Below are 115,343 nucleotides of genomic sequence, written 5' to 3'. Positions count from 1 at the left end.
GCGGTGAATTCCTGAGTGAAGACACCCTTGCCGACGCCATTGAAACCGGTCACCGCGAGATTCAGCCCCTGATCGACATGCAGGAAGAGCTGGCGGAAAAGGCAGGCAAGAAGAAAATTCAGGCCATCGCTCCGGAGCGCGACGCAGAAGTGGAAACGCTTCTCAACGACGCCCTCACCGACGAGCTGACCGAAGCCCTCTCCGTGGCTGAAAAGATGCCGCGCAAGGAAGCCAAAAGCGCCGTCAAAAAGAAAGCCGTTGAACTCGTCACCGAGAAATTCCCGGAAGACGAAGCCAAGCTCAAACAGGTCGGCGACGTCCTCGGCGACATGGAAAAGAAGATCGTGCGCAAGCGCATCGTCGAAAAGGGCGAGCGCATCGACGGCCGCGACACCACCACGGTTCGCGACCTGTCCATCGACGTGGGCCTGCTGCCCATGACACACGGTTCCTCCCTGTTCCGCCGCGGCGAAACCAGCGCTCTGGCAGTCGCCACGCTGGGTTCCACCCGTGACGAACAGCGCATGGAAACGCTCATTGGCGATCACACCAAGCGCTTCATGCTGCACTACAACTTCCCCCCCTACTGCGTGGGTGAAGCCCGTATGCTGCGTGGTCCGAGCCGCCGCGAAATCGGCCATGGCGCCCTCGCCGAGCGCGCCCTTACTCCGGTTCTGCCTTCTCAGGAAGACTTCCCGTATACGCTGCGCGTTGTCTCCGAGATCATGGAATCCAACGGTTCTTCCTCCATGGCTTCCGTCTGCGGCGCCACCATGGCGCTCATGGACGCAGGCGTGCCCATCTCCGCACCGGTTGCGGGCATCGCCATGGGCCTTTGCAAGGAAGGCGACGAGTACTATATTCTCACCGACATCCTCGGCGACGAGGACGCGCTGGGCGACATGGACTTCAAGGTGGCCGGTACGCACGAAGGCGTTACCGCCATCCAGATGGACATCAAGATCAGCGGCATCCCGTCCGACGTTCTGCGCCGCGCGCTGAATCAGGCCAAGGAAGCTCGCGAGCACATTCTGGGTCACATGGAAGAGACACTGGCCGCACCGCGCGAAAAGCTGTCCGAGATGGCACCGCAGATGTGCGAAGTCTTCGTTGACCCGGACAAGATTCGCTCGGTCATCGGCCCCGGCGGCAAGAACATCAAGGCCATCACCTCCGAGACCGGCGCCGACGTGGACATCGACGACTCCGGCAAGGTCATGATCTTTGCCCCGGACATGGCTTCCATGGAAGAGGCCAAGGCTCGCGTGCAGTACTACGACCAGAAGCCCGAAATCGGAAAGAACTACCTCGGCATCGTCCGCAAGATCCTCGAGATCGGCGCGCTCATCGAGGTTCTGCCCGGTTGCGAAGGTCTCCTGCACATCTCCCAGATGGACTTCGAGCGCGTGGAAAAGGTGGAAGACCTGCTTCAGCTCGGGCAGGAAGTCTGGGTCAAGTGCGTTGACCTGGAGCCCGGCGGACGCATCCGCCTGTCTCGCAAGGCATGGCTGATGGAAGAAGCCGGTCAGGAAGTCAACCTTGAAGACTTCAAGCGCCCCGGCGGAGGCGGCGGTGGTCGCAAGAACGACCGTCGCGGCGGCGGTGGCGGTGGCGGACGCGGCGGCGATCGTCGCGGTCCCCGGCGCTAATAGCCAACCACCCATTGAATGACCAAAGGCGGCTCCACGGAGCCGCCTTTTTCTTGTCTGTCTCGACCACTGTCACAGCAAAACCCGAAAGGTTATACTGGACGGATCGGCTGACACAGGAGTAAAGTTCTCGCATGAATCAGGACATCATCATTTACGGCAAGCGCACCTGCCCGCACACCCATCGGGCCTTGACTGCGCATCAGGACGCGGTCTTTCACGATATCCAGCTCAACCCCGAAAAGCTGGATGAGATGCTTTCCCTCAACGGTGGCGTCAAGCGCATCCCCACCATCATTCAGGACGGTGAGGTGAGCATCGGCTACAACCGGGGCTCCTGACACGCCTAACCGTCCGACGGGACGCCGGAACACGGTCTTCACTCACGGTTCGGCAAAGAAAAGCCGCCCGCTCATTTGAGCGGGCGGCTTTTTGCTTCACTTTGGACAGCTCCGGGGATCAATCGTTCCGGAATTCTCCTGACTTGCCCCCGGACTTGTATATCAACCGGCAGTCGGTGATCTCGATGTCCTTCTGCACGGCCTTGCACATGTCGTAAATGGTCGCCGCGGCAATCTGCGCCGCCACGAGCGCCTCCATCTCCACACCGGTCTTGCCGGTCGTTCGAACTTCGGCCTCAATCCCGACCGCGTGACCCTGCTCGTCCACTTCGAAGCGGACGTCCGCATAGCTCACCGGCAGCGGATGACACATCGGTATGAGCGCATGGGTCTGCTTGGCAGCCATGATCCCGGCGATCTTGGCGGTGGTGAGCACATCGCCCTTGGGCAGCGCGTCCCGCACCAGAAGATCGAAGGTGTTCGAATTGAGCAGCACCCGGCACCGGACGATCGCGGTACGCTTGGTGTCGTCCTTGGCCGAGACATCAACCATGCGGGCATTGCCTTCGGCATCCATGTGGGAGAAACGGTCGCTCATGCTATTCGCCCATTACGCGGTCTTTGGCTTTCTGAAAAAAGGCCTTGGCCTTGGTCATGGGCTTGCTGTCCTCGATCTCCTGAAACTCGCGCAGGATTTCCTCCTGACGCTTATTGAGCTTGGTGGGGGTGAGAACGCGCACCTGAACCAGCAGGTCGCCCTTCTGGGGGCTGCCCAGATGCGGCAGACCGAGTCCGCGCAGGCGGAATACCTCGCCGGCCTGCGTGCCTTTGGGAATATCCAGATTCACGGGCTCGTCGAGGGTCGGCACTTCGATGCGGTCGCCGAGCGCGGCCTGAACGAAGGAGATGTCCTGCTGAAGGATCAGGCTGGTCCCCTGCCGTTCGAATATTTCGTCTTCCTCCACACGGATGACCACGTACAGGTCGCCCGGGGGGCCGCCGTTGATACCGGCTTCGCCCTCGCCGCGAAGACGCAGGCGAGAGTTGTTGTCCACTCCGGCCGGGATGCGCACGCTGAGGTCTTTCTCCTCGATGACCGTGCTGCGTCCGTGACAGTTGTGGCAGGGATTCTGGATGATCGTGCCGCGGCCCTGACAGTTGGGACACCCCACGGAGATGCGGAAGAAGCCCTGAGACTGCTGGATGTGGCCCGTTCCCTGACACTGCGGACAGGTTTCGGGCGTCGTTCCCTTTTCTGCGCCGGTGCCTTCACATTCGGGACATTCGACTTCAACGGGCAGGGTGATGCTGACCTCGGTTCCCTTGGCCGCCTCCCGGAAGGAGATATCCAGGTTGTACCTGAGGTCGGACCCGGCTCTGGGACGGTTGGCTCCGCCGCGTCCCGCGGAACTGAAGCCGAAAAACTCGCCGAAGATGTCGCTGAAGGTGCCGAAGATGTCTTCGGTGTTGTCGAAGCCGTGGAAGCCGTTGCCGTTCATACCTTCATGTCCGAAACGGTCGTAGCGCTGGCGCTTCTCGCTGTCGCGCAGCACCTCGTAGGCCTCGGCGGCCTCCTTGAACTTGTCTTCAGCCTCGGGGTCGTCGGGATTGCGGTCGGGGTGGTACTGGAAAGCAAGCTTGCGGTATGCGGACTTGATTTCGCCGTCGGTGCAATCCCTGGAAAGACCGAGAACCTCGTAATAACAACGTTTTGACATGCTTTATGCTTCGTTTTCCAGTTCTTCTTCGATATCCAGCTCGATATCCTCGAGAGTCCGCTCGGGAACTACCTTTCCAGCAGCCACTTCGCGCAGTGCGGTGACGTTCTGCTTGTTCTTGGATTCGATGAGCGGATCGTAGCCTTCGCGGTACTGTTTGACGCGCTTGATGGCCATCTGGGTGATCAGGAAACGGTTGCTCACCTGGGCCAGGCAGTCTTCAACGGTGATTCTAGCCATGTTTCATCTCCTCGATATTATGCGTCCGGGGACGATTCATCTGTCCCAAGCACGGGGAAGAGGCCACGAAGGTCCTCCACGATCTGGCTCGAGACCGGATAGTACAGTCCCCCGCCGTTTCTCAGCCATATCTGCCCTTCGGGCAGGCTCGGATCCCTGTAAAAGGACATGGCCGCAAGGACCTCGCCCTTTTCGTCGCGCAGGATGCAGGTCATGCTTTCCTTTGCGGAGCCGGAAACCCGCTCGAGCGGCATGGCTTCGAACTTCATTTCATTAAGTCGCCACAAGGACATGTCAATGCCCATGATCTGATTTCCGCCGCCGAGTTCCTTCCACCCCTTCTCGGTGCGCTCGGCCTCGCGCGTTACGCCGTCGTACGTGACCGCCATGCTGTGGATGTCGCCGATGGCGATATCCACCACCCTGCGCCCCTGCATGTCGAACGGAGTGCGCACCAGCTGGGAAACCACCAGACGGTCCACCGCGAACGGCACCGGCTGCCACGAGGAAACACCGATGAAGGGAGCGTCTCCGGTGCCGCGGAACAGGCTGAGTTTCTCCTCGCCGCCGTCCTCCCGCGTCATCCTGACGCTCAGATACGGCTTCCTGTCGGGCAGGGTTTCATCCGGCAGCAGACGCTCCGCCTCCATTTCGGAAAGCGAGTCCACATACAGACGGACCTCTGTGGCGGAAGCGGTTCGACCCGTCAGGTATCCCGGTAGATCGAACGTGAAATTTTCCTTGTCCTGCGAAATTTTCCAGCCCGCGCCGTAGCGCATGACGAGTTGAAGCGTCGCAAGGCCGTCAACCCCGACCCTTGGCAGCAGTCGACTGTCTTCAAAATGCGCGGCAGGACGGGACAGCAGTCTGAGACCGCGCGCATCCATCTCATAGACGTCGCCGTCGCGCACGGATATCCAGACGTAGACGCGGTTGGATGACGGGACTTCGCCGCCGAAGCGCAGCTGTACCCTTCCTCCGTCGGCGAGAAGCAGCGTCAGCTTCGCGGCCGGGTCCTCAAGTCCGTAGCGGGAGCCCTCGGAGTTGACGAAGGTATCGTCCTCCATGGAAGGCCGGGTGTTGTTGAGAAAGTCGAGCAGCGTTTCGACGCGGGCGGAGTTGGCGCGAGTGCGAACGCCGTCGTGCACCACGTTCCAGCCCTGTTTGCCGCGCTCAAGCCGAAAAGCGCCTTCAGAGCCGTCCACGACCATGGCCTCGACATTGGCCGGGTCCACCGAGAGCCACTGGCTGAAGCCGCCGTCATCGCCGATGAACGACAACAGACGATAGCCCCCCGCGACCGTCAGGATCGAGGCGGCCACAATGAGCACGGCTAATGTCAGACCGATCCTTTTCAAAGGAGTCGCTCCTTGGATTCGTCGTAGGGGCTTTCGGCAAAAAAAAGAGCCCCTCGGGTCCGGGGCTGCAACGCCAGAGTCCCGTTGCTTTCGGGAAACTCGTTCATTAGCTCCGGCATGCTTGCAAGTCAAGGGCAAATCGTCTACCACGCCCTTTCCGCAACCCGACTACGGAGGTAGATAACACAATGGGCTCCTGGGGAAAACTCTCTTATGCGCAGAACCAGTGCGTGAAGGCCACGGGCAAGCTGATGCAGAAGCTCGAGATGGTCCACCCCGGCGCAAAGGTCGGCATCGCCGCCTCGGGCGGCGTGGACAGCTGGCTGCTGCTCAAGGTCATGACCATCCGCAAGGCGATCATGCCGTTCGACATCGAGCTCATGGTGCTGCACGTCAACCCCGGATTCGAACCTGAAAGCCACGCCCCGCTGGTCCAGTGGTGCCGGGAAAACGGGGTCGCGTCGCACATGGAATTGACCGACTACGGGCCCCACGCCCACTCCGACGCCAACCGGAAGAATTCCCCCTGCTTCCTGTGCAGCTGGCTGCGGAGAAAACGGCTCTTCGAATTGTGCGCGCAGTACGGCCTGACGCACCTGGCGCTGGGACACAACGCCGACGACAACGTGGCGACGTTCTTCATGAACATTTTTCATAACGGTCGCGCGGAAGGCATGTCGGCCTGCGAGGACTTCTTCGGCGGCGAGCTCAAGGTCATCCGTCCCACCATGCTTCTGGACAAGAAGACTGTCATCAAGGCGTCGCGCCAGTGGGAGCTTCCGGTGTGGGAAAACGTATGTCCCTCAAACGGCTCCACAAACCGTGACGAGGTCATGAACTGGCTCTCCGAAAAATGGCAGGGGGACCGCCGCATCAGGAGCAACGTCTTCAATGCCGTTACCCGCTCGGGCATTGATCTGAAGTAGCCCCAAACACCACGAAAAGCCTCTGTTTTCGGGCAATCCGCCTTGACATCGAAGGTCCTCTGGACTACTTGATGGTAACGGCTTTTCATGCCTGACGAGCAAAAACTGCAAAAGGCACACATAACTTCATGCTGTTCAAGAAATACCACATAGTCATATTCAAGGACAAACAGGGCACCTGTCGCAAAATGGGAATCCGCGGCGGAGTCTTCCTGCTGTTCTTCCTGCTGTTCGCGGGGATGGCTGCCGGAAACGTTTACCTCTGGAAGCACTACGCCAAAAGCATCAAGGTCGAAAAAGACCTCAATCTTGCCGAAAAGACCATCCACGAACAGAAAACCCAGCTTCTAAGTCTCGCGCAAAAGCTCGGAGGCCTGCAGAAGAGCCTTCGACGCATCAATGACTTCGACTCCAAGCTCCGCGTCATGATCGATCTGGATCAGGAGAGCGCGCAGACATCCTCCCCCAAGGGCGGTACGCAAAGCGAGACCTTTTCCAACGGCTACCTTCCGCTTTATCGTCAGGAGTTGCTCGCCAGAAAGATGCATCGCTTCCTGAAACAGCTGAACGTCGAAGCCCGCCTTGAAGAAGTCAAGCAGCAGGAAATTCTCGCCAAGCTCCGGCAGAAGCAGGACATTCTGGAGGCCACCCCTTCCATCTGGCCCACCACCGGCTGGGTGACGTCACCCTTCGGCTGGCGGACCTCCCCCTTCACCGGCAAGCGGGAACATCACCCCGGACTCGACATTTCCGCCCCTTCCGGCACCCCCATCTACGCCCCCGCCAAGGGCAAGGTGACGCTGGCCGGAAACAGGCACGACGGATACGGCATTCAGGTCAAACTGTACCACGGCGGCAACATCACCACTCGGTACGCTCACATGAAGAAGGCCGCCGTGAAACCCGGGCAGGCCGTAACCCGCGGCGAGCTGATCGGATACGTCGGCAATACCGGGCGCAGCACCGGCCCTCACGTTCACTACGAGGTTCACAAGGCCGAAGTCGCCGTCAATCCCATGAAGTATATCCTGAATTGATCATAGTGAAATGACAGTTCAGCCCCTCCAGCACAGCGTTGCAGGAGGGGCTTTTCTTATGCTCTCCCTCGCCACATCCTCTGCCTGCGGGATAAGACGGCAGCACTCTCAAGCCCTCGAATACTCACACGACTCCGTGGCAACCGGTCGAAACTGTTTCGGGATATGGACTTGCGGCGCGTCAGTCTGTACACATAGCCCGTAGGCCGAATGGTTCAACTTTTGCTTGGAAAACGGAATGGACATCTTTCACTTCAATGCGGACGACATGCTCAGCCTGATCCTCACCTTCATGAGGATCAGCATCGTCATGTTCCTGCTACCGTTCTTCGACAGCAAGTCCATCCCCACCATGGTCAAGGCGGCGTTCCTGCTGGTGTTGACCATGGCAGTCTGGCCCGAGCTCTCTTTTCCCGGCACACTCATGCCGGCAAGTCCCTGGAATCTCGCCGTCATGGCTATCGGTGAAGTGCTTCTCGGCCTCATTCTAGGCCTTGCAGTCCGCTTTCTCATCGCCGCCGTCCAGACCGGCGGCCATATCATCGGCTTCCAGATGGGCTTTGCCATGGTCAACGTCATGGACCCCATCACAGGCGTCAATCAGGCCATTACCGCACACTTTCTCTACATGTGCACCATGCTTACCTTTCTAACGCTCAACGGCCACCTTTACCTTCTCAAGGCACTTGGTGACAGCTTTCAGTACATCCCGCCCGGAGGCATCGTCCTGACCCCGAACATGGCCCAGTCGGTGCTGGATTTCTCGTCCATCATTTTCACTCTGGCCATCAAGATCGCCGCGCCGGTCATGGCGGCCGTGCTCATGGTGGACCTCGCCATGGCCATCATCTCCCGCGCGGCGCCGCAGATGCACATTCTGGTGGTCGGGCTGCCCGTTAAGATCGCGGTCGGCTTCCTGTTCCTCGTCTTCGTCTTCGGCATACTCGGCCGCTATGTGGCCGACTTCATTATCAAGATGGACGGGCTGTACGGCAACATCCTGAGAATGGGCGCGGGCTGACGCACATGAAGGATCCCAGCAGAACAGAAAAAGCCACCCCGAAGCAGCGCGACAAGCAGCGCAAGAAGGGCAACGTCGCCAAGGGGCAGGAGCTGACCAAGACGCTGGTGCTCGTCGCCGGCGTCTTCGTGGTGCGGGCACTTTTCGAATACATATACCTCGGCATGTCCGAAATATATGTCCACACCTTCACCAAGCTCTTCTTCATCGAGGATCTCGACGGGATCAAGGCATACGAGCTTTTCAAGTGGGGCGGCATGTCCATAGGTAAGATGGTGCTGCCCATCATGATCCTCATGGCCGTTGTCGCCATCATTTCCGAGCGCGTACAGGTGGGTTCCCTCTGGACTCTTGACCCGCTCAAGCCTAAATTTTCAAAGGTATTCAACATCTTTCAGGGACTCAAGAAGGTCATGATGAGTCCCGAGGCGTTCGTTCGACTGGGCCGCAGCCTGCTGCAGGCAGTGGCGGTCGGCGTGGCACCCTACATCGTCATGAAGCAGGAAGTGGACAACATCACCCCCCTCTTCTACATGACGCCAGAAGGCATCGCCTCCTACATCCTCGGCGTGGCCTTCAAGATGCTCAAGTACGCCCTCGTCCCCATGATCATCATCGCGGCGCTCGACCTCTGGTACAACCTCTGGAACTACGAGGAAACCATCAAGATGACCAAGGACGAGGTCAAGGACGAGCGCAAGCAGGCGGAGGGCGACCCCGAGATCAAGCGCCAGCAGCACATGAAGATGATGGAGTTCATGGCGCAACGCCTTCAGGCCGAGGTTCCCAAGGCCGATGTCGTCGTCACCAACCCCACCCACTTCGCCGTGGCGCTGAGCTACAACGTCATGGAAGCGCCCGCGCCCATCGTGCTGGCGAAGGGCGTGGACAGGATTGCCGAATACATCAAGGAAATCGCACGCGAAAACGACATCCCCATCCGGGAAAACAAGCCCTTGGCACAGGCCTTGTATAAGCAGGTTGAAATCGGCGAAACCATTCCCGAGGATCTCTTTCAAGCGGTGGCATCCATTCTGGCCCAGCTGGACAAATTCCGCTCCCCGCGCTGATCCCCGGACGTTTCGAACAGAACGGAAGCAATTCAACCGAGCATAGACGAGGGGTGTCAAAAAGATGGCCGAAAAAGCATCCACAGGCGTTTTCAACCTGAACTACCAGAATCTGGCGAAACAGGGCGACCTGCTGCTGGCGGGCGGTGTCATCATCATCCTGTTTGTGATGCTCGTCCCCCTGCCCACCCCGTTCATCGACTTCATGCTCACCGTGAGCATCTCGCTGGGTCTGACCGTGCTCGTCACCGCCATGTTCATGACCTCGCCGCTGGAATTCACCATTTTCCCCTCCCTGCTGCTGGTCACCACCATGCTCCGGCTGGCGCTGAACGTGGCGACCACGCGAACCATTCTCCTGCACGGGGATGAGGGCACGTCGGCCGCGGGGTCGGTCATTCAGAGCTTCGGTGAATTCGTCGTCGGCGGGAACTACGTCATCGGTATCGTCATTTTCATGATCCTGTTCATCCTGAACAAGGTCGTCATCGTCACCGGTACCACGCGTATCGCGGAGGTCGCCGCCCGATTCACTCTCGACTCAATGCCCGGTAAGCAGATGGCCATCGAGGCCGACCTTAACGCCGGCCTCATCGACGAGAAGGAAGCCATCAAGCAACGTGAGGACTGCCGCCGCGAGGCCGACTTCTACGGTGCCATGGACGGTGCGGGAAAGTTCGTCTCCGGTGACGTCACCGCAGGCATCATCATTACCGCCGTCAACATCGTGGGCGGCTTCTTTATCGGCGTTTTCCAGCAGGATATGGAATGGGTGGACGCCGCCCAGACCTACACCCTGCTGACCATCGGTGACGGTCTGGTCTCCACCATCCCGTCCCTGATCATCTCCACTTCTGCCGGTATCATAGTCTCCCGCGCCGCGGCCGAAGCCAAGATGGGCGAAGAATTCCTCGGTCAGCTCACCTTCCACCACCGCGCGCTGCGGCTCGTCGCCGGCATCCTGTGCGTGTTCGGCATCGTTCCGGGCATGCCCACCATTCCGTTCCTCTTCATGGCGATCATCGTGTTCGGCATCTCCGAGCTCTCACGGCGCCAGCAGGAAGCCATGGGGCTGGAGACCGGCTCCGGCGGTTCCGAGGGCGGCAAGGAGGAAATGCCCACCCTCGACTCCCCGGAAGAAGTACAGGAACTCCTGCCTCTGGACGAGCTGGAACTGGAAGTGGGGTACGGCCTGATCCCCCTCGTGGACGAAGACCAGAACGGCAACCTGCTCTCGCGCATCCGCTCCATTCGCCGACAGTTCGCGCTGGACATGGGCGTGGTCATCCCCTCGCTGCACCTGCGGGACAACCTGCAGCTCAAGCCGGGCGAGTACCGCGTGCTGATCAAGGGCAACCCCGTGGCCACGGCGGAACTGCTCATCGACCACTATCTCGCCATGGACCCGGGCGACGCCAAGCACCGCATCGAAGGCATCGAGACCGTGGAACCCGCTTTCAACCTTCCCGCCGTGTGGGTGCCGGAAGCACAGAAGGAAGAGGCCATGCTCGCGGGTTACACGGTTGTGGACCCGGCGACCGTCATCGCCACGCACCTCACCGAGGTCTTCCGCCGCAATCTCGGCGAGTTCCTCGGCAGGCAGGAAGTTCAGGACCTGCTGGACAACCTCTCCAAGCGTGCCCCCAAGGCCGTTGAGACGCTCGTTCCCGGCGTGCTGCCTCTCGGCGTTGTCCAGAAGGTGCTGCAGCAGCTGGTGGGCGAAAACGTCTCCATACGCGACCTGCTGACCATCGTGGAAACGCTTGGCGACTACGGCCCCGCCACGCAGGACCCGCAGCAGCTGACCGAATACGTGCGCTCCAAGTTCGGCCGCACCATCGTGAAGCCCTACCTCGGCCAGAACAACAACCTTCCCATCATGACCATGAGCCCGGATCTGGAGCAGACGCTCACCGAGGCTATCCGGCCCGTGGAACAGGGAGGCTACCTTGCGCTGGAACCGCAAGTGGCCCAGCATATGATACAGAAGATCAACGCGACTCTGGAAGGAACGTTCATCAGCGACGGGCAGCCCGTGCTGCTGACCACGCCGCAGATCCGGCCGCATCTGGCCACTCTGCTGACGCGGTTCATCCCCACGCTTCCCGTCATTTCACAGGCTGAAATTCCGGCGGACATCCAGCTTGAAGCAGTAGCAACCGTAGACCTGAGCTAGCGAGCAGCCATGAAGATGAAGACATTCCGGGCGGCCAGCACTGCTGACGCCTTCGCACAAGTCAAATCCGAACTGGGGGAGGATGCCGTGATCCTTTCCAATCGCACCGTCGAAGAAGACGGCCGCAAGTGCTGCGAAGTGGTGGCGGCAGTCGAACCCGCGCCTGCCGCGCAGTCAGCGGCGGCACCTTCTCCCGCCGCGGGAATGCCCTCCAGCAGGGACGACTTTCTGGACACCGCCATGGGCCAGAGCGTGGGCTGGCAGAAGGAGTGGGGTGAAATCAAGAGCCAGATCATGGCGCTTGTCAAACCGCAGATGCGGCTGGAAGCACTTGCCCCGCGCCAACGCCTTGCCATCGAATACCTTGAGCGCGAAGGGGTCGACGAGGAAGTGCTGCTCAAGGTTTTCTGCGACCTGCGCGACGCTCCCGATGCGTCCATCCTCCCGGTGCTGGACCGGCTGGCCTACGCCAGAGGGTTCGGCAACGGCAACTGGCAACACAGGATGCACGCCTTTGTCGGCCCGCACGGTGCGGGCAAGACGTCCGCCCTCATCCGCCTGGCGCTCAAGGAGAAGAAGAACCGCCCGGACGCGCGGATATGCCTCGTTTCGGCAGACAACGGACGCGGCAAGGGCCGCATGGTGCTCAAGCACTACGCCGACCTCTCCGGCCTCGCGTTTCGCGAAATGACCTCGCGCGAGGATTGTCAGGACGTACTGGCCGAGGCTCGCAGCTTCGACATGATGCTCATCGACCTGCCCGGTCTTTCCGGCAAGGCCGACCTCAACGACTGGATGAACGTCATGGGCCTCTCCGCGCACGACGAGCTTGCCGTGCACCTCGTGCTGAACCCGTATTACGCTCCGGCGCAATACGATTCGTTCATCAAAAAATATGAATGTTCAAAGCTTGCAAGCGTTATCTGGACGAAACTCGACGAAGCCTGTACATTCGGTGCCATATTGAACGTGGCCCATCGGACCGGCAAGCCGGTCTCCGCGTTCTCTTTCGGCAGCGGGCTGAAAAACAGCATCGCCCCGGCGAAGAGAGACAGCCTCTGGCGTCTCGTATTCAAGCGTCAATTTCCCGGCGGCGTGGAAAATCAGTAAAGGAGCGCCTTTCCGATGAATTCCAACTTCCCCATGGTCCTTTCGGTCACCTCCGGCAAGGGCGGCGTGGGAAAAACGAATATTTCCACCAACCTTGCCTACACGCTCGCCAAGAGCGGGAAGAAGGTGCTTCTGCTGGACGCCGACCTCGGGCTCGCCAACGTGGACGTGATTCTCGGACTCGCTCCGGAATACAACCTGTTCCACCTGTTCCACGAGAACACGAGCCTGGACAAGATCCTGCTGGAGACGCCTTACGGCTTCCGGATCCTTCCGGCCTCCTCAGGGGTGAGCGACATGGTCAGCCTCAGCCGCGGCCAGAAGCTCGACCTGCTGGACGCCATGGACACGCTGGACGAAGACCTCGACTACCTCGTCGTGGACACCGGCGCCGGAATCAACGACAACGTATTGTATTTCAACCTCGCCGTGCAGGAACGCCTGCTCGTGCTCACTCCGGAACCCACGTCCCTGACCGACGCCTACGCGCTGATCAAGGTGCTCAAGATGCACCACGGCGTTGAACGCTTCAGGGTTCTGGTGAACATGGTCAAGGATCAGCGGGCAGCCAAGGAAACCTACATCAAGCTGCTCAACGCCTGCGACCATTTCCTCGACGGCATTTCGCTGGACCTCGTGGGCTTCGTGCCGCACGACCCCAAAGTACGCAAGGGGGTACTCGAACAGGTACCCTTCTGTCATGGACACCCGAGAAGCCCCGCCGCGCAGGCCATTGTTCAGGCCGCGGAGAAGGTGGGTAAATGGAAGGCCGAACCGAATACCGATGGCAATATCAAGTTCTTCTGGAAAAAGCTCCTCTTCCAGGAGCAATCCGTGGCGTGATCTCGAATCCGGGACCCGCACGTGGAACGAGTTCACCGAAGGTGAGCGCGAATCCCTCGTGAGGCACTTCTCCCCCAAGATTCGCATTCTCGCTCTCAGGATGAAGGCCAAGCTGCCGCAAAGCGTTGAGCTCAACGAGCTCATCAGCGCCGGCAGCCTGGGATTGCTTGACGCCCTCGGAAAGTTCAACCCGGAACTCGGAATCAAATTCGACACGTACTCCGAAAACCGGATCAAGGGCGCCATGCTCGACGAGCTGCGCCGCATGGACTGGTTTTCACGCGGGTTGCGACAGAAGGTCAAGGTGCTTGAAGAGGCCATGCGCCAGATCGAGCACGAGACCGGCCTCCCCGCCACCAGCGACCAGCTCGCGGATCATACCGGACTCAGCGAGAAGGAGGTGCATTACGGACTCGAGGCACTGCAGAACCAGATGTGCGTCAGTCTGGACGCCTTCAACGAACACATGGTCAGCCGCACGGCCAATTCCGAAGACGAACCGTATCAGTCCGCGGCGTTTCAGGAATTGGTTGACAAAGTTGCCAATCTCATTGAGGAATTGACCCCGAGAGAAAAATTGGTCATATCTTTGTATTATGGCGAGGAGCTGAACATGAAGGAAACCGCCGAGGTAATGGAAATTACCGAGGGGAGGGTCTCTCAGCTTCACTCACAGGCCCTGAAAAAACTCAGGGAACACTTCAGAAACAGATTCGAAACCGACTGAAAACAAAGGAGAATATAATGCCCGCTGATACCAGTATGCGCATCCTTGTCGTGGACGACTTCTCCACCATGAGAAAGATCATCAAGAACATCCTGCGTCAGCTCGGGTTCACCAACATAGTGGAAGCCGACGACGGCACCACTGCTTGGGATGTTCTCAACAAAGACAATATCGACTTCATCGTATCCGACTGGAACATGCCCAACATGTCCGGAATCGAACTGCTCCGCAAAGTTCGCGGCAGCGAGGAATATGCAGACCTGCCCTTCTTGATGGTCACCGCTGAAGCACAGCAGGAGAACATCATCGAAGCCGTGCAGGCCAAGGTGTCCAACTACATTGTCAAGCCGTTCACCCCGGAGACCATGAGCCAGAAGATCGAGAAGATTTTCCAGAGCTAGGTCTCTTGATGGAACCGAACTATGCTGCTGTTGGTTGTTCCGGACGAGCCAGAAGAGCTTACTGAAAACGAAGACGGTGATTCCGGCTCGTCCCAACAACTGAAGGCGCAGCTAGACGACAGCGAAGCCAGCAAGGCCTCGCAGAAAGTCGACCTCGACCTCGACGACGCCCCCTTTCTGGAGGACGAAGACGAGGACGAGGACGAAATTGAGGATTTCGAGGAGGCCCCCCTCGAAGAAGAGAAAGAGGAGAAGCCAAAGCGGCAACTGCCCGCTTTTCTCCGTAACAAGCTCTTTTACATGGGGCTGTTGATACTCGCCCTGCTCATCATCATCGCTGTGCTCATCTTCACGCGCAGCCCCGCTCCTCCGGAACAGCCGGAACCCGAACCGAAGGCCGAGGAGCCCGCCGAACCGCAACCGCAAGCGCCCGCTCCGGAACCTGAAGTACAGGAACCCGAAGACATCCTGCTGCGTCTCGACCCCTTCCTCGTGGAACAGCTGGACGAGGACGGCAACATCCGGTTCCTCGAGATCCGCATCGTGCTGTCCACGAAGGACCAGCAGATGGCCCTGCAGTTCAATCAGGAGACGTTTGCGGTCAGAAACGCGCTCTACTACTATCTCAAGAACAAAGACCTCACGTTCCTGACCGAAGAGAAATACGGCGAAAAGCTCAAGGAAGAGCTTCTGGCTGTCATAAACCAGTACATAGGGGTCGGGAGTTTCGACACCATCCTTTTTGAACAATACCTTGTGAGGTGAGGCATGAGTACCTCTCCCATCGAGCTGCCGCTTCTCATCGCGCAGCTCCCGCATGTCCAGAAGCTCGCCAACGCGGAGCAGGTGAAGCCAGAGGTGCAGCGCGGCCTCTTCGCCCCGCTCATTGCCAAGCATGTGCGCGAAGATGACAACACCAAAGTCGGCAAGGTGGACAAGAAGGACGAGGCGCAGGCCGTGGACCGCGACAGCAGCCACGGCGGCGGTGGGCAGAGCGGCAGACGTCACTCGGACAAGGATCAGGACGAAGAAACCAATGCGTCCGAACCGTCTCCGTGGTCAGGCAACATCGTGGACATGAAAGTCTGAGCGCATTGATTTTTCACCGCGATTCCGAGATACTGCATCCGCAATCGTTACAGCCAAACCATCGGACGCCATGGATACTTCCACACTGCTGCTTTTATTCTTCACGCTCAGCGAGCTCGCCCTGCTCGTAATTGTGGTCCTGTTCTTCCTGCGACTGAAAAAATCCGAAGCTCTGCTCAAACACCTTCAGACCAAGCAGGAAGACTTCGTCAACCGACTTCAGTTCAACGCCAAGCTGGAAAACGAACTCGTTTCCACTTTTGAACAACGCCAGATCGAACTTGCCTCGCTCAACGAGGAGCTGGAAAAGCGTGAAAAAAAGCTGAACATGCTCATCGAACGCGCGGATGAATACGCCAAATCGCCCCAGTTCATGCGCAACGTCATTCTTGCCGGATACAAGGCAGGCAAGAGTCCGGCCCAGCTCGCCCGCAAGTTCGACCTGAGCATCGAAGAAGTGGAACTCATCATCGGGCAGGCCTGATGCGCATCCGTGGCGGCGGCAGGTATTCAGGTGAACGGACTTCGCGCAGCGAGTCCTTCAAACGCTCACACCGCGTGGGCCAGAAGGTCCGGGGCCGAATACTCAAGTGGGAAGACCAAGACCTCGCATGGGTCAATATCGACGGCGACCCGCTTCTGGCGAACATCCCATCCGGTCCGGCGCCGGGCTCGGTCCTTGCCTTCAAGATCATCAGCCTCAGCCCGCAAATCCATCTTCAGGCCCTGCACGGCGGAGGCGGCGGCAATCTTGCACCGGCGCTCACAGGCGTGATGGGCTTCACAAAATCACGGCAGGCCTTTGAATCATTGCTGCGCCCTCATGCGGCAGAACTTCAAGCGCTTTCTCTGCCCGACAGAGCCCTCACCCTCGCGGAACTGCTCCGCGAACCACAAATCGGCCAGGCGCACGCCAGTGTGCAAACCGCCGTGGACGGCATCAACACGCTCGGAGCCGACCGCACACTCTCCTACTCACCCCTCTTCCTACCCGTGGCCAGAGAGCAGGCCACGTTTGTCAAACGAGGAGTCGGTGGATTCTTCGAATCGGTACACGAATTTACGCTGGGAGCGTTTGGCGACTGCCAGCTGGTCTGCCTGCACAAGGGAGAACGAACCAGCTATCGCATCAAGGTGGGGCGCGCTTCTTTCGCAAGCCCGCTTGCCCATCTTCTTCGAAAAACCGGGGTACTGCCAAAACATGCCGAATTCCTCGGTGCGGAAGCTCTCACAGGTGCGCCGGGAGGCATGCTTTCCCGCTACTTCAGCGGCTGATCCCCCATTACATGAAAAAGGCGACCGTTGCCGGTCGCCAGTGCTAGCAGGTTATGCTATTCGTCGGGAAATATCCCACGACGATGCCCCATTTCGGGCGGTTCTTCGCCGTACTCTTTGAGGTCGGTCAGATATTTTTTCCAGCCAGGGCACCATTTCGTGTGCCACTCCCAGAACAGCGCAAGGATGCTGGTAGGGTCCTTTTCCGAAAATCTCCTGAAACGACATTCGTCGCAGGGAAGCTTCTGCCTCTTGCCCATCATGTCCCTCCGTCATGCAGTGTTTCGAATAGGTGCCACAGGTTCATATGGTTGCCAAGTCCTGCCGCACGATATATCGTTCCCGAATCGCTATTTTCATGGAGGAAACCATGTCAGGAAAAGATACAGGCGTGCGCCTCTTTACCCGACGCGAGGCACTCAAACTCACTGCAGGCGGCACCGCCGGGATTCTGGCAGGCTGCGCCGTCAACCCTGTTACAGGCGAACAGCAGTTCATGCTCGTTTCCAGACAGCAGGAGATCGCGCTTGACAAGAAGCAGTCGCCGCACCAGTTTTCCGCAGACTACGGCCCGGTTCAGGACGACAGCGTAAACAACTACATTTCCAGCGTAGGAAACAATCTGGCCAGAACAACCCACCGGCCAGACATGCCCTACAGTTTCCGCTGCGTGAACGCCAACTACGTCAACGCTTACGCCTTCCCCGGCGGCAGCATCGCCTGCACGCGCGGGATTCTGCTCAAGCTCGACAACGAGGCGGAGCTCTCGGCTCTCCTCGGGCATGAGCTGGGCCACGTCAATGCGCGGCACACGGCCTCCCGCGTCAGCTCTTCCATGGCCACGCAGGGGCTGCTGAGCATAGGCGTCGGCGTTGTGGCAAGCCAGAACAGCGAGCTGGCGCCGCTCGCAGCAGGTCTCGGCGGCGTAGGCGCAGGCCTCCTGCTGGCAAGTTACTCACGCGATGACGAGCGGCAGGCGGACAGTCTCGGCATGGAGTACATGGACAACGCGAACTATGATCCGCAGGGCATGGTCGGCCTGATGGACATGCTCAACGGGCTCCACAAGAACGAACCGTCCTTCGTGCAGCAGATGTTTGCCTCGCACCCCATGAGTTCCGAGCGATACGAGACCGCTGTCAACGAGGCCCGCACCACCTACGGAGGGAAGAAAGGCAGGATGTTGCGGGAGCGCTACAAGGACAACATAGCCAGCGTCCGCAAGATTGAGCCCGCCATCAAGGAAATGCAGGACGGCGAGGGGGCCATGAAGAAAAAAGCCTTCTCCGACGCTCAGACGCATTTTGCCAAGGCGCTGAAGGTAGCTCCTGACGATTATGCCGGACTGCTGCTGATGGCCAAGTGCAAGATGGCCCGCAATCAGCAGGAGGAGGGCCTCCGCTATGCGGAAAAGGCGCGTCGGGTCTATCCGCAAGAGCCTCAGGCCATGCACATTGCCGGGATGCTGCAGCTCGAAAACGGCCGATATCGTTCCGCCCTGCGAAATTTCCAGTCATACGAGAACCATCTCCCCGGAAACCCATCCACGACCTTCTTTACGGGATACGCATACGAGGCTCTCGGCAACCGGGACATGGCCGCGAACCACTATTATCGATTCCTTCAGGCGACCCGCGAGGGCGATGCCGCCAAGCACGCCTACTCGAGACTGGACGCATGGGGATATATCAAATAAAGAGACCTGTTTCGGCAGTCTGTCATGTCGGCGCGAAGCGCTCATGACAAATGCAACACGAACAATGGATTAAACATGATTGACGAACAACGGCTCATCGACACCTTCTTCGAACTCGTCCGAATCGACAGCCCATCCTTCAGAGAAAACGACGTCGCCGAACACCTGCGGCCCATTCTGGAGGAGCTGGGGCTGTCCGTGACCATGGACAAGGCCGGTGACGCCTGTGACGGAAACTGCGGCAACCTCATCGCCCACCTCAAGGGCAACACCAGGGGCGAAGCCATCGCCTTTTCCGCCCACATGGATTGCGTTCCGCCCTGCCTCGGCGTTGAGCCGGTCATGGACGACGGCATCATCCGTTCCAAGGGCGAAACCATACTCGGTGGCGACGACAAGGCAGGCATCGCCGCGATCATTGAAGCGCTTCGTCATTTGATAGAAAACGAAATCTCGCACCCCGACATCTATGTCGTCTTCAGCATAGCCGAAGAATCGGGCATGCACGGTGCCAAGCATCTCGACCTGAAGAAGGCCCCGGCCAAGCGGTTCGCCATTCTGGACTGCTCCGGGCCGGTGGGGACCATCATCACCCGCTCCCCCGCCAAGATCGACCTCGCTGCGACGTTTACCGGACGGGCCGCGCACGCCGGTTTCGAGCCCGAAAAGGGTGTCAGCGCGATCAGCATGGCGGCAGACGCCATCCTGCGCATGAAGCTGCTGCGCGTGGACGAGGACACAACGGCCAACGTCGGCTCCATTCAGGGCGGCAGCGCCATCAACATCGTAGCGGAAAGCTGCTCCTTCCATGCGGAAACCCGCTCTTACGATCCCGAAAAGCTTCAGGCGCAGGTTGAGCACATGAAGGAGTGCTGCAAGACCGCAGCCGACATCTTTGGCGGCGAGGTTTCGCTTGAAACCGACCAGCTTTACCCTGCGTTGAACGTACCGCAGGACAGCGCTATGCTAAAAGAGACGGTAAAGGCCTGCGAATCGCTGGGCCTCAAGCCGTCTCTGGAAAGCTCCGGCGGAGGCAGCGACGCCAACATCCTTGCAGGACGGGGGATTGACGTGGTCAATCTGGGCATCGGCATGACCGGCGCCCACACCACCGACGAGCATATCGCCGTGGAAGACCTCATCGGAAGCGCCATGCTGGTTGCGGAGCTCATGAAGTCGTAACCGTCCACGGTGAAGGACCATATCTCGCCACTGACAAAAAAAAGGGCCCGCCGAAAGGCGGGCCCTTTTCATGCTGCAAAAAGCGGAAAAGCTATGCCATGGCCGGAGCGGCGCCGAACACCTCGGTCTTTTCGGCTTCCTTTTCAGGGGCCTTTTCCGGCTGACGCGTGACTTTTTCGAGGTAAAGGTCGGCGTTCGCTTCGACATGTCGCAGAAACTGGTTGTTCAGCGCGTGACCGGAAGCGAAAACCTCGAAACGACCCTGAAGCGGCAGGCCCAGAATGGCCATGTCGCCGACGAAGTCGAGCATCTTGTGGCGGATGAACTCGTCCTCGAAGCGCAACCCTTCACTGTTGACCACGCCGTACTCATCCAGAACCACCGCATTGTCGAGCGAACCGCCGAGAGCGAGTCCGTTGGCATGCAGATATTCGACTTCCTTGAGGAAGCCGAAGGTGCGGGCCTTGGCAAGCTTGCCCGAGAAAGCTTCGGGGGTGATCTCCATGGACATGGTCTGGCGTCCGATGAGCGGGTGGGCAAAGTCGATGGTGTAGTCCACAAAGAAGCCGTCGTGCGGGGAGGCCTTGATGAACTTGCCGTCCTGCTCGAAGCTGACCGGCTTCTTGATGGCCAGTACGGTTCTGGGACGGCTTTGGCGACGCAGTCCGGCCTGTTTGAGCAGATACACGAAAGAGGCGGCGCTGCCATCCATGATGGGCAGCTCGCTTCCTTCGACTTCGATCTTGATATTATCTATTCCCATACCCCGGATCGCTGCGAGCAGATGCTCCACGGTGGCCACGGAGTCGGTACCGTTGCCGAGGGTGGTGGCAAGGCCGGTCTCCACGACCAGAGAGGGGTTGGGAGTCAGAAATGCGTTTCCGGAGCCGTTGCGGATGGCGAAGATGATACCGGTGTCTTCTGCGGCGGGGCAAAGGGCCATGGCGACCTGTTTCCCGCTGTGTAGGCCAACTCCGGTGCAACGTACGGTTTCGCGAATAGTAGTCTGCAGCATGAATCCTCCATTTGGAACGCCTACTTATAAGCAAAATAGGTGCCAAATGGCAGTTAAGTATTTAAACATCAGAAATAATTGAGAATACTCTGCAAAACGAGCATTTGAAATATGTGGCAGAAACTCAACTGTTTGTGTTTTTTCAACAAGATCAGGGGTGATGTGTTGTTTTTTTGCAAACCGTCCGTGTGGCAAAAATGATGCGGTCATGCCCTGAAAGGTCTTTGAGAATTTCTACGGAGCCGAAATCCCGGCCGTATTCACAGATTATTTTTTTGGCGGCTTCCCCCTGCTTCCAGCCGATCTCCACGAGAAGGTGTCCTCCCTCACGAAGGGCTTCGCCTGCATTGGGCAGCAACTGTCGGAGGTGGTCGAGACCGTCTTCACCGCTCACCAGCGCAGTTCGCGGCTCGAAACCCGCAACCTCCCGGTCTAGCTGAGAATATTCTTCCTCTGTCACATACGGAGGGTTGCTGAGCACCAGATCAAGGCTGTCGGGCTCCGCAAAGGGCTGACCCATATCGCCCGGCCGGATGTCCAGTCTGGCGTCAACTCCATGGCGCACCGCGTTTTCCGAAGCACATTCAACGGCCACCGGACTCAGGTCCAGCGCCACTCCTTCGGCCTTCGGGAACATATACGCCACGGTCACGGCCAGAATACCCGAGCCCGTTCCGAGATCGGCGAAACGCAACGCATCGGAAGGATCAAAGAGATCCTGCACCTTTTCCACTATGTGCTCCGTTTCCGGGCGTGGAATGAGTATCCCCGGACACACAGAAAATTCGAGACCGTAAAACTCCCGCATTCCTACTATATAGGCGGCAGGCTCCCCGGTGGCGCGCCGACGAACGAGTTCACGGACAGCTTCCAGTTGGTCCGCAGAAAGCTCCCGGCGACGATTGGTGAACAAGCCCACCCTGTTCAGAGAAAGTGCATGGCAGGCGAGCAACTGCGCAGAAAGAAGCGGGGAGTCCACACCCTTCTCGTCGAGAATGGACGCGGACTCCCCGATGATGTCGTGAAGCGTGGTCACGGTCATTCGCGTGTCTATTGCTCGGCCTGCTGCTGGAGCGCCTCGCTCTGGTAGTGCGCGATGAGTGAGTCGATCAGTTCGTTGATGTCGCCTTCCATGACCTGATCCAGCTTGTAGAGGGTCAGGTTGATTCGATGGTCGGTGACACGCCCCTGCGGGAAATTGTAAGTACGGATGCGCTCGGAACGGTCACCGGAGCCGACCTGACTCTTGCGGGCTGCAGCCTCTTCGGCGTGGGCTTTCTCCTGCTCGGCCTGAAGCAGGCGAGAACGCAGAACCTTCATGGCCTTGACCTTGTTCTTGAGCTGCGACTTCTCATCCTGACAGGAGACGACCAGCCCGGTGGGAACGTGAGTAATGCGGACCGCCGAGTCAGTGGTGTTGACCGACTGCCCGCCGGGACCGGAGGCGCGGAACACGTCGATACGCAGGTCTTCGTTGCGAATGTCCACGTCGATTTCTTCCGCTTCGGGGAGAATCGCCACGGTGCAGGCGGAAGTGTGGATGCGCCCTTGGGACTCGGTTGCCGGGACGCGCTGCACTCGATGGGTTCCGGACTCGTACTTGAGCTTGCTGTAAACCTTGTCGCCCGAAATGTTGGCAATGACTTCCTTGAGTCCGCCCGAGCCTGATTCACTCTCGCTCATTATCTCGACCTTCCAGCCGTTCTCCTCGGCGAAACGGGAGTACATGCGGAACAGGTCGGCCGCAAACAGAGCGGCCTCGTCGCCGCCTGTGCCGGCGCGGATTTCGAGAATGATGTTCTTGTCGTCGAGCGGATCTTTGGGAAGCATCAGCAGCTTGAGCTCTTCTTCAAGCTCCGGCAGCTTCGGCTCGATCTCGGCGATCTCGAGCTTTGCCATCTCCCGGATGTCGGCGTCGTCATCGCGCGCGAGCTCCCGGTTGTCCTCAAGATCCTGCGAAAGCTGCTTGTACTCGCGGTAGACCCTGACGATCTCGCCCAGCTCCGCGTGGCTCTTGGTGGCGTTGCGGTAGCGCTCCTGATCGTTGAAAATCTCGGGCTGGGAAAGTTCCTTTTCAAGGTCGATGAAGGTTTCTTCAATCTCGTCGAGTTTTCTGAACATCGCTTATTCCTCCATGTTGACCGCGCATTTGAGGGCCGCAATGGCCACTTCAATCTGGTGGTCGTCCGGTTCGCGTGTGGTGAGCACCTGAAGGGCCAGCCCGGGCCAGCACAGCATTTTGCAGGCAATGCTGTTTTCGCGCTTGGACGCGAATTTGATCAGCTCGTAGGCCATGGCGCTAATGGGGATCATCAGCAGCAGCTTGACCCCGACGATGTACAGGTGCTTGATGATGAAAGACTCCGGCGCATAAACCATCATGAGCAGCGGCACCAGCACCGAATAGAGCACGATGCTGACCGAGAGCACGAAAAGCATGAACGCCGTGCCGCAACGCGGATGCAGCCTGCTGTTGATGCGCGCGCTGTCGGGAATGAGCGAACCTCCGGCCTCGTAAGACCATATCACCTTGTGCTCCGCGCCGTGATACTGGAAGACGCGCTTGATGTCCGGGATGAATGAAATGGCCCAGATATAGCCCATGAAGATGAGCATCTTGAAGAGACCGTCCCATGCGTGGAAGCTCAGGGAGTCGACGTCACCGCCGTATCCGAGCCATTCCATGCCTACGGAGAAGAAATGCGGGAGGACTACGAACAGGCCCAGCGCGGCGGCGATTGCCACGACCATGCTCATGGCCAGATGCCAGCCCGTGAGTTCGCCCTCTTCCTCGTCCACGGCCTGCGTGGCGGACCAGTTCAGAGCCTTGATGCCGTTGACCAACGTTTCCAGCAGAACCGGAAAACCGCGAACAAAAGGTTTTTTGAGAAAGGGGTGACTGGTCAGCGAGAACCAGGGGCGCTCGTGAACTTCTATTTCGCCGTTCGGGAGGCGAACGGCGATGGCGAGCCGGTTCTTGGAGCGCATCATCACGCCCTCGATCACGGCCTGTCCGCCTACGGTGTTGGCAGCCGCCAACAAGATATTTTTGAGACTCAACGGCATATCCTCGGCTTGAGTTGGAGGGAAAGGGGTCCTCCGCCAGCCGGGTTGAACCGTCTTTGAGGACCTTGCCGAAGGGTAAGGATTCCCCGGGGAAAGTCAAAGCCCGGCGAAAACAATATGCCTCTGCCGCAACCGACAGAGGCATATTGAAGAAAACAAGCCGGGACAGCTACTGTTCGGTCTTGGCGGTTCCCTTGAAGTTCGCGTACTTCTTGCGGAAACGGTCAATGCGGCCGGCGGTGTCGATCAGGCGCTGCTTACCGGTGTAGAACGGGTGGCAGTTGGCACAGATTTCGACGTCGATATGCTCGCCCTTGGTGGAAGAAGCCTTGCTTTCGTAGCCGCAGTGGCAACGGATGGTGGCCTCAAACGTCTTGGGATGAATATCTTTTTTCATTGAAAAACTCCTACTCGCTAGTTGCGTGGAACAGGGACTAGTACTTAAAGTACGAACGAATGGCAAGGGGAAAACGCAGGTTATCCCCGTGTTGCCGCAACACGCCGGCGCTTTTCGGTCAGCACCCGCATCGCGTTGTGAACGATGAGCGTGAATCCGATAGTAGTCAGCGTATGCCCCACGACCATGTCGTGCCGCTTCACCCAATAATAGAAGGCGATGCCGAGTGCAAGCGAAAGTATGGCCCTGACGTCCGCAATATTCGATCGCGCATCATGTTTGAGCAGATAATAGTCGCTCAGCAGGATCGCCATGAGCGGCGCGAAGACCGATCCGAGCAGATAAAGAAACCATTCATACTGCGTGATGGGGAAGAACATGGCCAGTCCGGTGCCCAGCGCGGCAAAGGCAACGGACATCCAGCGGCGATTCAACCCGGGCAGGACGTTAAGAGTGGAGACCGCGGCCGAGAAGACGTCCATAAAGGTCGTTGTCACCGTGGAAAGACCGATGACCATGAGCGCCACCATGCCGAGCTTTGCGGCCAGCATCATCTGGGTGGGGTCGGCCGTGCCGGAGAAGATCGCCCCGCCGAGGCCGATGCTGTACATCCAGGTGGATCCGGTGAAGTAGCCAAGAAACGGCGCAAGCCATGCCGCGCGGGAGTTCTTCGCCATGCTGGTGTAGTCCGCAATGAGCGGGAACCATGAAAGCGGCATGATGATGGCCAGCTCGAATCCCATGCCGAAGGTGCCGGTGGGTTCCACGGGCTGAGCAGGCGCAGGCTGAGTGAAGATGACCCAGCTCATGACCACCGTCAGACCAAGCAGCAACGCCACGGCGACCATATTCAGCCACTTGAAGCCCTGAATGCCGATGAATACCCAGAAACCGATGAACAGCCCGATCAACGCGGACATGAGCATCTGATTGTCGATGCCCCAGAGCGTGCTACACAGCTCGTTGACCGCATCGCCGCCGAGCAGGATCATCACCGCCGTCCAGCCAAGCAACTGGAGCACATTGATGCCGGAAAGCAGATACGAGCCCTGCTTGCCGAAGGAAATCCGCATGGACATGATGGACGGAAGCTTTTCCCGGTAGCCAATGATGCCGCCAAGAACGAGGATGATCGTGCCCACCAGATGCCCGAGCACGTTGGCGGTCATGCCTCCGGCAAAGCCCAGATTGGCCAGATAGCCGCCGGTAAATATTTCGGCCACGGAAACCGCGGCGCCGAACCACAGAAAGAACAGGTTAGCAAAGGTCAGTTTGCCGGTGTTCACGTCGAACTCCTTGTTTTGCTCGGAGCCGATACCGTGAGGAGAAGGACAAGGGAGGACCGCGCCGAACGGCGCACGGAGACCTTCCGAATTCCCTACGACAGCCTCAACTGCATCAGGTTCCAAGGGTATGATCTCAGTCCCATGCGGGACACCCCTATCGGACGGAAAGACATCTATCAGGCACCGCTACGCTATGCAAGCCCACACCTGCAGTCGCGCCACCTTTGCCATACATTGCCCCCTGCATCACGAGCAAGGCCATTGGTACCCACCTTTTTCGATTCCGGTGGAAGGCTCTTCCATTCAGACACGATTCTTCATCCCAAGACCAAAACCTTCTGCCAGATATTGATCTACTGCCTTGACCAATACGGCAACGCCCTCCGATTGTGCTCATTTTCACAATAAAACCAACAATTATCCCCCGGCTGCTGTTAAAACTCGATTCAGCTTGTTCACTAGTGGAACATGCACGATTTTTCTTGTACCAATTTTGTCCGGTTGCTAGGCACCTTTTCCCGCGCGGAACTCGCGAGCATGCAGTTTTCGCACGATTGGGACGTATTTTCTTGTGCGAAAAGGAACAACTCATACAAAGGATAGCGATATGTCTTATAAAGAAATGCAAGAAATGCTGATGAAGGAAATGCGACTGTACCACTACCCGGTCGCCGTAAAATTCTTCTACGATCAGGCCGAACTTGACCATTTCAAGGACAACGCCGACGAAATCCATACCCCGGTCAAGCCCATGACCTTTTGCCAGTGGCAGCTCGCCGCCCGCATGAAGGGACAGACCGTCCTCGCCGAAAAAGACACCCTCGGCTGCAGCAACGCCCGCTACAGCTTCGGCTGGAAGGATCTCGACGAAAGCGAAATCAAAGGACACGCCAAATATACCCGCGACCTCGAACAGGCCGAGCGGTTCGTCAAGACCAAGCACCAGCTCGAAAAAGGCCTGCTCGCCGTCGTCGTGGCCCCCCTCGGCAGCATCGACGGCCTCTTTGAACCCGACACCGTCCACTTCTACTGTGACAACATGCAGGCCTACCACCTCGCCGTGGACTACATGGCCGCCACCGACACGCACCCCCTGCGCCCGAACATCACCATGAACTCCTCCGCCTGCGGAGGCAACGTCTTCACCCTGCTCGAACAGGAGTTCAACATGCTCCCCGCATGTTCCGGCAGCTACAACGCAGGCAAGACCGAACGCGGCGAAATCAACGTCATCATCCCGGGCAAAAAGTTCAAGGCCGTGGTTGATCGACTCCAGCACCGCATTAACGAAGCCAGCAGCGCCATCACCAAACCCGGCGATGGCTTCCCCGGTGCCGATATCTGCAAGAACTGCCCGCTCATCATCTTCAAGAAAGAAAAATAGCCCCCCCCCCATCATAGCCATATAGTTTTGCCGGGGCGAACCAGCCCTCGCCCCGGCAAAACGCCCGGTCTTTTCTCCCCCCTTCCCCTCAGACTCCCCTTCCCCTCTCTCCCAGAAACCTTTGGCGGGGCTGCGCCCGATTGACGCGGCAGGAAAACGTTCGCTTGGGTGCCCGCTTCACATGCAGGTTGTGTGAGAGGGTATCCGAGGTTTTCGTTTCAATAGACCGTACTCCGTCAGCGGGGTTGCAGCAGGGACGGGAGTTGTGCGGTCGCATGGACTCATCAGCTACTCCCCCCTGAAAGGGTCCGCCGGAGGCATTGCCGTTTGCATCAGTGCAGGTTTTGGCCTGTTGGTCGACCTTCTTTTTTGCTTACGCAGAACGAGAAGCCCAAAATTGCGCTTTTGGAGATACGCCGCCGCGCGGGCAAGAGGCCTTATGACGCGGTCACAGCCTCGGGCGAAACATCTGTGGCTACAGACACCGCCCGGATCTGCGTGACCAGTAAAAAGAGCCTCTATACCTTGATCGACACTACTGCGGTGCTTGGTCGCCGGGAAAGAAGCCTTTGCTGAGACTTCTGGCTTGGAGTGTTTGGGACAACGGAGCTTATTGAAATTCAATTTGGCCATAGGAGTCCGTCAGCCAAGACACACGGAACCAAAATCCCCGTCAGCGGGGTTGCAGCATGAATGCGGCTTGTGCGACCGCATGAACCCTGCGCTGCACCCCCGCTGACAACCCAGGGATTCCAAAGGGGGCCCGCCCCTTTGGTGGGGTGCAGGGGCAACGCCCCTGCCCGCCGGAGGCACCTTCGCTCAAAAAAAAAGCGCACCGCCTTGAGGCGATGCGCTTCATGCATTCAGTTTGGTCTATGCCTTAGGGCATGACCTTCATCAGATAGGCTTCTTCCGGGTCAAGGTACTTGCGGGCGATTTCGCGAATATCTTCGGGGGTGACTTTGGTGGCCAGCTCGATGAGCTTGGCCTCGTAGTCTCTGGGAAGGCCGCGAACCATGAGACCTGCGGCTTCGCGTGAGCGAGAGAGCAGGGTCTGCTTGTCCTGATAGTAATCGCCTTCGATGATGTTACGGGCGCGTACGATTTCGTTTTCCGGCAGCAGGTCCTTCTTGAGGTTTTCTACTACGTTCCTGAAGCCGTCCATGGACTGTTCCACTTTCTCGGGGCTGGTGCCGATGTAAAAGCCGAGTATGCCTGCTTCATCCGCCTGCCAGAGCAGCGCGGTGACGGTGTAGGCGAGCCCCTGCTTGTCCCGCAGGTCGCGGAAAAGCAGCCCGCTCTGACCGGAAAGCACGGACTTGAGCACGGTGAGTTCGGCGGTGGCTTCGGCGTCAAGTTTGCCGGGCACGGGAAAGGTCAGGAGCAGATGCGCCTGATTCCTGTCGGGCAGATTCAGGGTCTTTTCATGCTCATCTCGCCAGACCGGAGCACCGTATTCGGTGGGGTCCGGCTTGGGGGCCAGAGTTTCTGCCAGCCCTTTCGCGAAGGCTTCTATGGATTCGCGATCGAAGTCGCCGCTGACGGACATGACGAACGGGCGCTTGGATTGCTGATACCAGTAGTTCCAGACCTGTTTGCGTGTCAGGTCGGCGAGAATGTCCATGGTTCCGTCATGCAGATACCCGTAGGGGCCGCCTTTGAAAAGCAGCGGGAACAGGTGGCGGAACATGAGGCCCATGGGGCGGTCTTCGCGCCGTTTGATCTCGGAGATCTGATCCATGCGGGAGCGGTCCACCTCTTCGGGGCGGAATGCGGGCTCGGTAAGCGTCTGACCGATAACCGGGAGCAGTTCCTCGGTGAACCGGGTGGGGAATTTGGCGTCAAAGGCGAAGATGGTGCGTCCGGAAGTGGCGCCCATGCTCGCGGCTCGATCGGACATGAAGTCTTCCAGCTCGGTGTTGGTGAGTCTGGAGGTGCCTCGCGTCAGCGCCTTGGCCGCGAGCGCGGGGAGGCCCTGCTCGTTCTCCTCGATAAGGGAGTCGCCGCCGCGCCAGTAAAGGCTCATGGCGGTGTAGGGAAGCGTTTCATCCGGAATCAGGACCAATCTGGATTCGCCGGGCAGGTCGATGACGGTCTCCTCGGTCACGGTCTGCCTGACGGATTCGGCTGCGGCGGTCGCCTTGCCGTCCCATGTTTCGGCGACTTCCGTTTCCAGAGCCTCGGCTGTCAGATCGCTTCCTTCCGGGGTGAGCACGCAGGCGGAGAGCCTGTCGGGACGCACATACTTGTCGAACAGCAGCCCCATTTCCGAGCGGTCCACGTGCTCGAGGTCGAAGAGATAGTTCTTTTCGGCCTGCTCGCCGCCTTCGAAGAATTGAAAGTAGCCGATCTTGCTTGCAAGTCCGCCAAGAGTCTCCTTGGCGAGAAACATGGAGTCGCTGATGTTCAGTCGAGCGCGCTCGATCTCGCGATCCGTGAACACGGAAGGGTCGAAGCTCTCGAACTCTCTCAGCAGCGCAGGCCAGAACTCGTCGACCTTGTCCTCGTCGAGGGTGGCCATGACGTAGAGCATCCCGCCCCGCTCAAGGGAGAGCGGAGACATGGAGATGCTGTCCACGAGGTTCATTTCATACTTGAACTTGCGATACAGGCGGGCGGTGTCGTCACCGGCCAGCAGGTGGCTGAGCATGTCCAGTCCGGCCATTTCCGCGGAGCGCAGGTTCGGAATGGGAAACGCAGCGCCAAGATATACCTTGTTCCATTTGCCAGGGATGGCGGTCACCGTGGGGCCGTTGCCTACTTCGGCGATGCCGAACGGCTCGGGCGGGACCACCTCGCGGGTATTTTCGAGGGAGCCGAACAGACGATCGGCTTCGGCCACGATCTCGTCGGGATTCACGTTGCCGACAACGCAGAGCAGCATGGACTGAGGCTGGTACAGCCGGTCGATGTACTGATGAATCTCCTCGTCTGAAATGGAGGAGACAGTGTCACGGTAGCCGATAATGGGCCACTGGTAGCTGGTTCCGTTCCATATCTGGGACTGCAGGGTCTTGAAAATGCGGCTGCCGGGGTTGTCCTCACCCTGCGAAAGCTCGGAGAGTACCACGTCGCGTTCGTTCTCCAGTTCCTGCGGGTCGATCTCGGCGTTGAAGGCCAGATCCTGTACCACGTCCATGGCCAGCGCCCAGTGGCGATCCGGCACTTCGGCATAGTAATAAGTATAGTCAAAGCTGGTGGCGGCGTTGAGGTTACCGCCTACCGATTCAACGGCCATGGCGGTTTCGCCGGGACCTCGCTTATCGGTTCCCTTGAAGACCATGTGCTCCAGCAGATGGCTAATGCCGGCGATTTCGGGATTCTCGTAGGAGGACCCGGCCTGAACATACAGGCGCACGTTCACCAGCGGGAAGCGGTCATCCTGTTTCACGAGGACCGTGAGCCCGTTCTTGAGCTTCACGATCCTTGCCTGATCCGGGTTTTCGTGCACGGGGTTCGGTACGTCCGCGCTCGAGGCCGTGTTGTGCGGTGCGCATCCGGTCAGGGCCATCAGAAGCCCTCCCAGCAGAACAAGTATTCTGAGCATTTGCTTTCTCCGGTGAAAACCCGGTCGCGTGCCGGGCTGAATATGAATTTCTGGGCGCCGGTTCGGCGCCGGCGGTATCGGCTTATGATAATCATTCCTCTCCTCAGTGCAAGGCGGCCACAGCATGAAAACCGCCCGTGTTCAAAGTGCGGGACACAGTACGTCCTGCACAGTTTCAAAGCAAGGTGTTTCGGGGCATTACCGGCCGGGCAACGTTGACAAACGCCTGACGAACCGACAAGACTACCGGGATACTGGCTTGCGGTCGGTCTTGCGTTTGGAAACTTCAATTCGGAGGAAGTCGATGTCAGTTGAATCTAGCCTGATGCCCGGACGGTCCTCGCGGCTGGACGGGCTTCTCGACTGGATGCAGATGCTTTCCGGTGCCGGGCTCATCCTTTTTATGTGGGCGCACATGGTGCTGGTCGCCAGCGTGGTGGTCAGCCCTGACTGGATGAACGCCATAGCGCACTTTTTTGAATCAACGGGCATGGCCCAGGTCGGCGGTCCGCTGATTTTCCTGCTCTTTCTTGCCCACTTCGTACTCGCGGCGCGCAAACTGCCCTTTCACATGGAAGGACAGAAGACCATCTGGAACCACGCCCGCATGATGCGCCACGGCGACACCTGGATGTGGATCGTACAGGCCGTCTCCGCCATGATCATTCTCATCATGGGCGCCATCCACATGTGGGTGGTCCTCACCGACCTGCCGATCACTGCCGCAAAGAGCGCGGCCCGCATTCAGGAAGGCTTCTGGTTCGTCTTCTACCTCGTGCTGCTGCCGCTGGTGGAATTGCACGTGGGCATCGGCTTCTACCGCATCGGCGTGAAATGGGGGTTCATCAGGAGTGACGGGCGCGGCATTTTCAAAAAGCGCGAGAACCTGCTTACGCTGGCGTTCATCGTGATCGGCTTCGTGACCCTGCTCAGGTTCATGTTCCTCGACATCCCGCAATAACGGAGACACGCCATGCAGACGATTTACACCGACGTACTGGTCATCGGCGCGGGCCTCGCTGGAGAACGCGCCGCCATCGAGGCCGCCACCGCAGGGCATTCCACCATCTGCCTGAGCATCGTCCCGGCCCGGCGCTCGCACTCTTCCGCCGCTCAGGGCGGGATGCAGGCGGGCCTTGGCAACTCCTGCATGGGCGACGGAGACTGTCCCGACGTCCATTTCGAGGACACCGTCAAAGGCTCGGACTGGGGCTGCGATCAGGAAGTGGCCCGGCTTTTCGCCGAGCGCGCCCCCGTCGAGATGCGCCAGCTCGCGCACTGGGGCGTGCCGTGGAACCGCGTGGTGCCCGGCAAGTCCACCTATTTCAAGGGCGGACAGCAGTTCGAGAAAGTCGAAAAGGAAGAAAACGCGGGACTCATCACCTCGCGCGCCTTCGGCGGTACCGCCAAATGGCGCACCTGCTATGTTTCCGACGGCACCGGACACGCGGTCCTCTTTACCGTGGATAACGTCTGCGCCCAGCACGGCGTGGAAGTTCACGACAAGACCGAGGCCATCTCCCTCATCCACGACGGCGAAACGTGTTTCGGCGTCGTGGCGCGCAGCCTGCGCACGGGTGAACTGATTACCTACATCGCCAAGGCCACCATGGTGGCTTCGGGCGGCTTCGGGCGCATCTACCCCAACACCACCAACGCCGTGATCTGCGACGGTTCGGCCCATACGGCGGTGCTGGACACCGGCCTCGTGCCCATGGGCAACATGGAGGCCGTCCAGTTCCATCCCACGGGCATCGTACCCACGGACATTCTCGTGACCGAAGGCTGTCGGGGCGACGGAGGGACGCTCCTCGACGTAAACGAAGAACGCTTCATGCACACCTACGAGCCGGAAAAAGCCGAACTGGCCTCCCGCGACGTGGTCTCGCGCTGGATGACCCATCACATGCGCGAAGGCTTCGGCGTCAAAAGCCCCTATGGCGACCACCTCTGGCTGGACATCAGACATCTGGGCGAAAAGCACATTACCGGCAAGCTCAGAGAAGTCTACGAGATTTGTACGGGCTTTCTGGGCATCGATCCCATCCATCAGCTCATCCCGGTTCGGCCGACGCAGCATTACTCCATGGGCGGCGTCCGCACAAACAAGGACGGCGCGGCTTACGGCCTCAAGGGACTGTTCGCAGCGGGCGAGGCGGCCTGCTGGGACATGCACGGTTTCAACCGCCTCGGCGGCAATTCGCTGGCTGAGACCGTGGTCGCGGGCGGCATCGTGGGCCGCAAGATCGTGGAATACGTGGAAGGAACCGAGGTGCTGTTCAACTCCCGCATCATCGACGACACGTATGCGGCACAGCAACAGCGCATCGACGACCTCGTGAGCGGGCGCAAGGGCACGGAAAGCGTTTACAAGGTCCGCGCCGACATGCAGCAGGCACTGCACAAGGGCGCCAACATCTTCCGCACGCAGGAAGGCCTTGAAGAGTGCGTGGATGCTTTGCAAAAGGTTCTGGAACGCGCCCGCACCGTGGGCCTTCGCACCAACGGCAAGGGGGCCAGTCCGGAACTCGCGGCGGCGCTGAAGCTTGAAGGTCAGGTGAAGATGGCCCTGATGGTGGCCTACGGCGCATTGCAGCGCACAGAATCCCGTGGTTCGCACAACCGCGAGGACTTCCCTGCCCGCAACGACCGCGACTGGCTGGTGCGCACGCTGGCCTACTGGAAGAACCCCGACGACATGCTCCCGACACTCCATTACGAACCCGCCACGCAGGTGACTGAGATTCCTCCCGGCGACCGCGGTTACGGCAAAATGGCGGTCATTTCCGCGGACGACAGCAAAGGCAAGGAGGGCTGATTCATGTCGAGACTGCTCAAATTCAACATATTCCGCTACAACCCTCAGGACGAAGCCTCGGTTCCACACATGGACGAGTTCGTCCTTGAGGAAACCGAGGCGCTGACCCTGTTCATCGCCCTGAACCGCATCCGGGAGGAACAGGACCCCTCGCTTCAGTTCGACTTCTGTTGCCGCGCCGGAATTTGCGGAGCGTGCGGCATGGTCATCAACGGCCGCCCCGGTCTTGCCTGTCACACCAAGACGCGCGACCTGCCCGGCGAGATAACCCTGCTCCCCCTGCCCGTCTTCAAGCTCGTGGGGGACCTTTCGGTGGACACCGGCACATGGTTCCGCGAGATGTATCACAAGACGGAGTCCTGGATTCACACTACCAAGGTCTTCGACGAGAACGCGCTTGAGGAACGGATGGACAACGAGGTGGCGGAGAACATCTACGAACTGGACCGCTGCATCGAATGCGGCTGCTGCGTCTCCGCATGCGGAACGGCGCGGCTCCGTGAAGACTTCATGGGGGCCGTGGCCCTCAACCGCATCGGGCGCTTCCTCATCGACCCGCGCGACCAGCGCACCGAGCGCGACTACTACGAGATCATCGGCAACGACGAGGGCATCTTCGGCTGCATGGGCCTGCTGGCCTGCGAGGATGTCTGCCCCAAGCACCTTCCGCTTCAGAACCAGCTGGGATTTCTGCGGCGGAAGATAGGCATCACCGCCATCAAGACCCTTTTCAGGAAATAATCAGATTCCGACGGGCCGGGGAGAACACTCCCCGGCCCGTTTTGCAACAAGGAGAAGCCATGCGAGAGATACAGGCATCGGTCGTCGTCGAAGCCGTGGCCGGGATGTGCATGAAAGCCAACACCGAGCTGCCGGATGACGTTCGCAACAAATTCGAACAGGCCATGGCCGAGGAGGAATCCCCCGCGGCCAGAGAAGTGCTGCGCCAGTTGCTGGAAAACGCCGACATCTCCAGCGCTACCAAGCTGCCGCTGTGTCAGGATTGCGGCCTCGCCGTGTTCTACGTCGAGGTCGGCGAGGACGTTAAGGTGACCGGCCCGGGACTGCGCGAGGCGATCAATGAAGGCGTCCGCAAGGGATACGGCGACGGCTACCTCAGGAAGTCCGCCTGCGACCCGTTCACCCGCAAGAACACCGGCGACGCGACTCCGGCGGTCATTCACTTCGACGTGGTTCCGGGCGACAGGCTCAAGATCGCCTACATGGCCAAAGGCGGCGGCAGCGAGAACATGAGCCGCGTGACCATGCTGGCCCCTGCCCAGGGCTGGGAAGGCATCAAGGAATTCATCGTCAACCGCGTGGCCGAGGCGGGACCGAACCCCTGCCCGCCGACGGTCATCGGCGTAGGCATCGGCGGGACGTTCGACCATTCGGCGAAGATCGCCAAACACGCCCTGCTTCGGAAGCTGGACGACACCCACCCGGATCCGAAGATCGCCGAAATGGAAAAGGAACTCGAACAGGCGCTCAACAGGCTCGGCATCGGCCCCATGGGGCTCGGCGGGAAGACCACCGTTCTCGGCGTGAAGATGGCCGTGGAGCCCTGCCACATCGCCAGCCTTCCGGTGGCGGTCAACGTGCAATGTCATTCCCAGCGACACGAGGAGGTGGAACTGTAATGGCCGAATACAAACTTGAAATGCCCCTCACCGACACGGCGGTGGACAAGCTGCGCGCCGGTGACGTGGTCTTTCTCAGCGGCACCATCCACACGGCCCGTGACGCGGCCCACAAGAAGCTTTTCGACCTGCTCGACGAAGGCAAGGAGCTGCCCTTCGAGCTGAACGGTGCGGCGATCTACTATGTAGGTCCCAGCCCGGCTCCGCCCGGCCGTCCCATCGGCTCCGCCGGCCCGACCACCAGCTACCGAATGGACACCTACGCTCCACGCCTACACGCACTGGGGCTCAAGGCCACCATAGGCAAAGGCAAGCGCTCCGAGGAGGTCAAGAAGGCCATGCAGGAACACACCGGGGTATACTTCGGCGCGACCGGTGGTGCCGGGGCGCTTTTGTCCAACAGCATCGAGGCTGCGGAGGTCATCGCCTTCGAGGAGCTGGGGCCCGAGGCAATTCGCGCATTGAAGGTGAAGGATTTCCCGCTCTTGGTCATAAACGACGCCCACGGGGGCGAGCTTTACGCCAAACCGGTTCTTGACAGCTAAGGGCAAAAGGAGCACAGAGGGGGCTGGCGGCGATACTGCCGCCCCCGGTTCTCCTACGGGGTTCCGGACAAAAACACCACTACTTTGAGGGGTTTGCGTCATGGGACAGGACAAAGAGCAGAAACACACCTGCCAGTGTAGCCAGAACGAGAGCAGCCGCCTCTTCGTGCCTTTTCCGGGTGCGGACGAGAAGTACGAAGACGGCCGCGACTGGCGAGTTTACAATCCGGAAAAATACCACGACCCGAACTGGTCTCCGGACAAGGAATAGCTTCCGGCCCACATCGGGTCTCCGGTTTCCGGACCTCCCGAAATGAGTGCGCAAGGCGTTTGATCCCATCGCCTTGACGCAGATCAAGGAACTCCTTCGGACAATCTGCAAGATTGCCGAAGGAGTTTTCATTTTGCCCTTGACTCTTTTTTAGTAATCGTTATTATTACTATCAAGATCAAGAAGACGATCCAAGGAGGAAATATGGGAAGCCTTCGTGATTACAAGCACATCGACATCGACTGGAACATGACCCCGGAAGATGCCGTAACCATGTACCTGGAGTGGGGGAACAACTCCTGGCACGCCGAGCATCAGCCGGTCCGCTCCAAGGCGGATTACAGCACATATTTCGTGGTCTACGCTTGGGACGACACTCCCAGAGCGATTCTGGTAAGACGCAACTCGGAAGAAGCGCGCGAACTCGCTGAAGTGGAACTGCCCGACGAACTGGCAAAGCGCTTTCTGGATGAAATCGGCCACCTGAAGGGTGTCTATGCACCCAATGCGGAAATCAGGGCATGGCTTGAAGCGGAAATGGGCCACTTGCAATAGAAACAGCCAAGACTCTCCTCTATACGTCACCTCTGTCCCCCGGAAAGGACCGGTATCGAGCCGGTCCTTTCTCATTGGGGATGTACTAGCCCTTCAAAACGCTCTCAATGAAATCAACCGGTATGGTCGTCCGTTCGGATATCTCTTCCGCGCTCAGGCCCTGACCAGCCATTCTTTCAATCAGCGTGGGCAACGGTTCCCCGACCTCAACGATATATCCGTCCGGGTCATAGACCCGAAATCCGCGCTGCCCCCAAGGGTGCACCACTGTTTCGTGCACAGGGCTTACCGCATTCCGCACCATGGTATCCCATGCGTCGTCCAGGTCCTCGGATTCGAAATACAGCTCGAAATTATCCTGCGCCAGTCGCTCCGGAGTTGCTTTGTTATTCCCGTAGATAACTGAAACGGCATGGTCGGCCTGCCACAAGAAGAATCCTGCCTTGAAAACCAAATGCGGCCCATGGTCGGCCACCACCTCCTGCCCCAGCACCTGCTCGTAAAACCGGCGCGACACATCAATATCGGAAACGAAAATAACCGCACCTTCATATCGAATGGACATGACAACCTCCTTTTGAGGCCCTGTTAACGCAAAGGAAGCGGCAGATATTGTAAAAACCCGCCATCCATACGCTCCGAGAGCCATTGTTTCGGACTCAAACCGCTCATGGCTTTGAACTCTCTGCCAAAGTGGGCCTGATCGGTAAAGCCTAGCCGAATTGAAAGGTCGGCCAGGGTGGTAGTGGGAGCAAAGTGCATCGTCCGAACCGCGTCGATAAAACGGGCCGACCGCAGCATCCTCTTGGGGCCAAGCCCGGCCAAACGACCAATGCGCCTTGAAAGTGTTCGTGAGGATACGCCCGAGACAGCCGGCAGGGGGTCGCATGATTCCGAAGATGCAATCGCATGAAAAAAATGGAGCAGAACCGGATCGGGAGAATGGTCGGCAAGACGCGTCCGCAGCATTGCGACCGCCAGCTCGAGACGATCGGCCAAACTCGCGATCCTCGAAATGTCGAAAAGCAAGGCCTGATGCACTGCCTTATCAACGGCATCAAGCGGTACGGCCGTTCCGCTTATCTCAAAGGCATCCAATCCGAACAGCACCGAGCAGGCACCGGGGAGCAGGCGTATCCCAAGGATCATCGACTCTGGAGGGAGCATCAGCAAGGCAGGCTCAAGTGTCGGTCCCACGATAAACGACTTCGGCTTCCCTGTCGGGGCGTCACGGCCCATTACCGGCAGACGTCCATCATGGTCCACAACGATGTCGGCGCACCCGTCCGGAATAACACGTATGGGAACGGGAGTTGGCGAGTCCCCGTGGACGCCCCAGAAACAGGAGATGAAATGTCTCAAATCTTCAGGGGGCGCAGACTGAAAATATCGATGCCCGGATGCACGCGAGGTTTGCCGAAGGACAGTCATCCCATGTAGATATCGCGATTCTGCCTGCGCTACAAGCGGTCAGAAAAAAAGGGCCGACAGCTCACGCCGTCGGCCCGTTCGGTATCGATGGAAATCGCGCTGGCTATTTCTGCTGGGCGATCCAGCCTTCGGCCTCTCGGACATTCAGGCTGCCGGTGTAGATGGCCCGTCCGGATATCGCACCCTGAAGACCCTTTTTGTAGAGAGGGTACAGATCCTTGATATCCTGAAGAGTATGCACGCCACCGGCGGCCACCACCGGAATGGCGGTCGCGTCGCACAGTTTCTCCAGCGCTTCGAGGTTTACGCCGGTCTGCATGCCGTCTCGAGCGATATCGGTGTAAACGATGAAGGCCACGCCGTTTTCCTGCATGCGAGGCAGCACGTCGAAGATCATCTGACCGGAATCCTCAACCCAGCCCTTGGTCTTGAGGTGGCCGTCCACCGCATCCAGCGAGACGCCGATACGGCCGGGGAGAGCTTCACAGAGCTGTGCGAAAAGCTCGGGCTCCTCAAGTGCCATAGTGCCGATGATGAGTCGGTTGACCCCGGCTTCGACGTACTTCTCGGCCGTGGCGATGTCGCGGATGCCGCCGCCCAGCTGAACCGGAATGTTCAGTTCGGAGCAGATGTTCTTGATGAGGTCGTAGTTTCTGGGGTGGCCGGAAAACGCGCCGTCCAGATCGACCACGTGCAGATAGCGGCACCCCTGCTCCTGCCAGTGGCGCGCCATGGCCACGGGGTCTTTGCCAAAAACCGTGACTTCGTCTTCCTTGCCCTGCGACAGGCGCACGCACTGCCCGTCCTTGATGTCCACTGCGGGAAAAAGAATCATAAACCGAGTTCCAGAAGTTTTTCGCTGATGCCGTCCTTGGCGAGTCGCTCTGCTGTCACCCACTTTCCGCCACGCTCCATGAACTTCTTGGCGGTCAGCAGATTTTCGGACAAGGCCACCTGCGTTTCGTCATAATGAGCGCGGACCATGGTCCCCTGCTTCACGTCGATGAGAAAAAGGTCGATGACCACCGAGGCCGGCTCCACGACTCCCGCGTCACTGCCGACGCGTTCGTCCCAGCGCAGCACCTGCGGCACGAGAAGATAATCGGCCTGAATGCACTTGCCGACGCCCTTCCAGTATTTCCATGCGGACATACGCGGCATGGAATCCTGCTCCATGACCACAATTTCCTGACACTGGCGGGTGGAGGCTGCGGGAATGTAGTCGGTGACACCGTGCTCCGCCAGCGCGCCGGAGAGAATGCCGTCGAGACTCCGAAGAACCTTTTCGTCCACGTGCCGACCTTCCTCCACCGGGATGTAACCGGCCAAAAGTTCCCACGTGTAGACAGGGTTGGTGAAGGAGGCCACGGCGAGTTTGCCCACCGGGCGCTCCACTGCGGGAGTCTGCTTGCCGGAACAGGCCGCCGTCAGCATGAGGACCGCCACGGCGGCCATGAAAAACAGTGTTCTGATGATGCGTCTCATCGATCGATACTCCCCTTGGTGCTGGAAACTCCCTGCCTTCCTACCACAACGGCATGGCCGAGCGCCATGCCGAGCGCCTTGAAGGCCGCCTCCAGAAGATGATGTCCGTTTCTGCCGTATTCCAGCTTGACATGCAGGTTCATGCCGGCACGCAACGCGAAGGATTTGAAGAATTCGCGCCAGACGTCCTTCTCGTCTCCCGCGATGACCGCCGGAAGCAGCTCGTCATCGAACACCAGATACGGTCTCCCGGAAAGATCTATCACCACTTCGGCAAGCGCCTCGTCCATGGGGACCTTGGCGAAACCGACTCGGTTGATGCCCTTGCGGTCTCCCAGCGCTTCGGACAAAGCCTGTCCGAGGCACAGGGCGATGTCCTCCAGCGTATGATGGGAGTCGATCTCGAGATCGCCCTTGCACTCCAGTTCAAGATCGAACCCGCCCCAGAAGCACATGAGGTCGAGCATGTGGTCGGCAAACCCGACTCCGGTGGCAATGCTGTTTCGGCCCGAGCCGTCCACCACGAGTTTCAGACTGATGTCCGTCTCTCTGGTTCGGCGGGCGATGGCTGCTTCGCGTGTACTCACGGCTCCTCCTTTACGGGGACTGTATAAAAAATCACTGGAAAAGCAAAGGGGTGGCAGATATCACTTGCCGCTTTCCCCGGATTCTCCGTCCAGTGCGGCATCCTCGATGCGCGCGGCAGCCTCCAACTCCTCCTGCTCCGCCTCAGCTTCCTCGGCGACCTTTTTCTGGTGGCGCTTCTCGTTCTTGCCGAAAAGATATGCCACCCAGATACCGAGCTCGTACAGGATAATCAGCGGCCCTGCCATCAGACACTGCGTGAACGGGTCCGGCGGCGTCAGGATAGAGGAAATGACGAACGCAATGAGCACCGCATACTTCTGCTTCTGGCGCAGCCCGCGGGAACTCACGAGACCGAGCCGCGCAAGAAAGAATATGAACAGCGGCAACTCGAACACTACGCCGAACGCGAACAGCAGCTTCAGACAGAAGCTCAGATACTCGTTGAGCTTCGGCGTAAAGGCGATTTCCGTGCTGGCGAAGCTTGCAAAGAAGTCGAACCCGAACGGGAACACCACGAAGTAACCGAACATGCCCCCGCCCACGAAAAACATGGCGGAGATGATGGCCATGGGCACGACGTACCTGCGCTCGTGCGAATACAGCCCGGGCGCAATGAAGCCCCATATCTGTCCGAAAAGATACGGGCTCATCAGGAAGATTCCCGCCACAATTGCGATCTTGATGTGCGAGAAGAAGGCTTCCGCCGGGTAGGTGTACTGAAAATGCCCACCCACCATCACGGTGCTCATGGAATCCTGAAGGGCCTCCACGAAAACCGGAAGTTTTTCGAAATACTTGAAATCGGTCCCTTTGAGGGCCTGCGCAAGGGACGTCTCGAGATTGGCGAAGAAGTCCAGCGGAAGCACCATGTGTTTGGCGGCGACCTGCTTGAGGACTTCCTTCATGGGCTTCATGAGGATGTCGAACATCTGCTCCGCGAATGCGTAACAGGCCAGCATGCCGACGATGACGGCCAGCACGCAGCGGACCATGCGCTGACGCAGTTCACCCAGATGCTCCAGCAGAGTCATCTGGCCGCCGACTTGCTCTTCGTCATCCTCTTCTTCCTGCGACTCCTCGTCGAGGCTCGGATCGAAGTCCGGATCGTCAGTTTCTTTACCGCCGCCGTCCCCGGAACCGCTCTGCGTGTCGCCGTCGCCGATGTCCGCTCCGTCGCTGTCGGTGGACTCGCTTTCTGGCTCGGGCGCCTCTCCTTCGCGGAAGGAACGAGAAGCACCGCCGGAGGCCTCTTCCGAGGCCCCCGGGGTGTTTGTATCTGTATCTTCAGGCGTCACGCCGGACTCGGGAGTGACATCGTCCTTTTCCGAACTCATGCCTTCTCCTTCTCACCTTCGCCGGAAGATTCCGGGCCGGGTGCGGAGGCCGTCTCGGCGGCAGGTTCGTTTTCGGTCGAAGCCTCATCCGTGGAAGCGGACTCTTCTTCAGCCTTCTTGACGGCTTCCTTGCGGCGTGCCAGCTCAGTGTCCACTTCGCGCTTGCGGGCTTCGCTTTCGGCCCGGTCCACTTCCAAATCCAGCGTACTCTTCACGTCATTGCCCATGCGCTTGAATTCGGCCAGTCCCTTGCCGAGGCTGCGCATCATCTGCGGCAGCTTCTGGGGGCCGATCACGATCAGGGCCACGACGAGTATGATGACCAGTTCCGGTCCGCCTATTCCGAACATGACAGTATCCTTGTCCTTCCTATTCCCACTCGATGGTGCTCGGCGGCTTGGAGGAGATGTCCAGGACGACGCGGTTGACGCCCTTTACTTCATTGATGATGCGGTTGGAGATGCGGGCGAGCAGTTCGCTGGGCAGGCGGCTCCAGTCTGCGGTCATGGCGTCGAGGCTGTCCACCACGCGAAGCGCGATGACGTGCTCGTAAGTGCGGTCGTCGCCCATGACGCCGACGGTCTTGAGCGGCAGCAGCACGGCGAAGCCCTGCCAGACCTTGCGATACCAGTCGGATGCCATCAGCTCGTTCTGCACGATTCGATCCGCAAGGCGCAGGATTTCCAGCCGCTCTTCGGTGATTTCGCCGATGACGCGAATGGACAGCCCCGGGCCGGGGAACGGATGACGCCAGATAATGTGATCCGGCATGCCGAGCTCGTAGGCCGCGCGACGAACTTCGTCCTTGAACAGTTCGCGCAGGGGTTCGACCAGCTTAAGATTCATCTTTTCAGGCAGGCCGCCCACGTTGTGGTGGCTCTTGATAACGGCCGAAGGGCCCTTGAAGGACTCGGACTCGATGACGTCCGGGTACAGGGTGCCCTGCCCGAGGTATTCGACGCCGTCGATGGCCTTGGCCTCGCGGTCGAAGACATCGATGAAGGTGTAGCCGATGATCTTGCGTTTTTCCTCGGGGTCGGAAACGCCTTCGAGTTTGCCGAGAAACTCGTCCGCGGCGTCGACGAACTTGACGTTCAGGTCGAAGTGCTCTTCGAGGAAGCCGATGACCTCCTGCTTCTCACCCATCCGCAGGAGCCCGTTGTCGACGAAGATGCAATGCAGGTTCTTCCCGATGGCGCGGTGCAGAAGCACGGCGGCTACAGTGGAGTCGATGCCTCCGGAAAGACCGAGTACCACCTTGGAGTCGCCCACCTGTTTGCGCAGGTCCGTGATGCAGGTCTCCACGAAGGAAGCCATTGACCAGGACGGGGTCAGGTTCGCCACCTTGAACAGGAAGTTCTGGATGATCTGAGAGCCTTCTTCGGTGTGCGCGACCTCTGGGTGGAACTGCAGGGCATAGACCTTCTTCTCCACATGGCCCATGGCGGCGAAGTCGATGGACTCGGTGCGGCCCATCTGCTCGAATCCCGGAGGGATGGCTTCGACGCGGTCGCCGTGGGACATCCAGACCGTAAGCTTGTCCTGCTTCTCGATGCCTTCGAAAAGCGGACACTCGTTCATGGTCTGAAAATCTGCGCGACCGTACTCGCGGTCCGTGGAAGCGACGACCTTTCCGCCCATCTTGTGGGCCAGAAGCTGCATTCCGTAGCAGATGCCCAGCGTGGGCAGCCCCCACTCCAGATACTCCTGCGGCAAATCCGGGCAGCCGCCCTCGAGTACGCTGGAGGGACCGCCGGAGAGGATCAGGGCCTGCGGATTCAGCGCCTTGATCTTTTCCGGGTCCACGTTGCAGGGGTGGATTTCGGAATACACGCCGGCCTCGCGGATACGTCGCGCGATGAGCTGGGTGAACTGGGACCCGAAGTCCAGAATGATTACTTTGTCTTGATTCAGCATGTATATACCATCTCTTGTCGAAGTGATTGACGCGACAGGTTACCCTGTAACCCTAGGAAGATTCAACCTGATAGTTGGGAGATTCCTTGGTAATGCTCACGTCGTGCACGTGGGACTCGCGAAGCCCCGCGGGGGAGATGCGTACGAGCTGAGCTTTTTCCTTCAGTTCATTCAGGGAGTTGCAGCCGGTATACCCCATTCCGGAGCGGATGCCGCCGAGCAGCTGGTACACGGATTCTCCCACCGCGCCGCGGTAGGGAACGCGGCCGACAATGCCTTCGGGAACGAGCTTCTTGGACTTTTCCTGGAAGTAGCGGTCCGAGCTGCCCTGCTTCATGGCGTCGATGGAGCCCATGCCGCGGTAGGTCTTGTAGGTACGTCCCTGATAGAGGACAGTTTCGCCCGGTGACTCCTCGGTTCCGGCAAACAGGGAACCCATCATGCAGCAGTCCGCGCCGACGGCCAGCGCCTTGACGATGTCGCCGGAGAACTTGATGCCGCCGTCCGCGATGATGCAGCCGCCGCATTCCTCTGCGGCGCGGCAGGCTTCCATGACGGCCGTGATCTGGGGTACGCCCACGCCGGCCACCACACGCGTTGTGCAGATGGAGCCGGGACCGATGCCGACCTTGACGGTGTCCACTCCGGCGTCGAACAGCGCCTTGGCACCGCTGTAGGTAGCCACGTTACCGCCGATGATCTGGGCGTCCGGGAAGTTGGAGCGGAGCATGGCGGCGGCGTCGAGGATGTTCTTGGAGTGGCCGTGCGCAGAGTCGAGCACGAGGAAGTCGGCACCGGCACGCAGCAGCGCCTCGGCCCGGGCCTCGCAGTCCTTGCCGACGCCGACGGCAGCACCGACCAGCAGACGGCCGCGCTCGTCCTTGACGGCCATGGGGTACTTCTTGACCTTGTTGATGTCCTTGATGGTGATGAGACCCTTGAGCCTGTTCTCGTCATCCACCACGAGGAGCTTTTCGATCCTGTTCTGGTGCAGGTGGCGCTTGGCTTCGTCAAGCCCGATGCCTTCCTGCACGGTCACCAGATCGCGGCTGGTCATGACCTCGGAGACGAGAGTGCTCTTTTCGGTCACGAAGCGGATGTCGCGGTTGGTGATGATACCCACCAGGTGCTCGCCGCGAACGACAGGGAGACCGGAGATGCGGTACTCGGCCATGATGTCCATGACCTTGCCCAACGTATCGTCGGGGTGCACGGTGATGGGATCGTGAATCATGCCGGACTCGGACTTCTTGACGCGATCCACTTCGCGGGCCTGCTCGCGAATGGAGAAGTTCTTGTGGATGACGCCTGCCCCGCCGTGGCGCGCCATGGCGATGGCCATGCGCGATTCGGTCACCGTGTCCATCGCCGCGGAGATCAGCGGAATGTTCAGGCTGATGCTCGGGGTCAGCCGGGTGGACACGTCGACGGTGTCGGGAAGGACTTCCGAATAGGCCGGAAGCAGCAAAACGTCGTCGAACGTCAAAGCCTTGTCCAAAATCTTACTCATGTTTTAACTCCCCGGATAGTTTTAAGGCCGAACCTCACGGTCCGGCCATTCGTATCGTTTACAGTCCGAGGTATGCGCGCTTTACATCCTCATTGGCAAGAAGCTTCTCGCATGAGTCTGTCAAAACGATCTTTCCGTTTTCCATCACGTAACCTCGGTGGCCGATCTTTAACGCAAGGTTGGCGTTCTGTTCAACCAGAAAAATGGTCGTTCCCGACTCTTTGTTAATCTTCTTAATTATTTCGAATATTTGCTTAACAATTAAAGGTGCCAGACCCATGGACGGCTCGTCGAGCAGCAACAGCCGAGGTCGTGCCATGAGCGCGCGGGCGATAGCGAGCATCTGCTGTTCGCCCCCGGAGAGGTTGCCACCCTGCTGATTCCTCCGCTCCGCAAGGATGGGGAACAGGTCGTAGCAATACTCCACGTCGCGGGCGATGGCGGCTTTGTCGCTGCGAAGGAACGCCCCCATATCGAGGTTTTCCTTGATGGTCAGCTCCGGAAAGATCAGACGGCCTTCCGGAACCTGCGAGATGCCGGAAGCAACGATCTTGTTGGTCGCCATCCCCGAGATGGACTCGCCCTCATAGATCACGTCGCCCGTGCGCGGCTTGAGCAGGCCGCAGATGGTCATCAACGTGGTGGACTTGCCGGCGCCGTTGGCGCCGATGAGCGTGATGATCTCGGTGTGGTCGATGTGCAGGCTGACGTCATACAGCGCCTGAATGTTGCCGTAGTAAGTGTCGACGTTCTTGAGTTCGAGCATTCTAGACATCTTCGCCCTCCCCGAGATACGCCTTGATGACTGCGGGATTCTCGCTGACTTCGCCGGCGTCGCCACTGGCGATGAGGCGGCCGTAGTCCAGAACGAAAATGCTGTCGGAAACACTCATGACCATCTTCATGTCGTGCTCGATGAGCAGGATGGACATGTCGTACTCCTCACGCAGCTTGATGATGAGGTCCTGAAGCGCCAGCGTCTCCTGCGGGTTCATGCCCGCCGCGGGCTCGTCGAGCAGCAGCAGGAACGGGTCCGTGGCCATGGCGCGGGCGATCTCCAGCCTGCGCTGTTTGCCGTACGGAAGGTTGCAAGCCAGCTCGTTGGCGTACTGGGCCAGCCCCACGAGCTCAAGCAGGTGGTAACTCTTTTCGATAACCGCAGTTTCCTCGCGACGGCTTTTGCGGTCGCGGGAAATGGCACCCCAGATGCCGCTTTTGCTGCGGCAGTGCGTCCCGATCATGACATTTTCCAATGCGGTCATGGACGGGAACAGGCGGATATTCTGAAAGGTACGCGCCATGCCGAGCTCCGTGACATGGTTGGGCTTCATGCCGTTTACGCGCCTGTCCTCCCCTTCCCTGCCTTTGAGCAGCACATCTCCGCTAGTGGGGTTGTAGATGCCGGTAATGCAGTTGAAGAAAGTGGTCTTCCCTGCCCCGTTGGGACCGATCAGCGCCGCAATCTCCTTGCTGTGCACCGTGAGGCTGACCTCGTCGAGTGCACGGATGCCGCCGAAGTCCTTGCATATTTCATTAACGTTGAGAACGGTTTCACTCATTTGCCGCTCCCGCTACAGACGTTTTTTCATATTTATACACCTTGCGCTTGGCGCGAATGAGTCCCTGCGGCCTGAAGACCATGACCAGGACCATGGTTGCGCCGAAGATCAGCATGCGGAACTCGGCGAAGGCCCGGAGATACTCGGGGACGAGAATCAGGATAATGGCACCGGCGATGACCCCCCGGATGGAGCCCATGCCGCCGATGACGACCACGGACAGAATGATGGCCGACTCCCAGAAAGTGAAGCTGGCCGGGTTGATGAACGTGGTTTTGGCTGCGAAGACAACACCGGCCATGCCCGCCCACGTGGCACCGAGGGCAAAGGCCATGAGCTTGGTCTTCGTCTTGTCGATGCCCATTGCCTGACAGGCTATTTCATCTTCGCGCAGAGCCAGCCACGCGCGCCCTATTCGGGAGTTCTGCAGCCGGTTCACGCAGAAGATTGTCAGCACTATCAGACCGAGCATGATGTAGTACATGTAGTTGATGGAGTTCATCACGCCGAACTCGATACCGAACAGCGTGGGCCGGTCGATGCCGGCGATACCGCTGGGGCCCATGGTGACTTCGCCCCAGTTCTCAAGCACCAATCGTATAATTTCACCGAATCCGAGCGTCACGATGGCGAGATAGTCGCCGCGAAGACGCAGAACCGGAAAACCGAGCATGATGCCGAAAAGCGTGCCAAGCAGCGCGCCTATCGGGAGGATGGTCCAGAAGCCGATGCCCCAGTGCATGTTGGCCAATGCGTAGGCATAGGCGCCGACGGCATAGAAGGCCACGTAGCCGAGGTCGAGCAGGCCCGCCAGCCCCACGACGATATTCAGACCGAGCCCGAGCGCGATGTAGGTCAGGCACGAGATCATGATGTTCGTCTGATACATCCCGGCCACATGCGGAAAGCCGACCGCCACTACGGCGATACAGGCCAGCAGAGTCCATTTGGCTGCCGGAATGGAGGTAGCCAGCGTGAGCGAGCGCTCGAGGGAGCTTTCTCTGGCTGCGGCTCCCTTGTTGAGCTCCTTGCGGGCCAGCATCCAACGCCAGAGAAAGGACAGAACGAACGACCCGCCCCCGATGAGTGCGAGATTTATCCAGCGCCACTCGATGGTGTTCTCAATGGTATCCACCCGGATGACCATTATGGGGAAAGTGAGAAACATGAACCACAAAGCCGCCAGCACGGACTTTTTGAGCGACTCGGCAAAGTTGTCGCAACCGGCTGTGAAGAAGAAGGCGAGTCCGCCCTGCGTCCCCTTTTCAGCCACTACGGTGTTGCTCATGATAGTTCCTTGTATTGCTTGCGCCCCGAATGCGGGACAGATTGGTTACACTTTCTGCACCGGTTCCTTGCCCATGATTCCGGCAGGCCGGAAGATCAGGATGAGCACCAGAAGGGCGAACGCGAACACGTCCTCGTAGTCCGAGGAGACGTAGCCGGTGGCAAAGGCCTCGGTCTGGCCGAGGATGAGCGCACCGAGCATGGCGCCCGGGACGCTGCCGATGCCGCCGAGCACCGCTGCGGTGAAGGCCTTGATGCCCGCGATGAAGCCGATGTAGTAGTTGATCTGCCCGATATGCGAGGCGATGAGCACGCCGCCCACAGCGGCGAGGCTCGACCCGACGACGAAGGTGGCCGAGATGACGGTGTCCACATTGATGCCCACCAGCATGGCCATCTTGCGGTTCTGGGCGGTGGCGCGCATGGCCTTGCCCAGTCTGGTGAACTTGATGAACAGCGTCAGGCCGATGCAGACGAGCACCGTGACAAGCACGATGACCAGTTCTGCGCTGCTGATGATGTGTCCAATCCAGGGAACGTGAAATTCGGGTATCAGGCTGGGGAACGGCAGGAAGTCCGACGTCTGCGCCAGCATGACGTAGTTCTGCAGGAAGATCGACATGCCGATGGCGGATATCAGCGGAGAGAGCCGCTGGGCGCCACGAAGAGGCTTGTAGGCAATCTTCTCGATGGTGAATCCGTAGGCGGCCGAATATATGACCGCGGCCAACATTGCCAGCACCAGAATCGCGGGAACGGGAAAGCCCGCCGCACCCAGCACCCCGGCGATAATAAGGCCGGTGAAGGCGCCTATCATGTAGATTTCGCCATGGGCGAAGTTGATGAGCTCGATGATGCCGTAGACCATCGTGTACCCGAGCGCGATAAGCGCGTAGATGCTCCCCCGGGTCAATCCGCCGAAGAAAATCTCAAGGAAATATTCCATCTGTTTCCTATCCGTGTGCTACACAATCAGGGGGCAGACTTCGGCCTGCCCCCTGTTGATTACGTTATGCCGAACTTGCTACTCGGTGACTTCCACGTACTGGCCGTCCTTGACCTGGTACATGGAGAAGCCGACGCCTTCGGCATCGCCGCGGTCGTCGAACTTGATCTTGCCGAGCGGAGTTTCCACATACTCGGTACGCAGGGCTTCCACGATCTTGTCGTAGTCCACGGCTCCGGCCTTCTCCACGGCGTTGAGCAGCGCCTGAGCGGCTGCGTAGGCCTGATAGTAGAACGCGCCCGGGTCGCTGCCGAATTCTTCCTTGTGGGCGGATTCGGCGACGCTGTAGAGCGGGTTTCCGGAGATATCGCGGGGACCGGTGGCGTAGACGCCTTCGGCGTATTCGCCGGCGACCTTGATGAAGGTTTCATCCTTCACGCCGTCGTCGGACAGGAAAGGAACTTCGATGTTCTTCTTGCGCATGGAGGTGACGATCTTGGAGGCTTCAGGATGATAGCCGCCGAAGATGACGCCGTCAGCGCCGGAATTCTTGATCTTCTGAACCACTGCGGAGTAGTCCACGGCGCCGGGGGTGACACCTTCGAACAGGGCGACGCTCATGCCGTCCTCTTCTTCGATGAACTGCTTGCAGAAGGAGGCGAAGCCTTTGCCGTAGTCACCCTTGTCGTGGATGACGGCAATGTTCTTCAGGCCGAGCTTCTTGGCAAAGTCGACTTCCAGCAGAGCCTGAGCATCGTCGGAGGCGATGGTGCGGAAGAAGTTCGGATAGTTGCCGCTCTGCGTCAGCGGCGGGTTGGTGGCGGAAGGCGACATGCAGACGATGTTGCCGTCCTTGTAAATTTCCAGAGCGGCCTTGGTGGCGCCGGAACAAATGTGACCGAGCACGATCTTCACGTCCTCGGACAGCAGCTTGGTCGCGGCGTTGGTGGCCATTTCCGGCTTGCACTGGTCGTCCTGAGCCATGACTTCGACCTGCATGCCGAGGACGCCGCCCTCCGCGTTGACCTTTTTGGCCACGAGCTTGGCCGCGTTCACGGTGGGCAGACCGTAAGACGCAAGGTCGCCGCTGTGCGCGCCGGCCACGCCGAGCACGAGTTTCTTGGCCTTTGCGGCCTCTTCCTTTTTACCTTCGCCGCAACCCGTTGCGAACAGCGCAACGAGCGCGACAACCAGCGCGAAAAGCTTCCAGTGTCCTCTCATCAGATCCTCTCCTGAATACAGTTGATGCAACAAGACATGAGCAGGCCGCGAACCCGCCGACATCCTTGCTGAAAGCGGCCCGCCGGGACAATCCGGAGGCCGCATTTTGCTTAAGGTTTACATTTTTATTGAGTTTCCCCCGTATGTCAACAAATACCCCATTGAAATCGCTAACGTCCCATGCTCTCGAGCTCCTGCGTGGCGCGCTCGACCATGTCCTTGTCGTCACCCGCATTCTTCACCGCGGTGCGGAACAGATCGGCAGCCGCGTCAGGCTTGTCGAGGAAGTGCTTGTAGATGATTCCGAGGTTGAAATTCACCAGCGCGTCCTGAGGATGGCTCTCACGGAGGTCTTCGTATATCGCTGCGGCGTCGTGGTAGCGTTTCTGCTGGAACCGTACGATGCCGAGGCTCATGAGCACCTCGCGGTCATCGGGCTTAACCTTGTTGGCGCGCTCGAGATAGGGAACGGCGCGTTCCCACGCCTGCATCATCATGAAGGCGCTGCCGAGTTCCTTGAGGGCCTTGAAGTTTTCCGGCTCCTCCTCGAGCAGCTTCATGGTGGCCTGAAGGCCCGCCATATCCTCGCCGGGCATGCCCGCGGCCATTCCGGACGGCATGCCGCCGCCGCGGCGTTCCATGCGCTTTTCCAGCTTCGGATTGAGCATGCGGTATCCCACGGAGGCAGCAAACACTCCTGCGAGAACCACGAAACTAACGGCCAGGACCGTCTTGCGGCCGAATAAGGAATCAAGCGTCATCGTCTTCTCCCATCAGTTCGAGTTGGCGGACGCGGCGCGTCAGGGCATTGGACCGGGCCGCCAGAAACGCGAGATATCCCGCGACTCCGGCCCAGACCATGGCGTTGGCAATGAAAAGATACGTCTCGGCGGACATGGGTCCTCCCTAGTTCTTATTGATCATCCCACACGAGCATCGCATCGAGGCGTGCCCGCAAGGCAAGCTGTCTGATACGGACTCCAAGAAGAGTCAACCACATGAACCCAAAGGCGATCAGTCCGGCAAAGACGGTGTGCCACATCTTGAGTGCCATGCCGCCCCCTTGGCGCGCGAGCCCGTCGGGATGCGCGCTGCCCCAGAGCTTCGCGGCGAAGAACACAAGCGGCACGTCCAGAAAAGCCACGATGCCGAGCACGGCGCAAACGAGGGCCTTTCGTTCCCCTCCCACCGGCGAGGCGCGTAACACCAGATATCCGGCGTACACATACCACATGATGAGCGCGGTGGTGAGCTTGGGATCCCAGACCCACCAATGGCCCCATTCGGCCCGGGCCCAGACCGACCCGGTGGCGAGAGACAGGGTACAGAGCAGCACGCCGATCTCGGCGGCGGCTCCGGCCACACGGTCGAAGGCGTCCTTGCGGGTCAGCAGGTAGCCGAGTCCGGCCAGCGCCACGGTAAGAAAACTGACCAGCGCCCACCACGAGCACGGCAGGTGAATGTAGAAAATCTTCTGGACCGGGCCGGACTGGGCATACGGTGCGTAAAACCAGATCATGGCCTGATGCGCCAGCAGAAAAGCCCCGGCGAGAAAAGCGAATATTGCGGTTCTTTTCATGAAAACTCCGAACGGTTAATCCTCGGCTCCGTAAACGAACGGGAACAGGAAGAGCCCGGCCCCGGCGAACAGCGCGTCAAAGGCGAGCACCAGCCCCATCCAGTCCATGGCCTCATCCACGCCCTGACCGGAAAACGCCGCCGCAAAAAGCGTAATGCCGGCCAGAAGCACCGGCAGAAGCAGCGGAAACACGATGACCGAGAGCAGCGATTCACGGGCGGTCTGTCCCTGAGACAGCGCCCCGAGAAGCGCCCCGAGCACGCAGAGCCCCACGTCGGCTCCGGCGAGTGCCGCAAAGAACAGCCACGGCGGACCGCTCACATCCTGACCGAGGAAGGCCACGGTCGCCGGGAAGAAGACCAGCTGCGAAAGAATCAGCAGACTCAGCCCGGCCAGCCCCTTGCCTATCCAGACTGAATGAATGGGCGCCGGGGAAGACAGTATCCCCAGCCTCGCGCCCTCGGCCTCCTCGATGCTGAAAAGATCGTTGAAAACCAGCACGAGACAGAAGGACGAAGCCAGCCAGAAAATGGCTCCGGCGGCCTGTGCGGTGATGGCCCCGCCCAGCGGCTTGGACAGGCTGAACAGAAAGATGAGGATCAGGCCCAGCAGGACGGCCTGAACCGGCCCCTGCCCTCCCCCGACGGAAAGGCGCAGGTCCTTGCCCGCGATGAGCATGGCGCGTTTCAGCATGTCGGCCCCTCCGGTTCGTAGTCGGCGGCGGGACCGAAATATTCCACCTTGCGTCCGCCCAGCGCCAGCACCTTGTCGGCGATGTTGCGGTCCTCGTGCACGTGGTGGCTGATCCAGACGACAGCGGTTCCACGGTCGCGAAACGCCTCAATCTCCCGGCGCATCATGTCCAGCGACCGAAAGTCCAGCCCGGTGCCGGGCTCGTCGAGAAACACGAGCTCCGGCTCCACGAGAAACACCCGTGCGAGATTCAGCCGCTGCGACATGCCCCGAGAGAATCCGCCCGCCTTCTCCTCGGCCACGCGGGATAGCCCCACGCGCTCCAGAACCGCGGCGATGGCTCTTTCATCAACATCCACGCCGTACATTCCGGCCCAGAAGCGCAGGTTGGCCGCTGCGGTCATGCCCGGATAGATGAATGTCTCATGCCCGAGATAGGCGCTCTTCTCCGGATCGACGAGCAGCTCGACCTTGCCGGCGCTCGCGCGTCCCAGCCCGGCCATGATCTTCATGAGCGTACTCTTTCCCGCGCCGTTGCGGCCCGCGAGGAGAAGAATCTCCCCGCGCTTCAACTCGCACGACACGTTCTTGAAGACCAGCTTGCGTCCGAAGAATTTGGCGGCCTTGCCCACCCTGAGGACCACGTCGCCGGACATCGGCTAGACGGTCTCCTTTTCGCGACGGTAGAGGGCCAGCCCCATGACGCACATCACGGTTCCGCCGATCCACACCCAGTTCACGAGCGGGTTGACGCTGATCTTGAAACTCACCTCGCCCTTCTTGGTCAGCCCGAGCACGGTGGCGTATATCTCTTCACCGAGAGACGGGATGACCGCCACTTCCGCGAACTGTTGTCCGGGATAGTTTCGGTAGATGCGCTTTTCGGGATGCAGCATGCCGAGCTGCTTTCCGTCGCTCTCAACCCTCAGGCGGGCGGTGAGACGGGCGCTGAGTTCCTTGGTCTCGTCCTGCACATGGTCGAGGTAAGTGATGTTGTAACCTTCGATGCGCATGGTCTGCCCTTCAGCAAGGGTCACCTCGGCCTCGGATTTGTACGGTCCTGAAAAGGCTATTCCAAGCGCCATCATCGCCACGCCGAGGTGGATTCCGTACTGTCCCCACGACGTCGCGTTGCGGCGCATGGCGGGGGAGAAGACGAAAAGGAGCACCACGCTGCCGATGGCTGCGACAGAGGATGCCGCGGCAAACACCGCGAGGGGCTTGTCATAGCCCATGGCGTAGATCGCCACCGCGGAGACCGCGAAGATGATGCAGACGCCCACGAATCCTTTGATGTCCCGCAGACCACCCTTCCAGCCAAGCCACGGGCAAACGGCGAACATGAGCACGAGCAGGCTGAAGAACGGCAGAGTCACCCGGTTGTAGAAGTCGGGTCCGAGGCCCATTGTCTGGTCGCTCCAGATCTGGCTGATCACCGGCCACATGGTGCCCAGCGTGACCACCAGCCCGAGGGCCAGCAGGAACCACGTACAGGCCACGAGGAGCCCCTGCCTGCTGGCGAGATCGCTCAGGGAGCGAGTGACATGCTTTTCGCCGAGCAGCACGACCATCACCGTGAGCACGGCCTGAACGACCATGCCTATGACCAGCGGCACGGCCACGGGGCTCTTGCCGAAGGTGTGCAGCGACTCGATGACGCCGCTTCGGGTCAGGTAGGTGCTGAAGACGCACAGCAGCAGCGTCATGGAGATAAGCACGACATTGGTGCGCTGCAGTGCGCCACGACGGGCTTCGATGACTGCGGTGTGCAGGAAGGCGGTTCCGGCGAACCACGGAATCAGGGAAGCGTTCTCCACCGGGTCCCAGGCCCAGTAGCCGCCCCAGCCCAGCTCCATGTAGGACCACCAGCCGCCAAGCACGATGCCCGCGGTAAGGAATACCCACGCCAGAATGTTCCAGTTGCGGGTCAGCTTCACCCAGCTCTTGGGTTCGCCCGCGATGTAGGCGGCCAGGGCCGCGCAGCCGGGAACCGTGTAGAGGGCGAAGCCGAGGAACAGAAGGGGCGGGTGGAAGATCATGCCCGGGTTGCGCAGCAGCGGGTTGAGACCGCGGCCGTCGAGCGGTGTGGGCACGAGCTTGATGAACGGGTTGCTCCAGCAGGTGAGCAGGAGCAGGAAAAACGCCTGAAACATCAGGAAAAAGACCCAGAAGAACAGCTTGGTGCGATCCTCGAGGGCCTTGTATTTCGGGGAAAAGGCAAAGAGCACCCCGCAGACGGCGATGATCAGCTCCCAGAACAGCAGCGATCCGGCACGGCCGCCCCAGAATCCCGTGATGGTATAGATGAAGTTGAGCGTCTCATCCACGTTCTCGTAAACGTAGAGAAACGAATAATCCCGGGCCATGAGCGCGGCCAGCAGGATTGCCGAGGACGTGACCACGCAGGCGGCGGCGCCGAAGCTGCCGAACTCAACGGCCCGAAGCCCTTCTCCGGAATCCTTCCAGGCCGATCTGGCTGCCCATGCGGCGCCGAAGAGTGAAAGAAGCAATCCCGCGAGCAGGACGGCGTAGGCTGTCAGATGCATGCAAACTCCTTGTCGAGTACGAGTCGCAGTTCAGGGATGAAAGTTTGCCGCTTGTAGACTGCGGACGGGCTTTTGGCAAGCATGTGAAAATATTTTCACGCCGCTTAGGCGTTCTTATCCATGGATTCACTCTGCTCTTTGTATTTCGAGGGGCATTTGGTCACCAGCGTCCGCGCTTCGAACACGCCGCTCTGCCGGTCCATGCCGCCCTCAACGATGACCTCGACGCCCGGCTCGAAGGTGTCGGGAATGGAGCCGCTGTATTCCACGCGGACGGCCCTGCCCGGCTCCATCTTGTCCAGCAGGTCGAAGGAAACGCCGATTCCGCCGTCGCGCTCGACGTTATCCATGGCGACCTTGCCGAAAAGGCGCGCGTGTTCAAGCTGTGCGCTGTCCGCCGCCAGCGCCTCGTTGACGTTGAGGAAATACACGGAATCCTCGGTCAGTCCGGAGTACACGAGATACCCGAACCCGCCCAGAAAGAGGAATATGGCCGCGAGGTACACGGCTTTGGAGTTCTTCTTCGCCATTATTTCTTTCCGTCCTGTTTTTTGCTCTTTTCCTTCGGCTCGTCCCGACGAGTAAGCTCGTCCCGGCGTGCGCGGGCCAGTTCCCGCATGTCCACCACCTGGTCAGTCTCGTCCACGATCTCGCTGCCGAGGATCTCTTCAAGCACGTCTTCGAGCGTCACCACCCCGGCGACGCCGCCGTATTCGTCCAGCACCACGTAGAGGTGCACCCTGCTGCCGAGGAACTGCACCAGCAGCTTGTCCAGCGTCAGCGTTTCAAGCACGAAGCGTACCGGCTTCATCATGTCGGCCAGAGTCCTCTCGCTCTGGTCGTTGGCCAGCGCCTCGAACACCTGCCTCCTGTAGACGACGCCCACGATGTCCTCGGGGTTGTCGTCATAGACGGGAATGCGGCTGTGCGGCCACGAGGGCTGGGACTCCCTGGCCTCGGCGACGGTCATGTCGGCGGGCAGGGAGAAGACCACCGTCCTCGGGGTCATGATTTGCTCCACCGTCTTCATGTCCAGCGAGAGGATGTTCCGGATGGACACCTCTTCGTACGCCTTGATGGTCCCGGAGCGACGGGTCAGGCTCACGATGGCCCTGATGTCGTCTTCCGTGTGACCGGGCGTACCGTCTCGCCGCCTTACCACCCGTGCCATGGCGCCGCAGAACCAGATCGCGGGCTTCAGAATCCATATCAGCCCGCTCAGAGGACGAGCCAACAGCGGCGCGATGCGCTCGTTGTAATCGACTCCGATCGTCTTTGGAAGAATTTCTGACAGAATAAGTATGAATATCGTGAAGGCAATGGTGAAGAGCCAGAGAGTGTCCTCTCCGTACACGTTCCCCCATGCCCAGCCGGCAACGGCCGCCCCGGCGGTGTGGGCCACGGTGTTCAGGGTCAGAATCGCCGTGATGGGCTCTTCGACGTTGATCCGCAGGCGTTCGAGCAGGTCGGCGCCCTTGCGTTTTTCCTTTTTGAGTTTTTCTATGGCGCTCGGGGGGAGCGAATAGAGGGCCGCTTCTGCGACGGAGCAGTAGGCGGAGACGAGAGTGGCCACCCCGACGGCTATTATCAGTTCCAGCATTTCCTTTCCTTGAAAAAACCCGGCCGCAGGCCGTAACCGCTCTCATAATACCAGATGCCCGCGCCCCCTGCAACAGCGTCCGATCTTGACAATCCGAGGGATTCCGGCAGACTGCCCCGATGATTCGGAACGGGGAAAAACAGGGGGATACGGCGGTCGTCGTGCGGCTGGGCCACCTCGGGGACGTGGTGCTCGCAACCGGCGTGCTCGACTGGTGGAAACGCACGCGCAATCTGTCTTTCGTTTTCATCACCCGCCCCGGCAACGCCGATGTGCTTGAGGAGCACCCCGCTGTCAGGGAAATCGTGGAGGTGGACCCCTCCGGCATGAGCCTGCGAGCATGGATCGCGCAGTGCAACCGCATTTCCCGCGGCTATCACGGCCTGCCCCTCATAGATCTGCACGGCGTCCTTCGCACGCGCGTTCTCGCCCAGTGTTGGCGCGGCAGGGTCTTCCGATACCCCAAAAAAGGACTGCTCCGCAGACTATACGGCGCCACCCGAATGCGTCCGTTTGCCCGCGCGCTTGAAGAGACCAATGTCCCTCAGCGTTACGCAATGGCTCTGGACAAGGCCCCTCCCGGGAGAATCGAACTGCTCCCGAAGATTCACCTGAACGACGGCGACCGGTACGCCGCGCTCGGCGTCCTCAAGGGCATCGACGGGCCGCCGCTGGTGGCGTTGCACCCGTACGCCACGCACCCGGCCAAACAGTGGCCTGCGGAATACTGGGAGGAACTGGCGAATCAACTGGAGCTGGCCGGGATCAACTGGGTCTGCATCGGCCGAAACGACGTGCCCCTTTTCTCCGAGACCCCGCGCGACCTTACCAACCGCACCGGCCTGCGTCAGACCTGTGCCGTGCTGGAGCGCGCAAGCGTCCTCGTCACCAACGACTCCGGCCCCCTGCACCTTGCGGCCGGGGTGCGCACGCCCGTGGTTGCTCTCTTCGGCCCCACGGCCCCGGCGTGGGGCTTCTACCCGGCTGGCCGGAACGACATGGTGCTCGAACGCCCGCTGAAATGCCGTCCGTGCTCGCTGCACGGCAAGCGCGGCTGCGCAAACGGCCTCGAGTGCCTCGCCTCCATCACGCCACACGAGGCCATGGTCGCAGTCAAGAACATCCTCTCCTCCTGAACCGAAAAGCGCGCATTTCCTGCACACAGACCGCACGGAATGCACTCACGGCGCACACGCCGACCCGGGAACCCCCGATTTCACCATACCCACGCTTCGGCACGGACCTTGCCTCTATTCTGTCATGACAACCTCAACAGGAGACGCAGTCATGACCACCTTCTACAGGACACTCATCCTTCTGGCCTTCATGCTGGCAGCGCCCTCGGCCTTCGCCGCCGACCTTCCCGCGGACATGATGCTGTCAGTCCCTGACGGCTGGGAAGCGAGACGGCCGGCAGTGCCGTTCTCGCACACCCTGCACGACCGGCTTGATCCCGGCCAGTGTGTCACCTGCCACCACGAGTGGAACGGCGAAGGGCAACCCGCAAGCTGCTCCTCTCAAGGCTGCCACGACCAGCAGGGACGACGCGAGGCGCGATCGTTTTACCGCGCGTTCCACGACCGCTCCGACCAGCGAAGCTGCGTAGGCTGCCACTCCACCGCCAGACGCGCGGGGACGGCGGACGCGCCGGTGTCCTGCGGCGACTGTCATATCCGCAACTGATCCCCGGACATTAAAGCGGGGTCGCCGCCCATGCGGTGACCCCGTCCTGCATTCTTCGCCCAGCCTGCCGCTCAGAACAGCGGCGGCACTTCGAACTCCATCGCTTCCTTGGTCTTGGGATGCACGAAGCGCAGATATGTCGCATGGAGCTTCAGCTGCCCCGGACCGGTGCCCGAGCCGTAAAGCCTGTCTCCAACGATGGGTATTCCGAGTCCGCCGGGTTCCGCCGCGTGCATCCTGAGCTGGTGCGTGCGCCCGGTAAGCGGAACGAACTCCACTCGGGTCCGGCCGTCTTCGATGGCGATTCGTTTCCAGAGCGTGCTCGCGGGCTTGCCGCGTTCGAAGTCCACCACCTGATAAGGTCGGTTGTCCACGTCAAGCCGCAGCGGCAGGTCAACCCTGCCCTCTTCCTCTTCAAGGACCCCGTCCAGCAGGGCTATGTAGCGTTTGGAGACTTCCCGGTCGTGAAACTGCTGAGAAAGTTCGCGCTGCGCCCGCGCCGTTAGCCCGAGTACGAGTATGCCGGACGTGTCCATATCCAGCCGATGAACAGTGGGATATTTGCGGCACTCGGGAAACATCTCCTGCACGCGGGTCACCACGCAATCCTGATTCTCCGGCCCTTTTCCGGGCACGGAGAGCAACCCGCTGGGCTTGTTGACAACAACTAGCTTCCTGTCGAAATACAAAACATCCAGTTTTTTACCGTTCATTGAAAAACTCGCGTTTCTGGGGCCATTCGGAGGAATCGGCCGTTTCGGGGCAGCGAAAACTAGCCTCGGCTTCAAGAAGTGGCAAGGATTTCCTTATTTTCCACAACAAGTTGAAAACTCAGGACCACCTCATTCTAATACAGTTGACATGTCGGGGATGCTTTTCGATTATTTTAATCACCTGAAAAAATGCATTGAGGCATGATGGAAAAGGAACAATCGCTGGAAACGGAACTGCGCGAAGCGCGTGAACGCATTGCCGAGCTTGAGGCAGAGCTCGGTCGGTCGCGTCGTCACGTCTCTGCGCCGCAAGCGGCTGTTTCAGTCAAAGAGTGCGATCGCTCGGACCAGTTCGAAGAGCGCGAAACCCTGCTGTCCATCATCAATCACAGCCCGGCCTCCGTGGTTGTCACCGACCGCGACGGAACCATCGAGTTCGTCAACCCGTACTTCACGGTGATCACCGGGTACGCCCCCGAAGAAGCGCTGGGACAGAATCCACGGATACTCAAGACGGAATACACTCCCGACAGCGTCTATCGCGACATGTGGGACACCATCCTTTCCGGCCGTACCTGGAACGGCGACCTCCTCAACGCGAGAAAAGACGGCTCCCTTTACTGGGAAAACGCCTCCATTGCCCCCATTCTCGATGCCGAGGGCAGGATCTGCCGCTTTGCCGCGGTCAAGGTTGACATCACCGCTCGCAAACGCATGGAACTCGAGCTCGCCCGCACGGGTCAGATGCTCCGCAAGACGGGCGAACTGGCATCAGTCGGCGGGTGGGAATACAACTGCGACACCGGCGCACTGTTCTGGACGGACGAAGTGTACCGGATTCATGAAACGCTCGAAGACTTCGTTCCGACCCTTGAGAGCGCCCTGGCCTTCTACAGCGATGAAAGCAGAGAGCTCCTTGAAAAGGCCCTGAACCGCGCCGTTGAAGACGGCTCGGGCTGGGACCTTGAACTGCAGATGGTGACCAACCTCGGCGCTCCCAGATGGGTGCGCTCCATGGGAGAGCCCGAACGCAGGGAGGGAGATACGGTTATTATCTCGGGCGCAATTCAGGACATAACCGACACCAGATTCCTGCAGGATGACCGAAACCGCCTCATCGAAGCGCTTCAGCAGCGCGTCACGAAGCTCAACTGCCTTTTCAATGTCTCCACCGAAGCGCAGCAGGCAAGCTCCATGGAAGGCTACCTCAGCTCCGCGGTGCATATCATAGCGCGGGACTGGGGAGGACGTTTGCGGCCCTGCGTCAGGATTCGGGTTCGCGACAGGGAGTACCTGAGCGTGCCCTTCACCGAGACCGCCCAGTTCATTCAGTCTCCGGTGATGACCGATGACCTGACCCGCGGCAGCATCGAACTCTTCTTCCGGGATGACTCCGACCGGGCAGGCCCGTCCCCGGACGATCAGCCACTGCTCGACGCGCTCGCCCGAATGGTCGGCCAGTGCATCAGCACCATGCGGGCGAGGCAGTTTCTGCGCGACAGCCGTGCGAGATACAGACACATCGTCGAGAGCTCCCGTTCCGCTATTTTGCGCGTTGACGGCGAAGGAAAAGTACTCTTCGCCAACGAGTATGCCGTGCGGCTCTTCGGTTTCAGCCTCGGAGAAATGATCGGCCGACACCTGACGGATACCATACTGCCCAAAACAGACAGCGAGGGGGTCAACCTGGAGGAGCAGATTCGCGGACTCATAAACGCTCCGGAGTCCGTGCACGAGACGCCGCACGAAAACGAGATAGTCACCAAATCCGGGAAACGCCTCTGGATGACATGGCATAATAGGCCCGCCTATGATGAGGACGGGCGGCTGCTGAGCATCACCTCCATCGGGCTGGACGCCACCGCCAGAAGAGAGGCGGAGCGGCAGGCCGCACGCCAGCGCGAGATCGAAAGCGCCCTTTCCGCGCTGGGCAGAAGCCTGTTGCGCCCGCTGGACATGGAGACCATGGCCCGCATGGTCCTTTCCACCGCATGCGCTCTGGTGCAATGCGAGTTCTGCTGCGCCTACGTGAAAAGCGACTCCGCGGAAGAGGAGACGGCCTTCGTATTCTTCAATCACGAATGCGGTCCGGAGGCCGAAGGCAGACTCGAGCGCCTGTCCTCCCCGAGAAGCTGCGCGGCCGAGGAAGCTCCGCTTCTGGACAACTCTCCCGCGCTCGAAACCGCCACGGACCTCGGGACAACCCTCGGCACTCCCCTGAAAAACCTGCTCCGCGTTCCCGTCGAGGCGGGGGACGAGCCGCTCGGACGCATCACCCTCGCCAACAAGCAGACGGGGTTCACGGACGAGGACCTCTCCACGGCGGGGCGCGTGGCGACGTTTCTCGCGCTTGCCCTCCAGCGCAGCCGCTTCGAGGAGCGCATCAAGCAGGCCCGCCGACAGGCCGAGGAAGCCAACAGGGCCAAGAGCTCCTTCCTTGCCAAGATGAGCCACGAGATTCGCACGCCCATGAACTCCATACTCGGCATGACCGACGTCCTGCTTCAGAGCAGGCTGACGCCGATGCAGCGCGAGTATATGGGAAGCGTCAAAAGCTCCGGCTCCACCTTGCTGACCATCCTCAACGACATCCTCGACCTCTCCAGCATCGAAGCCGGACGGCTGCCACTCAAGCCACGAGACTTTTCCCTGCAGGAACTGCTCGACGGCGCGGTTTCCATGATCTCCCGTCAGGCGACTGAACGGGGCCTCGCGGTCGGACTCGACATCGCAGACCATTTGCCGGGATTCCTGCGAGCCGATGCCGACCGGATTCGGCAGGTCGTCATCAACCTGCTTTCGAACGCTGTCAAGTTCACCGAAAAGGGGTACATCCACGTGGAGGCCGACGCAGCCCCCTCTCACGCGAAGGATGACGATCTCCTGCTTGAGATTTCGGTGGCGGACACCGGAATCGGCATCGAGGAAGCGATGCAGGCCGATATTTTCAGCAGCTTCACACAGGGAGACGATTCGCTGACCAGAGAGCACGAAGGCACCGGACTGGGCCTGGCGATCTCCCGGGAACTGGCGATTATGATGGGTGGCGACCTCACCGTGCAGAGCGTGCCGGGCGGGGGGAGCGTTTTCACCTTCACCGCTCGCGTAGCGCCCGGTCACGGCCCCGCCCCGAAACGCAGGGACGCTCCCGAATTGCCGGCCGCCGAACGACGGCTCTCCATCCTTCTTGCGGAGGACAACGAAGACAACGTCCGTGTCATCAGAGCATTCCTCGACCGCATGGGCCACGACCTAAGCGTGGTGGGCAACGGGCGCGAAGCCGTCGAGAAGCTGTCCGCAGGTTTTTTCGACATGGTGCTCATGGATGTGGAGATGCCCGAGATGAACGGCTTCGACGCGGCCCGGCACATACGCTCCGGCGCCGCGGGAGAAGACGCGGCGGCCGTCCCCGTCATAGCGCTCACCGCTCATGCCGAATCCGGATTTCGCGACCTGTGCCGCGAGTCCGGGATGGACGAATATCTCTCCAAGCCCGTCTCCATTCACGAACTCGCCCGGGCCATCGAAGACGTGCAGAGCAGGCTGCCCGACATCATGGACTCGCGTGAGCTTCTTGATACCGAGACCGTGCTGGAATCGCTCGACGGCGACTCCGGCCTCCTCATGGAACTCTACAGGATATTCATACGCACCGCTCCTCAACGCCTTGAGGAGATCGCATCCCGCATCGCCGAAGAGGATACGGTCTCGGCCGTGCGGGCCGCACACTCTCTCAAGGGAAACGCCGCCACCATTGGCGCCACGCGGCTGCACGCACGCATCGCCAGGCTGCACGAGGCACTCGTCGACGGCGACCTCGAAAGCGCGGCTTCCATGCTCCCGGCGGTCCGTACCGGCACCGGCTTCGTAACGGCAATGCTCAGGGAAGAAATGGGGAGCGACAGTCCCCGCAACACCTAATGGAACCCATGGCTAGACTGCACATCATAGACGACGATGAAATGACCTGCATGGCGCTGGAGCACCTGGCCATGCAGATGGGACATTCCGGCGGAGCGTCCATGTCCCTGTCCGAGGGGTTCCTGAATGTTGCGGAAGCCTCTCCGGACCTACTCTTTCTCGACGTGAACCTGCCAGACGGCAACGGGCTCGAAGCCATGGACGAACTCTGTCGACTGGCCGGCGACCCGGTGGTCATCGTCGTAACGGCCGTGGGCGACGCGGAGAGCGCGGAGATAGCCATCCGCAGCGGCGCGTGGGACTACGTGCAGAAACCGCTCTCCCTGCCCAAGCTCAAGCAGTCCGTTGAGCGGGCGCTGCGCTTCCGGCAGCGTCGGCTTTCGCCTCACGGCGCAGACACCAAGCGCGACGGCATCATCGGCAACAGCAAGGCCTTTCAGGACTGCCTCAAGCTCATGTCAAGCGCAGCGGCCAGCGACATATCCACCCTCATCACCGGCAAGACCGGCACGGGCAAGGAGCTCTTTGCCCGGGCCATTCACGAGAACAGCGCCCGGGCAACCGGGACCTTCGTCATCGTCGACTGCGCCACGCTGCCGGAGAATCTGGCCGAAAGCACCCTGTTCGGACACCGCCGCGGAGCCTTCACAGGGGCCGAGAACACCAGACAGGGGCTGGTCGCGCAGGCTGACGGCGGCAGCCTTTTCCTCGACGAAATCGGCGAGATGCCCCTCGACGCCCAGCGAGTTTTGCTTCGCGTTCTTCAGGAAAAATCCTTCCGTCCGGTCGGCGGAGACAACGTGATCTCCAGCGACTTCAGACTCATCGCAGCCACCAACCGCGAGCTTGACCGGGAAGTACGAGAAGGCCGGTTCCGGGAAGACCTGCTGTACAGACTCAAGGGCTTCACCATCGACCTGCCGCCGCTCTCCCGACGCGTTGACGACATCCGCCCACTGGCGAAGCATTTTGCCCAGCGCCACTCGCGCCACGGCCTCACTACGGCTCTGACCGAAGAGTTCATGCAGGCACTGGAAATCTACGACTGGCCGGGCAACGTCAGGGAGCTTTCCCTGACCATAGAGCGCGCACTCGCTGCCGCACAGGGCGAACCGGCTCTGCTTCCGGAACATCTGCCGACCGAGCTGCGGGCGAGAGCGACTGGCGCCTCGCTCGGAGGGGCCGCCGCCCCCTTCCCTGCCCGGGACGCCGCGCAACTTCCGACCTTCAAGGACTTCAAGGCCCGTCAGGCCCTGCAGGCAGAAAAGACCTACCTTGAACAGCTCGTCCGGGAAGCGGACGGGGATCCCATGAAGGCACGAAGCATCTCGGGCCTCTCAAAAAGCCGTATGTACGACCTGCTAAAAAAACACGGCCTTGCGTTGAGTTGACCGAGTCCTGCCAGACTGGACCGAGTCCCGCCGGACAGGACCGAGTCCCGTCCGACAGGACGCCACTCTGAACAGCTCCACCCCGTTTTTTCGACGTAATCGAGAATATCGCACCGACTTAACAGCGCTTTATTAATAATAGGCAACCACGATTCCTTGGGTACGCTTTTTGTTTGTTCACTCGGAAACAGCAACTCAAAGCACGACGAGGAATCAATGAAATTTTTTGCCAACCTGAAGATTGGAAAGAAGCTGGTTATCGGCTTCGGTCTGGTGCTCGCCGTATTTCTTGTCCTCGGCTTCCAGACCAACGGCTCGCTGAAGACGCTTGGAGAATACCAGCACGAGGGAGCCTACCGCGCCGAGGATGCCATGGCCATGAGCGCTGTTGATTCAAGACTGGAACACTTCTACGCCGTCTTCAGCGACGCGGTGATGACCCGCGACGCCAGCGCCGCAGCCACCGAGTTCAGAGAGTTTCGTCCCAAAGCCGAAAAGGACATCAAAACGGTCGCCAAGGCGGCAAAGCTCATATCCGAAGAAAGAGCAGCGGAAAAATTCGAATCTCGGTACCATGATTATCTGGACCTGTACGAGGACGTACTGCTCCCCGCGCTGGCCTCGGATTCCGTTTCCACTCAGGAGCTTTCGCCCATCGTCAAGCGCGCCCGCGCCCTTCGCGATGCCAGCATGGAAACGCTCGATCCCTTGCTGATGAAAATGGCACAAGAGATGGAAAAGGCTGACGAGGCCTATGACGCGCTTCACGACAGCACCATCTCCACCATGCAGATAACCACGGGCGCAGCCGTCCTGTTTGCGCTTCTGGTTTCCACCCTCATCAGCCTGAGCATCTCGCGCCCCATGAGCAGGCTTGCCGGGCAGGCGGACGCCATCGCCTCGGGCAAGTTCCGCACCGAGCTCGACAAGGAACGCCGCGACGAAGTGGGCATCGTCGCACAGTCTCTGGTTCGCATCCGTGACAACTGCGCCCGCCTGCAGGACGAGACCACCCGGATGACGCACGAGATATCCCTCGGCAGACTGACTGATCGCGCCGCCACGGACAGCTTCGAGGGCGAATTCTCCAAAATCATGGAGGACGTCAACGAGCTGGCCGACATCTTCCTCGACTACCTCGACAACGTGCCTTCCCCTCTGATGACCATAGACACCGAGCACAACATTCTGTTCATGAACAAAGCCGGCGCAGCCGCAGGCCACACCACCGGCAAAGCCCTGAACGGCACCAAGTGCTGGGACCACTTCAAGACCGACGACTGCCAGACCGAAAACTGCGCCTGCGCCAGGGCCATGCACAGCCTGAAGAACGAGGAATCCCAGACAGCGGCGCATCCCGCCGCAGGCGACCTCGACATTTCATATTCGGCAAGACCGATCAGGGATCAGCAGGGCAACGTGGTGGGCGCCATCGAACTCGTCACCGACCTGACCGAGATCAAGCAGGCCGAACGCCGCATGGTCCGGATCGCCGGCTCTGCCGAGAGAATATCCCAGCGGCTTTCCGTGGCGACGCAGCAGCTCTCGGCGCAGGTGGAGCAGGTGAGCGCAGGTGCCCGGTCCCAGCGTGACCGCGTCGGCGAAACCGCCACGGCAATGGAGCAGATGAACGCGACGGTTCTGGAAGTCGCCCGAAACGCCAGCAGCGCATCGACCAGCTCCAATGACGCGCGCTCCGAAGCGGAACGCGGCGCGGAGGTCGTCGGACAGGCGGTGGAGGCAATCTCCGCAGTTCACGCCACGGCGACGCGACTTCAGGAAAACATGCGCGAACTGGGCGGCGAAGCCGATGCCATCGGCAAGGTGATGGACGTCATTACAGACATTGCGGACCAGACCAACCTGCTCGCGCTGAACGCCGCCATCGAGGCCGCCCGTGCGGGCGAAGCCGGCCGCGGTTTCGCGGTGGTCGCGGACGAAGTGCGCAAGCTCGCCGAAAAGACCATGGGCGCCACCAAGGAAGTGGGCCAGAGCATCTCCTCCATTCAGGAGTCGGCCAACACCAACCTCAAGAATGTCGACCTGGCCACGGAGACCGTGGACCGCGCTACCCGACTCGCCAACGACTCCGGAGAGGCCCTGAGCACCATCGTCCGCCTCGCCGGAGACAGCGCCACGCAGGTGGAGGGCATCGCCACCGCCTCCGAGGAACAGTCGGCAGCGTCGGAGCAGATCAATGCCGCCCTCGACGATGTGAACACCATCGTCAGGCAGACCACGGACGGCATGGTGGAATCATCGCAGTCCGTCAGGGAACTGCATGAAATGACGTCCGAACTCAACGAGCTCATCAAAGAGCTCCAGCAGTCCGGCAAGGATGGAAAGGCGGCGTAAGCATGGCAAGACAGTCCACGCCCCTGCATGAGCGGGAAATCGACACCAATGCCCCGAAGAGACGAATCCTCGTGGCCGACGACGAAGAACTCACGAGACGTCTCACCGGCGGCCTCGTGCAGCAGATGGGACACGAAGCTGTGTTCGCAGAGTCCGGGGAAGAAGCCCTGCGGCTGCTTGACGAAAGCATCGACATGGCGCTGCTTGACGTTCTCATGCCGGGTATGAACGGATTCGAGCTGACGGAGTCCATCCGGCGCAGCGAGGACTGCGGCGAAATCCCCATAATACTCATCACCTCGCTCACCGGGCGCGAGCAACGTCTCGAAGGAGTCCGCGCAGGCGCGAACGACTTCATCACCAAGCCCGTGAACAAGACGGAGCTGGCCGTCAGGATGCGCTCCCTGCTCAAGATGCGAGACTACCAGTTGCGCGACAGGCGGCAGAAGCACGAGCTGGCCCGGATGGTGGAAAAACTGGAGCTTGCCCGTTCCGACATGGAGCGCAAGGTCGAGCTCAGGACGGCGGAGCTGCTCGAGACGAACCGTTCGCTCGAGCGGGAGAGTCTGCGCCGCCAGTCCGCCCAGATGGAGCTGCAGCTGTTGGAGGAAGTGTTCAAGAACTCCCTTCAGGGCATCACCATCACGGACGCAAACGGTGACATCATCAAAATCAACCCCGCATTCAGCGCCATCACCGGCTACAGCCCCACGGAAGTGGAAGGCCGCAATCCGCGCGTTCTCAAGTCCGACAAGCACGAACCAGAGTTCTACCGCAGGATGTGGGAGGAGATCACGACCCACGACCGCTGGTCCGGTGAAATCTGGAACCGCCGAAAAAGCGGAGACATTTATCCGGAATGGCTCAACATATTCGCATTCCGCAATGATGATGGCGAGATCGTCAACTACGCGGCCATCTTTCACGACCTGAGCGAAAACAAGGAAAAGGACGAACGGATAGCGTTCCAGTCCCAGCACGACGCCCTGACCGAACTGCCAAACCGCACCCTGCTGCTGGACAGACTGCGGGTCATGCTCAAAAATGAGAACCGCACTGCGCTGCTGTGCATCGACATCAACAATTTCAAACACATAAATGATTCATTCGGCTACCGGACCGGTGACTCCATCCTGCAGGAGATCGCCCGGAGGCTGAAAGTGCTCGCCGCTCCCGGCGACACGGTCGCCCGGCTCGGCGGCGACCTGTTCGCCTTCATGATGCGCGAACCGTCTGATGTTGATGAAATCGCGGGGCTGGCGCGACATATTCAGCAGAGCATATCGGCCCCTATAGCCGCCCATGACGCCACACTTGAGCTGACAAGCCGCATAGGCATCAGTATTTTCCCGGATGACAGCCGCGGTCACGAATCCTTGCTCGGACAGGCCGAGCTCGCCATGGACCGCGCGGGCGACAGCATCCACGACGGGTTCCGTTTTTTCACCAGCGGGATGAACCGCAGGATGACGCGACGCATGGAACTGGAACGAAAGCTCCGCTCCGCCCTCGCCAACGAGGAATTCCGACTGCATTACCAGCCCAAGGTCGACATCGCGACCCGGCATATCGTGGGCTGGGAGGCGCTGCTCAGATGGGAGAACGACGGACAGCTCATCAGTCCGGCGGAGTTCATCCCTTTGACCGAAGAAACAGGCCAGATCGTCTCCATCGGCGAATGGGTCATATCCCGGGCGTGCCGCGACATGAGGCGGCTCGGCATCACGGACAGACCCGTCTCCGTGAATCTCTCCCCGCTTCAGTTCGGCCGCAGCAACCTGGCGGACACAATCCTCTCCATCGCGTCGGAAAGCGGCATCGAGCCCGGCATGCTGGAACTGGAAATAACCGAAAACAATGCAATGACCAACGTCCACGAGAGCGTTGCGCGCCTCATGTCGTTGTCCGCAGCCGGCTTCAGGCTGTCCATCGATGACTTCGGCACCGGGTACTCATCCCTCTACTACCTGAAGGAATTTCCCATCGACGTGCTGAAGGTGGACAGATCCTTCATCATGGACCTTGAAAAGGATGTTAACAGCAGGATGATAGCGGCATCCATCATCGGCATGGCCAAGAACTTCCGTTTGGAAGTGGTGGCCGAAGGCGTGGAAACCGCAAAGCAGCTGAAAATCCTTACGGAGCTTGGTTGCGATCAGGTTCAGGGCTTCTACTTCGGGAAGCCGGTCCCCGTGGACGAAATCCTCATCGAGCTTCCCGGCGACGGGTAGATGTTACCTTGGCAGCCTGAAGGTGACCGTGGTTCCGGTCTGCGCGCCGGTGGTCATGAGAAGGTCCCCGTCCATGGCCTCGGACATGAGCTTGGCACTGTAGGTGCCGAGGCCGGTGCCCTTTTCCTTTCCATGGGTGACGTACTTGCCGAAGAAGTCCGCTCGCACCTCTTCGGGCACCACGCCGAGGTTGTGCACTGCCAGCGCGTGATGCTTCTGCTGAGGAAACAGCATCACATCCACAGCGCTGCCGAAAGGTGAGGCCTCCACAGCATTCGCCACGAGGTTGCTCATGAGCGTGTTGATGAGCAGTTCGTCGGCCGTGACCATGTAGCTTGAGGCATGGGCGAGGTCAGTCCCGTTTATGGCTGTTCTGATTCGAACGCCTCTGACGTGCGCCAGCGAAGCCAGGTCGGCAGCGACACGCTCCAGAACCCTGCGCATGTCGATGGACTTGGGCTGATAGACGTATTGCCCCGTTTCCATCTTGTACAGGTCCAGTGAAAGGTTGACCTGCGTCAGCATCCGGTACCCTGCCTGTTCGATGGTCTGCAGCAGCTCCTTCTGCTCCTTTGTCAGGTTTTCGTCCTGCTGCATGGCCTGCGGCAGCCCGATAATGCCGGAGAGCGGGCTTCGCAGATCGTGGATCATCATACGGTCCACGTCAGCCTTGAGCTCTTCCAGTTCCTTGCGCTCGCTGATGTCGTCCACCACCCAGATAACCCCCTCGTCCAAAGCCGGAGGATTCACGGCCTTGCCGGAGAGGCTGCACCAGATGCTGCGGCCGTCCTTTGTCTTCAGGGGGTACTCAATTTGGCGGACCCTGCCGTTTCGCAGGGCCTCGTAATGCTCACTCTCGAACCGGCGAGCGTCGTCGGGCGTAACGTGGAGCATGCCCACGTGCTTTCCCGCCACCTCCTCCTGTGTGTAGCCAAACAGCCTTTCAAAGCGTTTATTGACCCGGTGCAGCCGACGGCCTCCCTTGAGGTAGATCGTCACCAGCGCGCTGCTGTCGAAAATGCTCTCGAACTCGCTCACCTTGCGCTTGAGTTCCTGCTCGATGAGCACGAGGTCGGTTATGTCGCGAGACATGCCGAAGAGTCCGATGACGTTGCCGTCATCGTCGAGAAGCGGCCACTTGTTGCTGCTTACCCAGCCAATCCTTCCATCAGGGCGAAAATAGGTCTCCTGTATGCCAAGAAGCGATTCGCCCTTCTCGATGACGGGCCGCTCGGTATCCAGGTACTTTGTGGCATGTTCCGCCGGAAAAACGTCGAGGTCGGTCTTGCCGATCATGTCACGCCAGTGGCCGTGTCCCGTAAGCTCCGCCATGGATTGACTCACGGCGGTGAAGCGGTGCCCCGCGTCCTTGAAATAGAGATAATCCGTGGTCCGCTCGAGCATGGTGACGAAGGTGTTCGTCAGTTCCTGCAACTCCTGCATGACCACGGTTGTCTTGCGCTCGGCGCGGACACGTTCGGTTATGTCGCTGAACGAGACCATGAGCGAGCCCGTGGAGCGGCACTCGCACTCCTCCGGCGGCTGTTCGAGGCGGGACCCTTCAAGGCGCATGAAAAGCGGCCTGCCCTTTGCGGGCTGCATCCGCAGCTCGAGCCCCTTGCTCTCCGGCTGGTTGAAAAACGCCTTGAAACGGCCGAGGAAAACGTTCCTGTCACCGTTGGCGAGGAAGATGGTGATCCCCTTGCCCACCATGTCCGCGGGGGTATATCCCAGCATTTCGCACAGGGTATTGTTCACGTCGCGCACCACGCCGTCGCGATCCAGCAGAGCGTATCCCACCGGGGCCTGATGGAAGAGTCGCTCGTAACGATTCCTCGCCTGCGTGAGCGCATTCTGAGCGGTGCGGAGTTCCTCGTTCTGTATTTCCAGCTCGGCCTGATGGATCTGCAGCTCGTGCAGCAGTTCATCGAAGCCGCGCTTCAGGCAGTCGGCATCAGCGGCGCCGGCCTCTCCGAGCATGTTCTCAGCCTGTCTGCGCAGCCTTTCAAAGTGTTTGTCAGACTTCACTTTCAACTCCGCTGTCCGGTGGACGCTTCCGCTTTGCCGGGATTCTGCTCACCGATATCCATTATGTTGCCAATGACTTTCAACACATTACCATTTTCCAGCACCGGGCTTGCCGTCGTCCGAATGGTGGTGACTCGTCCGTTCAGGTCCTTGAACGGGAACTCCAGATCATACGGGGTGCCTTCCTCCGCGCACTTGCGGAACGCCTCCTGAATCACGGGGACGTCTTCCTCCCGATAGCACTCCAGGCTCTTTTCGATGTGCTCGGAGGCGCCTGGCTTCATATCCGCGGGGTCCATGCCGTGGATGTGATAGACCTCGTCGGTCCAGAACATGGTTCCCTGCTCCACGTCCCACTCCCACCCTCCTACGGAGACGAGGCTCTGGGTGGCGTTGAGCAGATCGGTCATGCGGCGCAGCTCCTTCTCCTGCCTGCGTCTGCTCGAGGTATCCCAGACCGCGAAGGCCTGCAGGCCGGCGGGGTACTCCGGGTCGGTGGGAGCGAAACTGAGCAGCGCGGGAAATTCCGTACCGTCCTTGCGTCGCAGGATGGCTTCCATGGTAGCGGCTTCGCCGTCATCCCCGGCTTCGGCCCGGAGCTGTCCGACTCTGTTGAACTCCTCGTCCGAGGCGTACATGATGCGGGTGGATTTCCCTGCCAGCTCACTTTCGGCATATCCGAGAAGTTTGCAGGTCTGCCCGCTGACCTGGCGAAACATCCGGCCCTCCACCACGCCGAGTCCGACCGGGGCCGCTTCAAATATGCTGCGCATCCGGGCCGCGCTGTGAGAGAGCTGCGTCTCGGCACGCTTGAGGCCGGAGATGTCTATGAGCGTAATCACCAGCCCGGATGACTGGGAGCTGTCGATGCGATAAGGCAGCACCCGTATGAGGAACCACTCGCCGTCACGGGTTTGAACCTCGCGCTCCAGAGGGCTCTCCGTGGTAAGGACCTTCTCGGCCACCTCCAGAGGGTCCACGTCGAGCACATGGGATATGTGGGACAGCGGACGACCGATATCGGACTGCACCAGCCTGAAAACCCGCGTGGCTTCGGGAGTGTACTTGCGCAGCTCGAGGTTCTCGTCCAGAAAGAGTGTCGGGATTTTGGTGGCGGCCATGAGGTTGTCGAGATCATTGGTCATCTCGGTCAGCTCGAGAATCTTGGTCTGGTACTCCGCGTTGACCGTGTGCAGCTCCTCGTTGACGGACTGCAACTCCTCGTTCGTGCTCTGCAGCTCCTCGTTGCTCGCCAGCAGCTCCTCGTTGGTGGCCTGAAGCTCCTCGTTGGACGTCTCCAGCTCTTCAACCGTGGCTTGAAGGTTCTCGCTCTTGAACTGCAGCTCCTGCTCCAGGTCCTTGATGCGCTGTTCCGCCTCCTGATTGATATCGAAGTCGCGCACATTTTCAGGACAGGCATTTTCGGGCATCGCCTGCTCCCGGAGAAATATGGCCGCGAGGTCGAGCTGGCCGGGCATACTGGAAATTGGGTGAATCCCCATCTCCACAGTGCGTGGGGTGTCCTCCCCGCCGAGCCTGATGTTGCCGTAGCGGAGGCTTTCTCCGGTCTTGAAGACACGCTGAAGGCCGGTAGCAAGCGGGATGGACAGTTCCCGCTCCGCCATCTTGGTCACGTCGTTGACCTGCCTGCCTGCGGGCGGCCTCAAGTATCCCGAGGCATCGCCCGCCAGATGGATCAGCTCGAGGTTTTCGTTGACCACAGCAGCGAGGGAGGAGAACTCCGACGACATCCGCTGCAGCAACTGCTCCTGAATCCGCTCCTCGGTCCGGGCCGATGCGCGGTCCGGGCCTTTGGGACGGTATTCTGGGGTCTGCCGCGCCGTCTGGGGAATGCTGACGGGCTGTTTGGCGAGGCTGGACGCACGGCCGGTCCCCCGCGAACGAAAGACCTTGCATTTATGACTCAGGGTCTCGAAATGCTTGCCCGCTTCGCCCATGGTTTCGCTGGTGCCAAGCAAGAGCAGCCCGCCGGGACGCAGCGAAAAATTGAAATGGTCGATGACCTTTTCCTGAAGCACCGGCTGGAGGTAGATCATCAGATTTCTGCAGCTGATCAGGTCGATGTTGGTGAACGGGGGGTCCTTGATGAGATTGTGCTGTGCGAACACCACCATCTCACGGGTTTTTCGGTCCACCTGAAAATGGTCCTCCCGACGGATGAAATAGCGGGAAAGCACCCCTTCGGGCAGATCCGCGGCAATGCTTTCGGGATACAGGCCGTTCCCGGCGAAAACAATGGCGTCCCGGTCGATGTCCGTGGCGAAGATCTTGACGTTCACCGTTCGCCCGGACTCCCGCTGGGCCTCCTGGGCCAGTATGGCCAGCGTGTAGGCTTCCTCGCCAGTCGAACAACCGGCCACCCAGAAGCGCAGTTCGGATGTCTCGCTGTGCTCCAGCAGCTCCGGCAGCCAGTTCTCCTGAAGCTGATAGAAAACCGATTCATCCCTGAAGAAACTGGTCACACCGATGAGCAGCTCCCTGTAGAGCGTGCTCAACTCGCCGGGGCGGGACTGAAGAAAGTCCGCATACTCCCTGACGTCGGAGATCTGGTTCACGGTAAGCCTGCGCTGGATGCGCCGCATGACCGTGCTCTGCTTGTAATACGTGAAATCGACCTTGGTCTTCTCCCGCAGCATTGAAAAGATACGCGCGACCCCGTCGTCGTCATGCACACCCTCGGTCTCGCCACCGGAAGTACGGTTCACCGGATGGCTGACGAACGAGACAAGTTTGTCGGGCATATCCTCGGGAGGCAGCTCGATATCCACGAGTCCCGTATTCTTGGCGGCGCTCGGCATCCCGTCGAAGCGTGCGCTCTTCGCGTCCTGCACCATCACCATGCCGCCGTATTCCTTCAGGGCTCGCACGCCGCGCACGCCGTCGCTTCCGGTGCCGGAGAGGATCACCCCGACGGCCCGCTCGCCGACGTCCTCTGCCAGAGAAAGGAAAAATGTGTCGATGGGAAGATTCGGCAGATGGCGCTGCTCGAAGTCGCGCAGCACGAGCTTGCCGTGAAAGATGCGCAGTTCCTTCTTGGGGGGAATGAGATAGACGGTGTCAGGCTCGACCTCCATCCCGTCTTCGGCGCGTCTGACCTCCATGGAAGTCCGCTTGGACAACAGCTCGACCATGAGGCTCTTGTGGTCAGGGGAAAGGTGCTGCACCACCACGAAGGCCATCCCGCTGTCCGGCGGCATGTGGGTAAAAAACGTGTCCAGCGCCTCAAGCCCACCGGCCGACGCGCCAATTCCCACATAATATGTCGGCGTGCGTTCCTCTTTGTCACTACTACGGCTCATCAGCGGCATCCTTGCAACATGCGGTTGAAACCAAGTTCATTCATACAGAATTCCAGACGACCAAACTGACCGGAACAGCACCTGAACACCTATGGGAAATGGGAGAAACAGTTTATAAGAACAAATACCATTTTAGCACCTGCCTTTCAACATGAACCACGCTTCATGCTTGACAGTCCTTAATCAGACGATTAAGACCGCCACATGTCCAAACGTCAGGCAATCATAGACGCCGCCGCAGAGCTCTTCGCGAAGAACTCGTACAACTCGGTGGGCATCCGGGACATAACATCCCGCGCCGGAGCCAACAGCGCCATGATCTCCTATTATTTCGGAGGCAAGGCGGGGCTTTTGCGCGAGATTTTCGCATCCTTCTCCGAGCTGGTTTATGCAGAGCTGGCGGCCTCCTTCAAGGAGTCCTCCGATCACTATGAGATGTGCGAGATTTCCGTCAGGCGCATGGTCTACTGCGCACGCTCGAACAAGAACCTCTTCATTCTGGGCCTGAAGGAGCTGAACCACGGCGCTCCGGAACTGGAGGAGCTTCGAACCAGACACCATGAGCTGTGCAACGGGCTCTTCGAGAGCAACATCGACAAGCTGGGGTTATCCAGCTTCCCGGATTACGAAACCCAACACATAACCTTCACCGCGGTCATGGGGGCCATTTACTCCAACCTGCTGCTGGAGGACGCCTCCGCCCTTGACGACCACCGATTCGTCGAAAAATACATTGCCATCATCACTACCATTCTCAAGGACGGCGTCACCAAGGTCTGGGACTGATTTTTTTTTCGACCGGACAACAATCAACTGATTGATTAATATCAACCGAAGATATTTCACCTAAGCAACGGGAGTCCTTTTTATGCGAAATATCAACCTTTTCCTCTTCATCATAACCATGCTCGCAGTGGCGGGATGCTCCGAACCTGTCGAGAAGAAAGACCCGATCAGGCCTGTCCGGGCCTTCAAGATCGTGTCCGGTTCTGACGCCAAGGTCCGTTCGTTCCCCGGCAAGGTGGAAGCGAACCGCGAAGTCAGCCTCGCGTTCCGCATCCCGGGGCAGGTGGTGGAGATCAATGTCAAGGAAGGCGATTTCGTCACCAAGGGGCGGCTCATCGCCAAGCTCGACCAGCGCGACCTCCGCGCCACGGTTGCCGACCTGAGCGCCAAGCTCGCCGGAGCCCGCTCGGTACTGAACGAGGCACGGCTCAACTACGAGCGCAACAAGGAGCTGCTGGCCTCGGACACCATCGCGCAGGCCGCGTTCGATACCGCCAAGAGCAACTACGAGAGCAGCCGTGCCCAAGCCCTTTCGCTTGAGCAGGAGCTGAAAAAGGCACGCCTCAACCTGCAGTACACACGCCTGACGGCTCCGTTCAGCGGTACTATAGCCATGGTCAGCGCCGACACTCACGAGTATGTGCAGGCCAAGGAGTCCATCGTGCAGTTGGAGGATGTCTCGGCCCTCGACGTCTCGGTCAACGTGCCGGAGAACCTTTGGATGCAGGGGTTCCGCAACCACGGAGCGGAGATCGGGAAAGTCACGGCTTCCTTCGAGTCCCTGCCGGACAGAGTCTTTCCGCTGACCCTCAAGGAGTTCCAGACCAAGGCCAACACCCAGACCCAGACTTATGAAGTGACCTTCACCATGGCCAACCCCGGCGACCTCGGGATTCATCCCGGCATGACCGCCGAGGTCAGGGCCAGCCTGTCGCAGGGCGGGGAGGCGAGGTTCGTCAGCGTTCCCTTTTCCTGCGTCACCGGCACTCCGGGCAACGGAAAGCATGTCTGGCTTGTCGAGGACAACGGCACCGTGCGCAAGCAGCCTGTCACCACGGGTCGCATCACGGATGACATGATGGTCATCAGGAAGGGTCTCTCGCAGGGCGACGTGGTTGTCTCCGCAGGCGTTGACTACCTGAGTGAGGGGCAGAAGGTCAGGGTGCTCGAAGGCCGCATCGGAGGCCGTGGATGAGCCTGACCGAAATCAGCCTACGCAAAAAAACCGTCACCATCGTGGTGACGCTGGCCTTTCTCGTGGGTGGCGCCCTCTCCTTCCTGAACATGCCGCGTCTGGAAGACCCGGAGTTCACCATCAAGCAGGCGCTGGTCATCACCAACTATCCCGGCGCCACGCCCGCCGAGGTCACGGACGAAGTGACGGACGTCATCGAAAACGCGGCGCAGCAACTCGGCCAGCGCGAAAAGGTCACGTCCCTCAACAAGCCCGGACAGTCCATCGTCACGGTCGAGATCAAGGACAAGTACGACAAGGAGACCCTGCCTCAGGTCTGGGACGAGCTGCGGCGCAAGGTCTCCGACGCGCAGAGCCAGCTGCCGCCGGGGGCGGGCCCGTCGCTGGTCGTCGACGACTTCGGGGATGTCTACGGCATTCTCCTCTCGGTCACCGGGGACGGCTACTCCAGACAGGATCTTCAGGACTACGCAGACTTTCTGCGCAAGGAGCTGCTGCTCGTCGAGAACGTGGCCAAGGTCACCATCTGGGGCAAACGCCCGGAAAAAGTCTTCGTGGAGATATCGCGCGCCCGCATGAATCAGCTGGGCACATCCATGAACGCGCTGCTCGACACCCTCTCCAAGCGAAACCTCGCCGTCCCCGCAGGCAAGGTGCGCGTGGATGATGAATACGTGCGCATCTCTCCTTCCGGCGGCATCGACGCCGTGGAGGGCCTCGGGGACCTGTACGTGAAGGACTCGGCCGAAAACCGGCTCGTTCCGCTTCGCGACGTTGCCGAGATCAGCCGGGGCTACGACAGTCCGCCGGAAAAAATCATGCACCGGGACGGCAAGCAGGCGCTGGCCCTCGGCATATCCATGACGTCGGGCGGCAACGTGGTCGAGCTCGGCGAGGCCGTGAAACAGAAACTCGCCGACCTGCAGGCCGAGACTCCGGTGGGCATGCACGTCGAGCCGGTCTATTTCCAGCCGGACCGCGTGGAACAGGCCGTGGATTCCTTCGTGCTGAGTCTGGCCGAAGCCGTTGGCATCGTCATCGTGGTGCTGCTGCTCTTCATGGGCTTCCAGAGCGGGATGCTCATCGGCAGCATCCTGCTCATCACCATCTGCGGCTCCTTCATATTCATCAAGCTGGCGGGGGTCGCACTCGAGAGAATATCCCTCGGGGCGCTCATCATCGCGCTCGGGATGCTCGTGGACAACGCCATCGTGGTGGTGGAGGGAATCCTCATCCGCTACCAGCAGGGCTACGACCGCTTTCAGGCGGCCCTCGACGTCGTGGAGCAGAACAAGTGGCCGCTTCTGGGCGCCACCATCATCGCCATCATGGCCTTTGCCGGCATCGGCCTCAGCCCGGACGCGGTAGGCGAGTTCTGCCGCTCGCTGTTTATCGTGCTGAGCATCTCCCTGCTGCTCAGCTGGTTCACGGCCGTCACGGTAACCCCCCTGCTGTGCCAGATGTTCCTGCACCCCAAGCCCCATGGCGAAGGCGAGGACAGCTACTCCGGCAAAATGTACCGGTGGTACCGCAACCTGCTCGAACTCTGCCTGCACCGCAGAAAAACGACCATGGGTTTCATGGCGCTGCTGCTGGTGGCGGCCGTGCTCGGCTTTGGACTGGTCAAGCAAAGCTTTTTCCCGTCCTCCACGCAGCCGAGCTTCTTCATCCACTACTGGCTCCCGCAGGGGACGGACATCCGAAGAACCGCCTCGGACGTCAGCGAGATCGAAAAACGCATCCTCGAAGACGACCGCGTTACGTCAGTGACCTCATTCATTGGTTCGGGCGGCCCACGATTCATCCTGACCTATGCCCCGCAGAAGACCAACTCGTCATACGGCATGCTGTTGGTGGATGTGAAGGACTACCGGATCATTGGCGACATAATCGACGACTATGAGACCATGATCCGCGCCGAGTACCCCGACTCCGAAGCCAAGCTGAAGAAGTTCCGTCTCGGCCCCGGCCGCGACGCGTCCATCGAGGTCCGCTTCAGCGGCCCGGACAGCACCGTGCTGCGGGAACTCTCGCTCGAGGCGCAGGAAATCATGAAGGCGAGCGGCAGGGCCGAATCCATCCGCGACAACTGGCGGCAGCCTGTGAAGGTCATCCACCCCGTCATCTCCGAAGCCAGAGCCAAACTGGCCGGGGTGACGCGGCCCGGTCTCGCCGAGGCCTTGGAGCAGGCGTTCTCCGGCAAGACTGCAGGGGTCTACCGCGAAGGCGACAAGCTGCTGCCCATCGTGGTGCGGCCTCCGGACAGGGAGCGACTGGACGTGGACGAGATCGGCAACGTGCGCGTGGCCAGCCCGGCGGCAGGCGGGCTGATCCCCGTGGAGGAAGTCGTATCCGAGTTCTCCACCGAGATGGAGTTCGGCATTCTGCGGACCAGAAACCGCATGCTGACCATCACCGCCTCCTGCGAACCGAAGCAGGGCCTGCCCTCGGCTCTTCTGGCGGAACTCATGCCGCAGATCGAGAAGATGGAGATCCCCGAAGGCTACCGCATGGAGTGGGGCGGCGAATACGAAGACTCCACGGATGCACAGACCAGCCTCGCCAAGAGTTTGTTCATTCCGTTCGCCATCATGATTCTGGCGACCATCATGCTCTTCAACAACCTGCGCATGCCCCTGCTCATCTGGCTGACGGTGCCCCTGTCCATCATCGGGGTGACGCTTGGCCTGCTGGTGACGCGGGAGCCCTTCGGATTCATGGCTCTGCTCGGCTTCCTCAGCCTCTCGGGCATGCTCATCAAGAACTCGGTAGTCCTGCTCGACCAGATACGCATAGAGCTCGACAACGATAAGGAACCCTACAGGGCAGTGGTCGACGCCTCCGTCAGCCGCATCCGTCCCGTTTCCATGGCGGCGGCCACGACCATTCTGGGTATGGTGCCGCTTGTCACGGATGCGTTCTTCTCGGCCATGGCCGTGACCATCATGTCCGGTCTGGCCTTTGCCACGGTGCTGACGCTCATCGTCGTGCCGGTGCTCTATTCACTGTTCTACAAGGTACGCATACCTTGACGGACCGGCGCCGTCTCCATGCTTCGGCAGTCCCCCACGGAGACGGCGCCGCGCTTGAAGTGAAGCAGCGGGTGGGAGCGAGTACCCTCTTCGTCCCCACCCGCTGCCCTTTCCTTTCCACAGCGCACGATTTATATGATATGGTCATGAAAAAGGACCATACCCATGCAAGATAAAGAATACACCGACGACAACACCGATAGCACCAAAGACCGACGAGGCCGCAGCCCGCGTGCGGCCTTTCTCATTGACGGCGAGAACTACTTCCGCGCGGTCGCCGAAGCGGTTCGCAAGGCCGAACGCTCCGTCCTGCTCATTGGCTGGGACATCGACAGCCGCCTGCTGCTGGAGCGCGACCCTGACGGATCAAGGCTCTACGAACTCCTCAACGACCTCGCCAGGGAGCGACCCGACGTCCACGTCCACATCCTGATATGGGACTATCCGCTGGCCTACAGCATGGATCGGGAGCCGCTTCAGATGATCAGCTTCGCCCGCAAAACGCCCAAGAACGTTCACTTTCATCTGGATTCCGAGTTTCCCATGGGCTCGTCCCATCATCAGAAAATCGTGACCGTGGACGACAAGGTCGCCTTTTCAGGCGGCATGGACCTCTCCTCGGGCCGCTGGGACACCATGGAGCATCTTCCGGACGACGACAGGCGCACCGCGCCCAACGGGGAGAAGTACACACCGTATCATGACGTACAGATGGTGCTGGACGGGGAACCGGCCAAGGCGCTCGCCGACATCGCGCGGGAACGCTGGCTCTGGGCCACCGGCCAGTGCCTGACGCCCCCGGAGGCCACCGACGGCGACCCGTGGCCCGACTCCGTCACGCCCGACATGCACGACGAGGAGATAACGATCTCCCTGACCATCCCGAAATATAAAGAGCGTGCGGAGGTTCGCGAGATAGAACGCATGTACCTTCGGGAAATCGACAGGGCGGACTCGCGCATTTACATCGAGAACCAGTACTTCACCTCCAAACCGATACAGGAGGCCCTCGCCTCGCGACTGAGAGAACCCGACGGCCCCGAAGTGGTCATCATTCTGCCGCACACCCCGACGGGGCTTGTGGAACGACTGGTGATGGAGCCGCTGCAGTCCGAGGTGCTGGACAGCCTGCACGAATCAGACGAATACGACAGGCTCGGCGTCTACTGCCCGTTCTCCGACGAAGCGGGCAACTCGCCGGTCAAGGTGCACGCCAAGGTCATGATCATCGACGACGAGTACGCCACGGTGGGGTCGGCCAACCTCAACAACCGATCCATGGGGCTGGACACGGAGTGCAACCTCGATTTTCGTCCCGCGCGCTCCAAAGGCGCCCTGCCGGACTTCCGGCGCAGGCTGATGGCTCATCATCTGGGCATATCGCCCGAACGCCTCGAAGAGGAAGAACGCTCCGGCTGCACCATGTGCGAGTGCATTGAAAGGCTTCGTGCCGAAACCATGCGGCTGCGCCCCGAACTTGAAACGCGAAACGGTCCGCCTGTTCCGGTGGACCCTGAAATCGCCAGACCACTGGATCCGGCACAGCCCGGAACATTCGACGCAATAATGGACGACTACACGGGCCCGGACAACTCCCGCAGGGGCTACTCCGGCTTCATCAACCTCGGCATAGTGCTGGCCGCTTTCATCGCCATGGCGCTGGCCTGGCGCTACACCCCGCTTTCGGAGTATGCGGACACCGCCCTGCTGCTCGAGTGGACCAACCGCGTCCGCGAGCTGCCCATGGCACCGCTCTTCGGCGTACTCGGGTTCATAATCGGCGGCTTCGTGATGTTCCCTGTCACCATTCTGATCATTCTGACCGCAGGAATCTTCGGCCCCGTGACGGCAGTGGCCACCTCGCTGGCGGGAAGCCTTCTTTCATCGGGGCTCATCTATCTCGTGGGAAGCATGCTGGGGCACGACGCGGTCAAGCACGTCACAGGCTCGCGGATAAACGCCATCAGCAAACAGCTCGGACGCTTCGGGGTGACCTCGATCGTGGTGGTCCGCATCCTCCCGGTGGCGCCGTTCACCATCATCAACCTCGTGGCGGGAGCCTCGCACATCAGCCTGAAGAACTTCATGCTGGGTACCGTAATAGGCATGGCTCCGGGCATTCTCGGCATGACTCTTTTCGGCGGCCAGCTCATGAACGCGCTGCGCAATCCCGGCCCGATAACCATCGGCGTTCTCGTGCTCATCGTTGCGCTCGTCATGGGCCTCGGCTTCGTGATGAAGCGACGACTCAGGGGAATTCAGGACCCGCAGGAAGAAAGCATCAACAGGAGCAGGGAATAGGCGTGACACGCACAGGCGCAAACGGTGTCCTGCGTGCCGCGAGCTACAACGTCCACAGCTGGCGCGGCACTGACGGGCGTACCGACCCCGAAAGGATCATGACGGTCATCAACAACCTGAATGCGGACTTCGTGGCCCTTCAGGAAGTGGTCTCCATGAGCCGCACCGGAACGCCCTGCTCCCTCGGAGAGCTCGCCGCGGGTATCGGCATGGACATCCAGTTCGGCCCCACCATGTTCCGCCCGGACTCGCGCTACGGCAACGCCCTGCTCAGCCGGATATCGGCACGCAAAGTGGTCCGGCACCCGCTGGAATGTTTTGGACGAGAACCGCGCGGGGCCATCGAGGCTCATTACGACTACCACGGCCTGCATCTTTGCGTGGTGGCAACGCACCTCGGCCTCAAGAGAATGGAGCGCCGCTGCCAGATGGACGCTATCCACGATCTGGTGGCGAACACCCGGGCCGACGCCACCGTCCTCATGGGCGACCTGAATGAATGGCTGCCGTGGGGACACCTGCCGCGACGACTCTCCGACCTTTTCGGTCCCACGAAGACACCCCGGACCTTTCCCTCCCGTGTGCCCGTCTTCGCGCTGGACCGCATCTACATACGCCCCGGAGGGCGAATGCTCTCCCTCGCGGCGGACCGCCGCGCTCCGGCACGCACGGCATCCGACCATCTGCCGCTGGTCGCCGAGCTCGACATAGGCTCGCTTCCCGGCTGCAACGACGAAACCGGACAAACCCAAGGAGGCATTTCATGACCATGCTTCTCGAAGCCATCAAATCGGAAGGACTTGCCCATATCTCCTATATGCTCGGTCACGACGGCGAGGCCGCCGTCATCGACCCGCGCAGGGACATAGACGTCTATCTCGATATCGCCAGGCGAAACGGCCTGCGCATAACGCACATTTTCGAGACCCACCGCAACGAGGACTACGTGATCGGCTCCGTCGATCTGGCGCGCAGGACCGGCGCCACGATTCACCACGGGGCCGCCATGGATTTCGCATACGGCGAGGCCGTCTCCGAAGGCGACACCTTCAGAGTGGGCGACCTGGAGCTGAGAGTGCTCGAAACTCCGGGTCACACGCCCGAGTCCATCTCGCTGGTCATGGCAGACACATCCACGGCCCCCGAACCGCTGGGCGTCTTCACAGGCGACGCCCTGTTCATCGGTGACGTGGGCCGGACCGACTTCTACGAGCCGGTGGACCGCTGGGCCGAAGCGCTTTACGACAGCATCCACGAGAAGCTCCTGCCACTGGGCGACCAGACCATCCTCTACCCCGCGCACGGGGCAGGATCGGTATGCGGCGCGCACATGGCCCAACGCGAGTTCTCCACCATCGGCTACGAGCGCAGAAACAACCGCATGCTCCAGTTCGACCGCGACGCGTTCATCCGCGCCAAACGCGAGGAACGTCATGATCGACCGCCCTACTTCCGCAAGATGGAAGAACACAACCAGAAGGGTAACGCCCGTCCGCTGGACGAACTCTCCTTCCCCAGCCCCATGTCGCCGGGAGAAGTGACCACTGCGCTCGAGAACGGCGCGCAGGTAGTGGACATCCGCAGCCCCGAGGCGTTTGCGGGGGCCTTCATCCCCGGCAGCTACGCCATCCCTTCGGAGATGCTCTCCGCTTACGCCGGTTTCTTCCTCTCCTATGACTCGGAGATCATTCTCGTGTCGGAGAGTGTGGAACAGGCCTCCGAAGCGCTGACCACCCTTCGCCGCATCGGCTACGACAGGGTGTCGGGACACCTCCGCGGCGGCCTGACCGCGTGGGAGGTGTCGGGGTTGCCTTACGACACCATCCCGGCGGTACACGTAGACGCGCTGGTGGACGGTGTGCAGGACAGTTCCCTCACCGTGCTCGACGTGCGCAAGCCGAACGAGACCGAAGGCGGGATGCTGCCCGGAGCGATTCACATTCCGCTGGCGGAGCTGACCGAAAGAATGGATGAAATTCCGGAGAATGAACTGATCGTCGCCTTTTGCGGCTCCGGGATTCGGGCCATCATCGCCGCGTCGCTGCTCAAGGGCCGCGGCTTCACGGATGTGGGCAACAGCCTCGGCTCCATGGCCGCCTGCCGGATGCGCGGCTGTCCCATCGAATAACACAATTGAGGGCGGAGCGTTGCCGCAACGCTCCGCCCATCCACGAATTTTTTCCTCTCCCCCTCTCCACACCGTTATTATTTTCGTGTATGTTGCCGAAGCAACCAGTTCGGGCATTCCATCCCGGAGCCCGGATACAACCATGCACGAAGAGCGAAAATATAATGAACGACAACCCCAGCGTAATCCTTTTCGGTTCCGACCGGGAATTCCAGTCCGAAGCGGAAAAGCATCTTTCCTCCCAAGGCTATACGACCCTTGTCTCCAACGATGTGGAAACCGGATGGGAAATGTACCTCACCCAGTCGCCGGACGCCGTCCTGCTGGAAGCAGGGCAGGAACTGGACGGCTGTGAGACCCTGCTCAACCGGATCACAGAAAGAGGGGCCTGTGTCCCGCTGGTGCTTGTGGCGGACGAGGATACCATCTCCGAGACGATGGAAACCGTCTCCGAAGGTGTCTGGAGCCTCCTGCCCAAGAACGACTCATCCATCGAGATCATCGAGCAGGTGCTCTCCATGGCGCTGGGCCAGATGCGCGAGATATCCAGCAAGGAAGAGCGGCAGACCGTTCTGGAGCACGAACTGCGGGCCATTCGGGACAGCCTCGGCGAATATCACCTCCGGCTGCGCGAGGAGCGTCAGCGACGCCGCGAACTGGAACAGGAACTGGAGCAGGAGCAGGAGCAGTCCGGAGAGATGGCCGTCACGCTCAAGACCGTAATCCGGGCCATGGACGATGAAACCGATACCCTGCGCCGCGAGATCGCCGCCATCATTCGAGACTCCATCGAACCGACGCTCGACAAGATGGTCCACGCGGACACCATGGAAACCCGCGAGGCCTACGCCAAGGTGGTTGTCAGCCAGCTCAAGGCCGCCGTTGGCGGCGAGAACGAAGAGTTCGACGAGGAACTCATGCAGCTGACGCCCACCGAACTCGAAGTCGCCCGCTACATCAAGGCGGGCCGCAGCACCACCGAGATTGCCGACATGATGCACTCCGCTCTGGAGACCGTGCAGACCCACCGCAAGAACCTGCGCAAGAAGCTGGGACTCGTCGGCAAGAAGACATCGCTTCAGATGCACCTCAAGTCCCTGAAGTCCCTGTAGGCGAACACATCACGGGGAGCCGCAGAACGGCGGCTCCCCGATTCCTCCCCCATTCATCACCTTTTGCAGCTTTCCCTCAGGCTCTATCGTTTCCGAGCAGACAGAATCATGGTCCGGAAGACCTCGCGAGAAAAGGCTTCCGGCCGTTTCAAGGAGGGAGCATGTCCGCCATCGACAACGATTTCTCGGGGCTCAGGCCGTTCATCAGGGTGCCCTCACGCACTGAGGCCCTGACCGAGCTCGAAATAGGTTTCGACACCGCCGGAGATATCCCGGCGGCCATGCCCTGTCACATACAGGTCTTTTTTCAGCCCAGGGAAGGACCTCTGCAGGAGATAGCCTCCTGTCCGCCCCGCTCCCGCACAAGCCCGTCCACGTTTTCCCCGCTGCGTCTTCACGCGACCCTGCACGGCGAGGGACGCATCTTTGTCCTCGCCCACCTGCGAGACATGGGAATGCTTGAATTCAGCAAAGCCATTTCCGCGCCGCAACGGTGAGGGCCCTCCCCCCGCTAAATCCCCTGTTCGGCCCCTGTGCAGCCGGTCAGGAAAAGGTATTCTGATTATAATCGATAAAACCGCCCGGCAATGGGATGAGGCATGATGATGAGGGAATCGCCCTTTTCGCCTTTCCCCTGCCGCTTTAGGCGCACTGCCGGAAGAAAACAAATAAAAAGGAGAACCCTAATGGCCCACCTGAGTGATCTCATCAAACGCGACGACTGGAAGAACGAGAAGCACGTGCCCGTCATCGAGGCACCGGAAACTGTCTCCGCATCCGAACCGTTCGACGTCAAGGTCAGCATCGGCAAGGAAGTCGCCCACCCCAACACGACCGAACACCACATCCGCTGGATCAGGCTGTACTTCAAGCCGCAGGGACAGGAAGTGGTCTACGAGGCGGGCGCCTTCGAATTCAACGCCCACGGGGAATCCGCCAAGGGCGCCAATGAAGGCCCGCTCTACACGCATCACGGGGCCACCTGCACCTTGAAGATATCCGAACCCGGACATCTCATCGCCCTCGGATACTGCAACATCCACGGCCTGTGGGAAAACAGCCGTGAAATCGGAATAAAGGGGTAGCCATGGACGTAAAGACCATTCTTTGGCCCACGGATCTCTCGGAGAACTCGCTGCACGCAGCGGAATCAGTCAAATACCTCAGCGGCAAGCTCGGTGCCGAAGTGCTGTTGCTGTACGTCGGATTCAATCTGGACAATTACTTCCCCGCCTACGGCGATGGCAGCGACGAAACCCATATGAAGTTCGAAGCATGGGAACTTCAGGAGGCCGCCAAGCGCCTTGACCGGGTATGCGGCGAGAAGCTCGACGGCTGCCCGATCATGGACAAGGTGATCACCACCGGCGACCCCGCCCAGAAGATTCTCGACACCGTCGAGAATATGAGCGTTGACATGGTCGTCATGTCCACCAGCGGCCGCGGTGGCGGCGGAGACCGTTCCGGGCTCTGCGGAGGCGTCACGGAAAAGATCGTCCGCTCTGCCCCGGTTCACGTGCTCACGGTGAACCCGCACACCAAGTAGCGATACGGTCGAACATGACAGCAAAAGCCCCGTCCGGACTCCGGACGGGGCTTTCTTAGGCCCGGAAAAACCGGGCCGCGATCACCTTGAGAGGACGGTTCTCGCTTTCAACGATCCAACTAGCTCTGCACCACCTGCATGGGCTCGCCGCAACAGACGAGTTCGCCGCCGCCGGCTTCCTTGACTTCCACTTTCATTCCGCAGGATTCACAGTAATACAGTTCGCCTTCCTGTGCCATTTCGACCTCCTTGAAGGGTTGCCCGGGCATTCGGGCCCGGGATTTTCTGATTGTCACACCTTGGCAGGTTCGGGACACGAGGGCAAGGGGAATCACCCGGCACGAAACGGGGAGACGGCTCTGCCCATCAACACTCGTCGTCCTCGTAACGGTTGAGGCGCACCCCGGCACCGGAGCGCTTGCGCAAGAGAATGATGGCCGTGACCAGAATGATGATCAGAAGCGACAGCACCCCCGTTTCAATCATGGCCATGCGGAAAATCTTCTCGTCCATGTGAAACTCCACCACGAGAATGGTCAGCGCGAGAATGCGCCGGATGGAGGCGATGATCCCGACCACCAGAAACGGTTCGGGCCGGATGACATGCTCCTTGTAGGAGATGAGCACGGTGTGCCCCACCTCGAGAATCATCATGACGAAGAGCACCTTGTCCACAAGCCGTGCAGTGGCCTGCATCCCCGTCTCGGCCGAAAAAAGTTCGACCACCTGCGGAGCCGCGTTCACGATCTGTGCGGCACACGCCGCGAGGAGCAACAACCCGAGCACGCAGTGGAGCAGGTCGCTCACCAGATTGTACCCACGGACGAAAAGCATCCGCCCGGACGATCCGCTTCCTTCGCAGTCCTTGATCCGTTTTTCGCTCATTGTCTCCTTCCGTAAAGAGTCTCTAGTATCCGATGGATTGCAGCGTTTCGCGTATGACGGCGCCGGACTTCACGAGCGCCTCGCGCTCATCATCGGAAAGATCGGCGTGGATGGTGGAGCCGATGCCGGCCCGGTTGACGACCCTGGGCAGGGACATGGTCACATCTTCCATGCCGTATTCCCCCTCCAGCAGCCCGGAAACGGTCAGCACGCTGTGCTCGTCCTCGAGCACCGCCTTGGCGATGCGCACCATGGACATGCCGATGCCGAAGTAGGTGGCGTCCTTGCGGCTGATGATTTCGTACGCTGCGCCGCGAACCTGCTGCACCACCTTCTCCCGAAAGGACGTGGAGCAGGAACGGCCGCAGACGGGACAGAATTCATCCAGCAGCACGCCGCCGATGTTCACCCTGCTCCACAACGGAACCTCGCTGTCGCCGTGCTCTCCGACGATGTGGGCGTGAACGTTTCGCGGGTCCACGCCGCAGTGGTCCGAAAGCAGAAACCTGAAGCGGGCGCTGTCCAGCACCGTGCCGGAGCCGATGACCCGCGACGGCGGCAGGCCGGACTCCTTGAGCGCAACGTGCGTGAGGACATCCACGGGATTGGTGACGATGAGAAAGATCGGATTCACCGCGTGCTCCATGACCCCGGCGACGATCTCCTTCATGATCTCGGCGTTTCTTCCGGCAAGGTCCAGCCGCGTCTCGCCTTCCTTCTGGGCGGCGCCCGCCGTCACTACGACGAGGTCGGCGTCCGCACAGGACTCGTAACCGCCCGGCTCAATGTTCACCGGAGAGCAGAACGGCATGGCGTGGTTGAGGTCCATGGCCTCGCCTTCGGCCTTTTCGAAGGTTCGGTCCACCAGCACGATCTCGCGGGCGGCCCCTTTGAGCACGGCGGCATACGCAAACGCGGTGCCGACCATGCCCGTGCCGACGATGGCGATTTTTCTGGTGTCTGCCGGATGACTGAGCATTCTTCCTCCTGAACGGTTTTTAATCTTCTTCCGGGGCCACCTCGGAAAGCGCGTCCTCGGTGGCGTCGAGATCGCTCTCCAGCCGCTCGAGGAGCACCCCGGCCTCGTCGTTGTGCTCCTGCTCCGCAACCTGCTGAAGCTCCTTGGCTTCGTCGCGAACCTTCACGGCTCCCATGACAGCGGCACTCCCCTTGAGACTGTGAGCGGTCTCGGCGAGACTCTCCCACTCCTGACGGTCGAGCGCGCGCTGCATCGCCTGCATCTTCTCGCGTGCCCCGGAAAGGAACGAATCCTTCAACTCACGAAATACCTTCGGCTTCTCGCCGAACTGACGACGGAGCGCGTCGGCGTCGATGACACCCTCCACATCCCGCTGCGCCTCGGACGACTGCGCACGGGCGGTATCGGGATACAGCCGCGCCCGCACCTCGTCTTCGAAGCGGCGCATGTCCAGCGGCTTGGGAAGCAGACCGTCCATGCCGCTGTGCGTGACCTCCTCCTCGTCCCAGGGCGTATCGTCGGCGCTGAAAGCTAAAAGCGGCATGGTGGCGTCCTGCCCCTCGCCGCTCCTGACACGGCGACAGACCTCGGCGCCGTCCATCTCCGGCATGCGCACATCAAGCAGGGCAACATCGAACGTCTCGTTTTTCAGGCGCTCCAGCGCGGCCGCGCCGTCACTGGCAGTCTCCACCTGATGACCGGCGCTCTCCAGCAACTCCTGCGTCACGCTGACGGTCAGAGGATCATCATCCGCCAGCAGGATGGTGAGGCTCGGCAACGCTTCGGACTCTCGGCTTCCGCTCGCCTCGCTTGCCGGGGCGAGCCTGACGGTGAAGCGAAAACTGGTCCCCTCGCCCGGGTCGCTCTCCACCCAGATGGTGCCGCCCATGGCTTCCACCACCCGCCGGCAGATGGCCAGACCAAGCCCAGCGCCATGGCGGCCTTCGGGATTGTCCCGCACGAGCTGGGAAAAATCGCGGAAAAGGTCTTGCTGTTCATCCTTGTCGATGCCCTGTCCCGTGTCGTCCACATGAAACTCGAGAACAAGCGCACCGTGGTCCTTCTCCCGCACCTTCACCGACACCCGGACGCTGCCGCGGTCGGTGTAGCGCAGGCCGTTGGTCACAAGGTTGTCCAGCACCTGCCCCAACCGGTCCTGATCGCCGCGCACGGACTCAGGCACGCCGTCCTCCATCTCGAATCCGATTTCCAGCCCAGACTCCTCTGCCAGCGGCTTCTGACATTCGATGGTTTCCTCAAGCATCTCGCGCAGGTTGAAATTCTCCTCCACTACATCCACGCCGCGCTCCTCAAACTTGCCCATGTCCAGAATGTCCTGGACGAGCCGTTCGATGCGACGGGCAGAGCTCTGCATGAGCTGGACGCGCCGGGCTGTCTCGCCGTCTTCCATTTCCTCGAAACGTCCGAGCTGGGCGATAATGGCCCGAAGCGGGCTCTTGATGTCGTGGCTGATGGCGGCAAGAGCCTGAAGCGGGAGACAGCTGGCTCCTTCCACTTCCGGCATGCCGCTTCCCTCTGCGGGACGCCTGTCGTCTGGCATGTGCTTCTCCGATTCGTTTGACGTTATTCTTCTTTATGCACCTTGCCACCGCTCCTTGTCGCCTCACAGGGGAGAAGGCAGGGAAAAACAGGGGCTCCGCACTACCCGCCTTTCCTGTGGGGAGACGCGAATACCCGAACCGCAACCAGAGTTTTCCCTTCCGTTTTACCGGTTACCGTGTATTTTGGAAACAATGAAAGAATCTCTCGCATCGTCCGACACTGAAAGAGACACGGCACGGGGCACCGTAACCGCCGTGCGAGGCAATGTGGTTGACGTCCGTTTCGAGGACGGTCTGCCCGGACTGACGCACGTCATCCGGGCGGGCAGGGACAACGAGATGGCGCTTGAGATCATGGCGCATCTCGACGACCACCACGTGCGCGCCGTGGCGCTGACCTTCACGCAGGGACTCGCGGAAGGCGACGCGGTGGTCTCCACGGGCGGCTCGCTGCGCGTTCCCGTGGGCGACCAACTGCTCGGGCGCATGTTCAACGTCTTCGGCGATCCCATCGACAACGGAGAACCGCTCGGAGAGGTCGACGAATGGCCCGTCCTGCGGGACCCTGCCCCGCTCTCTTCGCAACGTGCCGGGGATGAAGTCTTCATGACGGGCATCAAGGCCATCGACCTCATGACTCCACTGGAGCGAGGCGGCAAGGCCGGACTCTTCGGCGGCGCGGGCGTCGGCAAGACCGTGGTCATCATGGAGCTGATCAACAACATGGTGGGCGTGCACGAAGGCGTCAGCCTGTTCTGCGGCATCGGGGAGCGCTGCCGCGAAGGCGAGGAGCTGCATCGCGAGATGAAGGAGGCGGGCGTGCTCGACAGCACCGTGATGCTCTTCGCCCAGATGAACGAGCCACCGGGAACCCGCTTCCGGGCCGGGCACGCGGCCCTCTCCATGGCCGAGTATTTTCGCGACGAGAAGAAACAGGACGTCCTGCTGCTGGTGGACAACGTGTTCCGCTTCATTCAGGCGGGCATGGAAGTTTCCGGCCTGATGGGACGCCTGCCCTCGCGCCTCGGGTATCAGCCCACGCTCGGCACGGAACTGGCGGAATTCGAGGAACGCATTTCCTCCACGCAGGACGGCGCCATCACCTCGGTTCAGGCGGTGTACGTCCCGGCGGACGACTTCACCGACCCGGCTGCGGTCCACACGTTCGGGCACCTCTCCTCGTCCATCGTGCTCTCGCGCAAGAAGGCCAGTGAAGGGCTCTATCCGGCCATCGACCCGCTGGCTTCGGGTTCTTCCATGCTCGTTCCCGACGTGGTCGGACGCAAGCATTACGATGTGGCCCGCGAAGTCCGCGCCACGCTGGCATCTTACGAGGAGCTCAAGGACATCATTGCCATGCTCGGAATGGAAGAATTGGGTCGCGAGGACCAGCTCACGGTCAATAGAGCCCGAAGGCTGGAACGCTTCCTGACCCAGCCCTTCTATGTCACCGAGCAGTTCACCAACTACGAGGGAAAGCTGGTCAAACTGGAAGACACGCTCGACGGTTGCTCCCGGATTCTCGACGACGAGTTCCGTGAAACGCCTGAGAGCGCGCTGTACATGATCGGCTCCATCGACGAGGCCGGGAGGTAACCGTGCGGCTGGTGATAGTCATACCGCATGAGATTCTCCTTGAGCGCGAGGTTTCCCGCGTCCGGGCAAGCGCGGAGAACGGCTCCTTCACGCTGCTGGAGAACCACGCCGACTTCGTGACCCTGCTCAAGCCGGGCATCCTGACCTATGAATCCTCCGGGGACGAGTCCATGGCCGCCGTGGACCGCGGCGTGCTGACGAAGATCGGCTCGGAGGTGCGCGTCTCCACGCTAGACGCCGTCGTGGACCGCCCTCTCGGAACACTGCGCGAGGCCGTGGAGGAAAGGTTCCATGAGGAGGATGACACCGAGAAACGATCCCGTCAGGCCGTGGCGAAAATCGAAGCCGGATTCCTGCGCAGACTGGTGGATCTGGGAAGCGGACAGGAAGGCTGAATGACACAGAGAGACAAGAATTTTCGCAAGGAGGTCGCGGCGGAGGAGCGTCGCAAGCTCCGGGCCAGAAAGGAGGACCGCGGCGTGTGGTTCGGCCTCGGCATGTTCGGACTGGTGGGCTGGTCCGTGGCCATCCCCACCGTACTGGGCGTGGCGCTGGGCGTCTGGCTCGACACTGTCTTCGAAGGCACCCGTTCGTGGACGCTGAGTTTTCTGGGCGTCGGCATCGTTGTCGGCTGCCTGAACGCGTGGTTCTGGATCAACCGCGAGAGCCGGGGCCACGACAATAACCCGGAGGACGAACAATGAACTTTGATCCCGCGACACTGGCGGCAGGACTCGTCACCGGCCTCGTCTGCGGCGCACTCTATTTCGGCGGGCTATGGCTCACCGTGCGACGTCTGCCGGACTTCAAACGCCCCGGACTGATGATGACCCTGAGCTTCATCGTCCGCGCCGGGCTGACGCTGGGGGCTTTCGCGCTTGTAGCCGGCAATTCGGCGACCGTCTTTGCGGCCTGCCTGCTCGGCTTCCTCGTGGCCCGGCAGGTCGGCGTGCACAGAGCCAAGGCCGCGCAACCGGTCAAGGAGCACGAATAATGGACATAAAGGACATCAGCCCGGATCAGGTTGTCTACTTCTCGCTGGGCCCCTTCGACCTCAACGCGACCATCGCCTACACCTGGGGCGTCATGGCGCTCATCGTGCTCGTGAGCATCGTCGTCACGAACCGCATGACCGCCTCGGAGAACATGTCGCGCTGGCAGAACTTTCTGGAGATCGTGGTGGACTTCCTGCGCAGACAGATCAAGGACATCAGCGACGAAAAGCCCGAGCTGTACATGCCGTACATCGGCACGCTGTTCGTCTTCATCGCGGTGTGCAACCTGCTGTCCGTCGTGCCGGGCTTCCTGCCGCCCACGGCCTCGCTTTCCACCACGGCAGCGCTGGCGATCACGGTTTTCGTGGCCGTCATCCTCTTCGGCGTCATCAAGCGCGGGCCGCTTGGGTATCTGCGACAGTATGTCCAGCCCACCCCCATGATGCTGCCGTTCAACATCATGGGCGAGTTCTCGCGCACCCTCGCGCTGGCGGTCCGGCTTTTCGGAAACATCATGAGCGGCGTCAAGATCGTGGCCATTCTGCTGGCCATCGCCCCGCTGGTGTTTCCGGTGCTCATGAACGCGCTGGGACTGCTCACCGGCATGATTCAGGCCTATATTTTCGCGGTGCTGGCCATGGTCTACATCGCCTCGGCCACCCGCATAGAACGCCAACGCCACCAAAAAACGCAAACCACACAGGGAGACAGTGATGGATAACATCGGACTCATCGGACTGGCATCGGTACTGGCCGCAGGGCTGACTATCGGCATCGGCGCCATCGGCCCGGCCATAGGCGAAGGACGCGCCGTGGCGCAGGCGCTCTCCTCCATAGCCCAGCAGCCGGACGAGGCCAACACGCTCACAAGAACGCTCTTCGTGGGACTGGCAATGATCGAGTCCACCGCGATCTACTGCTTCGTGGTCTCCATGATCATCCTCTTCGCCAACCCGTTCTGGGACTTCGTCATCAATCAGGGGGGCTAACCCGTGCTCATCGACTGGTACACCGTAGCCGCGCAGGCGCTGAACTTCCTGATTCTCGTGGCGCTGTTGAAGATTTTCCTCTTCGACCGCGTGGTGAAGGTCATGGACAAGCGGCAGCAGTCAATCGATGACCGCCTGCGCGAGGCCGAAGAGGGACGGGAACGCGCCGAGGAGTTGCAGCAACAGCTTGACCAGGAAAAACAACGGCTGGAGCGCAATCGCGACGAGCAGCTTCATAAAGCAAAGCAGGAAGCCGACGCGCGCCGGGAAGAGCTGCTGGAGCAGGCCCGCGAAGAAGTCCGGCGCGAACGGGAATCATGGCAGGCCTCGCTGGAGCGCGAGCGTGAGGACCTCGACCGCGAACTTGCCGCAGCCCTCTCCCGGGGCGTACTCGACGTCAGCGGCAAGGCACTTCGCGACCTCGCTGACGAGGAACTGCTCTCCCGGATCACCGAACGCTTCCTCAAGGAGCTTGAGGGAATCGGCGAAGACGAACGCAAGACGCTCACCAAGGGTGCCGAAGAAGATCAGCGCATCGAAATAGCCGCGCCCTTCGAACTTCCCGCGCAGGATCAGGAGCGCGTCTCCGGAGCCGTGGCCGACAAACTGCAGACGGATGCCGAAACGGTGTTCGAGCAATCGCCCGATATTTTCGGCATGATTCTGAGCGCGGGCGGACGCCGCTTCGGCTGGGACCTGCACCGATACTTCGAGCAGCTCTCGGAAAAGGTGGACGACCTGCTCGCCTCTCGCATGCGAAAATCCGGACAGAGCGGCACCGAGGAGGAAGAGGCCGATGGCTGAACGTGACTCCGCCCTCTCCAGAGCTCTCGGGTTCGTTTCGAAATCGGTCGAGGAAGCCGTGTCGGACTTTGCCTTTCACCCCGGCGTGGAACGCTTCGGCCGCGTGAGCTCCATTGGTTCCGGCGTGGCCCGGATCAAGGGACTGACCGGCGTCATGGCCGACGAGCTGCTGGACATCGGCAGTTCGGCAACGGCCATGGCTCTGGATGTGGACGAGGATTTCACCGGCGCCGTGCTGCTGGGCGAGGCCGAGCAGGTGGAAGCGGGCACGGAAGCTCGCCGCACCGGGCGCGTGGCCGACGTCCCCGTGGGCGAAGGGATGCTGGGCCGCGTCGTGGATGCGCTCGGCGTGCCGCTGGACGGGCATGGTCCCGTTCGTTCGGAACGGAGGCTGCCCGTGGAGCGCCCGGCTCCGGCCATCATGGACCGAGCGCCCGTCGAGGTGCCTTTGCAGACCGGGCTCAAGGTTATCGACGCCCTCATCCCGGTAGGCAGGGGCCAGCGAGAACTGATCCTCGGAGACCGTCAGACAGGCAAGACCTCCATTGCACTCGACACCATCATCAACCAGCGCGGCAGAGGGGTTGTCTGCGTCTATTGCGCGGTGGGGAAACGTGCCTCCAGCGTGACCAAGGTTGTGCGGGAGCTGCAGGATTTCGGCGCCATGGACTACACCACGGTGGTGGTCACCACGGAAGAAGACGCCGCTGGCATGCAGTTCCTCGCTCCGTACGCCGCCACCAGCATGGCCGAGCACTTCATGGAACAGGGGCGCGACACCCTCGTCATCTACGACGACCTGACTCGCCACGCCCGCGCATACCGCGAGCTGTCCCTGCTCCTGCGCCGCCCCCCCGGACGCGAGGCCTTTCCCGGCGATATCTTCTACATACACTCCCGACTGCTGGAGCGTTCCACGCATCTGAACGACGACCACGGCGGCGGCTCCATGACCGCCCTGCCCATCGTGGAGACCGAGGCCCAGAACCTGTCCGCATACATCCCCACAAACCTCATTTCCATAACGGACGGACAAATATATCTCTCTCCCACGCTGTTCCGCAAAGGCATCCTGCCCGCAGTGGACGTCGGCAGATCCGTCTCCCGCGTAGGTGGCAAGACGCAGCTCAAGGCCTACCGCGCAGTGGCGGGCGATCTGCGTCTTTCATACTCCCAGTTCGAGGAGCTGGAATCCTTCTCGCGCTTCGGCACCCGCCTGGACGAAGACACGCGCAAGAAGATCGACCGGGGACGCCGCGTGCGAGAGGTGCTCAAGCAGCCCCGCTCCAGCCCTCTCACCGCCGCCCAGCAGGTTTTCCTGCTCGTGGCGCTGGGCCACGGCGTATTCGATGAACGCCCCGTGGAGGGATTGCCGGAGGATCAGCAGCGCATTCTCGACGTGCTTGACGATTCCCTCGACGATCTGGCGCAGTCCATCCTTGATGGCGATTCGATCGACGACGAAGCGATTGAACGCATCGCCACCGAGGCCAAGGGCGCGCTTTCGGAGGACGAAGGCTAGATGCAGACACTGGAATCCCTCAAGCAGACCATCGGCTCAACCGAGGAGTTGCACTCCGTGGTTCGGACCATGAAGTCGCTGGCTGCGGTGAACATGCGCCAGTATGCCAAGGCGGGCGAGGCCGTCGGTCAGTTCAACCGGACCGTCGAACAGGGGCTGGCAATGCTCTTTCGCGTCCGTCCGGACCTAGCCCGCACCGGGGGCGAAGCGCATGGCGGCCCGCAGGCACTTCTCGCCTTCGGTTCGGATCAGGGCATGTGCGGCCAACTCAACGAGGAAGTCTACCGTGTAGCCTCGGACGCGCTCGACGCCGGCGCGGAGGTCCGCCGGGCAGTCATGGGCGAGCGCCTGGCAGGGAATTTCATGGCAGAAAACGAGGACGTCGAGCATGTCTTCGAAGTACCCGGCTCGGTGAACTATATCGCCCGGCTCGTGGCAGACCTGCTGGAAGTCATCAGGCAATGGACCGAGGAGGGCGTGGCCTCGGTGACGCTGGTCAATACCCGTCCCGGCTCCGGCGCCTCAGGCACCGCCGTCGTGACCTCGCTGCTGCCGATGGATATGGACGCCCTGCGCGAGACCATCGGCGACGGAGCCGATCAGCGGCGCGGCCTGCCCATGTTCACACTTGATGCCGAACGTCTTCTTGCGGGTCTTCTGGAACAGTATCTCTCCGTCAGGCTGTATCGGGCCGCCGCCGAATCCATGGTGAGCGAAAATTCCGCCCGCCTCAACGCGATGCAGGGAGCGGAGAAGAACATCGAGGATCGACTCGACGAACTGACGGAAGCCTACAACCGTCGACGCCAGACAGGCATAACCGAAGAACTCATGGACATCGTCTCCGGCTTCGAAGCCCTCGGCGGCAGCAGAGCCTGACGCCCGCTCCCTCCATCCCTTCCAATCAAATTCAGGCCGGTCATTCCGGCCTTTTTCATGCACAACATACAGCATGGGCACTTCACACCCTTCCAATCTCTTTCTTCGATTGTTGACACTGTTTTAATTTTAGTGCTATTTCGCAAAATCGAATATGCATTCAGTATCACAAAAGGAGTTGCCATGCTGTTTTCTTCATCACGCAAACGGGGGTGGATTCCCCTTGCCCTGCTCGTATTCTCACTCGGACTGCTGCTTGGTACACAGCATTCCGCCCACGCGAAGGACACCCTGACGCTGGCCATCAAGGGCGAACCGGACGAAGGATATGACCCCACCCTCGGTTGGGGCCGATACGGAAGCCCCCTGTTTCAGAGCACACTGCTCAAACGCGACGCAGAGTTGAACATCGTCAAGGACCTCGCCGAGAGCTACTCTCTTTCCGATGACGGTCTGGTCTGGAGCGTGACCATCCGTGACGACGTAAGGTTTTCCAACGGGGAACCGCTGACCGCCAGCGACGTCGCATACACCTTCAACACCGCCGCGGCATCCGGCGGCAAGGCCGACCTCATGAAGCTCGCCCGCGCCGAAGCCGTGGGCCCCCATGAAGTGCGCATCCGCCTGAAGGAGCGCGACTCAACCTTCATAAACCGCCTTGTATCGCTCGGCATCGTCCCCGCGGATGCACATGGACCGGACTATGCGCGCAACCCCGTCGGCTCCGGTCCCTACCGCATGGTGGAGTGGACCGAAGGACAGCAGATGATCGCCGAGGTGAATCCTCACTATTACGGCGAAACCCCGCATTTCAAAAAACTGGTCTTTCTCTTCACGGACGAAGATACGTCCTTCGCCGCCGCCAAGGCGGGCAAGGTGGACGTTGTCGTGGTGCCGCAGGCACTGGCCGTACAGGATATTCCGGGAATGAGGCTGCATCCCGTGCGCAGCGTTGACAACCGCGGGCTGCTCTTCCCCACGGTTCCTGACGAGGGCCGTACGACGGACAAGGGCATGCCCATCGGCAATGACGTGACGGCGGACCTCGCCATCAGGAAGGCGGCCAACGTTGCCATCGACCGCGAAGCATTGGTCCGGGGTGTGCTGGAGGGCTTCGGCCGCCCGGCTTACGGCGTGTGCGACGGCCTGCCGTGGGACAACCCGGCCAACCGCATCGAGGACGGCGACCCTGTAAAGGCGCGCGAGATTCTCGCGAAAGGCGGATGGAAGGACACGGACAGCGACGGTGTGGTGGAAAAGAACGGCAGGGACGCCGAATTCACCATCATCTACCCCGCCGAACGCAGCATTCGGCAGTATCTCGCGCTGGCCTGCGCCGACATGCTCGGCAAGGTCGGCATCCGCGCCAAGGTAGAGGGCAAGCGCAGCTTCGATGAAATCAAGCAGCTCATGCACTCTCAGGTGATCGTCTTCGGTTGGGGCAGCCATGACCCCATCGAAATGTACCACCTCTTCAGCAGTCATAACGCAGGAGAGGGCTACAACAACCCCGGTTTCTACAAGAACAGCAAGGTGGACGAGTATCTCGACAAGGCGCTCGCGGCCAAGGACTACGAGAGCTCTCTCGAATACTGGAAGAAAGCGCAGTGGGACGGCGAGACCGGCCTGAACGCTCGCGGCGACGCGCCGTGGGCATGGCTCGTCAACCTCGACCACACCTACTTCATCAGCGAACACCTCGACGTGGGCACCTCGCAGGTCGAGCCCCACGGACACGGCTGGCCGATCACCGCGAACATCCAGAAATGGAAGTGGATCGACTAGTTCCCCCCTCACCTCGCCCGGCGGCGTGCCACCCATGCCGCCGGGTCACACAGGGATTCATCATGACAAGCGCCACCCCACGATTCTTTCTCGGCAAGACCGCACGGCTGGCCTGCATTCTGACGCTGGTCAGCGTACTCGCCTTCACCCTCGTCTCATTGTCGCCCATCGACCCGGTCACCGCCTACATCGGCATCGACCGAATGCAGATCAGCACCGAACAGGAACGCCTGATCATCGAACGCTGGGGGCTGGACAAACCGGCCGCCGAACGCTTCTTCCTCTGGGCCGGAAACGTCCTGAACGGCGATCTGGGCAACTCCATGATTTTCAACGAACCGGTCATCGACGTCATCGCCAAGCGGTTCAAGACATCGCTCTGGCTGATGCTGTCCGCATGGACCCTTTCCGGTGTGCTCGGATTCCTGCTGGGCGTGCTGGCCGGAATGCGACGCGGCTCTCTGCTTGACCGGGGCATCCGCCTATACGCCTACACACTGGCGTCCACGCCATCGTTCTGGCTCGGACTGGTGCTGCTCGCGGTCTTCTCGGTATCGCTCGGGCTGACCCCCATCTGCTGTGCCACCCCGCCCGGCGTCTCGCCTTCGGACGCAACCCTGTGGGAGCGAATCCATCACCTCATTCTTCCCGCCGTGACCCTCTCGGTAGTAGGCGTGGCGCAAATTGCCCTGCACACGCGGGAGAAGATGATCGACGCCATGGAAAGCGATTACGCGCTATTCGCCTTTGCGCAGGGCGAGAGTCGCTTCGGCGTGGCCTGCCGCCATGCCCTCCGCAACGTGGCGCTCCCGGCGGTGACCCTCCAATTCGCCTCCCTCGGGGAGCTGTTCGGCGGTTCGGTTCTGGCGGAGCAGGTCTTTTCCTACCCCGGACTCGGGCGGGCCACGGTGGAAGCGGGCATCCGGGGCGACATTCCGCTGCTGCTGGGCATCACCCTGTTCAGCGCGATTTTCGTCTTCTTCGGCAACTTCATGGCCGACCTGCTCTATGGCGTTCTCGACCCACGAATCCGCATCGGCAGGGAGGGCACACGATGAGCGATTTCTCCATCATGCAACCACCGCCGCACGCGAGCCTTGCGGAACGGCTCCGGCTCATGGACGGACGCGGTCGAGCAGCATGGACCGTGGGACTGTGCTGCCTGTACTTCACGTCGCTTGCCGTGACGGCATGGCTCATGGACGACTCCGGCCTGTCCACGGATTTCATGAACCGGAAGCTCGCCCCCAGCCTCGCGTATCCGTTCGGCACGGACTGGCTCGGACGGGACATGCTGGTGCGAACCGTAAAAGGGTTATGCCGAAGCCTCGGCATCGGCCTGATGGCGGCTGTCTTCAGCTCCTTCGTATCGGCCGGACTCGGCGTTGCGGCCGCCACCTTGGGCCCGAGAGTGGACGCGGCGGTCTCCGGCCTGATTGATTTGGTCATGGCCACACCGCATCTGGTGCTGCTGATACTCGTCTCCTTTGCCTGCGGCGGCGGCGCCACCGGCGTGGTCGTTGCCGTGACGGTCTCCCACTGGCCGAGGCTGGCCCGCATCATCCGCGCCGAGGTGCTGCAGCTCAGGCAAGCCGAGTTCATCCGGCTCTCGCACCGCATGGGACGCAATCCAATGTGGGTGGCCCGGCATCACATGATCCCCCACGTGCTGCCGCAATTCATCATCGGTCTGATCCTGCTGTTCCCCCACGCCATCCTGCATGCGGCAGCGCTGACCTTTCTCGGATTCGGCTTGTCCCCGCACAACCCGTCCATCGGCATCCTGCTGGCGGAATCCATGCGCCACCTTTCCACCGGATACTGGTGGCTCGCGGTGCTGCCGGGGCTGTCGCTGGTGATAACAGTGAAACTCTTCGACGTACTCGGCAACCGGCTCAGACTCATTACCGAACCCAAAACCAGTCAGGTATAACCATGCTCGACATCGACAATCTCCGGGTGGAGTTCACCCGCTACGGGCGCGGCGGAAAACGCACCACGGCCCGACCGGTGAACAATCTCACGCTGGATATGCGCGAGGGCGAAATACTCGCCATCATCGGATCAAGCGGCTCCGGCAAGAGCCTGCTTGCCCATACCCTGCTGGGACTGCTCCCTGCCAATGCTCGCATTTCCGGTGCCATTACTTACCGGGACAAACCGCTCACCCCAAAGCGCATCAAGAAACTGCGTGGCCGAGAGATCGCCCTCATACCGCAATCCGTGGCGCACCTGAATCCGCTGGTCAACGTTGGCCGGCAGGTCTATCGCGCCGCGAGGCTCAGTGGCCAGTGCTGCCGGACTGCCGCGACAAAGCGCGACGAATCGTTCCGGCGTTACGAGCTTCGCGATACCGTGCAAGACATGTTTCCTTTTCAGGTTTCCGGAGGCATGGCGCGACGGGTTCTCACTGCCACCGCCACGGCCGGCGATGCACGTCTGCTTATCGCCGACGAGCCCACCACGGGACTGGACGAGGGCGCGGCTCGAAGATCGCTGGACTACCTGAGACGGCTCGCGGACGGCGGCAGATCCGTAATGCTTATCAGCCACGACCTCGAAGCGGCACTTGCGGTCGCGGATCGCGTCGCCGTCATCTACGCCGGCAGCGTGGTGGAGATCGCGCCGGTATTCCAGTTTCGAGAAAACGGACACATCAGGCATCCATACACGCAGGCGCTTTGGGACGCACTGCCGGGACGCAGTTTCAGCCACGTTCCGGGGAACCAGCCGGCAGAGGACGACGAAAGTCCCGGCTGTTCCTTTGCGGACCGCTGTCCCCGTGTCCGTCAGCAATGCCGCGAGGCGGCGCCGGAGATGCGAACAGTGGACGCAAGCCGCGTGAGGTGCCACCATGCTTAGAGCGGACAGGGTTTCGTACCGTTATGAAAGCGGCCCGTGGATTCTCTCGGATACGAGCATAGGCATCCGGGCAGGCGAAGTCGTGGGACTGCCGGGCCCGAGCGGGCGAGGCAAGACAACCCTTGCGAGGCTTCTCTCAGGGTATCTGCACCCTGAGAAAGGGAGGGTCGGCATCGGCGGGAAGCAGTTACCGAATGGCGGATTTCATCCCGTTCAACTGGTCTTTCAGCACCCCGAACTCGCCATGAACCCTCGCTGGAAGGCGTGGAAAATCCTCTCTGAACCCGGAGAGCCGGACCCGTGGGTGGTGGACGCGCTGGGAATTTGCCACCACTGGTTTTCCCGGTATCCCCACGAGCTTTCCGGCGGCGAACTTCAGCGGCTGGCACTGGCCCGGGCCATGAACCCGCGCACGCGTTTTCTCGTAGCGGATGAAATGACCGCCATGCTGGACCCCAACACACAGGCCCTCATCTGGAACGTGGTTCTGGACTGGGCAGCAAGGCGCGGCGTGGGGATTCTCGCCGTGACCCATGACAGAAAGCTGCTCTCGCGCGTGGCCGACCGCGTAGAGACCATGTTCGACGATGCAGCGCCGCACGCGGCAGACAAAAAAGAACGCGAGGCCGCCTGAGGCAGCCCCGCGTTCCGTGGAAACGCTTTACGGCGATCAGAGGATTTCCAGCCCGGCCTCTTCCATGAGCGGAATCGCGTACTCGATGGAGACGGCGTAGGAGAAACTGGTAGGCATCCCCCGCTCGTCCTCGGTTGCGGGCGAGGCTTCCAGCGGATCGAAACGTCCGCTGACAATGCCGATCACGCGCTGGTCCTCCATGTTCAGCAGCGGCCCGCCGCGACTTCCGTCGTGCACGCGGCTGTCGAACAGGAACAGCTTGGTCTCGTTGTTGGAGCGCATTTTCGCACAGACCACGGCCTGCTGCATCACCTGATTGTAGATGCACTGGAATCCGAACGCGAAGCCGAGGCAGGCCACGCCGTTGCCCATGTCCACTGCATCGGGAACGCCGATGACATGGTCGGGCATGGTGATGTCCATGCTTTCGCTGAACGCCAGCAGGGCCACGTCGCGGTCCTTGTCCTGACTGACCACGTGGACGGGCATTGCGTTGAGCTCTTCCGGGCTCATGGGCAGGAAGTCGGTGTCGGACGGCACCGGGACTACCATCAGGTTGTCATGTTTGCCGATTGCGTGGGAGACCGTGAGCATATAGCCGTCGGGATGCACCACGAAGGCGGTGCCGAGAAAGACGAGCCGCTGCTGGTCGTCCATGCTGAAAAGCCGCATGCAGCCGTTTCGGTAGCGAAGATAAACGTCCTGAAGCATCGATAGGCAACTCCGGTATATTGGTTTTTATGGCAGCCAGGATTCAACGCGCTCGGAATGGGTATTCATCCAGCGCAGAGCCTTTTCGTAAGGGAAAAGCCCCCGGTCTTCCTGAATCCAGAGCATGAGGCGGCCCATTTCCTTGGGCGTCCAGTAGAAGTTGTTGAGCAGCGCGTAGGCGTCGGGGTCCTCCTCTTGGAGCCCCTCCCGGACCATGGTGGCGATATGCCCGCCCTGTCCGTACACGCCTTCGGGGTCTTCAAGGAATTCGAGATTCCAGCGCGCGAACATCCAGTGCGGCTTCCAGCCCGTCACCACTATCCAGCGCTGATGGCTCACCGCGCGGGACAGCTCGGCGACCATGGTCGCGTCGCTGCCCGGGACCAGCCGCATCTTGTCCTTGAGGTCATAGACTTCGAGAGCTTTTCTGGTCTTGTCCATGACCCCCGCGCCCGGGTCGATTCCGATGATGCGGTTATCGTACTTGGCGGCATCCTTCCCGAGTTCCGGGATGGAGGTGGTCGGGACGTAGATACGGTTCTTTATGCCGGTTCCGGTGGTGAAGCGCCCCTTGGGGACCTTGGGGACCACGAGCCCGATGCGCGTGCCTTCGAGGTTCGGGCCGAGGTTTTCCACCTCGGAACCGTACCGCTCGAAGTAGACATCCTGCGTTTCCGGCAGCCACGCGGAAAGCATGGCGTCCGCCTCGCCCTCCGCCACCATGCGCCACATGTTTTCGGCATCGGTGGCGACAAGCTCGCAGGGGCGGCCCAGTTTCTCCTGCAGCACCGCCCGCATGAGGTTGGCGCTGGCGGTGGAGGACGCCCATCCGGTGTAGGCGATGGTCACGGCACTCTTTGCCGCAAAGGCCGGAGAAGCTGTCAGCAGCGTCAGGCAGAGAAGCAATAGGAATTTGCGCAAAACGGTTCCTCCTGTTGAAGATGACGGGGCCGGGAAACGCCTACCAGAGTCGGCGCCTGCCGAACGTCTTGCCGGTCACGGGCTTGTGCTTGACGCGGAACCGTGACGGCTTCTTGGTGGCTTCGAGGTTGAACTCCTGCGGTCCGGCGTAGTCGCTCAGCCCTTTGTAAAGGGAATAGCACATTCCGAGCAGAATGGCAGCGAACGGAAGACCGGTGGTGATTGTCGCCGTCTGCAACGCCACGAGCCCGCCGCCCATGAGCAGAACCGCCGCCACGAGGCCTTCCAGGATGGCCCAGAACAGGCGGGAAAGCACGGGCGGGTTCGGGTCGCCGCCGGAGGTGATGATGTCGATGACCATCGAGCCGGAGTCCGAGGACGTGACAAAGAAGGTCATGATGACCACCACGCCGAGCATGGAAGTGACCTGCGACAGCGGGAAGTTCTCCAGCATCACGAACAGGGAGACGGGGATGTTTTCCTGCACCGCCTGCGCAATGCCGCCAGCGCCGAACATCTCGATGTACAGCGCGGTGTTGCCGAAAATGGTGATCCAAAGGAAGGTGATCAGTGTCGGCACCAACAGCACGCCCATGATGAACTCGCGGATGGTGCGGCCGAAGGAGACGCGGGCGATGAACATGCCCACGAACGGCGACCATGCGATCCACCACGCCCAGTAGAAGATGGTCCAGCCATGCTGCCACTGCGTGTGCTCATAGGTTTCGTTCCAAGTGGAGAGCTGGGGCAGGAACTGGATGTAGTAGCCTATGTTCTCGAGCGTGCCGTTGAGGATGAACAGGGTGGGCCCGAGAACCAGCACGAAGATCGCCAGCCCGCCCGCAAGGGCGATGTTGATCTCGCTGAGCCTGCGGATACCCTGATCGAGGCCCTTGATGACGCTCCACGTCGCCACGCAGGTGATCCCCGCGATGAGCAGGACCTGAATGGTGCTGCTCTGGCCGATGCCCCAGAGGTGGTCCAGCCCTGCGTTGACCTGCTGAACCCCGAGGCCGAGGGAGGTCGCCACGCCGAAAAGCGTCGCCACGGTGGCCATGATGTCGATTATGTTACCGATCCAGCCGTAAATCCTGTCGCCGAAAATCGGATAGAAGGCGGTGCGAATGGAGAGCGGCATCCCCTTGTTGAAGGAGAAGAACGCCAGCGCCAGCGCAACGATGGTGTACACGCCCCAAGGGTGCAGTCCCCAGTGCAGGAAGGTGATGTCCATTGCCTTGCGCGCCGCATCCGTGGTGCCCGGCTCCGTCAGCGGGTTCGCCACGAAGTGGAACATGGGCTCCGCCACGCTGTAGAACAACAGGCCGATGCCCATTCCCGCGGAAAAGAGCATGGCGAACCAGCCCCCGGTGGAAAACTCGGGTTCCGCGTCGGGGCCGCCCAGCCTGATGTCACCGAATCGGCTGACCAGCAACAATAGCACGAACAAAAGAACGATATTGATCGTGGCGATGAAGAACCACCCGGCGTAGGTGGACATGTACGACTGCATCGACTGGAACACGTTGCCCAGTAGCTGCTGGAAGATGATGGTGACGGCCACGAACAGAATAATCGCACCCGCAGACCCGAAAAAGACCCACGGATGCACTTCCAGATGGAACCAGCCTTCCGTGCGGGGTCCGCTTTCCACTTGACCGTTGCTGTTTTCCTGTTCACTCACGTTGAATATCCTTGGATCGTGATGAAGCCCCGAACGGGGCGGATTGAGTATTTACCACCTCTGCCAACGGCTCGACGCGTCATTCCCTCGCCGTCATCCGCACCACTTGCGGCAACAGTCTCGCCGGGCAGACAAGTGTACATTTTCAGATCGTTAAACCTAGGTCAGAAGTCGGCCCGGGTCAAGGGATACGCCCTCACCCCTCCCGCATCATGCCTCAGCGGGAAAGGGCCAAACATTATTAACGGGACACCGAGCGGCAGCACGGGGAGCCGCACCTACTGCCGCCGGTTCTCTTCAAGCGTCCTCCGGATCGTCTTGGAAAGCCGCGTCATGTCGAAGGGCTTCATCAGGATGGCCCGGATGCCGGCCTCTCCCGGACGGATGTTGTCCAGCGAAGACGAGAAGCCCGTGCAGAGCACCACCGGGAAGTCGGGCCGGATTCCGTGCACCGCCGCCGCGAGCCTGTCTCCGGTCATGTACGGCATGGTCTGGTCGGTGATGAGCAGGTCGAAATCATCGGGCGCGGCCTCGAACAGCTCGAGCGCCCTGCGGCTCTCGTTGACGCCCACCACCGAGTACCCGAGGTCCGTGAGCATCTGCTCGCACATGTCGACCATATCCGGCTCGTCGTCCACCAAAAGGACGCGCCCGCTGCCGCGCTGGGGCCGGGAGCGCGGCCGTGAGGGTTCGACCTCGCCACCATCCGCCCCCGGGGCTTCCGGGATGTACACCTCGAAGACGGTACCGGCGCCGGGGGTGCTGCGCACGTTGATGCCGCCGTTCATGCTGCCCACTATCCCGTGCACCATGGAGAGGCCGAGTCCGGTCCCCTTGCTCTGCGGCTTGGTGGTGAAGAAGGGGTCGAAGATGCGATTCATGATATCTTCGGGAATCCCCACGCCGGTGTCGGCCACGGTGAGCTTGAGGTAATCGCCCGCTTCAAGCCTCCCTCCCGGCAGCATGAGCGGCACATCGAGCTTCTCCTGTTGCAGCGTCAGGGCCAGCAGCCCGCCCTGCTCTTCCATGGCGTAGGCGGCGTTGGTGCCGAGGTTGGTGATGACCTGATGCACCTGACTGGAGTCGCCGAGTATCCAGCCGTGCTCCACACGCATGTCCAGCCGCACCTCGATGGTGGACGGCAGGGAGATGCGGAGGAAGTTGTCCACTTCACGCAGCAGCGGGACCATGTCCACGCGCTTGCTGTCGGGCTTGCGCCTGCGGCTGAAGACCAGAATCTGATTGACCATCTCCTTGGCCCGCTTGGCTGAGTGCATGATGCGCCCCATGTTGGAGTGCCCGCGCGTGCCCTCCTCCAGCGTCGGCATGGCCAGCTCGGCGTACCCGAGGATGGCCGCCAGTATATTGTTGAAATCGTGCGCGATGCCGCCCGCGAGGGTTCCGAGTTCCTCGAGCTTCTGACTCTGGCGCAGCTGCTTCTCCATCTGAAGCTGTTCCGTGATGTCACGGGCGACCTCGACGTATCCGGTCATGCGGCCGGTGTCGTCATGAATGGGCGAGATGCTGAGGTCCACCACGTAGTCCGTGCCGGATTTCTTGCGGTAGGTCGTCTGTCCTCGCCACACCTCGCCCCGCTCAAGGCTTTCCCATATCTCGATGAAGAAATCCTCGCTGTGGGCATCGCTGCGCACGATGGAGACGTGACGCCCCTTGAGATCATCGAGCGAATACTCGCTCATTCGCTCGAACGACGGGTTCATGTACTCCATTATCCCGTCGGTGTTGATGATGAAAATACCGTCCTGCGCCTGCTCGATGGCGGTCATCAGCCGCACGCGCTCGTTGAGTTCCTTCTTGAGCTCCAGCGTACTCTCGCTGATGCGCTTCTGCAGGGTACGGTTCCAGGAGATGATGAAGGCCACGAAGAGAACGACCAGCAGGACGCCGCCCGCAATATAAACCCAGAAGCGTTTGTTCTGGAGCAGGAAGGATATGTAATGCTGATCGAGGGTGACCCACTTGCGGTAAATACGGTCATGCTCATCCTGACTGATGGAATCCAACCCCTTCTGCAGGATGGTGTTGAGCATGGGCCAATCTGAGCGCGTGGCGATGCGATGGAAAATCTTGTAGTCGGTGTGTCCGGCAACCCTTAGGTTGGTGATGCCTTTTTCCTCAATGAAATAACTTGCTTGTGGAAGAGATATGATAGTGGCGTCAATCTCGTCGAAAGAGACGTGCAACAGCGCGGCCAGATAGTTGTAGACGGGCTGTATGTGGATTTCCGGATAATACTTGCGCACATAGTCGATCACGGCGTTGCTTTTGGGCAGGGCGAGGTCCATGTCGCTCATGTCCTTGAGCCGCAGATATCGCTTTTGATTCTTGTTGACCAGAATGACGGTGGGAATCACCAGATAGGGGCGCGTGAAACGCATGTAATCTATGCTCGCGGGGTTGGCCCAGAACGCGGCGATGAGATCCACCTCCCGCTCCTCGGCCTTTTGCAGCAAGTTCTTGAGGTTGGTGGTCTCCACCACCTCGAACTCGATGCCCAGCCGATCTCCCAGAAGGTGCATGTAGTCCGCGACCATGCCCTTGTACTCGGCCTTTTCACCGAAGAATTCCAGCGGCCGGGTTGACGGAGTGACCCCGAGTCGTATCTTCTTGTGGTCGGCGATCCACTCGCGCTCCTGCGGCGTGAGCTTGAGCCGCTGACGACTCGACGAGCCGAGGAACAGCGCACCGAGCACGGCCAGCACCACGAATCCTGCCACCGCGAACTTTACGTACGGGCGCCGCATAGCCGACATTCTTTTTGCCATCACGTCCTTCCCCTTCGCGGCCCAATGGAACGTCCCGGCCGCCGCAGGAATATAAGTCGCGCAACCCTTTTGCGCAAGCTCGGCTCAAATACGCGTAATAACGCATAGAATTTTCGAGCAAAATGGAGCCGCAAGGGGGCGGCTCGACAAATTTCGCAAAATGGGACATATGTCCCGCAGGCTTCAAAAAACGGAACGAGGGACTGTAAGCATGGCAACCATTCTCGTGCTGGACGACGATCCGGACATCAGCACCATCATCACCCAGCTGGCCGAGGATGCAGGGCACGAGGCGCACGCGGCCTCCACCATCGCCGAAGGGCTGGACACCCTCGGCCGCATCCCGTTCGATCTGGTCTTTCTCGACGTACGCCTGCCCGACGGCAGCGGAATCGACGCGCTCTCCAGAATCCGCGGGTTCCCCACCCGGCCGGACGTGATCATCATAACCGGCCTCGGCGACCCCGACGGCGCGGAGCTGGCCATTCAGAACGGCGCGTGGGACTACATAGAAAAGACCAGCACCCTCAAGCAGATCATGTTCTCCATGGACCGCGCGCTCCGCTTCCGGGAGAAGGCCCGCAAGCCCGCCATGGTCGGTGTCAAGCGCGACCGGCTCATCGGTGACAGTCAAGCTCTTCAGCCCGTGATTGAAAACATCTCCGTGGCGGCTGCCGGCGACGCGGGCGTACTGATCACCGGGGAGACCGGCACCGGCAAGGAGGTCATCGCGCGCACCATCCACGAAAACAGCCCTCGCTCCGAGGGAAACTTCGTGGTGCTCGACTGCGCCTCGCTGCCTGCCAGCCTTGCGGAAGGCGAGCTCTTTGGTCACGTCAAAGGCTCCTTCACCGGTGCCAACACCACCCGCACCGGGCTTGTCGGGCAGGCCGACGGCGGCACCCTCTTTCTGGACGAGGTGGGCGAACTGCCGCTGGCGGTTCAGGCCACCTTCCTGCGCGTGCTGCAGGAGAAGCGGTTCCGGCCCGTGGGCAGCACCAAGGAGTTCGACAGCGACTTCCGGCTCATGGCCGCCACCAACCGCTCGCTGGAAGAGATGTGTGAGCAGGGACTGTTCCGCAGCGACCTGTATTACCGCATCAAGGCCTGCGCCATCGAGATGCCCCCGCTGCGCAAACGGCTGGATGACATCCCGGCCATCTGCCGCTTCCACCTCGAACGTCTCTGCGAGAAATACGAGAAGGACGTCCCGGAGCTGTCCGAGGATTTTCTCAACGTGCTCATGAACTATGACTGGCCCGGCAACATCCGCGAGCTGGTCCAGACCATGGAACGCACCATCATGCGCGGCGGCGACGAGCCGGTGCTCTACCCGGAGCACCTGCCCGTGGACATCCGGGCCAAGGCCATGCGCCGCACCGTGGGCAAGCACGACGAGCCGCTTGACCAGACGGCGACCATTCCACCGGACGCGCCGTCCGCCCCGGCACCCGACCGGGCGCAATTCCCGCACGACCTGCTGGACGGCCCCCTTCCCGAGTTCAAGGACTACCGCAAGGAGTGCCTTGCCCGCATCGAACGCCCATACCTCGAGCGACTCCTCCAAGAGGCCGACGGCAACATCAAGGAAGCCTGCCGACTCTCAGGCATCTCGCGCACCCGCCTCTACGCCATGCTCAAGGACCACGACATGTCCAGATAACCGGCGGCCGGCTCCGGTCGTCGGTTCTTTGCGTGTTCATCATTCGGGACTGTCCCAATTTTTGGGACGCGCGTCCCGCATCCTGAACACTTCTCGGGCCAATGCGTGCTCTTTTCGAAACAACTCTCAGAACCTTTTTCGCATATCGCACTGAAAAGTGTGATTTTTTTATTTATGGCATGTTTCGTGTTTTCCAGAAAAGCAATTCCGGAAACTCTGAAGGCCGGAAAAGAGTGAGGAGGCCCCGGGCGACCGGGGAGTGTCATGAAAGAATTTTTCAATCATAAGAAGGACACCATGAAACGTATTATCGCACTTCTTCTGTGTCTCTGCGCAGCGTTCGCGCTGACCGCATGCAACGACGAGGGCGGGGAAAAGGCTTCCAACGAGCCCACCGTCATCAAGCTCGCCACCCAGCACCCCATCGAGCACATGGCTCACAAGGCCGCCGAGCGCGTCAAGGCTCGCATCGAGAAGGAAACCGAGGGTCGCGTGCAGGTCAAGATCTACCCGGCCAACCAGCTGGGCGACGCTTCCCAGATTTATGAAGAGATCATCCGCGGCTCCATCGACGCCGGCCACATCACCGTGCCGGACCAGTTCGACTCCCGCCTGGGCGCAGGCTTCCTGCCCTACATCGCCCGCGACTACGACCAGATCCGCGAAGTGTTCGCCAGCGACGCCTTCCTGCCGCAGGAAATGGCCAAGATGCATGACGATCTGGGCGTGAAGTTCTTCTCCTACTTCGGTGAAGGCTTCATCGGCGTCGGCACCGTCGAGCCGCTGAAGAACGTCACCACCCCCGGCACCGAAAAGGGCATGATGATCCGCGTGCCCGGCCTGGACGTGTTCAAGTTCGGCGCAGAGGAACTCGGCTTCCGCACCTCTTCCCTACCCTACGCCGACACCTACTCCGCCCTGCAGACCGGAGTGGTCAAGGGCTGGCTCGGCGGTCCCCCGAACCTGAACTACCTCGGCTTCCGCGACGTCATCAACCACTACTACCAGTACAACGTCAACTTCGAGTCCACCCAGTACGTCATGAACAAGGAAAAGTTCATGTCCATCCCCGAAGCCGACCGCAAGGCCGTGGAGGAAGCATTCGTGGACGAAGGCCAGCAGTCCTTCCTGATGGCCGAGAGCGAAGACCAGATGTACCGCAAGAAGCTCGAAGAGGCCGGTGTCGAAGTGCACATGCTCACCACCAAGGAACTCGAAGAGTGCGCCTCCTACGTCCGCGACAAGGCCTGGAAGCGTCTCGAAAAGAACCTGACCCCCGAGCTCCTCGAAGGCATCATGAACTCCTACTAGCCAAGGGTTTGCGAGCGCGGCCGGCGCTCTGAACCAGCCAGACAGCGGCGGCGTGGCCGGACCATCCGACTGGATGGGAACTCACTCCCTCCGACCACGCCGCCCTTTTTCTCAAGAAACACGGATTTTCCCGAATCCACGCAAGGAGTATTTTCCATGCAACCCATCGAAAACGCACCGCGTATTCCGCTTTGGGGCGCTCTGGGCAAGTTCCAGAAGGCAACGATGACGGTCTGCAGTATCCTCATCGTCTGCATGATCTGCTACGCGGTCGTCGCCCGCTACGTCTTCGGTTCGGACTTCTACGGGTCCGAGGAACTCATCCAGATGCTGGCGTTCTGGCTCTACTTCATGGGTGCCGCGCAGGGCAGCCGCGAGAAGAGCCAGATCTCGGCAGACATCCTGACCTGCTATATTACCAGCGAGAAGTGGTGTCGAATCGCCCACCTCGTCAAAGACTTCCTGACCACCGGTATATGCCTGCTGGTGACCGTCTGGGCCGTGGAATTCGTGGCCTGGGGTATCAAGATGATGCCCATGTCCCCCGTCTTCCGCCTGCCCATGCTCATCCCGCACAGCGCCATCGGCCTCGGCTTCGTGCTCATGTCGCTGTACCACACGGTCTACCTTGTTCAGGATTCGGCCTCCTTCATCCGCGACGTCCGCGCAGGCCGTTACGCCCAGTAAGAGGAAAGACTCATGAGCATTACCGTAGCAATAGCGATCCTTATTCTCGTGGTTACGCTGTTCATAGGCATCCCCATCCCGTTTGCCTTCTTCAGCTCGGCCGCATACCTTCTCTACACCGGCGGATACGATCCGGGCTTTCTGCTGCCCTACGGCTTCGCCAAAATGAACTCCGTCGTCCTGCTGACCATTCCGCTGTTCATCATGGCGGGCGGCATCATGGACAAGGGCGGCATCGGCGACAAGCTGGTCGATGTCGTGGACACCATCGCCGGACGCATCCGCGGCGGCCTCGGGGTGGTCACCGTCGTGACCTGCGCCATCTTCGGCGCGGTCTCCGGCTCCTCCTCCGCCACCGTGTCCTGCATCGGCTCCATCATGATCCCCAAGCTCAAGCGCGCGGGCTACCCGGTGGGCCACGTGGCCGCCATCCTCGCGAACTCGGGCGTGCTGGGCATCCTGATTCCGCCCTCCATGCTGATGATCCTGTACGCGTGGATGGCCAACCAGTCCGTGCTGGCCTGTTTCCTCGCGGCATTCGTTCCCGGCATCATCGTCACCGTGCTGATGAGCCTCGTGAACATCTACCTGCTGCGCAACAACACGGAAATCGAGGTAGCCGAACACCGCGACTTCGCCACCACCACCAAACTCTTCGTCAGCAAGAGCGCCAAGGCTTCCCCGGCGCTGATGATGCCCGTCATCATCCTCGGCGGCATCTACGGCGGCGTCATGACGCCCACCGAAGCCGCTGCCGTGGCCGTGCTCTACGCCATCCCGGTGGCCATGTTCCTGTACAAAGGACTGAAACTGAAGAACCTCGCGTCCACGCTGATCGAGTCCGCGACCACCACCGGCGTCATCATGGCCATGATGTTCGCTGTCATGATCCTGTCCAGACTCTACATCATGGAAAACCTGCCCGAGCAGATCATGGGCGTGCTGACCACCATCTCCGAAAACGAAATGGTGATCCTGCTGATGATCAACGTGTTCCTGATCTTCATGGGCATGCTCATGGACGACGTCTCCGGCATCCTGCTGGGAACGCCCATCCTGCTGCCGCTGGTGACGCAGATCGGCGTTGACCCGGTTCATTTTGCAGCTATCATGGGCGTGAACCTCGGCATGGGCAACGTCACGCCTCCCACGGCGCCACTTCTCTACCTCTCGGGACGCATATCCGGCGCGCAGCTCACCGGAATGCTCCGGCCGACCCTCTTCCTGCTCGTCTTCGCCTGGCTGCCGACCCTGCTGATCACGACCTACGTGCCCGAGGTGTCTCTCGGACTGGTCAACCTGCTCATGAAATAGGGGTATACAATGGAAAGCATCAGGGAACTCTACAGAATCGGCGTCGGCCCGTCCTCATCCCACACCATGGGACCGAAGAAGGCGGCCGAGACCTTCCTGGACCGCAACCCGGAGGCAGCGTCCTTCCGCGTGACCCTCTACGGTTCGCTGGCCGCAACCGGCAAGGGGCACCTGACCGACTGGGCCGTGCTTCAGGTGCTGGGCGACGAACGCACAGAAGTCATCTGGAAGGCGGAGGTCGAGCTGCCCGAACACCCGAACGGGCTCGAATTCGAGGCCCTCGACGGTGAAGGCGCCGTAACCGCATCGTGGCAGGCCTACTCCGTGGGTGGCGGGGCCGTGCGCGGCGCGGGCGACGGCGAGGAGCCGCCGGTTCAGGTCTATGACCTGCCCGACCTGACCTCCATCATGGAAATGTGCGAGGAAAAGGGCCTCACCTACTGGGAGTACGTGGAACAGTGCGAAGGCCCCGAGATCTGGGAGTTCCTGCGGGAAGTATGGCAGGTCATGCAGGACGCCGTTCGCCGCGGACTGGACACACAGGGCGTGCTGCCGGGAAGCATCGGCCTCAAGCGGCAGGCATGGAGCTATTACAAGAAAGCCAAGCTCTCCGGCCCCGACATCCAGCAGACCGGCAAGGTCACCGCCTACGCGCTGGCGGTCTCCGAGGAAAACGCGGGCGGCGGGACCATCGTCACCGCCCCCACCTGCGGCGCGGCGGGCATCGTCCCGGCGGTGCTGTACTACCTGCGCGAATCGCAGGAGCCGACGGAGAACGAGATTCTCCATGCCCTCGCCACGGCGGGACTCATCGGCACCATCATCAAGCAGAACGGCTCCATCTCCGGAGCCGAGGTGGGGTGCCAGGGCGAGGTAGGCTCCGCGTGCGCTATGGCGTCGGCCGCCGCCACGCAGATCATGGGCGGCTCGGTGCGACAGATCGAATATGCGGCGGAGATGGGCCTTGAGCATCATCTCGGCCTGACCTGCGACCCGGTGGACGGCCTGGTCCAGATCCCCTGCATCGAACGCAACGCCTGCGCCTCGTCCCGCGCCCTCAGCCGCGCTCAGATGGCCTATCTCTCGGACGGACGTCATCGCATCCCATTCGACGAGGTGGTGCAGGTCATGAAGCAGACGGGCCACGATCTGCCGAGCCTCTACCGTGAGACCTCCACGGGAGGACTTGCCAAGGTATACGGCGACCGCATGAAAAACATTCAGGGTGGTTGCTGACCACCCTCCACCCATGTCCCGGACGGGGCTTCGTTTCGACGGAGCCCCGTCACTTTATCAGCCACGGATTTCACGCAAGGAACATCGCCATGTCCGACACCGCACGCCCGGCCAGCATTTTCAACGACGTCCTCGGCCCCGTCATGACCGGCCCATCCAGCTCCCACACCGCAGGTCCCACCCGCATCGGCAAGGCCGTGCGCGAGCTTGTGGGCGAGGACATCCTGCGCGCCACCATCGCCTTCAAGGAAGACGGAGCCTACCCCGCCACGTACAAGGGCCAGCGGACCGACATGGGGTTTGTCGGCGGCCTTCTCGGCTTCGGTCCCGAGCATGAACAACTCGTCGACGCCCTGCGCATCGCAACGGAACGCGGGCGGGACTACCGTTTCACCACGGAACCGCTGGACCTGCCGCATCCCAACGCCGCGCGCATCACCGCAACCGGCGTCAGCGGCCGCACACAGACCTTTCTTACAGTCTCCACCGGCGGCGGCATGTTCGAGATATGCGAAATCGACGGCCACCCCGTCTCCATTCGCGGCGATTTTTACGAAATGACCGCACAGTGTCCCGATCCGTCACGACAGGAAGAGCTTGAGGCCGAAGCGGAAGTCATCGGTGCTCGCCTCACCGCCGCAGATGGACCCAACGGGCTTTTCGTCCATTTTTCATCCGAATCCCCCTTCCCCCCTTCGCTGCTCAAGCTCGCAGGCGCCATGGATACCGAGGGCGAATGCCGCGTCTCCATCATGGAGCGCATCCTGCCGATGGGCGGTCGCTTCAAATATGACATGCCCTTCATGGACGCCGCAGGAGCGCTGAACGCTGCCCGTGCGGAAAAAATCAGCGCGGCGGAGCTGGCAATCCGCTACGAAGCGGCGGCCAGCGGCGCGAGTCGAAACGAAATCATGGAGCGCATGAAGGAGATCATCCGCTTCATGCGCGCTTCCGCTGAAACCGGACTGCGCGGCGGCCTGCCCAAAACCGGCTACATGGAGCCGATCGCGGCAGACATGGCCCTGAACGCACAGCAGACGAAGCTCGCCGACCTGGGCGTCATGAACCGGGGGATGCTCATTGCCACCGCCGTCATGGAGTGCAACAGCGCTGGCGGCATCGTTGTGGCCGCACCCACCGCAGGGTCCTGCGGGACGCTGCCCGCAGCGGTGCTTTCCGTCGCCGAATCGCTGGGGCTTTCCGAGGAGAAGCAGGCAGAGGCCATGCTCGCCGCCGGGCTTGTCGGGGTCTTCATCGCGCATCAGGCCACGTTTGCGGCCGAAACCTGCGCCTGTCAGGCAGAGATCGGCTCTTCGACTGCCATGGCCGCCGCCGCGGTTTCCCAGCTGCTGGGCGGCACGGCGGAGCAGTCCTTTGCCGCGGCCGGTCTGGCCCTTCAGAACGTCATGGGGCTGATCTGCGATCCCATCGGGGGGCTGGTGGAACTGCCCTGCGTCAACCGCAACTCCATGGCCGCCTCCAATGCAATTGTTTCCGCCAACATGGTCCTTTGCGGTTTTGATCCCGTGATCCCGCTCGACGAGGTCATCGTCGCCATGCGCGAAACCGGAAAGCTGCTCCCCTCAGAGCTGCGCTGCACCACGCGCGGCGGGCTGTGCATTACGCCCACCAGCCGCGCCATTCAGGATGAACTGAATCGGCAGGCTTGAGCACCAGACCCGTTTCAGCTGCCTCCAGAAAAATTTCACACGCGCGCGGT

At 60.6% G+C, this 115,343-nt stretch carries 106 protein-coding genes and 1 riboswitch (1 of these 107 running past the window's edge); of the genes, 61 read left to right on the top strand and 45 right to left on the bottom strand.

The genetic code is table 11. From position 1 onward, the window contains the following. Together pnp and uxx1 are read left to right on the top strand one after the other, a co-directional pair. Positions 1–1,649, top strand: the 3' portion of a protein-coding gene (gene pnp / locus BR24_RS08440) for a polyribonucleotide nucleotidyltransferase (RefSeq protein ID WP_496541061.1). 586 nt of this gene lie to the left of the window's left edge; the window shows 1,649 of its 2,235 coding nt (coding positions 587–2,235); its start codon lies off the left edge, out of view; its stop codon occupies positions 1,647–1,649. Positions 1,650–1,783: 134 nt separating this feature from the next. Beyond that, the gene (gene uxx1, locus BR24_RS08435) at positions 1,784–1,990 is read left to right on the top strand and encodes a UXX-star selenoprotein family 1 (RefSeq protein WP_496541060.1); all 207 of its coding nucleotides are present in this window, start codon (positions 1,784–1,786) and stop codon (positions 1,988–1,990) included. 118 nt (positions 1,991–2,108) lie between these two features. Here uxx1 and moaC read toward each other — a convergent pair whose 3' ends face one another. The 4 genes from moaC to BR24_RS08415 are packed head-to-tail and all read right to left on the bottom strand — an operon-like array spanning position 2,109 to position 5,306. Continuing rightward, a complete protein-coding gene (gene moaC / locus BR24_RS08430) occupies positions 2,109–2,588 on the bottom strand; it encodes a cyclic pyranopterin monophosphate synthase MoaC (RefSeq protein ID WP_496541059.1) in 480 nt (159 codons plus the stop codon). A gap of 1 nt (position 2,589) precedes the next feature. After that, entirely contained in the window at positions 2,590–3,708 is a 1,119-nt protein-coding gene (gene dnaJ, locus BR24_RS08425; protein ID WP_496541058.1) for a molecular chaperone DnaJ, read from the bottom strand. A 3-nt stretch (positions 3,709–3,711) separates the two neighbouring features. Then, positions 3,712–3,948 carry a DNA-directed RNA polymerase subunit omega gene (gene rpoZ / locus BR24_RS08420; RefSeq protein ID WP_496541057.1) on the bottom strand — a complete coding sequence of 79 codons (237 nt, stop codon included), beginning with the start codon at positions 3,946–3,948 and terminating at the stop codon, positions 3,712–3,714. Positions 3,949–3,965: 17 nt separating this feature from the next. Beyond that, on the bottom strand, positions 3,966–5,306 hold the full coding sequence (locus tag BR24_RS08415; protein ID WP_496541056.1) for a DUF4340 domain-containing protein: 1,341 nt from the start codon (positions 5,304–5,306) through the stop codon (positions 3,966–3,968). Positions 5,307–5,494: 188 nt separating this feature from the next. On the opposite strand from BR24_RS08415, the gene BR24_RS08410 reads away from it, so the two are divergent. The 13 genes from BR24_RS08410 (at position 5,495) to BR24_RS08350 (ending at position 16,981) form a co-directional block, all read left to right on the top strand. Further along, positions 5,495–6,232, top strand: a complete 738-nt coding sequence (locus BR24_RS08410; protein WP_496541055.1) for a tRNA lysidine(34) synthetase — start codon at positions 5,495–5,497, stop codon at positions 6,230–6,232. A gap of 128 nt (positions 6,233–6,360) precedes the next feature. After that, positions 6,361–7,269 (top strand): M23 family metallopeptidase, encoded by a 909-nt coding sequence (locus tag BR24_RS08405; RefSeq protein ID WP_496541054.1) that lies wholly within the window; start codon positions 6,361–6,363, stop codon positions 7,267–7,269. 238 nt (positions 7,270–7,507) lie between these two features. Then, a complete protein-coding gene (gene fliR / locus BR24_RS08400) occupies positions 7,508–8,290 on the top strand; it encodes a flagellar biosynthetic protein FliR (RefSeq protein ID WP_496541053.1) in 783 nt (260 codons plus the stop codon). Positions 8,291–8,295: 5 nt separating this feature from the next. Continuing rightward, positions 8,296–9,360, top strand: coding sequence for a flagellar type III secretion system protein FlhB (gene flhB, locus BR24_RS08395; RefSeq protein ID WP_496541052.1), 1,065 nt, complete (start codon positions 8,296–8,298; stop codon positions 9,358–9,360). 64 nt (positions 9,361–9,424) lie between these two features. After that, a complete protein-coding gene (flhA, locus tag BR24_RS08390; protein ID WP_496541051.1) occupies positions 9,425–11,536 on the top strand; it encodes a flagellar biosynthesis protein FlhA in 2,112 nt (703 codons plus the stop codon). 9 nt (positions 11,537–11,545) lie between these two features. Further along, positions 11,546–12,646, top strand: coding sequence for a flagellar biosynthesis protein FlhF (locus BR24_RS08385; protein ID WP_496541050.1), 1,101 nt, complete (start codon positions 11,546–11,548; stop codon positions 12,644–12,646). A 15-nt stretch (positions 12,647–12,661) separates the two neighbouring features. After that, positions 12,662–13,489, top strand: a complete 828-nt coding sequence (locus BR24_RS08380; protein WP_496541049.1) for a MinD/ParA family protein — start codon at positions 12,662–12,664, stop codon at positions 13,487–13,489. Further along, a complete protein-coding gene (locus BR24_RS08375; protein ID WP_496541048.1) occupies positions 13,431–14,216 on the top strand; it encodes a FliA/WhiG family RNA polymerase sigma factor in 786 nt (261 codons plus the stop codon). The genes BR24_RS08380 and BR24_RS08375 overlap by 59 nt, the downstream gene beginning before the upstream one ends. Before the next feature lie 17 nt (positions 14,217–14,233). Beyond that, positions 14,234–14,617, top strand: a complete 384-nt coding sequence (locus tag BR24_RS08370; protein ID WP_496541047.1) for a chemotaxis response regulator CheY — start codon at positions 14,234–14,236, stop codon at positions 14,615–14,617. A 21-nt stretch (positions 14,618–14,638) separates the two neighbouring features. Continuing rightward, on the top strand, positions 14,639–15,382 hold the full coding sequence (locus BR24_RS08365) for a flagellar basal body-associated FliL family protein (RefSeq protein ID WP_496541046.1): 744 nt from the start codon (positions 14,639–14,641) through the stop codon (positions 15,380–15,382). 3 nt (positions 15,383–15,385) lie between these two features. After that, entirely contained in the window at positions 15,386–15,706 is a 321-nt protein-coding gene (locus BR24_RS08360; RefSeq protein WP_496541045.1) for a hypothetical protein, read from the top strand. Between the two features lie 70 nt (positions 15,707–15,776). Next, complete coding sequence (locus BR24_RS08355; RefSeq protein WP_496541044.1) at positions 15,777–16,190, top strand: hypothetical protein; 414 nt, start codon at positions 15,777–15,779, stop codon at positions 16,188–16,190. Between the two features lie 74 nt (positions 16,191–16,264). After that, a complete protein-coding gene (locus BR24_RS08350; protein WP_496541043.1) occupies positions 16,265–16,981 on the top strand; it encodes a hypothetical protein in 717 nt (238 codons plus the stop codon). Between the two features lie 56 nt (positions 16,982–17,037). On the opposite strand, the gene BR24_RS08345 is transcribed toward BR24_RS08350, so the two are convergent. Then, complete coding sequence (locus BR24_RS08345; RefSeq protein WP_496541042.1) at positions 17,038–17,241, bottom strand: hypothetical protein; 204 nt, start codon at positions 17,239–17,241, stop codon at positions 17,038–17,040. A 110-nt stretch (positions 17,242–17,351) separates the two neighbouring features. On the opposite strand from BR24_RS08345, the gene BR24_RS08340 reads away from it, so the two are divergent. Together BR24_RS08340 and BR24_RS08335 are read left to right on the top strand one after the other, a co-directional pair. Next, complete coding sequence (locus BR24_RS08340; protein WP_496541041.1) at positions 17,352–18,677, top strand: M48 family metalloprotease; 1,326 nt, start codon at positions 17,352–17,354, stop codon at positions 18,675–18,677. Between the two features lie 75 nt (positions 18,678–18,752). Then, on the top strand, positions 18,753–19,859 hold the full coding sequence (locus BR24_RS08335) for a M20/M25/M40 family metallo-hydrolase (RefSeq protein WP_496541040.1): 1,107 nt from the start codon (positions 18,753–18,755) through the stop codon (positions 19,857–19,859). Positions 19,860–19,950: 91 nt separating this feature from the next. Here the strand turns inward: BR24_RS08335 and lpxC are convergent, their stop codons facing one another. The 6 genes from lpxC to cytX all read right to left on the bottom strand — a co-directional run bounded on the left by lpxC (position 19,951) and on the right by cytX (position 25,623). Continuing rightward, the gene (gene lpxC, locus BR24_RS08330) at positions 19,951–20,874 is read right to left on the bottom strand and encodes a UDP-3-O-acyl-N-acetylglucosamine deacetylase (protein ID WP_496541039.1); all 924 of its coding nucleotides are present in this window, start codon (positions 20,872–20,874) and stop codon (positions 19,951–19,953) included. A gap of 151 nt (positions 20,875–21,025) precedes the next feature. Further along, entirely contained in the window at positions 21,026–21,916 is an 891-nt protein-coding gene (prmC, locus tag BR24_RS08325; protein ID WP_496541038.1) for a peptide chain release factor N(5)-glutamine methyltransferase, read from the bottom strand. An 8-nt stretch (positions 21,917–21,924) separates the two neighbouring features. Continuing rightward, complete coding sequence (gene prfA, locus BR24_RS08320; protein ID WP_496541037.1) at positions 21,925–22,995, bottom strand: peptide chain release factor 1; 1,071 nt, start codon at positions 22,993–22,995, stop codon at positions 21,925–21,927. Between the two features lie 3 nt (positions 22,996–22,998). Next, entirely contained in the window at positions 22,999–23,940 is a 942-nt protein-coding gene (locus tag BR24_RS08315) for a DUF1385 domain-containing protein (protein ID WP_496541036.1), read from the bottom strand. Between the two features lie 169 nt (positions 23,941–24,109). After that, positions 24,110–24,337: a 50S ribosomal protein L31 gene (gene rpmE / locus BR24_RS08310; RefSeq protein WP_496541035.1), complete on the bottom strand. Its 228-nt coding sequence runs from the start codon at positions 24,335–24,337 to the stop codon at positions 24,110–24,112. 80 nt (positions 24,338–24,417) lie between these two features. Further along, on the bottom strand, positions 24,418–25,623 hold the full coding sequence (gene cytX / locus BR24_RS08305) for a putative hydroxymethylpyrimidine transporter CytX (protein ID WP_496541034.1): 1,206 nt from the start codon (positions 25,621–25,623) through the stop codon (positions 24,418–24,420). A 71-nt stretch (positions 25,624–25,694) separates the two neighbouring features. After that, positions 25,695–25,789: riboswitch (TPP riboswitch) on the bottom strand. Positions 25,790–26,230: 441 nt separating this feature from the next. On the opposite strand from cytX, the gene BR24_RS08300 reads away from it, so the two are divergent. Continuing rightward, positions 26,231–27,007 carry a DUF169 domain-containing protein gene (locus tag BR24_RS08300; RefSeq protein WP_496541033.1) on the top strand — a complete coding sequence of 259 codons (777 nt, stop codon included), beginning with the start codon at positions 26,231–26,233 and terminating at the stop codon, positions 27,005–27,007. A gap of 880 nt (positions 27,008–27,887) precedes the next feature. Here BR24_RS08300 and BR24_RS08295 read toward each other — a convergent pair. After that, positions 27,888–30,554, bottom strand: coding sequence for a M16 family metallopeptidase (locus BR24_RS08295; RefSeq protein WP_496541032.1), 2,667 nt, complete (start codon positions 30,552–30,554; stop codon positions 27,888–27,890). Positions 30,555–30,858: 304 nt separating this feature from the next. Between BR24_RS08295 and BR24_RS08290 the strand changes: the two genes are divergently transcribed. From BR24_RS08290 to BR24_RS08260, 7 genes are all read left to right on the top strand, one after another. Continuing rightward, on the top strand, positions 30,859–31,515 hold the full coding sequence (locus tag BR24_RS08290) for a succinate dehydrogenase/fumarate reductase transmembrane subunit (protein WP_496541031.1): 657 nt from the start codon (positions 30,859–30,861) through the stop codon (positions 31,513–31,515). A gap of 12 nt (positions 31,516–31,527) precedes the next feature. Further along, positions 31,528–33,372, top strand: a complete 1,845-nt coding sequence (locus BR24_RS08285) for a fumarate reductase flavoprotein subunit (RefSeq protein WP_496541030.1) — start codon at positions 31,528–31,530, stop codon at positions 33,370–33,372. Between the two features lie 3 nt (positions 33,373–33,375). Then, positions 33,376–34,113, top strand: a complete 738-nt coding sequence (locus BR24_RS08280) for a fumarate reductase iron-sulfur subunit (protein WP_496541029.1) — start codon at positions 33,376–33,378, stop codon at positions 34,111–34,113. Between the two features lie 59 nt (positions 34,114–34,172). Continuing rightward, on the top strand, positions 34,173–35,012 hold the full coding sequence (locus tag BR24_RS08275; protein WP_496541028.1) for a fumarate hydratase: 840 nt from the start codon (positions 34,173–34,175) through the stop codon (positions 35,010–35,012). Continuing rightward, complete coding sequence (locus BR24_RS08270) at positions 35,012–35,557, top strand: Fe-S-containing hydro-lyase (RefSeq protein ID WP_496541027.1); 546 nt, start codon at positions 35,012–35,014, stop codon at positions 35,555–35,557. Before BR24_RS08275 ends, BR24_RS08270 begins: the two co-directional genes overlap by 1 nt. Before the next feature lie 100 nt (positions 35,558–35,657). Further along, on the top strand, positions 35,658–35,828 hold the full coding sequence (locus tag BR24_RS08265) for a hypothetical protein (RefSeq protein WP_018124011.1): 171 nt from the start codon (positions 35,658–35,660) through the stop codon (positions 35,826–35,828). A 204-nt stretch (positions 35,829–36,032) separates the two neighbouring features. Continuing rightward, a complete protein-coding gene (locus BR24_RS08260; protein ID WP_496541026.1) occupies positions 36,033–36,383 on the top strand; it encodes a DVU0772 family protein in 351 nt (116 codons plus the stop codon). An 85-nt stretch (positions 36,384–36,468) separates the two neighbouring features. On the opposite strand, the gene BR24_RS08255 is transcribed toward BR24_RS08260, so the two are convergent. The 22 genes from BR24_RS08255 to BR24_RS08150 all read right to left on the bottom strand — a co-directional run bounded on the left by BR24_RS08255 (position 36,469) and on the right by BR24_RS08150 (position 56,079). Next, positions 36,469–36,948: a VOC family protein gene (locus BR24_RS08255; protein WP_496541025.1), complete on the bottom strand. Its 480-nt coding sequence runs from the start codon at positions 36,946–36,948 to the stop codon at positions 36,469–36,471. A 23-nt stretch (positions 36,949–36,971) separates the two neighbouring features. Beyond that, positions 36,972–37,814, bottom strand: coding sequence for an AraC family transcriptional regulator (locus tag BR24_RS08250; RefSeq protein ID WP_496541024.1), 843 nt, complete (start codon positions 37,812–37,814; stop codon positions 36,972–36,974). 103 nt (positions 37,815–37,917) lie between these two features. Further along, positions 37,918–38,649 (bottom strand): 1-(5-phosphoribosyl)-5-[(5-phosphoribosylamino)methylideneamino]imidazole-4-carboxamide isomerase, encoded by a 732-nt coding sequence (gene hisA / locus BR24_RS08245; RefSeq protein ID WP_496541023.1) that lies wholly within the window; start codon positions 38,647–38,649, stop codon positions 37,918–37,920. Then, positions 38,646–39,299, bottom strand: coding sequence for a hypothetical protein (locus tag BR24_RS08240; RefSeq protein ID WP_496541022.1), 654 nt, complete (start codon positions 39,297–39,299; stop codon positions 38,646–38,648). The genes hisA and BR24_RS08240 overlap by 4 nt, the downstream gene beginning before the upstream one ends. Continuing rightward, positions 39,296–39,886: an imidazoleglycerol-phosphate dehydratase HisB gene (gene hisB, locus BR24_RS08235; protein WP_496541021.1), complete on the bottom strand. Its 591-nt coding sequence runs from the start codon at positions 39,884–39,886 to the stop codon at positions 39,296–39,298. Before hisB ends, BR24_RS08240 begins: the two co-directional genes overlap by 4 nt. A gap of 60 nt (positions 39,887–39,946) precedes the next feature. Beyond that, positions 39,947–41,221 (bottom strand): twin-arginine translocase subunit TatC, encoded by a 1,275-nt coding sequence (gene tatC / locus BR24_RS08230; protein WP_496541020.1) that lies wholly within the window; start codon positions 41,219–41,221, stop codon positions 39,947–39,949. After that, on the bottom strand, positions 41,218–41,571 hold the full coding sequence (gene tatB, locus BR24_RS08225; RefSeq protein WP_496541019.1) for a Sec-independent protein translocase protein TatB: 354 nt from the start codon (positions 41,569–41,571) through the stop codon (positions 41,218–41,220). Before tatB ends, tatC begins: the two co-directional genes overlap by 4 nt. A gap of 19 nt (positions 41,572–41,590) precedes the next feature. Continuing rightward, a complete protein-coding gene (gene guaA, locus BR24_RS08220) occupies positions 41,591–43,138 on the bottom strand; it encodes a glutamine-hydrolyzing GMP synthase (RefSeq protein ID WP_496541018.1) in 1,548 nt (515 codons plus the stop codon). A gap of 52 nt (positions 43,139–43,190) precedes the next feature. Next, on the bottom strand, positions 43,191–44,648 hold the full coding sequence (guaB, locus tag BR24_RS08215; RefSeq protein WP_496541017.1) for an IMP dehydrogenase: 1,458 nt from the start codon (positions 44,646–44,648) through the stop codon (positions 43,191–43,193). 58 nt (positions 44,649–44,706) lie between these two features. Then, positions 44,707–45,414 carry an ABC transporter ATP-binding protein gene (locus BR24_RS08210; protein ID WP_496541147.1) on the bottom strand — a complete coding sequence of 236 codons (708 nt, stop codon included), beginning with the start codon at positions 45,412–45,414 and terminating at the stop codon, positions 44,707–44,709. Position 45,415: 1 nt separating this feature from the next. After that, a complete protein-coding gene (locus BR24_RS08205; protein ID WP_496541016.1) occupies positions 45,416–46,207 on the bottom strand; it encodes an ABC transporter ATP-binding protein in 792 nt (263 codons plus the stop codon). Continuing rightward, the gene (locus tag BR24_RS08200) at positions 46,200–47,495 is read right to left on the bottom strand and encodes an ABC transporter permease subunit (protein ID WP_496541015.1); all 1,296 of its coding nucleotides are present in this window, start codon (positions 47,493–47,495) and stop codon (positions 46,200–46,202) included. Before BR24_RS08200 ends, BR24_RS08205 begins: the two co-directional genes overlap by 8 nt. A 45-nt stretch (positions 47,496–47,540) precedes the next feature. Then, the gene (locus BR24_RS08195; RefSeq protein ID WP_496541014.1) at positions 47,541–48,440 is read right to left on the bottom strand and encodes a branched-chain amino acid ABC transporter permease; all 900 of its coding nucleotides are present in this window, start codon (positions 48,438–48,440) and stop codon (positions 47,541–47,543) included. Positions 48,441–48,518: 78 nt separating this feature from the next. Further along, positions 48,519–49,661, bottom strand: a complete 1,143-nt coding sequence (locus tag BR24_RS08190) for a branched-chain amino acid ABC transporter substrate-binding protein (protein WP_496541013.1) — start codon at positions 49,659–49,661, stop codon at positions 48,519–48,521. A 170-nt stretch (positions 49,662–49,831) separates the two neighbouring features. Next, positions 49,832–50,422 (bottom strand): tetratricopeptide repeat protein, encoded by a 591-nt coding sequence (locus BR24_RS08185; protein WP_496541012.1) that lies wholly within the window; start codon positions 50,420–50,422, stop codon positions 49,832–49,834. Continuing rightward, positions 50,412–50,558, bottom strand: a complete 147-nt coding sequence (locus BR24_RS08180) for a CcmD family protein (protein ID WP_018124028.1) — start codon at positions 50,556–50,558, stop codon at positions 50,412–50,414. The genes BR24_RS08185 and BR24_RS08180 overlap by 11 nt, the downstream gene beginning before the upstream one ends. Before the next feature lie 16 nt (positions 50,559–50,574). Continuing rightward, positions 50,575–51,240 carry a cytochrome c biogenesis protein gene (locus BR24_RS08175; RefSeq protein WP_496541011.1) on the bottom strand — a complete coding sequence of 222 codons (666 nt, stop codon included), beginning with the start codon at positions 51,238–51,240 and terminating at the stop codon, positions 50,575–50,577. A gap of 15 nt (positions 51,241–51,255) precedes the next feature. Beyond that, positions 51,256–51,933: a heme exporter protein CcmB gene (locus tag BR24_RS08170; RefSeq protein ID WP_496541010.1), complete on the bottom strand. Its 678-nt coding sequence runs from the start codon at positions 51,931–51,933 to the stop codon at positions 51,256–51,258. Next, a complete protein-coding gene (locus BR24_RS08165) occupies positions 51,927–52,589 on the bottom strand; it encodes an ABC transporter ATP-binding protein (protein WP_496541009.1) in 663 nt (220 codons plus the stop codon). Before BR24_RS08165 ends, BR24_RS08170 begins: the two co-directional genes overlap by 7 nt. Positions 52,590–52,592: 3 nt before the next feature. Continuing rightward, complete coding sequence (locus BR24_RS08160; RefSeq protein WP_496541008.1) at positions 52,593–54,479, bottom strand: heme lyase CcmF/NrfE family subunit; 1,887 nt, start codon at positions 54,477–54,479, stop codon at positions 52,593–52,595. Positions 54,480–54,583: 104 nt separating this feature from the next. Next, entirely contained in the window at positions 54,584–55,009 is a 426-nt protein-coding gene (locus BR24_RS08155) for a cytochrome c maturation protein CcmE (RefSeq protein ID WP_496541007.1), read from the bottom strand. Next, a complete protein-coding gene (locus BR24_RS08150; RefSeq protein ID WP_496541006.1) occupies positions 55,009–56,079 on the bottom strand; it encodes a hemolysin family protein in 1,071 nt (356 codons plus the stop codon). The genes BR24_RS08155 and BR24_RS08150 overlap by 1 nt, the downstream gene beginning before the upstream one ends. A gap of 119 nt (positions 56,080–56,198) precedes the next feature. On the opposite strand from BR24_RS08150, the gene BR24_RS08145 reads away from it, so the two are divergent. Together BR24_RS08145 and BR24_RS08140 are read left to right on the top strand one after the other, a co-directional pair. Continuing rightward, entirely contained in the window at positions 56,199–57,215 is a 1,017-nt protein-coding gene (locus BR24_RS08145; protein WP_496541005.1) for a glycosyltransferase family 9 protein, read from the top strand. A gap of 151 nt (positions 57,216–57,366) precedes the next feature. Further along, positions 57,367–57,762 carry a cytochrome c3 family protein gene (locus BR24_RS08140; RefSeq protein WP_496541004.1) on the top strand — a complete coding sequence of 132 codons (396 nt, stop codon included), beginning with the start codon at positions 57,367–57,369 and terminating at the stop codon, positions 57,760–57,762. Positions 57,763–57,833: 71 nt separating this feature from the next. Here BR24_RS08140 and BR24_RS08135 read toward each other — a convergent pair whose 3' ends face one another. Further along, positions 57,834–58,475, bottom strand: a complete 642-nt coding sequence (locus tag BR24_RS08135; RefSeq protein ID WP_496541003.1) for an RluA family pseudouridine synthase — start codon at positions 58,473–58,475, stop codon at positions 57,834–57,836. A gap of 204 nt (positions 58,476–58,679) precedes the next feature. Between BR24_RS08135 and BR24_RS08130 the strand changes: the two genes are divergently transcribed. The 4 genes from BR24_RS08130 (at position 58,680) to BR24_RS08115 (ending at position 68,373) form a co-directional block, all read left to right on the top strand. After that, a complete protein-coding gene (locus tag BR24_RS08130) occupies positions 58,680–62,396 on the top strand; it encodes a PAS domain-containing hybrid sensor histidine kinase/response regulator (RefSeq protein WP_496541002.1) in 3,717 nt (1,238 codons plus the stop codon). A gap of 8 nt (positions 62,397–62,404) precedes the next feature. After that, positions 62,405–63,787 (top strand): sigma-54-dependent transcriptional regulator, encoded by a 1,383-nt coding sequence (locus BR24_RS08125; protein WP_496541001.1) that lies wholly within the window; start codon positions 62,405–62,407, stop codon positions 63,785–63,787. Between the two features lie 216 nt (positions 63,788–64,003). Then, on the top strand, positions 64,004–66,142 hold the full coding sequence (locus BR24_RS08120) for a methyl-accepting chemotaxis protein (protein ID WP_496541000.1): 2,139 nt from the start codon (positions 64,004–64,006) through the stop codon (positions 66,140–66,142). Between the two features lie 2 nt (positions 66,143–66,144). After that, on the top strand, positions 66,145–68,373 hold the full coding sequence (locus BR24_RS08115) for a two-component system response regulator (RefSeq protein WP_496540999.1): 2,229 nt from the start codon (positions 66,145–66,147) through the stop codon (positions 68,371–68,373). Between the two features lie 3 nt (positions 68,374–68,376). Here the strand turns inward: BR24_RS08115 and BR24_RS08110 are convergent, their stop codons facing one another. Next, entirely contained in the window at positions 68,377–70,401 is a 2,025-nt protein-coding gene (locus tag BR24_RS08110) for a PAS domain-containing protein (protein WP_496540998.1), read from the bottom strand. A gap of 2 nt (positions 70,402–70,403) precedes the next feature. Continuing rightward, positions 70,404–73,721 (bottom strand): chemotaxis protein CheB, encoded by a 3,318-nt coding sequence (locus tag BR24_RS08105; RefSeq protein WP_496540997.1) that lies wholly within the window; start codon positions 73,719–73,721, stop codon positions 70,404–70,406. A 204-nt stretch (positions 73,722–73,925) separates the two neighbouring features. Here BR24_RS08105 and BR24_RS08100 point away from each other — a divergent pair, with 204 nt between their 5' ends. The 10 genes from BR24_RS08100 (at position 73,926) to BR24_RS08055 (ending at position 85,821) form a co-directional block, all read left to right on the top strand. Next, positions 73,926–74,507: a TetR/AcrR family transcriptional regulator gene (locus BR24_RS08100; protein ID WP_496540996.1), complete on the top strand. Its 582-nt coding sequence runs from the start codon at positions 73,926–73,928 to the stop codon at positions 74,505–74,507. An 82-nt stretch (positions 74,508–74,589) separates the two neighbouring features. Then, positions 74,590–75,702 carry an efflux RND transporter periplasmic adaptor subunit gene (locus BR24_RS08095; protein WP_496540995.1) on the top strand — a complete coding sequence of 371 codons (1,113 nt, stop codon included), beginning with the start codon at positions 74,590–74,592 and terminating at the stop codon, positions 75,700–75,702. Then, positions 75,699–78,734, top strand: coding sequence for an efflux RND transporter permease subunit (locus BR24_RS08090; protein WP_496540994.1), 3,036 nt, complete (start codon positions 75,699–75,701; stop codon positions 78,732–78,734). Before BR24_RS08095 ends, BR24_RS08090 begins: the two co-directional genes overlap by 4 nt. Positions 78,735–78,899: 165 nt before the next feature. Further along, complete coding sequence (locus tag BR24_RS08085; RefSeq protein ID WP_496540993.1) at positions 78,900–81,035, top strand: VTT domain-containing protein; 2,136 nt, start codon at positions 78,900–78,902, stop codon at positions 81,033–81,035. Positions 81,036–81,037: 2 nt separating this feature from the next. Then, positions 81,038–81,802 carry an endonuclease/exonuclease/phosphatase family protein gene (locus tag BR24_RS08080; protein WP_496540992.1) on the top strand — a complete coding sequence of 255 codons (765 nt, stop codon included), beginning with the start codon at positions 81,038–81,040 and terminating at the stop codon, positions 81,800–81,802. Further along, on the top strand, positions 81,799–83,163 hold the full coding sequence (locus tag BR24_RS08075) for an MBL fold metallo-hydrolase (RefSeq protein ID WP_496540991.1): 1,365 nt from the start codon (positions 81,799–81,801) through the stop codon (positions 83,161–83,163). Before BR24_RS08080 ends, BR24_RS08075 begins: the two co-directional genes overlap by 4 nt. Before the next feature lie 164 nt (positions 83,164–83,327). Continuing rightward, complete coding sequence (locus BR24_RS08070) at positions 83,328–84,275, top strand: DNA-binding response regulator (protein ID WP_496540990.1); 948 nt, start codon at positions 83,328–83,330, stop codon at positions 84,273–84,275. Between the two features lie 161 nt (positions 84,276–84,436). Next, complete coding sequence (locus tag BR24_RS08065) at positions 84,437–84,772, top strand: hypothetical protein (protein ID WP_496540989.1); 336 nt, start codon at positions 84,437–84,439, stop codon at positions 84,770–84,772. A gap of 189 nt (positions 84,773–84,961) precedes the next feature. Then, complete coding sequence (locus tag BR24_RS08060; protein WP_496540988.1) at positions 84,962–85,360, top strand: class II SORL domain-containing protein; 399 nt, start codon at positions 84,962–84,964, stop codon at positions 85,358–85,360. A 2-nt stretch (positions 85,361–85,362) separates the two neighbouring features. After that, positions 85,363–85,821 carry a universal stress protein gene (locus tag BR24_RS08055; protein WP_496540987.1) on the top strand — a complete coding sequence of 153 codons (459 nt, stop codon included), beginning with the start codon at positions 85,363–85,365 and terminating at the stop codon, positions 85,819–85,821. Positions 85,822–85,940: 119 nt separating this feature from the next. On the opposite strand, the gene BR24_RS08050 is transcribed toward BR24_RS08055, so the two are convergent. The 4 genes from BR24_RS08050 to BR24_RS08035 all read right to left on the bottom strand — a co-directional run bounded on the left by BR24_RS08050 (position 85,941) and on the right by BR24_RS08035 (position 89,246). Then, positions 85,941–86,060 carry a desulfoferrodoxin FeS4 iron-binding domain-containing protein gene (locus tag BR24_RS08050; protein WP_018124054.1) on the bottom strand — a complete coding sequence of 40 codons (120 nt, stop codon included), beginning with the start codon at positions 86,058–86,060 and terminating at the stop codon, positions 85,941–85,943. A gap of 127 nt (positions 86,061–86,187) precedes the next feature. Then, positions 86,188–86,706, bottom strand: a complete 519-nt coding sequence (locus BR24_RS08045) for a phosphate-starvation-inducible PsiE family protein (protein ID WP_496540986.1) — start codon at positions 86,704–86,706, stop codon at positions 86,188–86,190. Positions 86,707–86,728: 22 nt separating this feature from the next. After that, the gene (locus tag BR24_RS08040) at positions 86,729–87,685 is read right to left on the bottom strand and encodes an L-lactate dehydrogenase (RefSeq protein WP_496540985.1); all 957 of its coding nucleotides are present in this window, start codon (positions 87,683–87,685) and stop codon (positions 86,729–86,731) included. A gap of 19 nt (positions 87,686–87,704) precedes the next feature. Continuing rightward, entirely contained in the window at positions 87,705–89,246 is a 1,542-nt protein-coding gene (locus BR24_RS08035) for an ATP-binding protein (protein ID WP_496540984.1), read from the bottom strand. A gap of 193 nt (positions 89,247–89,439) precedes the next feature. Here BR24_RS08035 and atpD point away from each other — a divergent pair, with 193 nt between their 5' ends. The 14 genes from atpD (at position 89,440) to BR24_RS07965 (ending at position 101,313) form a co-directional block, all read left to right on the top strand. Continuing rightward, on the top strand, positions 89,440–90,843 hold the full coding sequence (atpD, locus tag BR24_RS08030) for a F0F1 ATP synthase subunit beta (protein ID WP_496540983.1): 1,404 nt from the start codon (positions 89,440–89,442) through the stop codon (positions 90,841–90,843). 2 nt (positions 90,844–90,845) lie between these two features. Further along, positions 90,846–91,238 carry a F0F1 ATP synthase subunit epsilon gene (locus BR24_RS08025; protein WP_496540982.1) on the top strand — a complete coding sequence of 131 codons (393 nt, stop codon included), beginning with the start codon at positions 90,846–90,848 and terminating at the stop codon, positions 91,236–91,238. Beyond that, the gene (locus BR24_RS08020; protein ID WP_496540981.1) at positions 91,239–91,547 is read left to right on the top strand and encodes an AtpZ/AtpI family protein; all 309 of its coding nucleotides are present in this window, start codon (positions 91,239–91,241) and stop codon (positions 91,545–91,547) included. Further along, entirely contained in the window at positions 91,544–91,837 is a 294-nt protein-coding gene (locus BR24_RS08015) for an N-ATPase subunit AtpR (RefSeq protein WP_496540980.1), read from the top strand. The genes BR24_RS08020 and BR24_RS08015 overlap by 4 nt, the downstream gene beginning before the upstream one ends. Further along, positions 91,837–92,559, top strand: coding sequence for a F0F1 ATP synthase subunit A (locus tag BR24_RS08010; protein ID WP_496540979.1), 723 nt, complete (start codon positions 91,837–91,839; stop codon positions 92,557–92,559). The genes BR24_RS08015 and BR24_RS08010 overlap by 1 nt, the downstream gene beginning before the upstream one ends. Further along, a complete protein-coding gene (locus tag BR24_RS08005; protein ID WP_018124063.1) occupies positions 92,552–92,827 on the top strand; it encodes a F0F1 ATP synthase subunit C in 276 nt (91 codons plus the stop codon). Before BR24_RS08010 ends, BR24_RS08005 begins: the two co-directional genes overlap by 8 nt. Before the next feature lie 3 nt (positions 92,828–92,830). Beyond that, complete coding sequence (locus BR24_RS08000; RefSeq protein ID WP_496540978.1) at positions 92,831–93,631, top strand: F0F1 ATP synthase subunit B family protein; 801 nt, start codon at positions 92,831–92,833, stop codon at positions 93,629–93,631. Continuing rightward, complete coding sequence (locus BR24_RS07995; RefSeq protein ID WP_496540977.1) at positions 93,624–95,153, top strand: alternate F1F0 ATPase, F1 subunit alpha; 1,530 nt, start codon at positions 93,624–93,626, stop codon at positions 95,151–95,153. Before BR24_RS08000 ends, BR24_RS07995 begins: the two co-directional genes overlap by 8 nt. Continuing rightward, on the top strand, positions 95,154–96,032 hold the full coding sequence (locus BR24_RS07990) for a F0F1 ATP synthase subunit gamma (protein ID WP_496540976.1): 879 nt from the start codon (positions 95,154–95,156) through the stop codon (positions 96,030–96,032). A 183-nt stretch (positions 96,033–96,215) separates the two neighbouring features. Further along, positions 96,216–97,817, top strand: coding sequence for an ABC transporter substrate-binding protein (locus BR24_RS07985; protein ID WP_496540975.1), 1,602 nt, complete (start codon positions 96,216–96,218; stop codon positions 97,815–97,817). A 62-nt stretch (positions 97,818–97,879) separates the two neighbouring features. Beyond that, on the top strand, positions 97,880–98,875 hold the full coding sequence (locus BR24_RS07980; RefSeq protein ID WP_496540974.1) for an ABC transporter permease: 996 nt from the start codon (positions 97,880–97,882) through the stop codon (positions 98,873–98,875). Further along, positions 98,872–99,750, top strand: coding sequence for an ABC transporter permease (locus tag BR24_RS07975; RefSeq protein ID WP_496540973.1), 879 nt, complete (start codon positions 98,872–98,874; stop codon positions 99,748–99,750). Before BR24_RS07980 ends, BR24_RS07975 begins: the two co-directional genes overlap by 4 nt. Positions 99,751–99,752: 2 nt before the next feature. Beyond that, positions 99,753–100,679, top strand: a complete 927-nt coding sequence (locus BR24_RS07970) for an oligopeptide/dipeptide ABC transporter ATP-binding protein (protein ID WP_496540972.1) — start codon at positions 99,753–99,755, stop codon at positions 100,677–100,679. Then, positions 100,672–101,313, top strand: coding sequence for an ABC transporter ATP-binding protein (locus BR24_RS07965; RefSeq protein ID WP_496540971.1), 642 nt, complete (start codon positions 100,672–100,674; stop codon positions 101,311–101,313). Before BR24_RS07970 ends, BR24_RS07965 begins: the two co-directional genes overlap by 8 nt. Positions 101,314–101,349: 36 nt before the next feature. Here the strand turns inward: BR24_RS07965 and BR24_RS07960 are convergent, their stop codons facing one another. From BR24_RS07960 to BR24_RS07945, 4 genes are all read right to left on the bottom strand, one after another. After that, the gene (locus BR24_RS07960) at positions 101,350–102,024 is read right to left on the bottom strand and encodes a S1 family peptidase (protein ID WP_496540970.1); all 675 of its coding nucleotides are present in this window, start codon (positions 102,022–102,024) and stop codon (positions 101,350–101,352) included. 27 nt (positions 102,025–102,051) lie between these two features. Continuing rightward, a complete protein-coding gene (locus BR24_RS07955; protein ID WP_496540969.1) occupies positions 102,052–102,945 on the bottom strand; it encodes a glycine betaine ABC transporter substrate-binding protein in 894 nt (297 codons plus the stop codon). A gap of 40 nt (positions 102,946–102,985) precedes the next feature. Next, a complete protein-coding gene (locus tag BR24_RS07950; protein WP_496540968.1) occupies positions 102,986–104,626 on the bottom strand; it encodes a BCCT family transporter in 1,641 nt (546 codons plus the stop codon). Positions 104,627–104,904: 278 nt separating this feature from the next. Next, positions 104,905–107,412 carry an ATP-binding protein gene (locus BR24_RS07945; RefSeq protein WP_496540967.1) on the bottom strand — a complete coding sequence of 836 codons (2,508 nt, stop codon included), beginning with the start codon at positions 107,410–107,412 and terminating at the stop codon, positions 104,905–104,907. Between the two features lie 211 nt (positions 107,413–107,623). Between BR24_RS07945 and BR24_RS07940 the strand changes: the two genes are divergently transcribed. The 6 genes from BR24_RS07940 (at position 107,624) to BR24_RS07915 (ending at position 115,293) form a co-directional block, all read left to right on the top strand. Then, entirely contained in the window at positions 107,624–109,075 is a 1,452-nt protein-coding gene (locus BR24_RS07940) for a sigma-54-dependent transcriptional regulator (protein ID WP_496540966.1), read from the top strand. Positions 109,076–109,372: 297 nt separating this feature from the next. Continuing rightward, on the top strand, positions 109,373–110,386 hold the full coding sequence (gene dctP / locus BR24_RS07935) for a TRAP transporter substrate-binding protein DctP (protein WP_496540965.1): 1,014 nt from the start codon (positions 109,373–109,375) through the stop codon (positions 110,384–110,386). A 156-nt stretch (positions 110,387–110,542) separates the two neighbouring features. Further along, entirely contained in the window at positions 110,543–111,073 is a 531-nt protein-coding gene (locus BR24_RS07930; RefSeq protein ID WP_496540964.1) for a TRAP transporter small permease, read from the top strand. Positions 111,074–111,085: 12 nt separating this feature from the next. Next, positions 111,086–112,387 (top strand): TRAP transporter large permease, encoded by a 1,302-nt coding sequence (locus BR24_RS07925; protein ID WP_496540963.1) that lies wholly within the window; start codon positions 111,086–111,088, stop codon positions 112,385–112,387. Positions 112,388–112,396: 9 nt separating this feature from the next. After that, positions 112,397–113,623 carry an L-serine ammonia-lyase gene (locus BR24_RS07920; RefSeq protein ID WP_496540962.1) on the top strand — a complete coding sequence of 409 codons (1,227 nt, stop codon included), beginning with the start codon at positions 112,397–112,399 and terminating at the stop codon, positions 113,621–113,623. 89 nt (positions 113,624–113,712) lie between these two features. After that, complete coding sequence (locus BR24_RS07915; RefSeq protein ID WP_496540961.1) at positions 113,713–115,293, top strand: L-serine ammonia-lyase, iron-sulfur-dependent, subunit alpha; 1,581 nt, start codon at positions 113,713–113,715, stop codon at positions 115,291–115,293. Positions 115,294–115,343: the final 50 nt, after the last annotated feature.

This window comes from Pseudodesulfovibrio halophilus DSM 5663 (assembly GCF_059568665.1).
The sequence above is the reverse complement of the archived record's forward strand: the minus strand, read 5'-3'. Positions and strand labels throughout refer to the sequence as shown.

Excerpts from the sequence above, each read along its gene's own strand:
- guaA (WP_496541018.1), bottom strand. The coding sequence starts at position 43,138 with ATGCTGAATCAAGACAAAGTAATCATTCTGGACTTCGGGTCCCAGTTC.
- BR24_RS08385 (WP_496541050.1), top strand. The coding sequence starts at position 11,546 with ATGAAGATGAAGACATTCCGGGCGGCCAGCACTGCTGACGCCTTCGCA.
- BR24_RS08250 (WP_496541024.1), bottom strand. The coding sequence starts at position 37,814 with ATGACTGTCCTTCGGCAAACCTCGCGTGCATCCGGGCATCGATATTTT.
- BR24_RS08185 (WP_496541012.1), bottom strand. The coding sequence starts at position 50,422 with ATGACGCTTGATTCCTTATTCGGCCGCAAGACGGTCCTGGCCGTTAGT.
- BR24_RS08145 (WP_496541005.1), top strand. The coding sequence starts at position 56,199 with ATGATTCGGAACGGGGAAAAACAGGGGGATACGGCGGTCGTCGTGCGG.
- BR24_RS08270 (WP_496541027.1), top strand. The coding sequence starts at position 35,012 with ATGGCCGAATACAAACTTGAAATGCCCCTCACCGACACGGCGGTGGAC.
- BR24_RS08365 (WP_496541046.1), top strand. The coding sequence starts at position 14,639 with ATGCTGCTGTTGGTTGTTCCGGACGAGCCAGAAGAGCTTACTGAAAAC.
- fliR (WP_496541053.1), top strand. The coding sequence starts at position 7,508 with ATGGACATCTTTCACTTCAATGCGGACGACATGCTCAGCCTGATCCTC.
- BR24_RS07965 (WP_496540971.1), top strand. The coding sequence starts at position 100,672 with ATGCTTAGAGCGGACAGGGTTTCGTACCGTTATGAAAGCGGCCCGTGG.
- BR24_RS08120 (WP_496541000.1), top strand. The coding sequence starts at position 64,004 with ATGAAATTTTTTGCCAACCTGAAGATTGGAAAGAAGCTGGTTATCGGC.
- BR24_RS08130 (WP_496541002.1), top strand. The coding sequence starts at position 58,680 with ATGGAAAAGGAACAATCGCTGGAAACGGAACTGCGCGAAGCGCGTGAA.
- lpxC (WP_496541039.1), bottom strand. The coding sequence starts at position 20,874 with ATGCTGCAGACTACTATTCGCGAAACCGTACGTTGCACCGGAGTTGGC.
- BR24_RS08290 (WP_496541031.1), top strand. The coding sequence starts at position 30,859 with ATGTCAGTTGAATCTAGCCTGATGCCCGGACGGTCCTCGCGGCTGGAC.
- BR24_RS08140 (WP_496541004.1), top strand. The coding sequence starts at position 57,367 with ATGACCACCTTCTACAGGACACTCATCCTTCTGGCCTTCATGCTGGCA.
- BR24_RS08285 (WP_496541030.1), top strand. The coding sequence starts at position 31,528 with ATGCAGACGATTTACACCGACGTACTGGTCATCGGCGCGGGCCTCGCT.
- BR24_RS07990 (WP_496540976.1), top strand. The coding sequence starts at position 95,154 with ATGCAGACACTGGAATCCCTCAAGCAGACCATCGGCTCAACCGAGGAG.
- BR24_RS08295 (WP_496541032.1), bottom strand. The coding sequence starts at position 30,554 with ATGCTCAGAATACTTGTTCTGCTGGGAGGGCTTCTGATGGCCCTGACC.
- rpoZ (WP_496541057.1), bottom strand. The coding sequence starts at position 3,948 with ATGGCTAGAATCACCGTTGAAGACTGCCTGGCCCAGGTGAGCAACCGT.
- BR24_RS08020 (WP_496540981.1), top strand. The coding sequence starts at position 91,239 with ATGACACAGAGAGACAAGAATTTTCGCAAGGAGGTCGCGGCGGAGGAG.
- BR24_RS08170 (WP_496541010.1), bottom strand. The coding sequence starts at position 51,933 with ATGCTGAAACGCGCCATGCTCATCGCGGGCAAGGACCTGCGCCTTTCC.
- BR24_RS07985 (WP_496540975.1), top strand. The coding sequence starts at position 96,216 with ATGCTGTTTTCTTCATCACGCAAACGGGGGTGGATTCCCCTTGCCCTG.
- BR24_RS08005 (WP_018124063.1), top strand. The coding sequence starts at position 92,552 with ATGGATAACATCGGACTCATCGGACTGGCATCGGTACTGGCCGCAGGG.
- BR24_RS07980 (WP_496540974.1), top strand. The coding sequence starts at position 97,880 with ATGACAAGCGCCACCCCACGATTCTTTCTCGGCAAGACCGCACGGCTG.
- BR24_RS08125 (WP_496541001.1), top strand. The coding sequence starts at position 62,405 with ATGGCTAGACTGCACATCATAGACGACGATGAAATGACCTGCATGGCG.
- dnaJ (WP_496541058.1), bottom strand. The coding sequence starts at position 3,708 with ATGTCAAAACGTTGTTATTACGAGGTTCTCGGTCTTTCCAGGGATTGC.
- prfA (WP_496541037.1), bottom strand. The coding sequence starts at position 22,995 with ATGTTCAGAAAACTCGACGAGATTGAAGAAACCTTCATCGACCTTGAA.
- BR24_RS08155 (WP_496541007.1), bottom strand. The coding sequence starts at position 55,009 with ATGGCGAAGAAGAACTCCAAAGCCGTGTACCTCGCGGCCATATTCCTC.
- tatC (WP_496541020.1), bottom strand. The coding sequence starts at position 41,221 with ATGAGTTCGGAAAAGGACGATGTCACTCCCGAGTCCGGCGTGACGCCT.
- BR24_RS08150 (WP_496541006.1), bottom strand. The coding sequence starts at position 56,079 with ATGCTGGAACTGATAATAGCCGTCGGGGTGGCCACTCTCGTCTCCGCC.
- BR24_RS08035 (WP_496540984.1), bottom strand. The coding sequence starts at position 89,246 with ATGCCAGACGACAGGCGTCCCGCAGAGGGAAGCGGCATGCCGGAAGTG.
- BR24_RS08040 (WP_496540985.1), bottom strand. The coding sequence starts at position 87,685 with ATGCTCAGTCATCCGGCAGACACCAGAAAAATCGCCATCGTCGGCACG.
- tatB (WP_496541019.1), bottom strand. The coding sequence starts at position 41,571 with ATGTTCGGAATAGGCGGACCGGAACTGGTCATCATACTCGTCGTGGCC.
- BR24_RS08180 (WP_018124028.1), bottom strand. The coding sequence starts at position 50,558 with ATGTCCGCCGAGACGTATCTTTTCATTGCCAACGCCATGGTCTGGGCC.
- BR24_RS08050 (WP_018124054.1), bottom strand. The coding sequence starts at position 86,060 with ATGGCACAGGAAGGCGAACTGTATTACTGTGAATCCTGCGGAATGAAA.
- BR24_RS08165 (WP_496541009.1), bottom strand. The coding sequence starts at position 52,589 with ATGTCCGGCGACGTGGTCCTCAGGGTGGGCAAGGCCGCCAAATTCTTC.
- BR24_RS08075 (WP_496540991.1), top strand. The coding sequence starts at position 81,799 with ATGACCATGCTTCTCGAAGCCATCAAATCGGAAGGACTTGCCCATATC.
- uxx1 (WP_496541060.1), top strand. The coding sequence starts at position 1,784 with ATGAATCAGGACATCATCATTTACGGCAAGCGCACCTGCCCGCACACC.
- BR24_RS07930 (WP_496540964.1), top strand. The coding sequence starts at position 110,543 with ATGCAACCCATCGAAAACGCACCGCGTATTCCGCTTTGGGGCGCTCTG.
- BR24_RS08055 (WP_496540987.1), top strand. The coding sequence starts at position 85,363 with ATGGACGTAAAGACCATTCTTTGGCCCACGGATCTCTCGGAGAACTCG.
- rpmE (WP_496541035.1), bottom strand. The coding sequence starts at position 24,337 with ATGAAAAAAGATATTCATCCCAAGACGTTTGAGGCCACCATCCGTTGC.
- BR24_RS08280 (WP_496541029.1), top strand. The coding sequence starts at position 33,376 with ATGTCGAGACTGCTCAAATTCAACATATTCCGCTACAACCCTCAGGAC.
- BR24_RS08160 (WP_496541008.1), bottom strand. The coding sequence starts at position 54,479 with ATGCATCTGACAGCCTACGCCGTCCTGCTCGCGGGATTGCTTCTTTCA.
- BR24_RS08345 (WP_496541042.1), bottom strand. The coding sequence starts at position 17,241 with ATGGGCAAGAGGCAGAAGCTTCCCTGCGACGAATGTCGTTTCAGGAGA.
- BR24_RS08405 (WP_496541054.1), top strand. The coding sequence starts at position 6,361 with ATGCTGTTCAAGAAATACCACATAGTCATATTCAAGGACAAACAGGGC.
- flhA (WP_496541051.1), top strand. The coding sequence starts at position 9,425 with ATGGCCGAAAAAGCATCCACAGGCGTTTTCAACCTGAACTACCAGAAT.
- BR24_RS07945 (WP_496540967.1), bottom strand. The coding sequence starts at position 107,412 with ATGGCAAAAAGAATGTCGGCTATGCGGCGCCCGTACGTAAAGTTCGCG.
- BR24_RS08175 (WP_496541011.1), bottom strand. The coding sequence starts at position 51,240 with ATGAAAAGAACCGCAATATTCGCTTTTCTCGCCGGGGCTTTTCTGCTG.
- BR24_RS08410 (WP_496541055.1), top strand. The coding sequence starts at position 5,495 with ATGGGCTCCTGGGGAAAACTCTCTTATGCGCAGAACCAGTGCGTGAAG.
- atpD (WP_496540983.1), top strand. The coding sequence starts at position 89,440 with ATGAAAGAATCTCTCGCATCGTCCGACACTGAAAGAGACACGGCACGG.
- prmC (WP_496541038.1), bottom strand. The coding sequence starts at position 21,916 with ATGACCGTGACCACGCTTCACGACATCATCGGGGAGTCCGCGTCCATT.
- BR24_RS08205 (WP_496541016.1), bottom strand. The coding sequence starts at position 46,207 with ATGAGTGAAACCGTTCTCAACGTTAATGAAATATGCAAGGACTTCGGC.
- BR24_RS07975 (WP_496540973.1), top strand. The coding sequence starts at position 98,872 with ATGAGCGATTTCTCCATCATGCAACCACCGCCGCACGCGAGCCTTGCG.
- BR24_RS08265 (WP_018124011.1), top strand. The coding sequence starts at position 35,658 with ATGGGACAGGACAAAGAGCAGAAACACACCTGCCAGTGTAGCCAGAAC.
- BR24_RS08355 (WP_496541044.1), top strand. The coding sequence starts at position 15,777 with ATGGATACTTCCACACTGCTGCTTTTATTCTTCACGCTCAGCGAGCTC.
- moaC (WP_496541059.1), bottom strand. The coding sequence starts at position 2,588 with ATGAGCGACCGTTTCTCCCACATGGATGCCGAAGGCAATGCCCGCATG.
- BR24_RS08100 (WP_496540996.1), top strand. The coding sequence starts at position 73,926 with ATGTCCAAACGTCAGGCAATCATAGACGCCGCCGCAGAGCTCTTCGCG.
- BR24_RS08255 (WP_496541025.1), bottom strand. The coding sequence starts at position 36,948 with ATGTCCATTCGATATGAAGGTGCGGTTATTTTCGTTTCCGATATTGAT.
- BR24_RS07915 (WP_496540961.1), top strand. The coding sequence starts at position 113,713 with ATGTCCGACACCGCACGCCCGGCCAGCATTTTCAACGACGTCCTCGGC.
- guaB (WP_496541017.1), bottom strand. The coding sequence starts at position 44,648 with ATGAGTAAGATTTTGGACAAGGCTTTGACGTTCGACGACGTTTTGCTG.
- BR24_RS08275 (WP_496541028.1), top strand. The coding sequence starts at position 34,173 with ATGCGAGAGATACAGGCATCGGTCGTCGTCGAAGCCGTGGCCGGGATG.
- BR24_RS07970 (WP_496540972.1), top strand. The coding sequence starts at position 99,753 with ATGCTCGACATCGACAATCTCCGGGTGGAGTTCACCCGCTACGGGCGC.
- BR24_RS08300 (WP_496541033.1), top strand. The coding sequence starts at position 26,231 with ATGTCTTATAAAGAAATGCAAGAAATGCTGATGAAGGAAATGCGACTG.
- BR24_RS08360 (WP_496541045.1), top strand. The coding sequence starts at position 15,386 with ATGAGTACCTCTCCCATCGAGCTGCCGCTTCTCATCGCGCAGCTCCCG.
- hisA (WP_496541023.1), bottom strand. The coding sequence starts at position 38,649 with ATGATTCTTTTTCCCGCAGTGGACATCAAGGACGGGCAGTGCGTGCGC.
- BR24_RS08380 (WP_496541049.1), top strand. The coding sequence starts at position 12,662 with ATGAATTCCAACTTCCCCATGGTCCTTTCGGTCACCTCCGGCAAGGGC.
- BR24_RS08045 (WP_496540986.1), bottom strand. The coding sequence starts at position 86,706 with ATGAGCGAAAAACGGATCAAGGACTGCGAAGGAAGCGGATCGTCCGGG.
- BR24_RS08105 (WP_496540997.1), bottom strand. The coding sequence starts at position 73,721 with ATGAGCCGTAGTAGTGACAAAGAGGAACGCACGCCGACATATTATGTG.
- BR24_RS08115 (WP_496540999.1), top strand. The coding sequence starts at position 66,145 with ATGGCAAGACAGTCCACGCCCCTGCATGAGCGGGAAATCGACACCAAT.
- BR24_RS08200 (WP_496541015.1), bottom strand. The coding sequence starts at position 47,495 with ATGAGCAACACCGTAGTGGCTGAAAAGGGGACGCAGGGCGGACTCGCC.
- BR24_RS08260 (WP_496541026.1), top strand. The coding sequence starts at position 36,033 with ATGGGAAGCCTTCGTGATTACAAGCACATCGACATCGACTGGAACATG.
- BR24_RS08240 (WP_496541022.1), bottom strand. The coding sequence starts at position 39,299 with ATGAGACGCATCATCAGAACACTGTTTTTCATGGCCGCCGTGGCGGTC.
- BR24_RS08335 (WP_496541040.1), top strand. The coding sequence starts at position 18,753 with ATGATTGACGAACAACGGCTCATCGACACCTTCTTCGAACTCGTCCGA.
- BR24_RS08010 (WP_496540979.1), top strand. The coding sequence starts at position 91,837 with ATGGACATAAAGGACATCAGCCCGGATCAGGTTGTCTACTTCTCGCTG.
- BR24_RS08370 (WP_496541047.1), top strand. The coding sequence starts at position 14,234 with ATGCCCGCTGATACCAGTATGCGCATCCTTGTCGTGGACGACTTCTCC.
- BR24_RS08060 (WP_496540988.1), top strand. The coding sequence starts at position 84,962 with ATGGCCCACCTGAGTGATCTCATCAAACGCGACGACTGGAAGAACGAG.
- BR24_RS08015 (WP_496540980.1), top strand. The coding sequence starts at position 91,544 with ATGAACTTTGATCCCGCGACACTGGCGGCAGGACTCGTCACCGGCCTC.
- BR24_RS07960 (WP_496540970.1), bottom strand. The coding sequence starts at position 102,024 with ATGCTTCAGGACGTTTATCTTCGCTACCGAAACGGCTGCATGCGGCTT.
- BR24_RS07925 (WP_496540963.1), top strand. The coding sequence starts at position 111,086 with ATGAGCATTACCGTAGCAATAGCGATCCTTATTCTCGTGGTTACGCTG.
- BR24_RS08340 (WP_496541041.1), top strand. The coding sequence starts at position 17,352 with ATGTCAGGAAAAGATACAGGCGTGCGCCTCTTTACCCGACGCGAGGCA.
- BR24_RS08065 (WP_496540989.1), top strand. The coding sequence starts at position 84,437 with ATGTCCGCCATCGACAACGATTTCTCGGGGCTCAGGCCGTTCATCAGG.
- BR24_RS08375 (WP_496541048.1), top strand. The coding sequence starts at position 13,431 with ATGGCAATATCAAGTTCTTCTGGAAAAAGCTCCTCTTCCAGGAGCAAT.
- BR24_RS08135 (WP_496541003.1), bottom strand. The coding sequence starts at position 58,475 with ATGAACGGTAAAAAACTGGATGTTTTGTATTTCGACAGGAAGCTAGTT.
- BR24_RS07940 (WP_496540966.1), top strand. The coding sequence starts at position 107,624 with ATGGCAACCATTCTCGTGCTGGACGACGATCCGGACATCAGCACCATC.
- BR24_RS08085 (WP_496540993.1), top strand. The coding sequence starts at position 78,900 with ATGCAAGATAAAGAATACACCGACGACAACACCGATAGCACCAAAGAC.
- BR24_RS07995 (WP_496540977.1), top strand. The coding sequence starts at position 93,624 with ATGGCTGAACGTGACTCCGCCCTCTCCAGAGCTCTCGGGTTCGTTTCG.
- BR24_RS08190 (WP_496541013.1), bottom strand. The coding sequence starts at position 49,661 with ATGAGAGGACACTGGAAGCTTTTCGCGCTGGTTGTCGCGCTCGTTGCG.
- BR24_RS08315 (WP_496541036.1), bottom strand. The coding sequence starts at position 23,940 with ATGCCGTTGAGTCTCAAAAATATCTTGTTGGCGGCTGCCAACACCGTA.
- dctP (WP_496540965.1), top strand. The coding sequence starts at position 109,373 with ATGAAACGTATTATCGCACTTCTTCTGTGTCTCTGCGCAGCGTTCGCG.
- BR24_RS08210 (WP_496541147.1), bottom strand. The coding sequence starts at position 45,414 with ATGCTCGAACTCAAGAACGTCGACACTTACTACGGCAACATTCAGGCG.
- flhB (WP_496541052.1), top strand. The coding sequence starts at position 8,296 with ATGAAGGATCCCAGCAGAACAGAAAAAGCCACCCCGAAGCAGCGCGAC.
- BR24_RS08090 (WP_496540994.1), top strand. The coding sequence starts at position 75,699 with ATGAGCCTGACCGAAATCAGCCTACGCAAAAAAACCGTCACCATCGTG.
- BR24_RS08095 (WP_496540995.1), top strand. The coding sequence starts at position 74,590 with ATGCGAAATATCAACCTTTTCCTCTTCATCATAACCATGCTCGCAGTG.
- BR24_RS08070 (WP_496540990.1), top strand. The coding sequence starts at position 83,328 with ATGAACGACAACCCCAGCGTAATCCTTTTCGGTTCCGACCGGGAATTC.
- BR24_RS08195 (WP_496541014.1), bottom strand. The coding sequence starts at position 48,440 with ATGGAATATTTCCTTGAGATTTTCTTCGGCGGATTGACCCGGGGGAGC.
- BR24_RS07920 (WP_496540962.1), top strand. The coding sequence starts at position 112,397 with ATGGAAAGCATCAGGGAACTCTACAGAATCGGCGTCGGCCCGTCCTCA.